General features: G+C 60.9%; 109 protein-coding genes and 1 tRNA gene (1 of these 110 running past the window's edge). 29 read left to right on the forward strand and 81 right to left on the reverse strand.

The window, feature by feature from the left end:
* Positions 1-10: 10 nt before the first annotated feature.
* On the reverse strand, positions 11-1921 hold the full coding sequence (locus SHEL_RS07140; protein WP_012798580.1) for a glycosyltransferase: 1911 nt from the start codon (positions 1919-1921) through the stop codon (positions 11-13).
* Between the two features lie 390 nt (positions 1922-2311).
* Here SHEL_RS07140 and SHEL_RS07145 point away from each other — a divergent pair, with 390 nt between their 5' ends.
* On the forward strand, positions 2312-3376 hold the full coding sequence (locus SHEL_RS07145) for an acyltransferase family protein (RefSeq protein ID WP_012798581.1): 1065 nt from the start codon (positions 2312-2314) through the stop codon (positions 3374-3376).
* A gap of 75 nt (positions 3377-3451) precedes the next feature.
* Here the strand turns inward: SHEL_RS07145 and SHEL_RS07150 are convergent, their stop codons facing one another.
* Together SHEL_RS07150 and SHEL_RS07155 are read right to left on the reverse strand one after the other, a co-directional pair.
* A complete protein-coding gene (locus tag SHEL_RS07150) occupies positions 3452-4708 on the reverse strand; it encodes a hypothetical protein (protein WP_012798582.1) in 1257 nt (418 codons plus the stop codon).
* Between the two features lie 8 nt (positions 4709-4716).
* Positions 4717-6243, reverse strand: a complete 1527-nt coding sequence (locus SHEL_RS07155; RefSeq protein ID WP_012798583.1) for an MBOAT family O-acyltransferase — start codon at positions 6241-6243, stop codon at positions 4717-4719.
* A 336-nt stretch (positions 6244-6579) separates the two neighbouring features.
* Here SHEL_RS07155 and SHEL_RS07160 point away from each other — a divergent pair, with 336 nt between their 5' ends.
* From SHEL_RS07160 to SHEL_RS07170, 3 genes are all read left to right on the forward strand, one after another.
* The gene (locus tag SHEL_RS07160; protein WP_012798584.1) at positions 6580-7305 is read left to right on the forward strand and encodes an IspD/TarI family cytidylyltransferase; all 726 of its coding nucleotides are present in this window, start codon (positions 6580-6582) and stop codon (positions 7303-7305) included.
* Between the two features lie 207 nt (positions 7306-7512).
* Positions 7513-8562 (forward strand): ribitol-5-phosphate dehydrogenase, encoded by a 1050-nt coding sequence (locus SHEL_RS07165; RefSeq protein ID WP_012798585.1) that lies wholly within the window; start codon positions 7513-7515, stop codon positions 8560-8562.
* A 30-nt stretch (positions 8563-8592) separates the two neighbouring features.
* Complete coding sequence (locus SHEL_RS07170) at positions 8593-10206, forward strand: CDP-glycerol glycerophosphotransferase family protein (RefSeq protein ID WP_012798586.1); 1614 nt, start codon at positions 8593-8595, stop codon at positions 10204-10206.
* An 89-nt stretch (positions 10207-10295) separates the two neighbouring features.
* Here the strand turns inward: SHEL_RS07170 and SHEL_RS07175 are convergent, their stop codons facing one another.
* Genes SHEL_RS07175 through SHEL_RS07200 form a run of 6 tightly spaced genes read right to left on the reverse strand, consistent with a single transcriptional unit; the run spans position 10296 to position 15888 of the window.
* The gene (locus SHEL_RS07175; protein ID WP_012798587.1) at positions 10296-11408 is read right to left on the reverse strand and encodes a CDP-glycerol glycerophosphotransferase family protein; all 1113 of its coding nucleotides are present in this window, start codon (positions 11406-11408) and stop codon (positions 10296-10298) included.
* 12 nt (positions 11409-11420) lie between these two features.
* A complete protein-coding gene (tagD, locus tag SHEL_RS07180; protein WP_012798588.1) occupies positions 11421-11885 on the reverse strand; it encodes a glycerol-3-phosphate cytidylyltransferase in 465 nt (154 codons plus the stop codon).
* Between the two features lie 12 nt (positions 11886-11897).
* Positions 11898-13073: a glycosyltransferase family 4 protein gene (locus SHEL_RS07185; protein ID WP_012798589.1), complete on the reverse strand. Its 1176-nt coding sequence runs from the start codon at positions 13071-13073 to the stop codon at positions 11898-11900.
* A gap of 5 nt (positions 13074-13078) precedes the next feature.
* Positions 13079-13873 (reverse strand): ABC transporter ATP-binding protein, encoded by a 795-nt coding sequence (locus SHEL_RS15740; RefSeq protein WP_012798590.1) that lies wholly within the window; start codon positions 13871-13873, stop codon positions 13079-13081.
* On the reverse strand, positions 13863-14672 hold the full coding sequence (locus SHEL_RS07195) for an ABC transporter permease (protein ID WP_012798591.1): 810 nt from the start codon (positions 14670-14672) through the stop codon (positions 13863-13865). The genes SHEL_RS15740 and SHEL_RS07195 overlap by 11 nt, the downstream gene beginning before the upstream one ends.
* A 31-nt stretch (positions 14673-14703) precedes the next feature.
* Complete coding sequence (locus SHEL_RS07200; RefSeq protein ID WP_012798592.1) at positions 14704-15888, reverse strand: CDP-glycerol glycerophosphotransferase family protein; 1185 nt, start codon at positions 15886-15888, stop codon at positions 14704-14706.
* 116 nt (positions 15889-16004) lie between these two features.
* Here SHEL_RS07200 and SHEL_RS07205 point away from each other — a divergent pair, with 116 nt between their 5' ends.
* Entirely contained in the window at positions 16005-17309 is a 1305-nt protein-coding gene (locus SHEL_RS07205) for a CDP-glycerol glycerophosphotransferase family protein (RefSeq protein WP_012798593.1), read from the forward strand.
* A 247-nt stretch (positions 17310-17556) separates the two neighbouring features.
* Here SHEL_RS07205 and SHEL_RS07210 read toward each other — a convergent pair whose 3' ends face one another.
* Positions 17557-17850, reverse strand: a complete 294-nt coding sequence (locus tag SHEL_RS07210) for a hypothetical protein (protein WP_012798594.1) — start codon at positions 17848-17850, stop codon at positions 17557-17559.
* The gene (locus SHEL_RS07215; protein ID WP_012798595.1) at positions 17850-18962 is read right to left on the reverse strand and encodes a membrane protein; all 1113 of its coding nucleotides are present in this window, start codon (positions 18960-18962) and stop codon (positions 17850-17852) included. Before SHEL_RS07215 ends, SHEL_RS07210 begins: the two co-directional genes overlap by 1 nt.
* 311 nt (positions 18963-19273) lie before the next feature.
* Between SHEL_RS07215 and SHEL_RS07220 the strand changes: the two genes are divergently transcribed.
* Positions 19274-21046 carry a phosphotransferase gene (locus SHEL_RS07220; protein ID WP_012798596.1) on the forward strand — a complete coding sequence of 591 codons (1773 nt, stop codon included), beginning with the start codon at positions 19274-19276 and terminating at the stop codon, positions 21044-21046.
* Between the two features lie 69 nt (positions 21047-21115).
* Here the strand turns inward: SHEL_RS07220 and SHEL_RS07225 are convergent, their stop codons facing one another.
* The 7 genes from SHEL_RS07225 to recN all read right to left on the reverse strand — a co-directional run bounded on the left by SHEL_RS07225 (position 21116) and on the right by recN (position 30102).
* Entirely contained in the window at positions 21116-23347 is a 2232-nt protein-coding gene (locus SHEL_RS07225; protein ID WP_012798597.1) for a glycosyltransferase, read from the reverse strand.
* 179 nt (positions 23348-23526) lie between these two features.
* Positions 23527-24009, reverse strand: a complete 483-nt coding sequence (locus SHEL_RS07230) for a universal stress protein (RefSeq protein ID WP_012798598.1) — start codon at positions 24007-24009, stop codon at positions 23527-23529.
* Between the two features lie 95 nt (positions 24010-24104).
* The gene (gene glf, locus SHEL_RS07235) at positions 24105-25217 is read right to left on the reverse strand and encodes a UDP-galactopyranose mutase (protein ID WP_012798599.1); all 1113 of its coding nucleotides are present in this window, start codon (positions 25215-25217) and stop codon (positions 24105-24107) included.
* A gap of 80 nt (positions 25218-25297) precedes the next feature.
* On the reverse strand, positions 25298-26515 hold the full coding sequence (locus SHEL_RS07240; protein ID WP_041422516.1) for an MFS transporter: 1218 nt from the start codon (positions 26513-26515) through the stop codon (positions 25298-25300).
* Between the two features lie 246 nt (positions 26516-26761).
* Positions 26762-27013: a hypothetical protein gene (locus SHEL_RS07245; protein WP_012798601.1), complete on the reverse strand. Its 252-nt coding sequence runs from the start codon at positions 27011-27013 to the stop codon at positions 26762-26764.
* Positions 27014-27018: 5 nt separating this feature from the next.
* On the reverse strand, positions 27019-27909 hold the full coding sequence (locus SHEL_RS07250) for a homocysteine S-methyltransferase family protein (RefSeq protein ID WP_012798602.1): 891 nt from the start codon (positions 27907-27909) through the stop codon (positions 27019-27021).
* A 582-nt stretch (positions 27910-28491) separates the two neighbouring features.
* Complete coding sequence (gene recN / locus SHEL_RS07255; protein ID WP_012798603.1) at positions 28492-30102, reverse strand: DNA repair protein RecN; 1611 nt, start codon at positions 30100-30102, stop codon at positions 28492-28494.
* A gap of 204 nt (positions 30103-30306) precedes the next feature.
* Here recN and SHEL_RS14865 point away from each other — a divergent pair, with 204 nt between their 5' ends.
* On the forward strand, positions 30307-31650 hold the full coding sequence (locus SHEL_RS14865) for a DNA-deoxyinosine glycosylase (RefSeq protein ID WP_012798604.1): 1344 nt from the start codon (positions 30307-30309) through the stop codon (positions 31648-31650).
* Here the strand turns inward: SHEL_RS14865 and SHEL_RS07265 are convergent.
* Positions 31647-32306: an HAD family hydrolase gene (locus SHEL_RS07265; protein WP_012798605.1), complete on the reverse strand. Its 660-nt coding sequence runs from the start codon at positions 32304-32306 to the stop codon at positions 31647-31649. The genes SHEL_RS14865 and SHEL_RS07265 overlap by 4 nt on opposite strands.
* Before the next feature lie 64 nt (positions 32307-32370).
* Between SHEL_RS07265 and dtd the strand changes: the two genes are divergently transcribed.
* The 4 genes from dtd (at position 32371) to SHEL_RS07285 (ending at position 39587) form a co-directional block, all read left to right on the forward strand.
* A complete protein-coding gene (dtd, locus tag SHEL_RS07270; RefSeq protein WP_012798606.1) occupies positions 32371-32847 on the forward strand; it encodes a D-aminoacyl-tRNA deacylase in 477 nt (158 codons plus the stop codon).
* A 79-nt stretch (positions 32848-32926) separates the two neighbouring features.
* On the forward strand, positions 32927-33253 hold the full coding sequence (locus tag SHEL_RS07275) for a putative heavy metal-binding protein (protein ID WP_012798607.1): 327 nt from the start codon (positions 32927-32929) through the stop codon (positions 33251-33253).
* A gap of 488 nt (positions 33254-33741) precedes the next feature.
* The gene (locus SHEL_RS07280; protein ID WP_012798608.1) at positions 33742-36990 is read left to right on the forward strand and encodes a DEAD/DEAH box helicase; all 3249 of its coding nucleotides are present in this window, start codon (positions 33742-33744) and stop codon (positions 36988-36990) included.
* A 14-nt stretch (positions 36991-37004) separates the two neighbouring features.
* The gene (locus SHEL_RS07285; protein WP_012798609.1) at positions 37005-39587 is read left to right on the forward strand and encodes a DEAD/DEAH box helicase; all 2583 of its coding nucleotides are present in this window, start codon (positions 37005-37007) and stop codon (positions 39585-39587) included.
* A 52-nt stretch (positions 39588-39639) separates the two neighbouring features.
* Here the strand turns inward: SHEL_RS07285 and trpS are convergent, their stop codons facing one another.
* The 3 genes from trpS to SHEL_RS07300 form a co-directional block, all read right to left on the reverse strand.
* Positions 39640-40689, reverse strand: coding sequence for a tryptophan--tRNA ligase (trpS, locus tag SHEL_RS07290; RefSeq protein ID WP_012798610.1), 1050 nt, complete (start codon positions 40687-40689; stop codon positions 39640-39642).
* Positions 40690-40759: 70 nt separating this feature from the next.
* Positions 40760-41152, reverse strand: coding sequence for a hypothetical protein (locus SHEL_RS07295; protein ID WP_012798611.1), 393 nt, complete (start codon positions 41150-41152; stop codon positions 40760-40762).
* Between the two features lie 15 nt (positions 41153-41167).
* The gene (locus tag SHEL_RS07300) at positions 41168-41893 is read right to left on the reverse strand and encodes a B3/B4 domain-containing protein (protein ID WP_012798612.1); all 726 of its coding nucleotides are present in this window, start codon (positions 41891-41893) and stop codon (positions 41168-41170) included.
* A 514-nt stretch (positions 41894-42407) separates the two neighbouring features.
* Between SHEL_RS07300 and SHEL_RS07310 the strand changes: the two genes are divergently transcribed.
* The 8 genes from SHEL_RS07310 to SHEL_RS07345 all read left to right on the forward strand — a co-directional run bounded on the left by SHEL_RS07310 (position 42408) and on the right by SHEL_RS07345 (position 51856).
* Positions 42408-43043 (forward strand): IMPACT family protein, encoded by a 636-nt coding sequence (locus SHEL_RS07310; protein ID WP_012798614.1) that lies wholly within the window; start codon positions 42408-42410, stop codon positions 43041-43043.
* Positions 43044-43125: 82 nt separating this feature from the next.
* Complete coding sequence (locus SHEL_RS07315; protein WP_012798615.1) at positions 43126-44472, forward strand: hypothetical protein; 1347 nt, start codon at positions 43126-43128, stop codon at positions 44470-44472.
* A 2-nt stretch (positions 44473-44474) separates the two neighbouring features.
* Positions 44475-45161 carry a Zn-finger containing protein gene (locus SHEL_RS15260; protein ID WP_012798616.1) on the forward strand — a complete coding sequence of 229 codons (687 nt, stop codon included), beginning with the start codon at positions 44475-44477 and terminating at the stop codon, positions 45159-45161.
* Positions 45162-45165: 4 nt separating this feature from the next.
* Positions 45166-45771: a 4Fe-4S single cluster domain-containing protein gene (locus SHEL_RS07325; protein WP_012798617.1), complete on the forward strand. Its 606-nt coding sequence runs from the start codon at positions 45166-45168 to the stop codon at positions 45769-45771.
* Positions 45772-45782: 11 nt separating this feature from the next.
* Positions 45783-47681, forward strand: a complete 1899-nt coding sequence (locus tag SHEL_RS07330; protein ID WP_012798618.1) for an AAA family ATPase — start codon at positions 45783-45785, stop codon at positions 47679-47681.
* Entirely contained in the window at positions 47678-48574 is an 897-nt protein-coding gene (locus SHEL_RS14375; protein WP_050749553.1) for a PP2C family protein-serine/threonine phosphatase, read from the forward strand. Before SHEL_RS07330 ends, SHEL_RS14375 begins: the two co-directional genes overlap by 4 nt.
* A 3-nt stretch (positions 48575-48577) precedes the next feature.
* Entirely contained in the window at positions 48578-51577 is a 3000-nt protein-coding gene (locus tag SHEL_RS07340; RefSeq protein ID WP_012798620.1) for a protein kinase family protein, read from the forward strand.
* Between the two features lie 3 nt (positions 51578-51580).
* Positions 51581-51856 carry a hypothetical protein gene (locus tag SHEL_RS07345; RefSeq protein ID WP_012798621.1) on the forward strand — a complete coding sequence of 92 codons (276 nt, stop codon included), beginning with the start codon at positions 51581-51583 and terminating at the stop codon, positions 51854-51856.
* Positions 51857-51875: 19 nt separating this feature from the next.
* On the opposite strand, the gene SHEL_RS07350 is transcribed toward SHEL_RS07345, so the two are convergent.
* On the reverse strand, positions 51876-53678 hold the full coding sequence (locus tag SHEL_RS07350) for an ABC-F family ATP-binding cassette domain-containing protein (protein ID WP_012798622.1): 1803 nt from the start codon (positions 53676-53678) through the stop codon (positions 51876-51878).
* Between the two features lie 405 nt (positions 53679-54083).
* Between SHEL_RS07350 and SHEL_RS07355 the strand changes: the two genes are divergently transcribed.
* Complete coding sequence (locus SHEL_RS07355) at positions 54084-55472, forward strand: CHAD domain-containing protein (protein ID WP_012798623.1); 1389 nt, start codon at positions 54084-54086, stop codon at positions 55470-55472.
* A gap of 537 nt (positions 55473-56009) precedes the next feature.
* Here the strand turns inward: SHEL_RS07355 and metA are convergent.
* Positions 56010-56924 (reverse strand): homoserine O-acetyltransferase MetA, encoded by a 915-nt coding sequence (gene metA / locus SHEL_RS07360; protein ID WP_012798624.1) that lies wholly within the window; start codon positions 56922-56924, stop codon positions 56010-56012.
* A 200-nt stretch (positions 56925-57124) separates the two neighbouring features.
* Between metA and SHEL_RS07365 the strand changes: the two genes are divergently transcribed.
* From SHEL_RS07365 to SHEL_RS07385, 5 genes are all read left to right on the forward strand, one after another.
* The gene (locus SHEL_RS07365) at positions 57125-58402 is read left to right on the forward strand and encodes an O-acetylhomoserine aminocarboxypropyltransferase/cysteine synthase family protein (RefSeq protein WP_012798625.1); all 1278 of its coding nucleotides are present in this window, start codon (positions 57125-57127) and stop codon (positions 58400-58402) included.
* A 134-nt stretch (positions 58403-58536) separates the two neighbouring features.
* Entirely contained in the window at positions 58537-59040 is a 504-nt protein-coding gene (locus tag SHEL_RS07370) for a helix-turn-helix domain-containing protein (RefSeq protein ID WP_012798626.1), read from the forward strand.
* A complete protein-coding gene (locus tag SHEL_RS07375; RefSeq protein WP_012798627.1) occupies positions 59037-59894 on the forward strand; it encodes an IS3 family transposase in 858 nt (285 codons plus the stop codon). The genes SHEL_RS07370 and SHEL_RS07375 overlap by 4 nt, the downstream gene beginning before the upstream one ends.
* 265 nt (positions 59895-60159) lie before the next feature.
* Positions 60160-60432, forward strand: a complete 273-nt coding sequence (locus SHEL_RS07380; protein ID WP_012798628.1) for a hypothetical protein — start codon at positions 60160-60162, stop codon at positions 60430-60432.
* Between the two features lie 206 nt (positions 60433-60638).
* Entirely contained in the window at positions 60639-61235 is a 597-nt protein-coding gene (locus SHEL_RS07385; RefSeq protein WP_012798629.1) for a phosphatase PAP2 family protein, read from the forward strand.
* A gap of 146 nt (positions 61236-61381) precedes the next feature.
* Here the strand turns inward: SHEL_RS07385 and murB are convergent, their stop codons facing one another.
* The 13 genes from murB to infC all read right to left on the reverse strand — a co-directional run bounded on the left by murB (position 61382) and on the right by infC (position 72125).
* Entirely contained in the window at positions 61382-62284 is a 903-nt protein-coding gene (gene murB, locus SHEL_RS07390; RefSeq protein ID WP_012798630.1) for a UDP-N-acetylmuramate dehydrogenase, read from the reverse strand.
* Between the two features lie 30 nt (positions 62285-62314).
* Positions 62315-62674, reverse strand: a complete 360-nt coding sequence (locus SHEL_RS07395) for an arsenate reductase family protein (RefSeq protein WP_012798631.1) — start codon at positions 62672-62674, stop codon at positions 62315-62317.
* Positions 62675-62778: 104 nt separating this feature from the next.
* Positions 62779-64440, reverse strand: coding sequence for an NAD(P)/FAD-dependent oxidoreductase (locus SHEL_RS07400; protein WP_012798632.1), 1662 nt, complete (start codon positions 64438-64440; stop codon positions 62779-62781).
* Positions 64440-65780, reverse strand: coding sequence for an aminoacetone oxidase family FAD-binding enzyme (locus SHEL_RS07405; protein WP_012798633.1), 1341 nt, complete (start codon positions 65778-65780; stop codon positions 64440-64442). The genes SHEL_RS07400 and SHEL_RS07405 overlap by 1 nt, the downstream gene beginning before the upstream one ends.
* A gap of 3 nt (positions 65781-65783) precedes the next feature.
* Positions 65784-66032 carry a hypothetical protein gene (locus tag SHEL_RS07410; protein WP_012798634.1) on the reverse strand — a complete coding sequence of 83 codons (249 nt, stop codon included), beginning with the start codon at positions 66030-66032 and terminating at the stop codon, positions 65784-65786.
* A 118-nt stretch (positions 66033-66150) separates the two neighbouring features.
* Positions 66151-66381 (reverse strand): NifU family protein, encoded by a 231-nt coding sequence (locus SHEL_RS07415; protein ID WP_012798635.1) that lies wholly within the window; start codon positions 66379-66381, stop codon positions 66151-66153.
* A gap of 205 nt (positions 66382-66586) precedes the next feature.
* Entirely contained in the window at positions 66587-66961 is a 375-nt protein-coding gene (locus SHEL_RS07420; protein ID WP_012798636.1) for a desulfoferrodoxin family protein, read from the reverse strand.
* Positions 66962-67029: 68 nt separating this feature from the next.
* Complete coding sequence (gene lgt, locus SHEL_RS07425; RefSeq protein ID WP_012798637.1) at positions 67030-67854, reverse strand: prolipoprotein diacylglyceryl transferase; 825 nt, start codon at positions 67852-67854, stop codon at positions 67030-67032.
* Position 67855: 1 nt separating this feature from the next.
* The gene (locus SHEL_RS07430) at positions 67856-69442 is read right to left on the reverse strand and encodes an LCP family protein (protein ID WP_012798638.1); all 1587 of its coding nucleotides are present in this window, start codon (positions 69440-69442) and stop codon (positions 67856-67858) included.
* Between the two features lie 20 nt (positions 69443-69462).
* Positions 69463-70746 (reverse strand): UDP-N-acetylglucosamine 1-carboxyvinyltransferase, encoded by a 1284-nt coding sequence (gene murA, locus SHEL_RS07435; protein ID WP_012798639.1) that lies wholly within the window; start codon positions 70744-70746, stop codon positions 69463-69465.
* Positions 70747-70932: 186 nt separating this feature from the next.
* The gene (gene rplT, locus SHEL_RS07440) at positions 70933-71286 is read right to left on the reverse strand and encodes a 50S ribosomal protein L20 (RefSeq protein WP_012798640.1); all 354 of its coding nucleotides are present in this window, start codon (positions 71284-71286) and stop codon (positions 70933-70935) included.
* A gap of 20 nt (positions 71287-71306) precedes the next feature.
* The gene (gene rpmI, locus SHEL_RS07445; RefSeq protein WP_012798641.1) at positions 71307-71504 is read right to left on the reverse strand and encodes a 50S ribosomal protein L35; all 198 of its coding nucleotides are present in this window, start codon (positions 71502-71504) and stop codon (positions 71307-71309) included.
* A 45-nt stretch (positions 71505-71549) separates the two neighbouring features.
* Positions 71550-72125, reverse strand: a complete 576-nt coding sequence (gene infC, locus SHEL_RS07450; protein ID WP_050749643.1) for a translation initiation factor IF-3 — start codon at positions 72123-72125, stop codon at positions 71550-71552.
* A 214-nt stretch (positions 72126-72339) separates the two neighbouring features.
* On the opposite strand from infC, the gene SHEL_RS07455 reads away from it, so the two are divergent.
* Positions 72340-73143 (forward strand): histidinol-phosphatase HisJ family protein, encoded by an 804-nt coding sequence (locus tag SHEL_RS07455; RefSeq protein WP_012798643.1) that lies wholly within the window; start codon positions 72340-72342, stop codon positions 73141-73143.
* 27 nt (positions 73144-73170) lie between these two features.
* On the opposite strand, the gene hisI is transcribed toward SHEL_RS07455, so the two are convergent.
* The 11 genes from hisI to SHEL_RS07505 form a co-directional block, all read right to left on the reverse strand.
* Positions 73171-73482, reverse strand: a complete 312-nt coding sequence (hisI, locus tag SHEL_RS07460; RefSeq protein ID WP_012798644.1) for a phosphoribosyl-AMP cyclohydrolase — start codon at positions 73480-73482, stop codon at positions 73171-73173.
* 80 nt (positions 73483-73562) lie between these two features.
* Positions 73563-74330 carry an imidazole glycerol phosphate synthase subunit HisF gene (hisF, locus tag SHEL_RS07465; protein WP_012798645.1) on the reverse strand — a complete coding sequence of 256 codons (768 nt, stop codon included), beginning with the start codon at positions 74328-74330 and terminating at the stop codon, positions 73563-73565.
* A gap of 2 nt (positions 74331-74332) precedes the next feature.
* Entirely contained in the window at positions 74333-75064 is a 732-nt protein-coding gene (gene hisA, locus SHEL_RS07470; protein ID WP_012798646.1) for a 1-(5-phosphoribosyl)-5-[(5-phosphoribosylamino)methylideneamino]imidazole-4-carboxamide isomerase, read from the reverse strand.
* A gap of 15 nt (positions 75065-75079) precedes the next feature.
* A complete protein-coding gene (gene hisH, locus SHEL_RS07475; RefSeq protein WP_012798647.1) occupies positions 75080-75745 on the reverse strand; it encodes an imidazole glycerol phosphate synthase subunit HisH in 666 nt (221 codons plus the stop codon).
* Positions 75746-75754: 9 nt separating this feature from the next.
* Positions 75755-76339, reverse strand: a complete 585-nt coding sequence (gene hisB / locus SHEL_RS07480; RefSeq protein WP_012798648.1) for an imidazoleglycerol-phosphate dehydratase HisB — start codon at positions 76337-76339, stop codon at positions 75755-75757.
* Positions 76340-76341: 2 nt separating this feature from the next.
* On the reverse strand, positions 76342-77415 hold the full coding sequence (hisC, locus tag SHEL_RS07485) for a histidinol-phosphate transaminase (protein WP_012798649.1): 1074 nt from the start codon (positions 77413-77415) through the stop codon (positions 76342-76344).
* Positions 77416-78789 (reverse strand): histidinol dehydrogenase, encoded by a 1374-nt coding sequence (gene hisD, locus SHEL_RS07490; RefSeq protein ID WP_012798650.1) that lies wholly within the window; start codon positions 78787-78789, stop codon positions 77416-77418.
* A gap of 2 nt (positions 78790-78791) precedes the next feature.
* Positions 78792-80408 carry an ATP phosphoribosyltransferase gene (gene hisG / locus SHEL_RS07495; RefSeq protein WP_012798651.1) on the reverse strand — a complete coding sequence of 539 codons (1617 nt, stop codon included), beginning with the start codon at positions 80406-80408 and terminating at the stop codon, positions 78792-78794.
* Between the two features lie 172 nt (positions 80409-80580).
* Positions 80581-81588, reverse strand: a complete 1008-nt coding sequence (locus SHEL_RS07500; protein WP_012798652.1) for a hypothetical protein — start codon at positions 81586-81588, stop codon at positions 80581-80583.
* Positions 81589-81652: 64 nt separating this feature from the next.
* Entirely contained in the window at positions 81653-81790 is a 138-nt protein-coding gene (locus SHEL_RS15265; protein WP_012798653.1) for a hypothetical protein, read from the reverse strand.
* Between the two features lie 11 nt (positions 81791-81801).
* Positions 81802-82848 (reverse strand): substrate-binding periplasmic protein, encoded by a 1047-nt coding sequence (locus tag SHEL_RS07505; RefSeq protein WP_041422518.1) that lies wholly within the window; start codon positions 82846-82848, stop codon positions 81802-81804.
* A gap of 497 nt (positions 82849-83345) precedes the next feature.
* Here SHEL_RS07505 and SHEL_RS07510 point away from each other — a divergent pair, with 497 nt between their 5' ends.
* Positions 83346-84038, forward strand: a complete 693-nt coding sequence (locus SHEL_RS07510) for a ComF family protein (protein ID WP_012798655.1) — start codon at positions 83346-83348, stop codon at positions 84036-84038.
* Here SHEL_RS07510 and SHEL_RS07515 read toward each other — a convergent pair.
* Positions 84035-84811 carry a TIGR03915 family putative DNA repair protein gene (locus SHEL_RS07515; RefSeq protein ID WP_012798656.1) on the reverse strand — a complete coding sequence of 259 codons (777 nt, stop codon included), beginning with the start codon at positions 84809-84811 and terminating at the stop codon, positions 84035-84037. The genes SHEL_RS07510 and SHEL_RS07515 overlap by 4 nt on opposite strands.
* A 9-nt stretch (positions 84812-84820) precedes the next feature.
* Positions 84821-86125 (reverse strand): putative DNA modification/repair radical SAM protein, encoded by a 1305-nt coding sequence (locus SHEL_RS07520; RefSeq protein ID WP_012798657.1) that lies wholly within the window; start codon positions 86123-86125, stop codon positions 84821-84823.
* Between the two features lie 132 nt (positions 86126-86257).
* Here SHEL_RS07520 and SHEL_RS07525 point away from each other — a divergent pair, with 132 nt between their 5' ends.
* Together SHEL_RS07525 and SHEL_RS07530 are read left to right on the forward strand one after the other, a co-directional pair.
* Positions 86258-86632 (forward strand): hypothetical protein, encoded by a 375-nt coding sequence (locus SHEL_RS07525; protein WP_012798658.1) that lies wholly within the window; start codon positions 86258-86260, stop codon positions 86630-86632.
* Between the two features lie 72 nt (positions 86633-86704).
* A tRNA-Thr gene (locus SHEL_RS07530) sits at positions 86705-86779 on the forward strand.
* A gap of 221 nt (positions 86780-87000) precedes the next feature.
* On the opposite strand, the gene SHEL_RS15090 is transcribed toward SHEL_RS07530, so the two are convergent.
* The 31 genes from SHEL_RS15090 to SHEL_RS07685 all read right to left on the reverse strand — a co-directional run.
* Positions 87001-87807 carry a peptidoglycan recognition protein family protein gene (locus SHEL_RS15090; RefSeq protein ID WP_012798659.1) on the reverse strand — a complete coding sequence of 269 codons (807 nt, stop codon included), beginning with the start codon at positions 87805-87807 and terminating at the stop codon, positions 87001-87003.
* Positions 87791-88204 (reverse strand): phage holin family protein, encoded by a 414-nt coding sequence (locus SHEL_RS07540; RefSeq protein ID WP_012798660.1) that lies wholly within the window; start codon positions 88202-88204, stop codon positions 87791-87793. The genes SHEL_RS15090 and SHEL_RS07540 overlap by 17 nt, the downstream gene beginning before the upstream one ends.
* 15 nt (positions 88205-88219) lie before the next feature.
* Positions 88220-88426 (reverse strand): hypothetical protein, encoded by a 207-nt coding sequence (locus tag SHEL_RS07545; RefSeq protein WP_012798661.1) that lies wholly within the window; start codon positions 88424-88426, stop codon positions 88220-88222.
* A gap of 10 nt (positions 88427-88436) precedes the next feature.
* On the reverse strand, positions 88437-91328 hold the full coding sequence (locus SHEL_RS07550; protein ID WP_012798662.1) for a hypothetical protein: 2892 nt from the start codon (positions 91326-91328) through the stop codon (positions 88437-88439).
* Positions 91318-92097 carry a hypothetical protein gene (locus tag SHEL_RS07555; protein ID WP_012798663.1) on the reverse strand — a complete coding sequence of 260 codons (780 nt, stop codon included), beginning with the start codon at positions 92095-92097 and terminating at the stop codon, positions 91318-91320. The genes SHEL_RS07550 and SHEL_RS07555 overlap by 11 nt, the downstream gene beginning before the upstream one ends.
* A 1-nt stretch (position 92098) precedes the next feature.
* The gene (locus SHEL_RS07560) at positions 92099-93103 is read right to left on the reverse strand and encodes a hypothetical protein (protein ID WP_012798664.1); all 1005 of its coding nucleotides are present in this window, start codon (positions 93101-93103) and stop codon (positions 92099-92101) included.
* A gap of 16 nt (positions 93104-93119) precedes the next feature.
* A complete protein-coding gene (locus SHEL_RS07565) occupies positions 93120-94670 on the reverse strand; it encodes a phage minor structural protein (RefSeq protein WP_012798665.1) in 1551 nt (516 codons plus the stop codon).
* Positions 94671-94682: 12 nt separating this feature from the next.
* Complete coding sequence (locus SHEL_RS07570) at positions 94683-95183, reverse strand: phage baseplate protein (RefSeq protein ID WP_012798666.1); 501 nt, start codon at positions 95181-95183, stop codon at positions 94683-94685.
* The gene (locus tag SHEL_RS07575; protein WP_012798667.1) at positions 95184-96014 is read right to left on the reverse strand and encodes a hypothetical protein; all 831 of its coding nucleotides are present in this window, start codon (positions 96012-96014) and stop codon (positions 95184-95186) included.
* The gene (locus SHEL_RS07580; protein WP_012798668.1) at positions 96015-98438 is read right to left on the reverse strand and encodes a phage tail protein; all 2424 of its coding nucleotides are present in this window, start codon (positions 98436-98438) and stop codon (positions 96015-96017) included.
* Complete coding sequence (locus SHEL_RS07585; protein WP_012798669.1) at positions 98439-98792, reverse strand: hypothetical protein; 354 nt, start codon at positions 98790-98792, stop codon at positions 98439-98441.
* 32 nt (positions 98793-98824) lie between these two features.
* Positions 98825-99109, reverse strand: coding sequence for a hypothetical protein (locus tag SHEL_RS07590; protein WP_012798670.1), 285 nt, complete (start codon positions 99107-99109; stop codon positions 98825-98827).
* A complete protein-coding gene (locus SHEL_RS14380) occupies positions 99109-99690 on the reverse strand; it encodes a phage tail tube protein (protein WP_012798671.1) in 582 nt (193 codons plus the stop codon). The genes SHEL_RS07590 and SHEL_RS14380 overlap by 1 nt, the downstream gene beginning before the upstream one ends.
* 12 nt (positions 99691-99702) lie before the next feature.
* Positions 99703-100068, reverse strand: a complete 366-nt coding sequence (locus tag SHEL_RS07600; RefSeq protein ID WP_012798672.1) for a hypothetical protein — start codon at positions 100066-100068, stop codon at positions 99703-99705.
* A 13-nt stretch (positions 100069-100081) separates the two neighbouring features.
* A complete protein-coding gene (locus SHEL_RS07605; RefSeq protein WP_012798673.1) occupies positions 100082-100336 on the reverse strand; it encodes a hypothetical protein in 255 nt (84 codons plus the stop codon).
* Positions 100326-100670 (reverse strand): hypothetical protein, encoded by a 345-nt coding sequence (locus SHEL_RS14385; protein WP_012798674.1) that lies wholly within the window; start codon positions 100668-100670, stop codon positions 100326-100328. The genes SHEL_RS07605 and SHEL_RS14385 overlap by 11 nt, the downstream gene beginning before the upstream one ends.
* A complete protein-coding gene (locus tag SHEL_RS07615) occupies positions 100663-101055 on the reverse strand; it encodes a hypothetical protein (RefSeq protein ID WP_012798675.1) in 393 nt (130 codons plus the stop codon). The genes SHEL_RS14385 and SHEL_RS07615 overlap by 8 nt, the downstream gene beginning before the upstream one ends.
* Positions 101055-101222 carry a DUF7302 family protein gene (locus tag SHEL_RS15845; RefSeq protein WP_012798676.1) on the reverse strand — a complete coding sequence of 56 codons (168 nt, stop codon included), beginning with the start codon at positions 101220-101222 and terminating at the stop codon, positions 101055-101057. Before SHEL_RS15845 ends, SHEL_RS07615 begins: the two co-directional genes overlap by 1 nt.
* A 2-nt stretch (positions 101223-101224) precedes the next feature.
* Positions 101225-102109 carry a phage major capsid protein gene (locus SHEL_RS14390; RefSeq protein WP_012798677.1) on the reverse strand — a complete coding sequence of 295 codons (885 nt, stop codon included), beginning with the start codon at positions 102107-102109 and terminating at the stop codon, positions 101225-101227.
* A gap of 12 nt (positions 102110-102121) precedes the next feature.
* Positions 102122-102589, reverse strand: coding sequence for a hypothetical protein (locus SHEL_RS14395; RefSeq protein WP_012798678.1), 468 nt, complete (start codon positions 102587-102589; stop codon positions 102122-102124).
* 133 nt (positions 102590-102722) lie between these two features.
* Positions 102723-103106, reverse strand: a complete 384-nt coding sequence (locus SHEL_RS07630; RefSeq protein ID WP_126513774.1) for a hypothetical protein — start codon at positions 103104-103106, stop codon at positions 102723-102725.
* Between the two features lie 218 nt (positions 103107-103324).
* Positions 103325-104644, reverse strand: a complete 1320-nt coding sequence (locus tag SHEL_RS14400; protein ID WP_126513775.1) for a VG15 protein — start codon at positions 104642-104644, stop codon at positions 103325-103327.
* The gene (locus tag SHEL_RS07640; protein ID WP_012798681.1) at positions 104559-104969 is read right to left on the reverse strand and encodes a VG15 protein; all 411 of its coding nucleotides are present in this window, start codon (positions 104967-104969) and stop codon (positions 104559-104561) included. The genes SHEL_RS14400 and SHEL_RS07640 overlap by 86 nt, the downstream gene beginning before the upstream one ends.
* A complete protein-coding gene (locus SHEL_RS14870) occupies positions 104950-106413 on the reverse strand; it encodes a phage portal protein (RefSeq protein ID WP_012798682.1) in 1464 nt (487 codons plus the stop codon). The genes SHEL_RS07640 and SHEL_RS14870 overlap by 20 nt, the downstream gene beginning before the upstream one ends.
* Positions 106407-107852 (reverse strand): hypothetical protein, encoded by a 1446-nt coding sequence (locus SHEL_RS15270; protein WP_012798683.1) that lies wholly within the window; start codon positions 107850-107852, stop codon positions 106407-106409. Before SHEL_RS15270 ends, SHEL_RS14870 begins: the two co-directional genes overlap by 7 nt.
* Positions 107842-108057, reverse strand: coding sequence for a hypothetical protein (locus SHEL_RS07655; RefSeq protein ID WP_012798684.1), 216 nt, complete (start codon positions 108055-108057; stop codon positions 107842-107844). Before SHEL_RS07655 ends, SHEL_RS15270 begins: the two co-directional genes overlap by 11 nt.
* 466 nt (positions 108058-108523) lie before the next feature.
* Positions 108524-108733 (reverse strand): hypothetical protein, encoded by a 210-nt coding sequence (locus SHEL_RS15460; protein WP_012798686.1) that lies wholly within the window; start codon positions 108731-108733, stop codon positions 108524-108526.
* Positions 108734-108876: 143 nt separating this feature from the next.
* Positions 108877-109368: a hypothetical protein gene (locus SHEL_RS07670; RefSeq protein ID WP_012798687.1), complete on the reverse strand. Its 492-nt coding sequence runs from the start codon at positions 109366-109368 to the stop codon at positions 108877-108879.
* Positions 109350-109499 (reverse strand): hypothetical protein, encoded by a 150-nt coding sequence (locus SHEL_RS15275; protein WP_012798688.1) that lies wholly within the window; start codon positions 109497-109499, stop codon positions 109350-109352. The genes SHEL_RS07670 and SHEL_RS15275 overlap by 19 nt, the downstream gene beginning before the upstream one ends.
* Positions 109500-109808: 309 nt before the next feature.
* On the reverse strand, positions 109809-110027 hold the full coding sequence (locus SHEL_RS07675; protein WP_012798689.1) for a hypothetical protein: 219 nt from the start codon (positions 110025-110027) through the stop codon (positions 109809-109811).
* A gap of 262 nt (positions 110028-110289) precedes the next feature.
* Positions 110290-110330, reverse strand: partial view of a hypothetical protein gene (locus tag SHEL_RS07685; protein WP_012798691.1) — the end only. 232 nt of this gene lie beyond the right edge of the window; the window shows 41 of its 273 coding nt (coding positions 233-273); its start codon lies beyond the right edge, outside the window — the gene reads right to left on this strand; the stop codon is at positions 110290-110292.

Consider the following 110330-nt stretch of genomic DNA (forward strand, 5'->3'; position numbering starts at 1 on the left):
TTTGGTGAAACTAACCTTTAAAAAAGCGGCTTTGGAACTTGCGCACCATCGAATTGTTCTCGGTTTTCGATGCGGCATCGGACTTTAAGGCAGCTTTCGTCTTTCCCTTGGCTTCCGCATTCTTGGCAGCTTCAGCTTTTCTTGCAGCACGAACGTTGGGTATCGAATCATAGTCCTCTCGAATGACGCATTCGAGAACGGCCCTTTCCGTATACGAAAGCCTATCAAGAATTCCAGGTCGCCACAGCGGTTCGATGGTGTCCTTGAGTTCGGGCAATAGGGGCTTCTCCTCTTCCCAACTTCTTTTGTCCATTGACGTAGTGATGATCGCATATGTTGGCTTTTGGAGCAAAAGGGCAACCAACGGCTCCTCCAACTCCTCCGTTTGTGCACCACGAATGCATTCCAACAGCGCCTTCAAACCAGTCAACCTTCCGTTGAACGAGGTGTCGGAAGACGTTAGCCAGGTGCTTATACCCCTCGACGCCGCAACATTGTTGCAGGTGACTTCACAGGTGCCAACCTGCATCTTGAGGTCGTATCGCAAGCCGTCAACCCCGACCAAACCCTCATCCACCGGGACGCACCATAAGCCGCCAAGCTCTTGATCGCCCTTCAAAGGCAGGACGTATTCGAATAATTCGGCTTCCAGCCAACCATCGTTGCTGTCGTGAATGCGAACACATAGAGAATCGATGTAGGCGATTGCGGGATTGGCCCTATAGGCCCCAACCACGTAATCGCGTTTCCCGGTACTTAGAATGCCCACTGAAGAAAACAAGGTTTTATCCAGCTGACAGACCAGACACGCCCGCTCCAGAAAGAGCGGGATACGACCGAGCAAATCATGAATGGGCTTCACCGGATGCTTTTCCTCAAGAGAGTTGACAGCAACTTTGTGGCTACGTCGGGACGAAGCCACCCTTTTCGCCAAGGTTCGTATTTCGGGTATCTGCCCATATCGTTCATTCATCAAGGCGTCGAGCACTGCATGCTCGGTAAACTTCAAATGCCCAGCGATCTCTTCATCCCAGTACGGCAGCAGAGCCATCCTCAGTTGAGGCATTTTCTCAACCTCATTACCCCATCCTCGATCCATTGAGGTTGTAATGAGTTTATATGCAGAATGCCCGAAGATCTTCTCATACAAATACGGATACGCTTCGCACTCTGCATGACTGTCGCGGATGGCATCCAGCATAGCTTGGATTCCTTCGAGTCTTTTCTCGAACGTCTTCAGAGGATGCAGGTCATTGCTATGTATGATGCTTTCGTTTCTCTGAATGTAATCAACGTAAGGATAGTCAGAGGCAAACGACACAACGTTCGCCTTTAGAAGAACCTCGATTGCAAACAGGAAGTCCTCGGAATACGTGTTTGCAAAGCGAATACCATTCTCCTTGATTGTTGACAGGCGGAATAGCTTTCTGGCATCCAAAACCTCCACCATCGGCAACATGAATCGATGTCCACTTGGGATGCAAGAGTATAGTTGCTCACTATGCGTCGGAACGACAGCGAATGACCCCGTGGAAGGGTCGACCACCCTTTGGGTAAATCCGACAACGTCCGAGCCCCATTCCAAGGCATGGCGCACAAGGCGTTCGCATGATTCTGGCCAAAGAATGTCATCCGCATCATGGAACAAGACGTACTCTCCGCAGGCATGTTCGATTCCCTTGTTCCTTGGCGCAGATGCAAATCCGGAACCAGGCTGATGAAAGCATCGGATATTCTCATGTCTTTCCGCATATTCGTCGCAAACGTCTTCAGAACCGTCGTCGGACCCATCGTCGATTATGATGATTTCGAAGTCCTCGCTAGGCATGGTCTGCCTGACCAGCGAATCCAAACACGGCCTGAAGTACTCCCCGGCGTTATAGACGGGAACAACAATGCTCAGTAGTTTCACTGTTTCCATACGATTCAATCCTAATCTCTCGCCCGTTGACCCTGATAGGCCACGAATGGATGCGACTCGAGACTTACCTAACAGTATCGGCCGATTCCGCAACTCGGCATCACCACAACAATGCAACGGGCTGCTTTTCGAGAGTTTTACTGTACCATTTCTGCCTTCAAACGCATGTATTCATCTTACGCAAGACCCAACCTATATGCACGAATCATACTTGCAGCCTCTATTCGTTTTTGGATTTCCGCTGAAGCACATCCGGTCACAAGGCGATGCGGATTACCAGCCAGGCAAAACGGAATTGCTGTGACATGCCCCGCCATGGAGGGTTTGTTACTACCCCGTAGTGCCCGAACAGCATAATGACCATACATATTGCAGGCAGGTAGGAGAACAATGGACGAATCGCGCTTTGACTTGAACATCATCAGCAAGTACAGGGCACCGCTGTACGGAATCAGCATTTTCTGGATTATGCTTTTCCACGGGTATGCCAAAGATTTGGTCGATTACTCCTTCGGGCAATCATGGCTGCAGTGGTTCTACGAGTTCATCAAGGTTGGAAACGTCGGTGTCGACATCTTCCTGTTCCTATCGGGCGTATGCCTGTATTTTTCGTTCGTGAAAAACCACGACCACTATGCGTTCATCAAGAAACGGCTGGCTCGGGTATACATCCCCGTTATCGCCGTTTTCTTCATATGGTGGTTCTTCAAGAGCATCATCCAACATAGCGGAGGCTGGACGTATCTGCTCAGCAGACTCTCCCTTATGCACTTCTGGCTAACGTACGACGCCAGCGTGTGGTTCGTGTCTCTGATCATCATCCTGTACTTCGCTTATCCCTATATCCATGACTTCTTGTTCGCCAAGGGCGCAAACCCCGAAATCCGATGTGTCATCCTGGTGTTGGGCGCGCTGCTCATGAACCACATCCTCGGACGCATCTGGCCGGGATTCTTCGACGGAACGGAAATCGCCCTCACACGCATTCCCGTGTTCATTATCGGCTGCTGGTTCGGAAAATACGTTTACGAGAAGAAGACGCTCCCCTATAAGAACCTTTGGATCGCGCTGGCCGTCATCGCGGCCGTCGCATTCATCTACATCTGCTTCCTGGGTGTTCTGCACGGCGTCGTCCGACGCTATTTCTACACGGTCGGCGGCATCGCTTGGGCATACGTTTGGTCCTTGGCTTTTGCCGGATTGGATCAGCTCCGAGGCGGAAAAGGCGCTTCGTACCTCGGCAGATTCATGGGCTGGCTGGGCGGCTTCTCCCTGGAGTTGTACGTGTCGCACATCATGCTTAACCAGGTGTATCGCAGCTTCGGCTTCTACAACGAAGGTTGGCTGCCGGGTTATCTGGTGGTGGTGGCTTTGGCCATCCTGCTTGCATTCGCGGCATATAAGCTGACCGATCCGTTCATAAAGAGAATAAGCGGTAAACCTCGCGCGGCATAAGCCGATCGTCCACACCGAAACGTATTCAACGAGGGCCTTTGCGAAAATGCAATCGCCCTCGTTTTCGTTTATGGGTTAGTCCGTCCCAAGGAACCCCGGCGACATGCTGTAGATGAAATCCGGCGCATAGGCGTGCCCGAGGACGACCACATGGTCCACATCGTATCGGTCTGCATACCAATCGACGTTGCCGTCCGTCGATACATTGCCAGGCACAATGCAGATGGTGGATTCAAAGTTCAAGGCAATGTAGCGCCTGATAGAGTAGCTCATGGAATCGCCTACGACCAGGCACGTTGTACCCTTTTGAGCATTCGGGTTCTCAATCCAAACAGCACCGTTGCCGTAATATTCGGAGTATACGTTCGTCATGTCTATGTCGTTTTCGCCAACCGCACCGTCCAGATAACCCTGGCGTTTTCCGAGTTCGAACATCTCGCCTTTTCCGGAGTCCGTCAACTTGTAATACCTGTAATCGGAAAAGTCATAGGCGTGGTCAACGAATGCACTTTGGAACCCCAAATCCAATCCGTTTCGAGCATTCGATCCGTACCAAGCAGGCACAACCTGTATGTGGTCGGCATCGTCCCAGGACACTGGCGCCCAACCTGATTCCGCCGCCAAGACCCCATACGAGTCGACAGCATAAGGCGCCTGCCAATGATGGTCGTTTCTATACCACGCCTCATCCACAGACATTTCCAATGGCGCATCGAACACATGCAGGTCGATACTTTCACCCAAAAACCCGCCCCAAAGATCCTCGACCGATTCCTTGTCCATAAGAGGATACCCGCGGACATAACCGTACATGGGGTCACGTTCGCTCTGCCGCAGCTGAAGCGTCACGCACACGTCAAACGCCACGTCGGGATGCGACTCCGCTGCAGCGTTCAAAGCGCCGCACCATGCCTCGACGTGAGCGTATGAAGCGGTACCAGGAAGCTGTATGGGCTGGTGGTATGAGTTGAGCACACCTTCGGACTCAAGCGCGAATACGTCCGAGCCGAAGAACGTCGGATATGCATCGTATCCGAACGGAACAGCGGCAAGTTTGATCTCGGCCCTCTGAATGCCCGCATTGCATAGCGAGAACTCATCCTTGAAAGGAAAGGCGTCGGCGGCGTATTGCTCGAAATCCGACTGGAATGAACCGTCATCAAAGGAATCTTCAGCCAAATCATGCAGGGTCAGAAAAGCTCGCCCCTCGATACTCGACGTCGTCTTGGTTTCGAACCCAGGCAAAAGAAAACCCGCAGCCTGATACAGAACCATACTGCCCATGACCGCCAAAACCGACACGATGAATGCTATCGAACGCACCTTCTGCATAATGGTCCTTAGAACTGGAAATAAATGAACGGGTTGAACGAGCCGGAAATGACCGAAGCCAGACTGGTCAGGAAAAGCATGACCAGCAGCACATCGACCGCAACGTTCGCCCATGCGAGCAGACGCGCCTGGCTCTTCCCTACCGGCTCCGCTTCCAGCACGCACAGCGAATCGGCTTCGTACCTTTCAGGGTTCACAACGCTGATCTTGAGGAAATCGACGAGCTGCCGACCTTCGACCCAAGCCAGGAAACGCTCCTTCACATACGGGCATATCGGAGTGGACGCTGCGACGCAAATTGCGAACACAACCCAATACTCCCAAACGCCCAGCTCCCAAAACGATGCAGAACCCGTAAGGCCGTACATCCCGACCAGTGCCTGCCAATACGGCACGAGCTGCGTTGAATCCGTAATCCAAAAGAACGACCAACCGAACACGTAAATGACGATGCAGTACACGTGCTGAACCAGTCTGGGCGTTTTCGCCAAACGCATGCCCCAAAGGTACTTCTCGCATATCAGAAGCACGCCGTAGTACACGCCCCACAGCACGTAGTTCCAAGCGGCGCCGTGCCAAAGGCCGGTAACGGTCCATACAACGGCGATATTGAATATGTGCCTGCTGGTAGTGCATCGGCTGCCGCCCAAAGGGATGTAGATGTAATCGCGAAAGAACGTCGACAGGCTGATGTGCCAACGACGCCAGAATTCAGTAACCGATGTTGAAATGTAGGGATAATTGAAGTTGCGCAGATACTTGAATCCCATCATGCGACCAAGGCCGATGGCCATATCCGAATACCCGCTGAAGTCGAAGAATATCTGGAACGTATAGGCGATCAGACCGCCCCAGGCTCCCACGAACCCGATTGCAGAACCGCCCTGGGACAGCATCGAATCGGCGAGTATCGCGCAGGTGTTCGCAAGGAGCACCTTTTTACTCAGGCCCACGACGAAAAGGCGCAACCCGCTAGCAAAGTCTTCCAGGTTTTCTTTACGGCCTAGAACCTGCTCATGAATGGTGGAGTACCGCACGATGGGCCCGGCGATAAGCTGCGGGAAGCAGGCGACGTACATTCCCAAAAAGAGAATGTTGCGTTGCGGTTCCACCTGCTTACGGTACACATCGATGACGTATGAGAGGGCTTGCAGCGTGTAAAACGAAATGCCGATAGGAAGCGGAAGGTTCATGTTTCCGATGACTTCAGCACCCGCAAGCGCATTGATGTTATCTGCCACAAACCCCTGGTATTTGAAGAATCCGATTACCAGAACGTTTGCGACGACCGCAATAAACAGCAAGGCTTTTCGTACGCCGACCTTCGAAGAGCCGCCTATCGCAAGCGACAACGCCCAATTCATGAAAATGGAAAGCACCATAAGCAAGACGTAGACGGGCTCTCCCCAGGAATAGAACAAGAGCGATGCCACGAGCAGCCACACATTGCGAAGGACCCGCGTTCTACAGGCAAAGTACACCAGCAGCATGATCGGGCAATAGAACAGCAGAAAAGCAGACGACGAAAATACCACGCCGAAAACCCTTTCGATGATGGATTATACGCACATGCCAAGCCGTCAAAACAACAGCTGCGAAATAGTACTGCAAGGCTACTCACGCCCTACATAACCATTGAGGCTCGGCACCCGGTACAAGCAGGCAGTCCATCTGCAAAGCGCGCAAGGTAATTCGCATCCACAACAAGGAACGGCAGACAGACTGCCGGCGCCCAATGTGCGCCGACCCAACACGTCTTCTATCGTAATTCTGAGATTGCGCGAACAGCGTTCGGGCGGGGCTTCATTTGAGTTAGTATTCTGCCACACCACGACTTGATCGCGGCATACCGCTGACTTAAAGGAGCATATATGAACTACGCAGGCATTCTGGCGGGCGGAAAAGGCACGCGCATGGGCATTACCGAACGCCCTAAGCAGTTTCTGCGTCTGGGCGCCGAAGAGAAGCCCATCATCATCTATACCATCGAAGCCTTTCTGACCTGCAAGGACATCGATCGCATCATCATCGCCACGCCTCTGGCCTGGGTGGAATACACCGAGGTCCTGGTATACGAGAACTTCGACGAAGAATCCTGCAGCCGCATTACCGTCATCCAAGGCGGCAAAGAGCGCAGCGACTCTCTGGACAACATCTGTACGTACATCGAAGACACTTGGGGGCTGACCGACGACGACATCCTGGTGAGCCATGACGCCGTTCGCCCCTTCGTCACCCAGCGCATTATCGAAGAAAACGTGCGCTTCGCCCGAGAAGTCGGGTGCGTCGACACCGTAGTTCCTTCTACGGACACCATCGTCGTCAGCGTCGAAGGCAAGACCATCGACGAGATCCCGCCGCGCAGCCAGTTCTATCAGGGACAGACGCCGCAGAGCTTCTCGATCAAGGAGTACCTCGAGGCGTACAACGCGCTGACCGATGAGCAGAAGGCCATCCTGACCGACGCCTGCAAGGTGTATCTGTTCAACAACAAGCCCGTGCACCTGGTCATGGGCGAATACAGCAACATCAAAATCACCACGCCCTACGATATCCATGTTGCCGAAAGCATCTTAAGCGAGCGCGGTGCCAAATAGGCCCTCGTGGCGGACAGCGTTTAGGACCGAATCGATCAGACGCCTGAGCAATTGCGCCCGGGCGTCTTTTTCTCTATGGCGCATCTTTGCCCAATCGGCGGCTGAAACATGCGTGCTTTTGTTGGCAGTCGGGACAAAACGGCACCGTCGAATTACAATGGGCAAAACACGATTACCGATACAAGCACACACCCGTAAGGAATGCATATGCTGAACAATATTTATAGGCTTGAAAGGCCCGAGACCTTCGCGGTCCATACCGAAGAGCTCGTCGAGACCGAAGGCTACGCCACCATCCGTCCGACCCATCTGGCCATCTGCGCCGCGGACCAGCGCTACTGGTCCGGCAACCGCGACCCGAAGGCCCTCAAGAAGAAGCTCCCCATGGCGCTTATCCACGAGGGCATCGGCGTTGTCGTGAGCGACTCCACGGGCACGTACGCCCCGGGCACAAAGGTCGTCATGGTGCCGAACATGCCCGACCCGGACGACCCCGACAAGCTGAGCAAGGAGAACTACTCCCGCGCGAGCAAGTTCTGCTCCAGCAGCATGGACGGCTTCATGCGCGACTACGTCACCATCCCCACCGAGCGCCTGGTGCCCTTCGGCAACAACGTGGATCCCATGGTCGCCGTCATGGCCGAGCTCACGAGCGTGGCCACCAACGCTGTCGAAGCCTTCAACCAGGTCCGCCATGTGGACCGCAACAACGTCATCGGCATCTGGGGCGACGGCGCCGTGGGATACCTCATGGCCATGGTGCTGCACCAGGAGTTCCCGGACACGCACCTGATCCTGTTCGGCGCCGACGAGGACAAGATGGCCATGAACGACTTCGTGGACGAGAAGCACAACGTCCGCATCGAGCGCACCGAGGACCTTCCCGCCGTGGACCACGCCTTCGAATGCGTCGGCGGCGTGGGCGGCTGCACCAGCGCCATCAACCAGATCATCGACCTGATCCGCCCCCAGGGCGTCATCGGGCTCATGGGCGTGAGCGAGATGCCCGTGCCCATCAACACCCGCATGGTCCTCGAGAAGGGCCTTACGCTGCAGGGCAACTCCCGCAGCAGCAAGGGCGACTTCGAGCGCGCGGTCGAACTCTTCGCCCGCCCCGAGGTTGCTCGCCAGGTCCGCAAAATCGACAAGGACGTCTTCCCCGTCGCCGGCATCGACGACGCCCAAGAAGCCTTCCGGTTCGACATGCACAGCCCCTTCAAGACGGTCATGCTCTGGGACACGCCCATTTCGGAATAACGAACCGTTTACAGCACGAAAAGAGATTGCATGAAACTCGCACGGTATTGGTGGGAACGCACCATCCTGTTCCTCGAAGTTGACCCCGCCACGCCCTTTGCGGCCGATGAGAAACTGTATCTGCAGCTCATTCCTGCAGACGATTCCGAAGCACCCGAACCTTTCGCGGTTGATAACTGCGCACGGATCTCCGACACGGTCATGTCCGTGCGCTTCCTCATGGGCGTCGCGAACGACCCGGTGCCTGCAGGCACCTACCGTGCCCTTGTGCAGCGCGACGGAGCATTCACGCCCGTCGACGTTTCCGAAATAGGCATTCCGCTGCTTTCGCTGGACAACAAGCGCTCAGACGTGTTCCTGTACATTCGTGCCGAATGCTACTATGCAGCCGTCCCCGTCGATCGCGACGGAGAGCTCGCTTTCAAGGTCACGAGCAAAGCCGCCCCGGGCCACAAGCCTTCGGCCCATTACAGCAACAAGGCCGAAATCGCCGAGAACCATCGGCTCCTGATCCACAACTACAAAGCAGGGCTGCTCATCTCGTTCTTCAACTTCTTCAAGAAGACATGCAGGGTCAACCCCAAAAAGATCCTATTCACTTCAGACAGCCGGGCCAACCTGTCCGGCAACATGGAGCCACTGTATAAGCGCATGCAGGAACGCGGCATTACCGACAACTACAAGGTCGTGTTCTCGTTTAAAGAGGATGCCGTGCATCGCCGCAGTTTGTGGTCGCTCATCAACCTGCATTACCATCTGGCCACGTCGAAGCTCATTTTCTGCGACGACTACCAGTCGATGCTGTACCGCCTGAACTATAGGCCCGAACAGCGTCAGATCCAGCTTTGGCACGCATGCGGCCATTTCAAGACGGTCGGATTGGGGCGCATCGGCACGCTTGCAGCCGTCTCGCCTTTCAACATCAGCCATCGCACCTACACCGACGTCATTGTGGCATCTGACAGCGACGTGCCCATCTACGGTGAAGCCTTCGGCATCCCCGACAACCGCGTGAAGCCCTTAGGCATCCCCCGCCACGACTGGCTGCTGGACAAGGATTGGCAGGCCGAAAAGAAGAAGACCTTCCAGGAGACCTTCCCCAACGCCGACGGCAAACGCGTGGTGGTGTTCGCCCCGACGTTCCGTGGCGAAGGCCGTCGCACCGCCTACTACGATTACGACCTGCTGCAGCCCGAACGGCTGGCGCAGTTCTGCCGCGAGCACAACCTGTTCTTCATTTTCAAGATGCACCCTTTCGTGCTGCAGGAGCCGCCCATCCCCGCGGGCTGCGACGATGTGTTCGCCAACGGAACGCCAATTCGCGAGATCAACGACATTCTGCCCAGCACCGACATCCTGATCACGGATTACTCCTCTGTCGTTTATGAAGCGTCGCTTTTGGGCATCCCCACGCTCTATTACGCCTTCGACAAGGAGGAATACATCAGCGAGCGCGACTTCTACGAGTCCTACGACGATTTCGTCAGCGGCAAGATCGTCTACACCTTCGACGAGCTGCTCGACGCCATCGCCAACGAGGACTTCGAGCTGGAAAGGCTCCAGGATTTCGTCCGCAAGAACTTCAAGCACATCGACGGTCACGCCTGCGACCGCATCATCGACGAAACCATCCTGAAGGCCTAGTCCCACTGTGTCAGTAGGGACGCATGCAACTGACACATTTTTGTGTCAAAAGGAAACGTCCCTACTGACACATTTCAAGGATAGGTTCGTTATACGTGTTTCAGGATTTCCGAGGCTATGCGCGAAGACGAGCCTGGGGTGCAGCCGTCGAGATAGGACATCAGGTCGTCCTGCAACTCGTCGTACGCCGTTTGCGGCAGGTTGTGAACCTTGTCGGCCAATTCGGAAACGCTCATGGCCATGGTGGCAGGATGATCCTCGGGGAAGTCCCGAATGAAACCCACCCGCTGCTTGTAGTCCTCGATGTCAGGCGTCAGGAACAACACCTTCTTACCCAGAAGCGCCGCCTCGAAAATAATGGACGAATAGTCCGTCACCACAAAATCCGACCGCTTCATGAGCTCGATCGTCGGCGTGGACCCCTTCGTTCCACCGGACAGAAGCTTGCTGACGGGGTGCGCCGAGAAGATAACCTCGATGGAATCGTCGTCGGCAAAGGCCTCCTGAATCTCCTTGAACGTGGCCTCGACAGTACCCTGCTTGTTCTCCAGGGTGGGCGCATACAGAATGCGCGTCACCGATCCGTCGTCGACCAGAGCCTCTTCGTCTTCGGGGTCGAACTTCGGCGGCTCTAACACGCTGTCGGCACGCGGAAGGCCCAGCGGCAGGAACCTGGACGCCGGGTATCCGAAAGCCGGACCCACGATTTCGGACGTCTTCGTACCCGATGAGACGATGGCGTCGTAGTTGCGATGCATGCATAGGATGCGCGCCTGATCTTCGGAATGGCCGCCCGGCTGCCCCACCGTCATGAGAGAGAACTTCTTGAAACCGCCCAGCGCATGCCACAGTTGCAGCACCCACACCTCCTGGCGCAGGTTGGGAATGCACACCGCCGGCACGTAGCCGTCCACCACGATGACCGTGGATGTGGCGGCGTAGCGCAGCTGGGTCAGCATGAAGAAGCCGTTCTCGACAAAAGCCCGCAACGAGTGGTCGTCGCGCTTGCAAAGCACCACGATGTCCAAATCAGGGCGCTTCCTGAGCAGCTCCTCCTTCAAAAGGCGCATGTCCAACGCAAGCTTCTTGCTGTTGGACTGCCGCGACATCATGACCACACGATGCCTCAGCGGAAGCACCGTGTACATGGCGTATACAGCCCGAATGCCCCAGCGGGCGATCCAATACAGAACCTTCTTCATGCGTTTGGCTCGCTAGTGCTTCAGCTCGTTTTTGACGTCGGTGGACGAGATGCCGTCGGTGCGGTCCAGATACACGACCTCGCAATAGTCCTTCAGCACCTCGAACCGCGGGTCGCCGCGCCAGTCGCCGCCCATGACCACGATATCGATGTCGTATTTCTTCACGTCGTCGATCTTCTGGTCCCAACGTTCCTCGGGAATGACCAGGTCGACATAGCGGATGCTTTCAAGCATCTCCTTACGCACGCCGTAGGAATAGAAGCTCGCCTTGCCTTTGCCGGCGTTGAATTCATCGGTAGAAAGAGCCACCACAAGATAGTCACCCAGCTTGGAGGCACGACGCAACAGGCGGATATGTCCGTAGTGCAGAAGATCGTAAGTGCCGTAGGTCAGCACACGTACCGGTTTGCGGTATTCTTCATCATTGGCGAAACGCACTTGAGGAATCTCGGCGTTGTTGTTCTCGACTTGAGGCATAGCGGCCTCCTTCTAGTTGTCCTTCGGTGCAGCCTTCTCGACTTCTTCCGGCTTCTTTCCGCCATGCCTGTGGGATGACGGAATGCGGCCTATCCGCTTATTGTAATAGTGGCGCAGCACGGGTTCAAGAATACCCAGCCGCCATACAATCATAAACGACCCGATCGCCAGAATGACGAACACGACGAAAACAAGCATGCCTGCCGTATTCGAAATGGCGAATGCACCGATGGCAAGAAACGCTGTCCAAGCGTACAGGATCAACACCGACGTGCGCATGGAGTAGCCTTCGCGCAGCAGCTTGTGATGCAGGTGCTTCGCGTCAGCCTGCTGGATGGGCTGATGCGCCAGAACCCTTCGGATGACCGCAACCACCGAGTCCATAATGGGAATGGCCGCGATGATGAGCGACGCCGCCAGAACGACCACGGTCGACGACCTGATCACGCCCAGAAGCGAGATGACGCCCAGCATGGTTCCTAGGAACAACGACCCCGAGTCTCCCATGAATATGCTTGCAGGGTTGAAGTTGTACCGCAAGAACGCCAACGTGACGCCCAGGGTAACGACGCAGAACATGGCCGTTTCCATACGAAACTTGCCCAGCGCGACCAAAAACAGCGTGAACGTGGCGATGGCCGTGATGCCAGCCGCCAAGCCGTCCAAGCCGTCGATCAGGTTGATGACGTTCATGAACGCCATTAGATACAGCACCGTCAAAGGATAGGCGAACCACCCGAACGTGATGAATCCTGCGCCGAAGGGGTTCTTGATCGATTCCAGCAGAATACCCGAAGCAACAAGAATGACCGCAGCGATAATCTGGCCGATCATCTTATGGAAAGGCCGCAACGCCTTCACGTCGTCGATCACACCGGTGATGACGATAGCTGTGAATCCCAGCACAACACCAGGATAGAACACGCTCAGCGTAAACGCCGACTGGTAGAACACGTTCCAATCCAGGAACTGCTCCCCTATGAATTCGACCAGCAAAGCCGCCATAACGCCTGTATACATGGCCAATCCGCCCATGCGCGGGATAGGCGTCTTGTTCACGCGGCGATAGCCCGGGTAGTCGATGGCATTCAGCCTGAAGGCCAAGCGCTTGACCACGGGCACCATGACGTAGGTCACCAGAAAGGCAACCGCCATGAGCAGCAGGAGATGTGGCAGCTTCGATACCATGTCGACTAGTTTCGATTCTCGTAGAACGCGATGGCGTCCTTGATGCTGCCCTCGAAGATATCCTTCCCATGCTCGAGCACAATGCCGCGGCTGCAGAACTCCTTCGCCGCCGAGCTGGAATGGGTTACGAACAGGACCGACACATGGCGGTCGGACATGATCTCATGGACGCACTGCTGGCACTTCTTCGAGAACTTCCTGTCGCCAACGGACAATGCTTCATCCACGACGAGGATATCGGGTTTGATAGAACTGGCGAATGCGAACCCCAGGCGGGCTTTCATGCCGCTGGAGTAGGTACGCAGGGGCTGGTCGATGTAGTCGCCGAGCTCGGCGAACTCGATGATGCCGGGTTCAAGCTCGGCCATCTGCTCGTCGGAAATGCCCCACAGTTGACCACGGAACTTGATGTTCTCACGCCCCGACAGCTGCGAGTCGAAACCGGCGGACAGCTCGAGCAGGGCGCTTACACGGCCGTGCACCTCGACCTTTCCGTGTGTCGGATACGTTACGCCGGTGATGATCTTCAGCGCCGTGGACTTGCCGGCGCCGTTGTTGCCTAGAAACGCCACTGCCTCGCCTCGGGCGATGGTGAACGACAGGTCGTCGGAGGCGTTGATTTCCTTGTACGGAACCTTCTTGCTCAGCGTAGCCTTGAATCGGGCACGGTCGTTCTTAAAGAGCTTGTAGGTTTTCGTTACGTGCTCGAACGAAATGGCTATGGGATTCGTGGCGTCTTCATCACGAATGATGACAGGACGCTCGTAGGGAATCTGAGCGGTATCACTGTTAGAGGACATCGGCCACATCCTTCCTCAGCTTACCGTAGAAATACAGCATGATGACCGTGGTCGCGACGAACACGACGACGAAAGGAACAAGGATTTCCGGCTTCTCCCAAATCCAATACTTGTCGCACAGCGAAGCCCTCAGGCAGGTGCAGAAAAATGTGATGGGGTTGAACGCCAGAAACGTCTGCAGCCAATCGATGGGCAGGTTCGACACGTTGTATATAATGCCCGAAAGCCAGAACAGAGGCTGCGTCAGCGCTTTGATGAGCTGGTGGAAGTCCTTGCTGATGGCGCAAAGCGGCGATGTGAGCATGGACAGCATGATGAAGTACACAAGCATGAGCAGCGCACTTGGAATAACCTGCAGCACATGTATATCCAGGCTGGTGCCGGTAAGGATGCAAAGCGCAATCATACCCACAACCAAAATGGTGAACACGATGAACTGTGCCAAGGCGTAGAACGTCGAAATGATCGACATAGGGAAATGCATGCGGTTTACCAGATACGGATACCGACGGTAAATGCTCGTACCCGTGTTGAGCATGGACTGCATGAAGAACCAGGGGATCAAGCCGCAGCTGAGCCAAAGGATATACGGATAATCGCCGACGCTGTGTCCGGCACGAAGACCGAGGGCGAGAGCGAACCAGAAAACTCCGATGTACATCAACGGTTTGATCATAAGCCAAACCCAACGGAACGCCGTGCCGCGGACTTCCTTCTTCAAGTCAAATACGGCTAGGTTCATCAGCTGGTGGCGCCACTGCCAATGTTCTTGGCATATTTCACGCAGGGTATCTAACATGCAGCCTCCCCGCAAAAATCAGCAAACATTTCTAACGATGGCCTTTCTGCTCAATGAGTGTATCACGATAGCATTCTTCGATGAATTCCGCCACGCGAGAGCATGAACCTGGGCCAATTCCTTCAAAATAACCGTCCACAAACCTCGAAAACGCCTCGGACGCATACGTGTCTTCCTGCGAAACAACTGCCGCCAGCTCGTCAGGGTCGACGAACGTCCCCTCGGGGAATATCTCCAGTGGATCGATGTTGAGCCCTGGGGATTGCCGGTACTCGACGATGTCGGGCACATAGAAATACACGGGCTTGCCCACCAGCGCCGCTTCGAACGATATGGCCGAATAGTCCGTGACTACGCGGTCGGCGAAAGACAGCAGGTCACGGCTGGGGGCACCCGGCACGAACTCAACGTTGCGCATGGCTTTCGCCGCTTCCTTGTCGCAGCCCGGATCCAAGGGGTGGCCTGCCACCAGAAGCCGGCAGCCGCAAGGCTGCAGCGCCTGGGAAAGCCGCGCCACCTCTCGCGTCATCCAGCCCTCGGTGCCGGCACCTCGTCGCAGGGTTGGCACGTACAGCACCTTGAACGCATCGTCTGCCAAACACGGATGCTTTTGGCGAAGCCGTTCTACATTGCGCATATGCGGCGATTCGGGAGCTGTATCCAACAGGTAGTCCATGCGCGGCAGGCCCAACGGCACGATGCGGTCCGGTTCGTAGTTGAACGCCTTCGAATACGCATCGATAGCGCCTGGACCTGCGGCGACGATGTAGTCGTAATTGCGGTGCATACGCATGGCGTATGCAGCCTCTGACGAATAGTTCGCAGGCGTATCCAGCGATTGGTAGCCGAACTTCTTGATGGCGCCGAACGCATGCCAGATCTGCACGACGCGGGTCTGTTTGTCTAGATGCCTCGGGATGCTGACCGACGGAATGGCGCTTTCAAGCACGCACACGCGGGACCGCGCGCATTGGTTGACCATTACGAACAGGGATTTGATGAAGGCGAACATGTTCTTGCGCTCCGAGTCGGTGGTGCACAGCACCACTTCGGCCTGCGGCAGGCGACGATGCAACTCGTCGGCGAGCATACGCAGATCCAGCGACGGCTTGCTCCCCTGCCGCGACATGAGGACGATGCGGTCGCGTTTGCCGCGTATGGAGCAGGCCGCATACACGGCGTCCATTGCGTTGAGCGCTATCGTATAGATGAACACGCCGTTCCCTTCGCTGGAGCATCAATTCCGATCATCACATCAAACTATGCAATTATATCTCACCCCTCATGTTAAAATGCCCTGCATTACAAGCTGATACATGGAGGGTTACAGCTATGTCGATAATGGTTACGTTGAACCGCAAGTTCCGCAAGCCCATGCTTGCATTCATGAAGAAGCATCCCAGGTTCCGCCGCAACGGCCGCAAGGTGTATTACGACTTCCGCGGGCAGCTTTACAAGAACCAGGCGAGCAAGGTCCCGACCAACGAGAAGATGGTGGTGTTCGAGAGCTTCGGCGGCCGCCAGGTCAGCTGCTCGCCGCGCGCCATCTACGAGGCCATGCTGGCCGATCCTCGGTTCGACGACTGGACGTTCGTGTGGTCCTTCCGCAAGCGCTCCATCAAGAAAATGCAGCAAGATCCGATGATGGAACGGGCGCAGCTTGTGGCCCGCTGCTATGACGACTACTTCGAGATCATGCAGCAGGCGAAATACTGGGTTGTCAATACCCGTGTGCCGGAGTACGTGCATCCCAAAGACGACCAGGTATATGTGCAGTGCTGGCACGGCACGCCTCTGAAATGCCTCGGATTCGACGTGGCCATCGATTCGCAGAACGCCTTGAACTCCACCGAGGAGCTGGCCTGGCGTTTCGGAATCGACTCCGAAAAGTGGAGCTACCTGCTCTCCCCTTCGCCCTACACGTCGCTTCATCTGGCCGACGCCTTCGGCCTTCCTGAAGAGCGCCGTGCCGACGTCGTGCTTGAAGAGGGCTACCCTCGCAACGACCGCATAGCCGCCACCTGCGCCGATCCGGACACGCTTGCGGCTGCAAAGGCCGAAATCTGCGAGAAGCTGGGCATCCCTCAGGACAAGAAGCTCTTCCTGTACGCCCCCACCTGGCGCGACGACGCCTATCAGGCTGGTAAGGGATACGTAATGGAGGACACGCTGCTGGACTTCAACCGCCTGCGCGAAACCATGGAGGCCGACGGTTGGATCGTGCTGTTCCGCGCGCACTACTACATCGCCAACAAATTCGACTTCGAACCCTACGAAGGCTTCGTCTACGACGTGTCGCGCGGCGTGGACATCAACGACCTGTACATCATCTCCGATGCGCTTATGACCGACTACTCGAGCGTGTTCTTCGACTACGCCATTACGAAGCGCCCGATCCTGTTCTTCTGGCCCGACTGGGAGCACTACGCCAATGCCATCCGCGGGTTCTACTTCGACTTGAAGGAGCTGCCCGGACCGCACTGCTTCAACATGGATGACGTTGTCGAGGCCATCGGCAAGCTCGATTCCTACGACGAAATGTACGGCGAGGCCTACGCCGAGTTCCGCCAGACCTTCTGCCCCAAAGACGACGGCCACGCCGCCGAACGCGTCATCAACAAGGTGTTCGACGTGTAGCGCGTGCCTCATGAAAAGACATTCGGCCTCAAGTGAGCTCGCAAGGCTCCGCCTCGAAGCCCGCGCCGGCCTCGCATCAAATGACGCGAGGCCGTTTCCATTGGCTGCGATTAACGTCGCAAGGAATTCGTGCATCTGACGGGTTCGAGGGAAAGCGCTTGCTCGGTGCATAAAAAAGCCCCTCCGCCTGACCGATCAAAAGCTGGTCAGACGTTGGGGCCTTTCTCATTCCTGTGGGAAAGACGTATTAGGCGGGATTGCTGTACTTACCGATGTAGCGGTCGATCATGTCCTCGCCGAACTCGGTCACCTGGTACCAGATGCGAAGCTCGCCGTTGTCGTCAAGGTCGCAATTGGACTCGTCAAGAAGCCCGTTCTCCTTGGCGGTGGCCAACGCTTCTTCAACATCCTTCAAGGTCAGAAGCTTGTAGTCGCCGTATTGAGGCTTGAGGGCCGCCACCACACCTTGGGCGCAATCCTGGCTGCCACCAACGAAATGCTTCACGATGGCGTAATACAGAGGCATCAGTTCGTTGCTCATTATGCGTTCACCTTTCCCTTACGGCCAAGCACGTCAAGCGGGTTGACAGCGATGCAGAAGATGCCGATGACCATGATGATGGCGCCGAACCACTGGATGGGCGCCAGCGGCGGATAGAACTCTGCCATGCCACCGATGTTGAGCAGACCCATGATGACCCAGATGAAGAACGGGCCCCAGAAAGCATACATGCCATTGCAAGCCATGCCGAGCGCAGCGCCGCACATGGAGTTGCCCTTGTACCAGAAGGAATAGGCAGGCATGGCGAAGAAACCGGAGATGACGAAGATGAGCAGAGCCGGGTTCGTGAACGCAGCCGCCGCGAGCTGTGGGATGGCACTGGGTTCGCCGCCGATCATGGACAGCAGCGGGAACATGACCAGAAGCTCCAGAAGACCTGCCGTGACCTGGCGGATGGTGATGCCGATGCGGTAATCGATGAGGATGGTGCCGAATCCGGCGACGCAGCCTTCGAAACCCCAGCCGAACGCCGCGAAGAACGCGAACAGGCAGCCGAGCAGCGCTTCCGGTCCGATGGTGGCGAAGCTGGTGCCGCCGATGATTGCGCCTGCAACCAGGCAAATGAAGATACCCAGGATCTTATGGCCGTTCAGCTCCTGCTTGAAGAAGATGCGGCCCAGGATGGCGCCGATAGCGCAGTTCAAAGCTGCAATAGGAACGATGACGCCGGGGTTGCCCGCCGCCGTGGCGGAGTTCAAACCCACGATGTAGGCCGTGGTGGCAAGCGGTCCGCCCACCATGGCGCACACGATCATAATCCAGCCGGGCTTCGTCTTGACCGTCTTCCAAAGGTCTCCCAGCTGACGGTTCTTCGCGCACATGACAAGCGACCACACGCCGCTGAAGAAGTCATTGATGCCTGCGGCGAGCGCAGCCAGCACGAAGGTGATCACGAACGGGCTCAGTGCAGGGTTGCCATTGCCCCACTCGGTTCCGGCGAACCACTCGCCCCAGACACCCTGCGTTTCGGCAAGGGTCAGAAAGCCCGTATACAGGCCGTAGCAGATGCCGGAGGCGATGGCGAAGGCGATGCCCCTGACGAAGTACTTCCGACGTCGCTCTTCGCGAAGTGCGGCAACGTTCGCATCCATGTGCGACACTCTCCTCTCAACGAAGCGGTGTGGAAGGTTCCACACGCTCTGTCATTTCCATGGCGTGCAGTATAGCAATACTTGTTCAATTTGTTTGGACATTTCACAACTTTTGGACATTTAGACATCATTCGCCCAGAACAGAACCGTTTATCCCGATTTTCAAACACTGAGCCCCTAACTGAGCAATCCTCGGAATTCCGTTTGGATTTTTCATTGTGAACATACTTCCCGCCCCTGTATACTGTTCATGCAGATACAATACGTTCATCCAACGTGAACACAAACAAGATTCAAGGATGGCCTTACACATGATCACACGAAACGAATTCGAGACCCTCTGCGCAATCCGCCAGAACCCTGGCGCCACGCAACGCGAACTCGCCGACGCATTGGGCGTGTCCCTCGGAACCGTCAACAACGTGCACCGCAGCCTCACGAAAGCCAAGCTCATCGAAGAGGGCCGCATCACGGCGCGCGGTCTGAAGGAGCTGCGTCCTTACAAGGTCGAAAACGCGGTCATCATGGCGGCCGGCCTCTCCTCCCGATTCGCGCCCATCTCCTACGAGCGCCCCAAAGGCCTGCTGAAGGTCCGCGGGGAGGTGCTGATCGAGCGCCAGATCGAGCAGCTCATGGAAGCTGGCGTGAACGAAATCGTCGTGGTGGTCGGCTACAAGTGCGAGCTCTTCTTCTATCTTGAAGAAAAGTACGGCGTGCAGATCGTCGTGAACCACGAGTACGCGTCCAAGAACAACCACTCCACCCTGATGCGCGTCCGCGAGATGCTAGGCAACACCTACATCTGCTCCTCGGACGACTATTTCACCACCAACCCCTTCGAGCAGTACGTGTGGAAGGCCTACTACTCCGCGGAGTTCTCCGAGGGCCCCACCCGCGAATGGTGCATGGAGACCGATCGCAAGGGCCGCATCGAGAAAGTGACCGTCGGTGGCGAAAACGCCTGGTACATGACGGGCCATGCCTATTTCGACAAGGCGTTTTCCGACCGTTTCGTCGAGATTCTGGAAGCCGAGTACGACGACCCCCGAACGGCCGACAAGCTGTGGGAAGAGCTCTACATCGAGCACATCGACGAGTTCGACATGGAGATTAAGGAATACGAACCCGACGTCATCTTCGAGTTCGATTCCCTGGACGAGCTGCGCGACTTCGACCCGCTGTTCCTGGAGAACGTCGACTCCAGCATTTTCGACAACATCGTGGCGGTGCTCGGTTGCGACAAATCGGAAATCCGGGACGTGTACCCGCTCAAGCAGGGCCTGACCAACCTCTCCTGCCACTTCACCACTGACGACGGCGAATACGTGTACCGCCACCCCGGCGTGGGCACCGAGCAGATGATCGACCGCAGCGCCGAGGTTCAGGCGCTCAACCTGGCGAAATCAATCGGCATCGACAAGACCTTCGTGTTCGAGAACGCCAAGACCGGATGGAAGATCTCCAAGTTCATCAAGAACTGCCGTGAACTGGACCCACGCGACGACGCGCAGCTGGCCGAAGCCATGCAGGTGGCCCACAAGCTGCATGGGCAGAACGTGTCGCTGGACCGCCACTTCGACTACCTGCAGGAAGGCCTGAAGTACGAAAAGCTGCTGCTCAAAAAGGGCCCGATCAACGTGCCAGGGTATGAAGAGCTGAAAGCCCAAGCCGAAAAGGCCCGCGCCTACGCCGCGCAGGACAACGCGCCTGAATGCCTGACCCACAACGACTTCTTCAACCTCAACCTGCTCTACGACGAAGAAGGCAACCTGTCGCTCATCGACTGGGAATACGCCGGCATGTCCGACTACGCCAGCGATTACGGCACCTTCGTTGTGACCTGCATGCTGAACGACGAAGAAGCCGACCGCGCACTGGAGCACTACTTCGGCCGCACGCCCACCCTCGAGGAGCGCCGCCACAACTACGCGTTCGTCGGCCTGGCCGGCTGGTGCTGGTACGTGTGGTCGCTACAGAAGGAATCCGAAGGCGACTATGTCGGCGAGTGGCTCTACACCTACTACCGCTACGCCAAGAAATATCTGCCCAAGGCCATCGAGCTGTATGAGCAGCCGCAGGAGTAACCGCGCAACGCCCATAAACGTTTCAGGGGTGAGGAATCCGCTTCCTCACCCCTGTTCTTTTCGGTCGGCTTACCGTACGACAAGCCGTTTTCCCTGGTGTGACAGCAAGTGCGCAGGGCCCACCTTGTTGACGGACAGCCCCTTGAGCTTGGTTGTCTCGCGCTGTTCGGTGTCGTAGTACGTCAGCAGCTTCAACTTCCAATTCCCCGTCGATTTCGAGAAATCGTTTGCATCCACCTCGATCTTCCAATCACCGGTGCTGTCGGGGCAAACCTCCCGCTCGAGCCTGGCATGCTCCCCTTCGGCAACCAATACGATGCGCGCATGTTCGAAGGTGCCGTGCTCGAAGACGGCCTTGCCGCACACGGTAAACTTCTTGCTGGCGAGGACCGACGCCACGTCGTGCAGATTCACGTCGGGTGCGGGCTCGGTGGCCAAGGTCATTTCGGGCCAAGGCTTCTGCCCGTCGAAGCATTTCGCCCAACGGGTTTTCGCCAACACCCGCTTGAGCGCCGACTTCGCCGCAGTGGTGCTGATCACACTTCTGAACGCAAGGCGCGTGAGGTGTGTGACCGCATGGTTCGCCTCTAACATGTGCACATGCGTGCCCACGTGGACGCTGAGCGCCAGGGGCTTATCATGGTCGATGAGCCCTTGCAGCTGCTCTGGCGTGAGCACGACCTCGAATATGTTCGTCCCGTTCACAGGATTGAGTTTGAGCGTGTTGCCGAGCCGCGGGTACATGGCGAAATCCCTTGAGTACACGCACACCTCGGGCTCCGACTCCAGGCAGTCGGCCACAATCCTGCTGTCGAGCTCGAAGCGGATATTGAAATCGCCGGCCTCGTTGAGCTGCGCCACGCAAGCAGAGGCTTCCCACCATTCCACATAGGCCGTGCGCTCTAAGAACCTGTCGGCATACGACGCCTCGCGGGCATCCATCCAGGCCAGGACTTCTTCCCAACGTTCCATGATCGCGTCGTCGGTAAACAGACCGCGGGTCTCAAGGGCATGCTGCGACATTTCAGCCAGAAGCTCGTCGTTGCCCAGCACTTCCACGATGGCACGTGCCAAGGCGTTCACATTGTTCAGCGGCACCAACCGTCCGTTCACGCCGTCCTGAATGAGCTCGGCGGGTCCGAACTTGCAGTCGTACGCGATAACAGGCGTGCCGGCCACAAGGCTTTCGGGAATGGCCAGGCACAGCGCCTCGGTGCTCGACGTGAGCAGCGACACGTCGTAGTCCGCTACGATCTCGGAGGCATGCTCCACGTATCCGCGGAAGTTGACGATGTCGGCGACGCCGCACTGTATGGCCATGTCCTTCAGATACGCCATCTGGGCACCTTCGCCATACACGTCCAGTGTCAGGCCCTCGATGGACTTCGCCGCCAGGGCCACTGCCTCGATGGCCTGATCGACCTGCTTGGTATCCACCAGCCGGGTCACCATCACGGCACGCTTGCCGTTTGAGTCCTTGGGCTTCAGCTCAGGCTCCACGATAGGGTGTTTGATGATGAACGTGCCGTCACGATGGCCGTAGCGGTTTTGGAAATACGACCGCTGCCGCTCGGTCAGAAACACCAACGCGTCGAACTGCTCATGATGCGTCACAATCCTGTGCGAAAGGTCCTCAAGCGGCGAATCGATTTCCATTGGCGAACGGACATGGCTCGCATGGAACACGGCCGCCTTCTTGATCGACATGTCGAAGGGATTGTCGGAGAAAACCCCTTCATGGAAACGGCTGTCCAGGATGAAATACGCGTCGGGATACTTCGCATGCAAGACGGATATGAAATGCTGACGCAAGGACAGAAGGGACGGATACACGCGGCGCTCACCGTTTGCCGTGACGATGCAGAAATAATCCTTTTTGTCTTTGTCATACCTGCGGGCCAGGTACATCAGACCGTTCGAATCATAGTATCGCTCGTCGAAAGGCACCTCGTCGGGCTTGCGCGCAATGCGCTTCGAGAGCCCGCATTCCGCCTTGAATTGGGTGACTTCCATACCGGCGATCATTTCGGTCGTTTCGACACCTTCGACCCCGTAGTGCTCCCCCGAAAGAAACTCGTGGATATTCAGAAACGTCGCGTTTTCGGGCAGACCGTGCCTAGCCCTCAGGGCTTCGTAGATGTTGGGGTATTCCGGATTGAAATCCATGGTCAGAACCACGACACGAATGCCATGGTTCGCGAACACCCTTGCCCTGTTCAGGGTGGCGTGGGTCAAACCACCCATGTTCACGTTCAAGCGCTTGCAGAGAAAGAATGCTATGCGTTCACCGTGCTCGACCATCAAGCATCTCCTTTCGTTGCGTGAACATGATTATATTATTTTCGGAAGAACATGCGTCCAGGGTCGCCTGCCGAACCAGTAATTTCACACCTCAGAATTCCGGCACGCAACGCGAAGCCACCATACAAAAAGCGACGAGGTGAATCCTCGCCGCTTTTGGAAACCTTATTTGATGAGGTTTACTTCACCGTCATGACGGAGATGTCGGTGGAGTGCAGAACGCCGTAGCTCACGCTGCCAAGCATGGCACGAATGGCGCCAAGGCCGCGACGGCCCATGACGATGAGGTCCACCTCGTGCTTCTCGGCGTATTCGACGATGCCCTCGACGACGGAGGATTCCGCAACGGCATCGACGATGGCGCGCTCGCCCAGAGGAGCCATGATGTCGCCGATGCTTTCTACCTGCTCGGCCTTGGCCTTGTCAAGAACGAGCTGGACGGCTTGCTTGTACTGGTCGTACTCGACGATGCCGGCCGGAACGCCGCCCTGGGTTTCCACGTCGTGGAAGCTGCCCGCGGTTTCGACGCGGTAGGCCGGAACCACCGTAAGCGCCGTGAGCTTGGCATCGGGAAGCGCGGCAACCAGCTCGACGGCGGTGGAGAGCGCCTTCTTGGAGTGATCGGATCCGTCGTAAGGAACAAGTACGTTATTGAAAGCCATGGAAGCTCCTTTCGTCAGGTTCATAGACAATTCAATTATACCCAAACAGCACGCGCTGTACCGCGTTATACCCCGAAGTTTATACGAGTGGGGCTTTACGGCTCGATTTTCAGCTCCGCCCGCACCAGTTCGAAGGCAGCGGCGATAGCCTTGTCCATGTCGTAGTACTTGTATCCGCCCAGACGGCCCGCAAACACCACGCGACCCTCGCCTTCCGCAAGCTCCGCATACTGCTTGTACAGCGCTTCGTTGCGTGCGTCGTTCACGGGATAGTAAGGCTCGTCGCCAGGCTTCCAATCCGACGGATACTCGCGGGTGATGACGGTCTTGGGCTGGGTGCCGAACTCGAAATGCTTATGTTCGATAATGCGGGTCCAAGGCACCTCGCGCTCTGTGTAGTTCACCACGGCCACACCCTGGTGGTTTTCCTCGTCGAGCACCTCGCTTTCGAAGCGAAGTGACCGGTACTCCAGTTTGCCCAGTTTAAAGTCGTAAAAATCGTCGATGGGACCACAATAGATGATACGGTCGGCGATGTCCGGTTCCGCAGCGATCAGGTCGCGGTACTCGGTGTTCAGCCGGATGTCCACTCCTTCCAGCATGCGCTCGACCATGGCCGTGTAGCCGCCCATAGGGATGCCCTGGAACCGGTCGTTGAAGTAGTTGTTGTCGTAGGTGAAACGGCACGGGAGACGCTTGATGATGGAAGCCGGGAGGTCTTTGCAGTCGCGACCCCACTGCTTCTCGGTGTAGCCCTTGACCAGGCGCTCGAAGATGTCGCGTCCCACGAGGGAAAGCGCCTGCTCCTCAAGGTTCTCGGGCTCGCCGATGCCTTCGGCAGCAATCTGCTCGTCTATCTTGGCGCGCGCTTCGGCCGGCGTGACCACGCCCCACATCTTCGAGAACGTGTTCATGTTGAAAGGCATGTTGTACGTCTGCCCCTTGTACAGGGCAACGGGGCTGTTCACGTAGTTGTTGAACTCCGCGAACCGGTTGACGTATTCCCACACGTCCTTGAGAGACGTATGGAAGATATGGGCTCCGTAGACGTGGACGTTGATGCCTTCGGTCTCTTTCGTGTACACATTGCCGGCAATATGGTTGCGACGATCGATGACCAGGCAGGTTTTGCCAGCCCGACGCGCAGCATTGGCGAATACGGCACCCGTCAGGCCTGCACCGACGACAAGGTAATCGTATTGAGACATGGGTATCCTTTCGTGTTCGGTGGCGCGCAAGCGCCGATGAGCCCGCTTATTGTACCGCAGTTCCCCTAAGCCGCGGCGGTCTAGGCAGGAACGCTGCGATGGCGTACGTAGGTGCTCAGCACGATGACGGATGCGGCCACCGCAAGCACCAGGAAGATGCCGTACGACACGACATAAGTTCCGAAGATGTCGCACAAGACACCTGGGAACAGATTCGCGACGAAACCTCCCGCCGAATACGCCACCTGGAAATTTTTGACCGAGCGCGCGTAGTTCTTCGGGTCGGCCATCTCGATGGACCAGATGCTGATGCCCACAGATCCAAGGGTTAGCCCGAATCCGTAGAACACGACGCTCAAAAGCGCCAGAGCCTTGAGCCCCAGCGGAGCCATGCAGCACGTGAGAAGGCCTATGATGCTGAAGCCGAACAGGATGCGCGAGGATCGGTATGTTCCCAAAGTGTCCATGAGCCTGCCCGACAGGTATTTACCTGCGGTCAGGCTGACGCCCACAAACGACAGCAGCATAGCCACGAAATGCGGGTTGAAGCCTTCGCCGTTGTAAAGGACCGAAATGTAGGCGGGCGAGCCTACGGCCACAACACCGACGAAAAGCATGGCCATAACCAGGAGGAACCGCTCCGTTTTGGTGAGGGAGGCGCCCATTCCCGTGTGATGGGAAGGCCGTGGGTTCGCAACGTTCTCCCCTTCATCCGAATACGGCTCCAAGCCCATGTCGGCCGGATAGTTCCGCAAGAGTGCCAGAATGACCAGCGCTCCGCAACCGGCGAAGGCAGCCTCTCCGAAGAACGCCGCGGACAGCGATACATCGTGGATCACCGGCACGGCAAGCAGCGGCACCACGATGCCCGCCACGCCGCTACCGACCGCATTGATGCCCAGGGCGTTTCCGATACCCGAGCGATACCAGCGGTTGGTCAAAAGCGTTGCGCCCACCATGCCGCCCAGGGCGTATCCAAGCCCGGATATCATGGCGCCCACGAGGAACATGACGAACGAGTGGGCGAACCCGTACACGATGAAGCCAGCCATGGTGCAGAGGGTGCCCAAGAAGATGCCGACCCGGCAGTTGAGCAACGAGTACCAGCGGTCGACGAACATGACGGCCACCATGGACACCAGCGTACGCGCCGCAAGGATCATCGATCCTGCGGTGTCGCCCACGAGTTCGACTACATAGGGTTGGTACACGTTGAAGGATGTGCTGGGGAATCCGATGTTAATCAGAACGAAAAGGAAGCAGCAGAACGTGATCACGCGTTCGTAGTGATTTCTCATGGTATCGATGCGCCTTGGCGCGGTCACCTTCTTCTACAGTGCCTTTTGCAGTCCGACGCACCATTCTATTCGCGTTGCATGAAAATTAAAGGCGGTTTCGACTAAGTTCGCAGAGCCAACAGAATCGGATGCAGCCCACGGCACCATCGAAGACCCAGCTGTGCAAGCTCGTCCCAAAACCGAAAACGACGGCCGAACGCGCGCCTAGCGCATGCGGCCGTCGTTTTGAATCCGTTTTTCCAATCGTTATTCGACCGTGCCGTACACGTAACCCCAACCGTGTCCCGCAATGGTCGAGTTGAGCTGCGTCACCAGCATGATGCGTGTATACACTCCCGGAGGCAGCCGCTCGACAACGGCCAGCAGGTCCGGATGGATATCGAAGGACTCCGCCGCGATGATAACGTCAATACGGCGGACTTCCTCCGCGTTCTTATACAGGTGATCGACCACGATCTGAAGCTGTCCGTAGGCTTCGCTTCGTTCCAACAGCGCCATACCGTCTACCTTCGCGCGTCCAAGCCGTAGCACACCGCCGCGAGGGCGCCCGTGTAGGCCGGGGTCGCTTCGCCAACAGCACGCAGAAACTGCGCTCCCGCCTTGAAGTACTGCACGGCAGCCTGGGCCAGGTGGTCGGGCGTGGGGTACGGGTTGTCTGGCAGCGGCCCCAACGTGGCGCGGCGCTTCTCTGCTTCGGTAGCCTGCTTGATTTCAACCTGCACCAGGATGGGCTTGTCGATTTCTTGCGCCATCTTCGCGACTATGGCAGCAACGGCGTCCGTGTCCGCAGCTGTTCGTATGCCCACGACATCGGCGCCCTCCATACAGCTTACGGCCTCATGTGCGGGCATGCCGTCGAAGAACCCGTCGGCGTCCAGCGTGACAGATGCGAACAGCGGCATGTCGGTCGCGTCGCGCACGCCCGCGATGGCGCACTGCATATCCGCCGCGGTGCGCATTCCGTTGAGGAACACGCCGTCTATCTCGGCCCCGGCGACCAAAGAAGCCGCGTCGGCGTACTGCTTTCGGCTCTGCTTGCGGGAGGCGCCGCTTTCGGGGTCCAAAGGCAACCCGCATGGACCGATTTCGAAAACGATGTGCTGAGGCGTGCATTCCTGTGCGGCCTCAATGGCGCTATCGGCAATCTCCTGAGCATGGAGTTCCATGCGCTTGTGCGCCAAGCGCGCCTTGCAGATGCCTTCGGTGTTCGTGACCAGGCACGCCGCACCGGCAAGCTGCTCCATCGAAAGCGCGTCGTGGACGGTGTCCCCTTCGAAAAGGCTCACGAACTCGGCGTCATTGTCCAGATCGACGCCCTGGCGAGTCAACGCGTAATCAATAGGTGCGCTCATGACCAGCATGTCTTTATGGAATCGCAATTGAATATCGGCCATACAGGCCCTCCATTCGTCATTAGAATCCGCTTTGCGGCCAACGTGAATTCGCCGCGTGTGTCACATAGTATATCCTTTTGATGCCGCCCGAATCCCCAAGGAAACGTCTTCTCCCAAGAAGCGCATCCAAGCCGTTATGCGTATGCAATTGCATTCATATGTCAAAGGCAAATGTAAGCCTTGGTTAAATTCCCTTGTCAAAAGTACGTGTCCGCAATTTAGTACAGCTTTGCTTCACGATACCAACACAGGCACACCATACGTTCTTGAAACGAAGTTGCTACAATTACGCTGTACGCGGAATCCCTCCCTCCAAAAAAACTACCGCGTATCTGCTTTCCCAAGCAGAAGCGGCACACAATGCCGCTTGATCCCCTCCTTGTATGAGGTCCGGCACTTCGCCGGACCTCATCTTTTATAGAACCACCATTGCTCTTGCCTTCAAAAAGCACCGTTGCTCTTTCACGTACGAGTCCAAGCTGCAGGCCATAAAGCCCCACGCATCATCTTCTCGATAGACCTGCCGCGCGTATCGAAGCCTTCGTTCGAAGTTTCCTTCCAGCCAGTTTGAATATCCCTTTGCTAGTCAGCCAAAAGCTCGCGAGCATGGGCCAAGGACGCCGCGCTGGTATCGCCTGCCAGCATGCGCGCAACCTCGAACACCCGATCGTCGCCTTCAACCACATCTAACAAGGTGACATTCATACCGTCGGCGTTCTGCGACTTGCTGACCACGAAATGCCGATCGGCGCGAACAGCCACCTGAGGAAGGTGCGTCACGACGATGACTTGGTGCGTTTTCGCAAGGTCGGCAAGCACATCGGCCAACGACACGGCAACGGATCCGCCGACGCCAGCGTCCACCTCGTCGAACACCAGCGTATCGCGAGCATCCACCTCGCCCAGGACCACCTTGCATGCCAACATGACGCGGCTAATCTCACCGCCGGAAGCGATGCGCGCCAACGGACGCAGCGTCATCCCCTCAGATGCCCGGTACATGAACTCCACGCTTGACGGACCAGATGCCGTCCATTTCGAACGCTCGAGCGGAGCCACCTGGCATACCACTTCGGCACCGCCCATCTTCAAACGTCCGAGCTGGACGTTCACGGCTTTCGAAAAGTTCGGCGCGGCAGCGTTGCGGGCCTTATCCAAAGCTTCGGCAGCTTCCCGTAGTTGCGCTTCAGCCACCTCAACAGCCTGTTCAGCCTCCTTCAGACGGTTGTGGGAATCATCCACGCCAGCCACGATCTCGGCCGCTTCGGCACGCTTGGCCAGCACGTCCTCCATGCGCGGTCCCCACAGGCGAATCAACCCGTGGAAGGCACCCATGCGTTCCTGCAGCTGCTGCAGTAGTTCTGGGTCCCTGTCCACTCCGTCCCGATACCGGCGCACGTCCCTCGCCACGTCCTCAAGAAGATAGGACGCCTCCTGCAAGGACCCGGCGCTCGACCGCAGCGACTCGTCGTATTCTGCCATGTCGTCAAGCAGCGCCGCAGCTTCGCGCACAAGCTCCAACGCCGCCCCGTCGGCAGAGATGCAGCGGTATGCCTGATCGGCCGAAGATGCCAGCTCCTCGGCATGCTCGACACGCGGAAGCCGTTCCTCGATCTCCTCATACTCGCCCTCGCGGGGATCCACCTCGTCGATGCGGGCCAGCACGAAACGCGCCTCCTCAAGCATCGCCGACGAGGCCTTGCCGGCCTGACGCACAGATTCCAAATGCTCCTGTGCCTCTTTCGCAGCCGCGAGCGCCTTTCGGTACGCGGCTAGCTCGGCTTCGTCTTTCGCCCAGGCGTCCAGCATGACGGCGTGGTTCGCAGGCTTCAGCAGGTGCTGGTGTTCGTGCTGGCCGCACAGGTCAACCGTCGATCCCAGGGTTGCCGCAAGCATCTTCACCGTGGCCATGTCGCCGTTGATCGTGCCGCGGCTGCGGCCGTCAGACGTCAGCCGACGCTCAGCAACCACTTCCTCGTCGCCGACGAAGAACCTGCCTTCGACCCTAGCCGCATCCGACCCGTCGCGGACGGCCGACGAGTCGGCGCGCTCCCCCACCAGCAGCTTGATGGCGGATAGCAGCGCCGTCTTGCCGGCGCCGGTCTCGCCCGTCACAACGGTCAGCCCATCGCAAGGGCTGAACACGGCATCTTCGATTAACGCAACGTTCTGCACGTGGAGCTCGTCTAACATTTCCTGCCTTTCGGTCCGTTTCGTCTACCCCTATTATCCCCCAGACGCAAGCCCGAATCGCCGAGAACCTGACCCTTGCCGAAACCTGATATTTGCCTGACCTGCATTCGAATCCAACCTGAACGGAACCTTGCGAAAACCTTCTTCCGCAATCGCACATGAGCACGTAATATGGAACGGAACCGCAACCGATAGGAGCACATCATGACAGCATCGTCCGAACATATCGTCCACGAAATCGAGCCCGTGTTCGACCGGCATTCGCGCGTCCTTATACTGGGAACCATGCCCTCCCCCAAATCCCGTGAGGAAGGCTTCTTCTACGGGCATCCGCGCAACCGCTTCTGGACGGTGCTCGCCAGCCTGTTCCATGAGCCGGTGCCTGCAACAAACCAGCGCAAACGCGACCTGCTGCTGCGCCACGGCATCGCGCTTTGGGACGTGCTGGCATCCTGCGACATCGAAGGAGCTTCCGACGCGAGCATCAAAAACGCGAAGCCGAACGACCTGACGCGCATCACCTCGGCAGCACCCATCGAGGCCGTGTTCTGCACCGGAGCCAAATCCGCCGAGCTTTACCGCCGCTACTGCGAATCCCAAACGGGCATACCCGCAGTCCAGCTGCCCTCGACCAGCCCCGCCAATGCGGCTATGGATACCGAGACCTTGACGGCCGCCTACCAGGTCATTCTGGACCACCTTGAAGCGCCCCGTCACGTGGCGCTTCATGTGCCTGAGGTCGTCGCGCTCGAACAGGCTATCGCCGCAGACGGAACGTCTTTGGCCGAGCTTATGGACCGGGCCGGCGGATTCCTGGCGTTTTACACCCACACGCTGCATCCGGAAGGCCGCATTGCCGTTTTGTGCGGGACGGGCAACAACGGAGGCGACGGTTGGGTCGCCGCCGGCTGGCTGGCCGAAGCAGGCCATGACGTGGTGCTTATAACCCCCAGATCCGCCGACGAACTTCGTGCCGAACCCGCAAAATCAGCTGCACAAAAGCTTATGCAGGCCTTGCCGGAATCTTGCCGAATCCTGATCGCCCCCGAAGCCGACGCGGTTGCGGCCGAGTTGAAGGCCGCCGACGTCATAATAGACGCCATCCTCGGCACCGGTTTTTCGGGCGACTCCGTCAAGGAACCCTTCGCCCGATGGATTGAAGAAGCGTGCGCATGCCGCGAATCCGGAACCGCCGTCATCGCCGCCGACTGCCCCAGCGGATACTCGGCAGAAACCGGCAAAGCGGCTTCGCCATGCATCAAAGCCGACGAAACGGTGACCATGATCACATCTAAGGTGGGATTGGAGCGCCCATGGGCCTTCACCTACTGCGGCAACGTAACCGTGGCGCCCATCGCCTACACACGGCCTTATCTTGATGAAACCCAGCCGGACGAACCCGAGGAGCAGCCGGCCGACGCACCAGCCCCAGGCAAACCCGACGAGCAGTTCCGCCGCCCTGAAAACGAAGACGACGACGGGTACGATCCGTATTCCGACCGTCCCGCAACCCCCGAGCCGCTGTTCCAGCAAGACCCCTGGAACTAGCCGCGCCGCACAATCCCGTCGAGCACCGAAAGCAGCTCGGCGAACGAATCGCAGAAGTAGTCGGGCCGTTCGGGCTTAAGGTCTTCGCGTGAGAAAACGCCGTATGTAACCGCGATGGTAGTGCAGCCCGCATCACGGCCTGCGGCGATGTCGTAGGGGCTGTCGCCCACATAGACACATTGCTCAGGTCGCGCGCCGAGCAGCTTCGCGCCCTCCAGCACAGGACCTGGGTCCGGCTTATGCAACGGGCAGTTGTCCGGCGCCACGATGCATTCGAAGTACCCGTCGATTCCTAGATGGCTCAGATTCTGCAAGCAGTTCTCCGAAAGCTTCGATGTGACCACGCCCAGCCGCAAACCGCGCTGCAGCATGGTGCCGAGCGTATTCGCAACGTCGGGAAACAACCGAATCATGCGGTCATGTTCCCGAGCGTTGAATTCCTGGTAGACGCGGAACAGCTCCTCCCGCTTGTCGACATCGGGCGTGAAATCGGCCATCTGGGTCCTTAAGGGCTGGCCCACCTTGCGCCTAAGCACCTCGTCGGGCAAAGCCTCGCCCAGCACCGACTTCGTGGCGTACCTGAAACTGGAAAGAATGAGTTCCTCGGAGTCAACCAGCGTGCCGTCATTGTCGAAAAGAGCTGCTTTCAATATCATTTCGGACCTCCACGCCCTTGGAAATAGTAATATGGCGTAAGCGTCATTTTACACAAGGAGCATCATGAGAGCAGTCATACAGCGCGTTACCCGCGCAAGCATAACAATCGACGGCATGGCAGGCAAAGACATCGGGCGGGGCTACGTCATCCTGCTGGGCATCGGCAACGACGACACTCCCGAACTGGGCAACAAGCTTTGGGAGAAAATCCTCAAGTTGCGCATCTTCGCCGACGACGATGGGAAAACGAACCTGTCGCTGAAGGACGTCAACGGCGAGGTAATGATTGTCAGCCAGTTCACCCTGTACGCGAACTGCCGCAACGGCAACCGGCCCTCGTTCACCGATGCCGCCGCACCTTTCCAGGCAGACGAGCTGTACCAGCAATTCGTCGAGCGTGCCAAACAGGACATCGAAACCATCTCCACCGGATCTTTCGGTGCCGACATGCAGGTGGAGCTCGTCAACGACGGCCCCTTCACCATCCTGCTTGACACCGACGACCTGCTGGCGCCGCGCCGCGGGCAGTCCCGCGACTAGGCACGTCTCTATTACGGTCTTGCAGCGGACGGCGCCTTGCGCGCGGACCGCTTGAAACCCCGATAGAAAGGATGCATCCATGATTGTCACCACCACGAACGCAATCGAAGACTACAAGATCACGGGCTATTACGGCATCGTGTTCGGCGAGGTCATCACCGGCGTGAACATGTTCAAGGACCTTGGCGCAGGCATCCGCAACCTTGTCGGCGGACGCAGCACCGGCTACGAGCAGGAGCTCACGAACGCACGCCAGGAAGCCCTGGCCGAGATGGAACAGCGCGCAGCTGCCATGGGCGCCCACGCAATCGTCGGCGTGGACATCGACTACGAAGTGCTCGGAGCCGACAACGGCATGCTCATGGTCACCTCCAGCGGCACCGCCGTCACCGTCGAGCCCCTGTAAACCTTTCGCCTACATCAGTTTTACCAAGCCCGGATGCCCGCACCGCATCCGGGCTTTTTCGTATTTCGCTCCATCGAACCACGACGAATGAAGCCCTTCCACGTCGCCGCGAGAAGCCAATAACAAAGAAAGCGGCCCCCCTCAGAACGCATTTAGCACGGAAGAAGAAACCATTCAGCCCGAAGCCGCCTTACGCGTTCCAACGCGATCTCCGCGCAAGCGGAGATCGCGTTGGAACATCCGACAAAGTCAGGACCACTTGCTCTCGGAACCCGTGGCCACGCAGCCTGGTGTGGGCCATGCGTTCCGCGCGAGTTCCGCACGACGCGGAGAATCCGTTGGATTCTCCGCCAAAGTCAGGACTGTTTGAGCACGGAATGCATGGCCCGCACCAGGCGGACATACGTCATCGATTTCTCGCAAGCACGACCCTTGCGTCAGATGTTATAGTGGTTGTTTGCGATGCATTCCGTACGAGAGGATGGTTCATGATTACCGAAAGCGCATTGAAGCGAATAAGCAGCTCGGTAGTGCTCAATCGAGCACGGACCATCGCTGCGCGCGGATACCCCATCTTCAACCGTCAGGTCTCCTATCGCAAAAAGCTTACAGTACTGCGCGCAGCCGTCGACACCGAAACGGATTGGAACGGTCCCTTCGAGAGCACCGTCACCATCGACGAGGCCAAAAACACGGTCGTCGGCTACTCCTGCACCTGCACGGATGCCGAACCGAAGAGCCATCCTGGCCCCTGCAAGCATTGCCTGGCGGTGGTGCTGGATTTCAACAGGAACATGCGCTCGTATGCTGGCTACGACCCGCTGCGGTTCGTCCGCACGTCCGCATGCATCGCCGACTATCTTGATGAAAACGAGCAGAAACCGACCATGGACCTTCAGCTCGAGGCCCCTGAAACGGGCACCGTGACCTTCGAAATGGAGCTGATCCACTATTTCGGCGACTGGAACGTCCGATTCAAAATCCAAGGTGCCCGAGGCTCGTATGTGGTTTCGGACATCACAGACCTGCTGGAACACTGCCGCCACGGGGAATACCATGCGTACGGCAAGAAACTGGGATTCACCCACACGAAGGATTCCTTCACGCCTTACGGGCTTGCCGTGCTGCAGTTTTTGGAGAAGGCCCAATCGCAGCGCCGATCGTTCGAGAACCACTCCTACCGGGGATACGGCTTGAACCGCATCGCCCGCGACCTGCACCTGTCCACACCCGAGCTCGACGAGCTTCTGCAGATGCATGCGGACGGTAGGCCGTTCATGTTCAAGGATGAATCCCAAAGCGGGGCCAAAACCACGAAGGTCGTGCTTGAACAGGGCAATCCCGACGTATCCATACAACTGAAGGAGCTGAGTGCCGGCGGATTCGAAATCGTCCGCGGCCGCCCGGTGAACTTTGTCAACTGCAGTTCGCATATGTACGCATGGCAGAACAACAGGTTCTTCCAGTGCACCGACGAGTTCCGCAGCGTTGCCGGGTTCCTCACGCACGTGTATTCGAACCCCGTGAACCAGCTGTTCGTAGCCGAAGACGACCTCCCCCGTTTTACAGGCATCATGCTTCCGGCAATCGAGCGCATCGCCCAGGTCGACGTGCCCGAAACCCTTGAGTCGCTGCGACCTGCGCCCTGCAAACTGGAGTTCTACCTGGACCGCGACAGTTCAGGCGTCGAAGCCGTGTGCAAGTCCCTGTACGGGCAGCGCACCTTCAACCTGTTCGAAAGAAGCGCGCCCCACGATTCGCATATCGTGCGCGACCTGGCTGCAGAGGCCCGCGCCCGCGAAACTGTGCAGCGCTATATCGCATCCTTCGACGACGACGGCACCGGCCACATCGAAGACGGAAACTCCGAGGCGATGGCCCGATTCGCATTCGAAGGCGTGCTTGAACTGCAGAAGCTCGGCGACGTGTTCACAACGGAAGCCTTTGACAGGCTGGCGTCCAAGCGGCGCCCGTCGGTGTCGGTGGGGCTGTCCATCAAATCGAATCTGATCGACGTGAGCATCCACGCCGACGACCTGCCCGCAAACGAGCTGGCCGCCGTGCTGGCATCCTATCGCGAAGAGCGAAAGTACCACCGTATGAAGGACGGCTCGTTTTTGGACATGTCCGGATTCGACCTGTTCCAGGCGGACGCGGTCATCCAGGAACTCGGCCTATCATCCCGCCAGATAACGTCGGGCGAAGCGGAGGTCCCGGTTTACGAAGCGTTCCTGCTGGACGAGCTTGTGGACGACGACGCCAAGGATGCCACGTTCACCACCTGGGTAGACGGCTTCAAGGGCATCGACCCCGACCAGTACATCCCGCCCATAGGGCTCAACGCCACGCTGCGTCCTTACCAGGTGCTGGGCTTCCAATGGCTGTCGGGCCTGTGCGACGCCGGATTCGGCGGCATCCTGGCAGACGAGATGGGCCTGGGCAAGTCGCTTCAACTTATCACTCTTCTTCTGGACCGCCGAAGCGAAGCGCGGCTCACGGGACCTTCGCTCATCGTGTGCCCGGCTTCGCTGGTCTACAACTGGAAGGCCGAATTCGAGCGGTTCGCACCGCAGCTGGACGTGGTCACCGTAAGCGGCACGGCTGCGGAGCGGGTCGCCGCACGTGCAAGCAGAGCGGACGTGCTGGTCACTTCCTACGACCTGCTGCGCCGCGACATCGGCGACTACGAGTCCATGCATTTCTTTTGCGAAGTGCTCGACGAAGCCCAGTACATCAAGAACCAGGCCACGATCACCGCACGCGCGGTCAAGCGGCTTGATGCCTTGCACCGCTTCGCCCTGACCGGCACGCCTATCGAAAACCGCCTGAGCGAGCTCTGGAGCATTTTCGATTTCCTCATGCCGGGCCTGCTCGGCAGCTACAAGCGGTTCCGCGACCGGTACGAGCAACCCATCTTCGACGGCGATACGAACGTGTCCAAACGTCTCCAATCCGCAGTGGCGCCGTTCATCTTGCGCCGCTTGAAGAAGGATGTGCTGACCGACCTTCCCGAAAAGCTGGAATCGGTCATCTACGCACACCTGGAAGGCAAGCAGCTGGAGCTGTATCGCGCCCATGAGCAGATGCTTCGTCAGAAGATCGCCAGCCAGACCGACGAAGACATGAAGGATGGAACGCAGAAGATCGAGGTGTTGGCCGAGCTCATGCACCTGCGCCAGATCTGCTGCGACCCGCACCTCATGACAAGCCGATACAACGGCCCCGCCGCCAAGCTGGACGCCTTGTCCGATTTAATCGGATCTTGCATGGACGCCGGCCAGAAGATGCTTGTGTTCTCCCAGTTCAAGAGCTTTCTCGACATTATTGCGGACAGGCTGGACGAACAGCGCATCGCCCATTTCGCCATCACTGGCGACACGCCGTCGGCCAAACGGCTCGAACTTGTGGAACGCTTCAACGCCGACGACACGCCGGTGTTCCTCATCTCGCTCAAGGCGGGCGGCACGGGCCTGAACCTGACGGGGGCCAGCGTGGTGATCCATGCGGACCCCTGGTGGAACGCCGCCGCCCAAAACCAGGCCACCGACAGGGCCCATCGCATCGGGCAGACCCATGTGGTCAGCGTCCACAAGATCATAGCCAAAGACACCATCGAAGAGCGTATCATGGCCCTGCAAGACGCCAAACGCGACCTGGCGGAACAGATCATAGGCGCCACCGAAGGCTCCTCGCTTGCCACCTTGACCAAAGAAGAGCTTCTTGACTTGCTCTCGTAACGAACGGATACCTTATGACCGACACCGAAACAACCGCTTGGAATCCCGAAGACGACCCGCGCTCTCCAGGATACCTGGGACGTCTGGCCGACGACCTGAACGCCCAGGAGACGCTTTCCCCCGACGAGGTTTTCGACGCGTTCATCGAATGGACCGAAGGGGTCGGATTCGACATGTGGCCGCACCAGGTGGATGCCTGCCTGAGCATCGCCGCAGGAAACCACGTGATCCTGGGCACGCCCACCGGATCGGGCAAATCGCTGGTGGCCACGTTCATGCAGTTCCTATCGCTTGCCATGGGCTGCCGTTCGTATTACACGGCGCCGATCAAGGCTCTGGTCAGCGAGAAGTTCTTCAACATGGTGGAGCTTTTCGGACGCGAGAACGTAGGCATGATCACAGGCGACGCCGCCATCAACTCGGATGCCCCGGTCATCTGCTGCACGGCGGAGATCCTCGCCAACGACGCCCTCAGGCTGGGCGTGGACGCCCCCATCGACTACGTGGCCATGGACGAGTTCCATTTTTACGGCGAGCCCGACCGCGGGTGGGCATGGCAGGTGCCGCTGCTCACCATGCCGAAGGCCCGCTTCATGCTGATGAGCGCCACGTTGGGTGACATGACGTCCATCGCCGAGACCCTGGAACGCCAGACGGGAAACGCCGTGGACGTGGTGGACGACGCCGAACGCCCTGTGCCGTTGAGCTACGACTACGTGGAATCGCCCTTGGAAGCCACAGTGGAGCTTGCCATCCGCGCAGGCGACGCACCCATCTACATCGTCCACTTCTCCCAGGACGCAGCCCTTTCGTCGGCGCAGGCCCTGATCAGCTTCGGTTTGGTGGACAAAGAGCAGCGCGCGCTGATCAAGGACGCCATCAAGGGAACCAAGTTCACCACCGCCTTCGGCAAGACGCTGCGGCGCCTGCTTGAAGCCGGCATCGGCGTCCACCACGCTGGCATGCTCCCCCGATACCGCCTTCTGGTCGAAAAGCTTGCCCAGCAGGGGCTGTTGCCCATCATCTGCGGCACCGACACCCTCGGCGTCGGCATCAACGTGCCCATCCACACCGTCATCCTCACGGCGCTGTCCAAGTTCGACGGAACCCGCATGCGCAAGCTGAAGGCCCGTGAGTTCCATCAGATTGCAGGCCGCGCAGGCCGCTCCGGATTCGATACGGAAGGCCTGGTCATAGCCGAAGCACCTGAACACGACATCGAGAACGCGCGAGCCGTTGCCAAAGCCGCCGGCGACCCGAAGAAGCTCAAGAAGATCAAGAAGAAGCAACCTCCGGAGGGCTTCGTCTCCTGGAACAAGAAGACCTTCGAGCGCCTGATCGACGCGCCGCCCGAAACTCTCATACCCCGCATGCGCATCACCCACTCCATGGTGCTTGCCGAGGTCATGCAGGGCGGCGACGCATCCGCCCGCGTCCGCAAGCTCATTGCGGATTCGGCCCAGAACGACGAGCAGAAGACGGCGCTGTACAACCGTGCGAACGAGGTGTTCCAAACCTTGATCGATGCCGACGTGGTCGAACGCCATCCGACCGAAGACGGCGCTACCGAATACGCCCTGATGGTCGATTTGCCGGAGGATTTTGCACTAGACCAGCCCCTTTCGCCCTTCATGCTGGCAGCGCTGGAACTTCTGGACCCCGAAAGCGATACGTACGCGCTGGACGTCATCTCCATGGTGGAGGCCACGCTGGAAGACCCGCGCCAGATTCTTCGTTCGCAGGAACGCAAGGCGAAGGATAAGGCCATGGCTCAGATGAAGGCCGATGGAATCGAATACGAGGAGCGCATGGACCGTTTGGCGGAGGTCACCTACCCCAAACCGCTGGAAGATGTGCTCATCCCCGCGTTCCATCAGTACTGCAAGGCTGTACCATGGGCCAACGACTACGAGCTGCGTCCCAAGTCCATCCTGCGGGACATGATCGAGACGGCCTCGAACTTCAAGGAGTATATCGGCCGGTACGGCATCGCCCGATGCGAGGGCCTGCTGCTGCGATACCTGTCCGACGCATACCGCGTTCTGGACCGCACGATTCCTTTCGAAAAGCGCGACGACCGCCTGCTCGAGATCATCGGATGGCTTCGCCTGGTGGTCCGCTCCGTCGATTCCAGCTTGGTCGACGAGTGGGAATCGGCCGGCTCCACCTTCGAGGAGGCGCCGCCCGAAGCTGCGGAAGCCGTGGTGCACGACCGTCGAGCCGTCACCCTGTTGGTTCGGAACGCCCTGTTCCAACGCATACGCCTTGCAGCGGCCGATCGCGCCTACGATCTCGGCGAGCTCGATGCGGAATGGGGTTTCGGGGAACGCACATGGGGCCAGGTCCTGGACGACTACTTCGCCGAGCATGATGAGATTCTCATCGACGCCGACGCCCGAAGCGCCGCATACCTTTCCATCGACGAGGCCAACGAGCACTTCAACCATACCTGGCATGTTCGCCAGACCTTCAAGGACGAGGACGACTCCCGGGACTTCTTCATCGATGCCGACGTGGACCTGGATGCCACGCAGGAAGCGGGCGAGGTCATCTTCAAAAACTACCAGGTCGGGTTCTTCGAGGACCTCGACCTATAAAAAATGGGACAAAGGGGACTGTCCCCTTTGTCCCACACAGGTGAAACCGCGGCTAGTAGACCATGCCCATGGCCTCGCGAACCTCGTTGAGGGTGGCTTCGGCGATTTCGTTGGCCTTCTTGTTGCCTTCGTGCAGGACGTCTTTGATGTAGTCCATGTCCTTGGCAAGCTCTGCGCGGCGCTCGCGATGCGGGGCCAAAAACTCGTTCACGCTTTCGGTCACGTACTTCTTGAGGGCTCCGCCGCCGCCCATGCCGATTTCCTCGGCGATTTCAACCTCTTTACGGCCGGTGCACAGTGCAGCAGTGGTCAGCAGCGCAGACACACCGGGGCGGTTCTCGGGATCGAAAGTGATGTTGCGATCGGAGTCGGTCTGGCTCTTCTTGATGAGCTTGGCGGTCTCTTCGGCCGTTGCGCTCAGCATAATGGAGTTGCCGTAGCTCTTGGACATCTTGCGGCCGTCCAGACCAGGAATCTCGATGGCGTCGGACAGGATGCCGTCGGGCTCCGGGAACACCTTGGCGTAACGCTTGTTGAAGCGACGGGCGATCTGTCGGGTGAGTTCGATGTGCGGAAGCTGGTCCTTGCCAACCGGCACGATGTTCGCCTTGCAGAACAGGATGTCGCAGGCCTGATGCACAGGATAGGTCAGAAGCAGGCCGGTCAGCTCATGGCCCGAGGCCTCCATCTCAGCCTTGACCGTGGGGTTGCGCTGGAGCTCGGCCTCGGAGACCAGGCTCAAAAACGGCAGCATGAGCTGGTTGCAGGCAGGCACGGCGGAATGGATGTAGATGGGGGTTTTATCGGGGTCGATGCCGGCGGCGATATAATCCATGACCATGTTGTAGACGTTGTCCTGGATGTTGGCAGTGGTGTCGCGGTCGGTGATGACCTGGTAGTCGGCAATGAGGATCATCGTGGGAACGCCGGCGTTCTGCATGGCCACACGATTCATGATGCTTCCGAAATAGTGCCCCAGGTGCAAGCGGCCTGTGGGGCGGTCGCCAGTGAGCATGCGGTAGTTGCCGGGGTTGACGGCGATATCCGCACGGATGTCGTTGCTGCGCTTCAAAGACACGTCGAAGCTTCCTACGTTAGGCATATGTGAACCTCCATCGGGTATGTATGTGCAATTTCGACATAGTACCACTTCAGGAAAACAAATGCCCACGTTATCGAACATCTGACACAGAATCAGGAACACATGCGCCCAGAACGACCTCCCGAGACTCTGCGCACGGGCCGATGACGCGCACCTTCCGCCACGTGTCCTCATATCGCGAAACCACCCGATCCGCCAGCCAGTCCCGCACCACGGACCCCTGGTCGTCCCGATTCGTGTCGGACGGGTCGATCCAGTCGGCCATCCGGATGCGTCTGCATCCGGGAAGCAGCACGTTGTCGATTGCCAGCTTGCGGAATTCACCTTCACGTGGGCCCTGTTCCCAGACGCCTGGGGACACAACGCCGAAGACCCCGGCACCCGAGCGCTCGAGCTCGGACACCAGGGCCTCCAGCCAACGTGTCTTTCCGGTTTGTATGTCGCCTGTCAGAACGAACAGCATACAGGCATCCAGAACTTACGCGACGATGACCATTTCAGGGTTTTCGCGGGTGATGATCTCTTTGGCCTCGATGGTGGCACCCAGATAACGCTCCATAAGCTGGGCGAACTCGTCCACGGCGGCACGGAGGTCGCCAACGCGGTTCTCATCGACGCACTCGATGACCAAAAACGCGTTCTGGGAATCGTCGGACAGCGCCGTGCGCACGCCGTCGCGCCAGTTCAGGCAGCGGCAGATGGCGCCCTCGTCGTCGTGGTAGCAGATCTCGCCAGGCAGCGTGGGGTCGTCTTCGTCCTCGCCTAGCGGACGGAACGCAAGACCGCCGTCGGTAAGCCCCAGGCGAACATCGCCCACGAACGCGTCGATATCCTCGCCGCCCACGGGCAGGGCGTATTTCAGGGAGATGGCGTTGTAGATGTCGACAGACGGCGTGATGTGACCAACCGGATTGCCCTTCAGGACGCGCTTGAGCAGGTTCTCGACCGAACAGCGGGCGCCTTTCTTGGTCTTAAACTTCTGATAGGCAGCACGCCATACCGCAACCACTTCGTTCTGCGAGATGGTGTTGCTGGTCAGGTGCTGGTCGGCGGCGCTGTTGGCGTCGTTGAGAATCTGCGCGATGGCGTTGATGTCCTCTTCAGGCACGTCCTCGGTCTTCTTCATGTTGCGAGCGACGACGATGCCGATGGACGCACCCGGGAACAGGTTCCAGAACGACTCTTCGGCGATGAACTTCTGCATGGGCGGTTCCTTTCTCTCTCTTATCAAACGATTGGCGCTTCATATTGTAGAACATGTCCTCAGCGATGTAACCGAACCTTTCCGCATTCAGACGGCCCCCGTCCGGATACAAGAAAAAGCCCGAATCAGCTGCTTCTTCTTAGGCCTAACGAAGCAGTTCATTCGAGCTTTTGCCCTCCACCCGGCGGCGGAATGGAGCGCATACTACCAAACGCAGCCGCACGTTACAATCCGCATCTTCGATTCCGCCCTAATAATCCAGAGCCACCTCAGTTCACACTCCGAAGAAACCCAAGATGAGCGGCACATACCTGGAACTTTCATCCGCAGTCCAGCCCAAGCGCATGCGTCCCGCGCGCAGTTCCGCACGACGCGAAATGTCCAGTGGACATTTCGCCAAAGCAGGACTGTTTGAGCACGGGATGCGTGCGCTTGGGCTGAACGTCGGGACAAGAGGTGAATTCAACCGACGAACCATGCATTCCGCGCACGCACGAACTGGTATAGTTGGCGCATGGATTCCTACGCAACCATACGCGGCACGGCAACGGCCGAAATCGAGATCAAAAAGAGCAGGTTCATCGCGAGCCTGGCCCATGTCGAGACCGAAGACGAGGCGCTTGCGTTCCTCGCCAGCATACAGGCAGCCAACCGGCTTGCCCGCCATAACGTCTACGCCTACATACTTAGAGAAGGCGGAGCAGGAGGCACGCAGCGCATACGTTACTCCGACGACGGCGAACCCCAGAAAACCGCCGGCATGCCGACGCTGGAAGTCATCCAACATGCGGGGCTTTCCGACGTCATCTGCGTGACCACCAGGTATTTCGGCGGGACGTTGCTCGGAACCGGAGGCCTGGTGCGCGCGTACACGCAGGCCGCGCAGGAAGCCGTCGCCGCAGCCGATACGGTGGTCATGTCGCGATGCGTGGACGTAGTCATCGCCATAGGCTACCCTCTTTACGACCAGCTCATGCACCTGGCCGAACGTTGCGGTGCCAAAACGGTGGATACAAGTTACGCCGACTCTGTTACTGTCACGCTGCGCATGCTCGACGGCACCCAGCAAGCGCTTTTAGACGAGCTGACCGCTCTGTGCCGCGGCAACGAAGACGTGCTCGTGGACGGACCGTTCGACGCCGCGTTTTAAGGCCGCTTCTCATTCGGGTTGCGCAACTAAAGCCCGTACACCTGATGGTACAATTCTCGCAAACATCGTGAGGAAGGTTGCCATGAGCGGTCCCAAAACCAGTCAGCTCGAAATCGAACGGCAGATGCGCGCCCGTATGCAGGCGGCACGCGACCGTGCCGAAACGGCGTCCGTCTCGTTTAGACATGAGCTCCAGCTTCTGCTGTCGCAGTTCGCCTTGTGCACCGATGAAGACATATCAGCCCAAGTCAACGCGATAGTTGCCCAGCTCGAATCCGAATTCGAAAGCGAGCTGTCGAAAGCACTGGACAACAACGACGTTGACGTCCTCGAAGCCGCCTGCAGCAAGCTAACGCACCTGGCAGACAGCCTTGCTTTCGACGCCAAGCAGCGCTTCGCCCCGCTTCTGGCAGCTGAGAAGGCCCTTCGCAGGAGCACCGACCTCCAGACCAGCCTGAAGGCGTTTTCCCGAACCATGGCCGACCACGACAGCGACGATGCCGGGTTGATGGAAAGCCTCGAGCTGCTCAAAGCCTTCAAACCTCAAAGCCCAGCAGAAAGCGGCCGAACCGCCGCAGCAGCAGAGTCCGAAGAGGACATCCAGGAACGGTTCGCTGCCATGCTCGACGGCGTCCGCACCGCCATCGCTTCCCCCTTTACCTTGGAGAAGGACCGCGCCGTCATGGTTGGCATGGCGCAGGACATCGTCGGAATTTCCGGGCCGGACGCCCAGAAGGCGGCATCGGTGCTGGCCCAATACGAGCTCATCGCGCCTGCTGTAGCCGCTCGGGCCGAACGCATGCAGGAATTAGCCGCGCGCATGTCGGTCATCGAAGCCGAGTTGAAAGGATCCGCTCCTCGCCGCCCCGCAGGCTTCAGCAACCTGGACGAGGCGGTCAGACATCTCGACAACCTGAAGCATCTGGCCCAGCGCCGCCGCGAGGAGCGCTATGTCCACGAAGCCATCGACACCATCATGCGCCGCCACGGCTACGACGTGGCGCGCTCGGTTGAGCTGGGCGCCGTCCAAGGCAGCCACACGCTGTTCAGCGGCGACGCCAAAGACACGGGCATCCACGCGTTCCTGTCCGATTCCGGCGACATGATGCTCGAAGTCGTGGGGCTCGGCGCACCCGCTCCGGCAGAAAGCGGAACCAGCATTACCGCCGTGACCGACGACGACGACATCGCACACCTGTTCAACGCGCAAAACGAGTTCTGCGCGGTCTACGCCGAGATAGAAGAGGAGCTGGCGGCGATGGGCATCCGCAATGCGGTGCGCTACAAGGCAGCCCCCGACGTGGCCCATTGCAAGCAGATCCACCTGGCGAGCGACCAGTCCGATTTCTCGGCCGACACCCAGATCGGCCTGGCGGACGACCGGCGCCGACGCGACCAGGTGCAGCAGCGCGCCCGTGAAATGAGGTAACCATGTGGCTCTGTACCTGCGGCTTCGCAAACCCCGACTCCAGCCAGGCATGCTCCGCCTGCGGCGCAGCCCGCTCTGACGGCATGCATGCTTCCGCGCCTGCGCCCGCTCCCGAACAGGCCGAACGCATCGAACCTGCCTGTCAAACCGAACCGTCAAGCGACGCGGCCTTCGCCTCAGGCAGTCTTATGCTTGAAAACGCCCGCACCCATGAGACCATCGAGGTCACAATGCCCGGCGGCATCCTGGGGCGAGCGGGCGATTTCGCACCCGACAGCTTCAGCCCCCAGGTTTCGGGCGTGCACCTTATTGCCGAATGCACCGATGGCACCTGGACGCTTGAGTTCGTGGGCCGCAACGCCACTTCCATCAATGCCGCAGGCGAATGGGTGCCTCTTGTTGCGGGCATGCCCCGCACCGTGCGCGGCGGCGAGCTCCTTAAGATGGCCGACATGCTGTTCCGATTGAGCGTTATACCCGTTACCTGCGACGACGTGGCGGAAGAGCCCGCCGAGGATGAGTCGCCTGCCGTTCTGGCATGGTCGGTGCGGTGCCCCGTATGCGGAACTGAGCATCGTGTGGACGGCCCGGACGCACGCATCAAAACATGCTCGTCATGCGTGGACGACCTGGACCGCCGCAAAATCAAGCGCGCGCTGCCCCGCCAAATCGAGGTGGCGGAGGCCTAAGCCCATGTTCGTCGACCGCGTCATCAACAACATCGAAACGCTGGGGCCCGGCAGCCGCATCGTGGTCTGGACCGTCGGCTGCAGCAAGCGTTGTCCGGGTTGCGCGAACCCCGAGCTATGGGAGGCGTCAGACGCGAACCGGATTGACAACGATCAGCTGGCCGAGGCGCTGGTGCGCATGGCGAAGGCATCGGGCACGCGGGCTATCACCTTCACAGGCGGAGACCCCCTCGAACAACCGGACGACCTTGCATGGGTCCTTCGCTCCATACGCCCCGCATTCGACGACGTCCTCGTCTACACAGGCTATGTCGCCGAAGACGTGCAGGACCTCCTCGATTCCGAATTCGACGGCCTGATCGATGTCTTGATCGACGGGCCGTACGTCGAGAGCCTCAACGACGGCGTCTGCGCGCTTCGCGGCTCCACCAACCAGCGGGTAATGGTCCTCAACCCTGTGCTTCAGGCCGCATACGACGATGCGCTGTCCGAACCGAGGCGCGTGCAGAACCTGTATTTCGACAACCGCGCCATGTCCGTCGGCATACACAAGGTTGCGCAACGAATCCACGGCGATTGCCCTACAATGGGTACAAACGCACAGGCGTAGAAGGAGTAGCCATGTTCACAACGCCTCAATGGCAGAAGGAAATCGAAAACTTCGTCGGCATCAAATCGGCCCTCATCATCGAAGGCAACGTGTTCGACCTGTACCCGTTCCTCGAAGGCGACGACGAGGACGACATCGAGTTCCTCACCCTCAACGAACTGCTCCCCCGTCTGTTCGAACGCGGCACCGCCCACGCTGGCGAAAGCGGCCGCCCGTATCGGTTCATCTACTGCGATCCGCTGCGCGGCATCAGCAACCCGTTGGGGGACGCGGACCTGGCGGCCATCACGAAAGCCGCCGCCAAGGAAGCCGACGTGCTTGGCCGCGAGAACGAGTCCTACAACCCCAATGTCGGAAACGACCCGAACGCCCAAAGCCGTCTGGTGCAGAACTCCTTGCTGCTGCGGGCGGCGCTTACCCGACGCATCGACATTCCCGCTATGGATAACACCCCTGTGGCCTGCGTTTATTCCTTTGCATCGCGCCTCACGTCCCGCCCCAGCGACCTATCGGCCGAAGAGAACGCCGTGTTCCTGAACCTGTATCTGGCGGTCACCGAGGCCATCCGCGTGGACGGGTCGAACCGAAACACCCTGGTGCTCATCGTCAACAAGGTCGCCGACGTGCCCAGCTGGTTTTTCACCAACAACCCCGAGGTCCGTTCAGTCATCGTGCCGAACCCGGATCGCGACACCCGCGCCGCCTTCGTGGATTATGCCTTCTCGTCGCTTTCCGACGACAACCTGGAAGACGTCCGCGAGAAGTTCATCGACGTGACCGACTCCATGAAGGTACTCGAGCTCGACGAGTTGCGCCGCCTACGCATCAAGGGCGACACGTCGCCCGAACAGTTCCCCGAGCTGGTGGACATCTACAAATACGGCCTGAAGGAGAACAAGTGGGCGTCCATCGTGGACAAGCTCCGCGATGACCCCGAAGAGAAGCTCCGTCGCCGCGTCAAGGGTCAGGACCGCGCCTTGAGCAAGATAGTCACCGTGCTCAAGCGCAGCGTCATGGGCTTTTCCGGCATGCAGCATTCATCGGGCTCCAAGCCCAAAGGCGTGCTGTTTTTGGCAGGCCCCACAGGCACGGGCAAGACCGAAGTGGTCAAGGCCGTCACCGAGCTCTTGTTCGGCGACGAGCGTAGCTACCTGCGTTTCGACATGAGCGAATACGCCTCCGAGAACTCCGACCAGAAGCTGTTCGGTGCGCCTCCGGGATACGTCGGATACGAGGAAGGCGGTCAGCTGACCAACGCCGTCAAGGCGAACCCCTTCTCGGTGCTGCTGTTCGACGAGGTCGAGAAGGCCCACCCCTCCATCATGGACAAATTCCTGCAGATTCTGGAAGACGGGCGCATGACCGACGGCCAGGGCAACACGGTGTATTTCAGCGAGACGCTCATCTTCTTCACCAGCAACGTAGGCATATCTGAGGAGATCCTAGACGAACACGGCCGCGCCGTCGGACGCCGCAACATCGTCGAGCCCGGCGAACCTTACGAAGACATCGAGCGCAAAGTATCCGAAGCCATGGCCATCCATTTCAAGCCGGAGGTGCTCAACCGCATCGGCGACAACATCGTGGTGTTCGACTACATCAGCCCCGAGGCGTCGTCGCTCATCGCACGCTCGCAGCTGAAGAAGATCAACGGCAACATCCTCAAGCGCCACGAGATCCGCGTCACGCCGACCGATGCCTGTCTGGATTGGTTCTGCACCCACGCCCTTGATGCTCCCGTCCGTGAGAAAGGTGGCCGCGGTATCGGCAACCTGATCGAGGCGAACTATTTGAATCCCCTGTCGAGTTACATCTTCGACGCCCGAATCGAAGCCGGCCAGACCGTGGTGGTTGACGCAGTCGACGACCATGTCACCTTCGCACGCGGCTCGGCAGACGAGGTGGCATGATGACCCTTCGATTCGCATACGCCGCGTTCACGGCATGCGGACGCTCCCATGAGGCAAACGAGGACCGCGCCCTGATGGACGGCATACTGGCCGGCGGGCGACTTCCCGACGAGTCCGACAACCGGCAAGGCACGGTTTCGCAGCCGTTTCTGGCGGCCGTGTTCGACGGAGTTGGGGGTAGCACCTGCGGCGATGCTGCGGCGCAAACGGCCGCAGAGGCGCTTGAGCTGGGGTTTTCCTACGCCCTTAAGAAGGGGCAGCCCTTCGACCACGCCTTGGACGCCGGCATCGAGGCATGCCGCATAGCCACATCGGAGCTGCAGGAGACCATCAACGGCACCGCGCTGGCCGCCGTCGCGGGCATAGCCTTCGACCAGGACACCGCAACCGTGTTCCATGCAGGCGACGTGCGGGCCCTCCGCTTCCGCAGCCCCTATGCCATGCGACTGACCCGCGACCATTCGCTGGCCCAACAATACCGAGACGAACACGGCGAAGACGCCGAGGTCCCCGCGGACATCGCCCATGTGATCACCCGATGCTTGGGCGACGAGCGCCTCGACCAGGTAGACGTCGAAAACCCCGTCCCCGTGCTCGAGGGCGACGTGTTCCTCATCTGCTCCGACGGCATTTGGGATTGCGTCACCGACGAGGAGATCGAGATCGCCCTGGCGGAAGTGGCCGAGGTGATCTCATCCCTCAACACGGAATCCGAAGAGGAAGCCGATGCCGAGGCGGAAGACGCCGAACAGGCGCCCGCTCCCAACGCCACGAAAGTCGAACTGGCCCTCGCAATGGCCTTGGACGAGCTTGTGGCCAGGGCATACAGCCGCAACGCATATGACGACACAACCGCGGTGGCTCTGTGCGCGGTGGACATTCAGGAGACATAAACCATGGCCATCGACCGCACGCCCCGCCGAAACGTGGCACCCACAATCGTATCAGGACCCGGCACCATCGTCGACGTGGCCGGCGACTCCCCGGTGCTTTCCGGAGCCGACCTGGACTTCTACGACGATTCGGGCGAAGCGTACATCCTCCGCACGTCGCAGGCCTTAGGCGCCGGCGGCCAGGGCACCGTGGTGCTGGCCGACCGCGCGTTCGACGGGCGCACCTACGCGGCCAAAATAAGCTGGCAGGCCCAAAGCGCCCGCGACCGCATGTCGCGGCGGGCGGTCATCACGTTCCTGCGCAATCTCACGGCCACGCACCCGCTGGGCGAACGTCATTTTACCGAGACGCACCTCATGCCCATCGTGGCATCGGGAAGCATTACCGACACCGTGCCCGAACTGGGGTCCACCACGTACGACGTGGCCATCATGCCCGTATGCTCCGATGCGCTTTCGTCCCGCACCGACGTGTCCTTCGAAGAGATTCGCGACGTCATACTGCCTCAAACGGCCCAGGCGCTTCATCTGTTGCACGAGCATCGCATCGTGCACCGCGACATCAAGCCGAAAAACCTCTACTATCTGGAAAATCAGCTGGTCGTAGGCGATTTCGGCATATCCTCGGTGCTCGACGAGGGACGCGACACCGGCACGACCAAAATCGACCGCCGCACTCCGGGGTATTCGCCTCATTCGTCGGTCATCCAGCGCGAGAACGACTGGTACTCGCTGGGCTACACAATCTGGACGCTCTACAACGGCGGCGTGCACCCGCACCAGGCCCTCATCGACGCGGATGACCTTTCCGCCGTGCTCGTGGGCAAGCGTCCCGTGGCCTTCGTGGCGAAGCGCCCCGAGCATGAATGCCTAGGCAAGCTCATCTACGGTCTGACCAGGGCTTCGTCGGTAGACCGCATGGGATACGATGACGTGCAACGCTGGCTCGACGACCCGCAGGGCTTCACCTATGCCGAGTCCGCGCAACCCGCGCCCCGGGCCGGCTACCAGTTCGAGGGCACGCTGTACACCGACTACACGAAGCTGGCCGAGGCCCTTTCCGCCAATTGGGAACGAGGCAAACGTCACCTCTACACCAAGCTGTTGGAGAACTTCTTCCGCACCCATGGCGAAAACGACCTGGCCGTAGCCCTGAACGACATCGTCGAGGTCGACCGCGCAACTGTGAAGAACCACGACCTGGGTCTTTCCCGGGCCATCTCGGTCATCGGCGGCGACTTCTCCACGTACCACTGGCACGGCACCGCATTCGGGCTCATGGGATTTCGGGCGGCCCACGACAACGGCCGTCTGAGCCGCGCGGAGCTTCTGGCCTTCGTCCAGACGGGGCAGCTGTCCTGGAATGCCCAACGCGCAGGCGCCGACCCGCGCATCTTGGACGTGCTGCAAAGGCTTGAAGAGGCCGCTTCGGACAACGAGGATTTCGCCGTCGAAGCCGCTTTGCAGATGCTTTCGCCCCAAGGCGCTTCCCTTGAGGGCTGCACCACGCCTGACCAGCTGTTCGCATGGCTGTGTCGCACACCGGCGGGTTTCTACCGCCGCATCGACGATACGGCCTTCCTCCACCGCATCGCAGGTTTCAACGCGGCCTGCGGGCGCTTCGCCCAGTCCCTCGAATTCGACCGCAGCATCAAAAACGGAGCCGAAGCCGTCGCCAACAACGTGCTGGTGCTGTTCGAGAAGTCATGCGCGAACCCCGCAGCCGTCCGAAGGTTCTACGAGCTGTACGGGCCCTACGGGCATGTGACCTGGGTCTGCCGCCACGCGGACTATTACACTGCCACAGACGACGACAGCCGCGCCCTGCTGCGGAAGCTCTCCGGGGCCAAGACCGCCGTCACTTCGATCGAAAACGCTATACAAAAGCTAGGCGCGTTGCAAACCGACGTCATTAAGCTGCAATCGAGCCTGGCGGACAACCCCTACCTGGCCTATCTGGGCATCGACCAGCCAGGATCGACCGTCAAGGCGAACTATTCGGATTCGTACTTCACGGGATACTTCGCGGGGTCCGAAGTGCCCCGCGGCTATGCGCGCGCCGTTGCCGACGCCTCGACGGCCGAGCCGGCGTTCGCAAGCGAGCTGCGTTCCGACGGCGTCGAGCGCCTGCCGTCCCACTACGCAAACGATGCCCGCGATGTGGTCGAACGGGTGGCAGGCGACCTGAAGACCGCCTCGCAGAACCAGCGCAGCGGCAGGGCGTTCTTCAAACCGGTGCTCAAGATTCTGCTTACCGTCGCCTTTGTGCTGGTCGTCGGCATGTTCTGGGGATATCTGCCCATGGGCATCCCTCAGATGAACGATTACTTTTTGTTCTATCTTGCCGAAGACGTGTTCGACGGCCTGCGGTTCGCACCAACCACCTATACATCGCTCGCCCTGATCGGATTTATCACGGCCACCGGCGCTTCGATGGCCCCGCGGGTCGCAAAGCTGGTCCGCCACGTGACCGCAAACGCAACGTCGGCGCGAATCGAACACCTCTCGCAGCGCATCGAATCCGAGGCCTCGCGTTTCAACACGAACAACGATGCTCTGCGCGCCTGGTGGGAGAAGGGCAACCCGGGCCCCATCCCGCGCATCTGCGAGGCATCCAGGCAGCTCGAGCGTGCAGAGGAGAATTCCACCGGCACCGCAAGCTCCACGTTCTGCAACGTTCTGTTCTGGGTCGGCACCGCAACCTGCGCCCTGAGCATGCTCGCCTTCACCATGCACGGCAGCACCGCAGCGATTGCCCACTCCACCACCGTCGGAGGATGTATACCCGCTGACATCCTGCAGATTGCCAACGTCGTCGTGGCCCTTGCGGCCTACGCGCTTCTGGCACGGTTTCTACCCTCATCGAAAGGTTTCCCGTCGGTGTGCCTGCTGTGCGCCGCGCCCTTTGCCATGGCGGCCGTGTTCCTGTTCACCCAACTGGTAATCGCGTTGCTTCCTGTGATCATCCTTCTGCTCATCATCCTGTATTTCCTGGGGAGGTAGCTTATGTCTGGCAACCGTTCCGCTACGTTCCGCTTGACGACGTCGTCTTTGGCCTCGTTTCTTGCCATCCCCCTGGCGCTGCTGCTGGCGTTGCTGCTCTACATTGGCACGACCACAGGATGGCTTGCCGACGGACGCGAAGCCGTCATGAACAAGGCCGGTATGACCGCCACCACGCTGTTCTCCATGTCCGAAGTGGATTCGAGCACGTTGCAAGGTTATATGGAAGGGCCGCTGGCATCTTTAACGCCGGCTCCCATTGTGGAACCTTCGGAATAGCTGCTCACCTGAACAGGCTCTATTCCTCTCCCAGTTCTTCGGCCACCTCGAGCCACTCGTCTTCGAGGGCCTCCTTTTCGGCCGCCAACCGGTCAAGTTCGCCCTGCAGGCGCCCGAGCAGCTCGTAATCGGTCGGGTCTGCCGACGCCATTTCCTCACGTTTGGCGTCCAGCTTGTTGCCTGCGGTGTTGATGCGCCTGGTCAGACCGCTCAGGCGCTTCTTCAGTCCACGCATCTCGGCGTTGGACAGACCGCTCGACGTGGCGGTCGCGGTCTTCTCCGAGGATGTAGAAACCACGTCGGCGAAGGTCGTTCCCTTCGCGTCGTTGTGGGCGTTCACCATCTCAAGATACTCGTCGATGCCGCGAGGACAGTGTTTTATATGCCCGTTGATCAGGGCGTATTGATCGTCCGTCACGCGCTCCACCAGATGGCGGTCGTGTGTGACCATGATGAGGGTGCCCGCCCAGGTGTCCAGCACGTCTTCGAGCACCGCCAGCATGTCGGTGTCAAGGTCGTTGCCGGGCTCGTCCAGAATCAGCACGTTGGGCTCCTGAATCAAAGTGAGCATGAGCTGCAGCCTGCGCTTCTGGCCGCCCGAAAGCTCGCCGACACGGTCGTAAAGCTGCTTGCTGGAAAAGCCCAGGCGCTCCAGAAGTTTTGCCGGCGACGTCTCCTTCCCGTCCACAACGACGCGCTGCGGGTGCCGGCTCAGCACCTCGGTGACCCGGTATTTTGCGGATTCCTCCAGCTCGTCCAGTCGCTGCGACATGACGGCGAACTTCACGGTCTTGCCGATCTTCACCCAGCCGCTGTCCAGGCGGACCTTGCCCTGCAAAACGTTCAGCAGGGTCGTCTTGCCTGCGCCGTTCTCGCCGAGGATGCCGATGCGGTCGCCGGGACCCACGCCCCAGTCCACATGGTCAAGCACCGTCTTTCCGCCCAACGTGACGGTGACGTTCGTCAGGTCCACAACCTGCTTGCCCAGCCGCTGCATGGCCAGTGTCTTCAGCTCCAAGGGGTTGCGCATGGGCGGCACGTCTGCAATCAAGGCCTCGGCGGCTTCTACGTGGAACTTGGGCTTTGTCGATCGTGCGCGGGCGCCGCGGGAAAGCCAGGCCAGCTCTTTGCGGGCCAGGTTCTGGCGGCGCTGCTCGGTCACGCGGGCAACGCGGTCACGCTCAACCCGTTGCAGCATGTACGCCGAGTAGCCGCCCTCGAAGGGATACACGTGTCCATCGTGAACTTCCCACATGTGATTGGATACCTCGTCCAAAAACCAGCGGTCGTGCGTCACGACCAGCAGGGCGCCGACGTTGCGCTGCCAGCGGTTCTGCAGGTGGTGCGCAAGCCAGGCGATGGCTCGCATGTCCAGATGGTTGGTAGGCTCGTCCAGAAGCAGCACGTCGTCGTCCCCCACCAGCAGCCGGGCCAAGTCGACGCGGCGCCTCTGGCCACCAGACAGCGTGCCCACTTTCGCATCCCAAGAGATGTCTGCGATCAGCGATGCGATAACCTCGCGGATGCGCGGGTCCGAGGCCCATTGGTACTCGGGCGCGTCGCCCACGATGGAGAAGCCGACGGTGGCGTCGTCGTCCAGCTGGTCAGACTGCCCCAGCATGCCCATGGTCAGGCCGCGGGTGCAGGTGACGCTTCCCTCGTCCGGTTCGATGGTCTGGGCCAGCACGCCGAGCAGCGACGACTTCCCTTCGCCGTTCTGTCCGACGATGCCGATGCGGTCGCCGCCATGGACGCCCAACGTCACATCGTCCAATACCTTCTTGGTTGCATATTCCAGATGGATGCCTTCGCATCCGAACATAAACGCCACGCGCGCCTCTTCCGTCTCACGAGTTTCAAACCCGTTCATTATACGCAAGCCCCGAAACGGCGCATGGCTTGCAAGGTTCTTTTCAGGAAACGACCCTATCATGCCGAAACGCGCCCGAATCGTCCGGTTGCATAATCCGACATCAGGCACTCGCAGCCCAGTTCGGGCGCATGCGTCCCACGTGCAGTTCCGCACGACGCGAAATGTCCAGTGGACATCTCGCCAAAGCAGGACTGTTTGAGCATGGGATGCATGCGCCCGAGCTGGGCGGTGGGACAAAATGCGATTGAGAACGCACCGTCCGTAAAACAACCTGAAAGTAATGCTCGCGCAATACAGCGTTTCGGGTATCATTGATATGTACGTTCCGCTCTTTATGATTAAGAGGAGGCCCCTATGGTTGAAACATTGGTACTCGTTCGACACGCAAAGGCACAAAAGCGGGTCGAGGGCCTCGATGATATCGACAGGAAGCTCACGCTTGCCGGTCGCCGTTCCTTCGAAACCACCGCCACTCAGGCGTTCTCGTACTTCGCTAAGACCGACCGCAAAGACATGCAGATCTGGACAAGCCCCGCGCGCCGCGCCCGCCAGACCGCGAAGATCGTCGGTCGCGTTCTGAAGATCGAATACGGCTCGATTCACGATTCCATCTACGCCGACACCCCCGACCAACTGGTCGAGGAGCTGAAGCAGGCCGAAGGCTGCGTCATCGTTGTGGGCCACAACCCTGTGCTGCAGGACATCCTCACCACCCTGTCTGGCAACGAGCATGCGTTCGGCAAGGCTGCCGTCGCGGTGCTCGGCAACATCGAGCCCGATTTCAGCCACGCAGACCTGCTTTGGTTTGCTCAGGGCCCCGAGTCTTCGCGCTGGAAGGTGCTGACCAAGCTGGAGGATGTCACCGTGGCCGCCGGCATGCGCATCGCCAACAACTACCAGGCCATGCTGGACAACCCCTACGACGAAGAGGCCCTGCATCAATACCGCATCTCGCTGCGCAGCGCACGTTCGCTTCTCGCGTTCATCGAACCCTACCAGAAGCTCAAACAGAACCGCAACATCGAACACCTGCTCAAGCGTCTGCAGGACGACACCTCCGACCTGCGCGAATACGACATGCTCTGCAAGACCATCGCCAAGCAGGAAGCCAAGCTGGTGCTTGAATCCATGGAGAAGTTCGGCTCGCCTACGGGTTCGAACGCCTTCCCCAGGCTGGCCGAAGCCGCCAAGCGCCAGCGCGACGAGGAACGTCTGCGCTACAGCAACCGCATGGCCAAGGCTTCCACGCGCAAGCTGGTCGAGGAGGCTTCCGACGAGCTGATCAACACCGAGTGGCGCAGCGATGTCGAAATCGAGGGCATCTCCCGCGAGGACATCAGGGACCGCTTCGAAACCATGCGACGCAAGTACCTCAAGATTCTGGCCCATACCGACTTCGAGGACCACGAGGAAACGCACATCCTGCGCAAGCGTGCGAAGCGTCTGCGCTACATCTCCAAAGAGCTTTCCAGCCTGCTGGGGGCCGACCACGCCCGCATGACTTCCGACATGAAGGCCGTTCAGGACCAGCTCGGAGATATCTGCGACGCCCGTAACAACCAGCGTATCGTGAACAAGCTCCTGCCGAAGCACGGCAAAGCCGCATTGCGCCAGGAGGCAACGGCGTTCCTGGGCACCCAGCGTGCCGCCGAGAAGCTTGCCGTCGCCGAGCTTAAGAACATGGAGGACAAGCTGAAGGCTGCCCCTTCCGCACCCCAACCCGAACAGCAATCAGAGATGTGATATCCACCCAAACCTTTGTTGACTCGATGTCTTCTGTGAACGGTGGAAGACTCTAGAATTGGGGTTTGGCAGCAAACAGGAGTTTCACACTTTTAGCGCCAGTGGGATTCGCCTGCTGGCGCTTTCTTCGTGCAGCACCTGTTACGCCTACCAGCATGTCACCTAGACGTGTGCAACACCTACCAGAACCTTGGCAGGCACAAACGCCGCAATCGCGCACGTTCGCCCGGAAACCATCCGTGCCCACTCCTTTTCATGAAATCGGGCTTTTCTGCCAAGATTCAACGGCAGCTTGAGTTGCAAATCTGTACGCTTCGCTCCTGCAGAAACCGTGGAAGAGCATACGGTCCGGCCAGCTGCGGAGCCGATCGCTTCACTCTGTCGAATCCGGGAAAGTGTATAGAATCCGGATACGTCCGCAACGAATCTGAACGAACCCCCTGTCATAAACCGGCCGACGCAATCCCGAATCAGCAGGAACAAAAAGCGCCGACGGTGCATCCGCCGGCGCTCGCAAGAACAGGTTCCCGAAACGATTTAGATCTTGGTCAAATCGTAAGGCGTGGTCTGGTAGACGTAATAGTTCAACCAGTTGGAATAGATGAGCTGCCCTTCTGCACGCCAGGTCACAACGGGGCGCTGCTCGGGGTCGTCATCGGGATAGTAGTTCACGGGAATCTCGATAGGCTTGCCCGCTGCAACGTCGCGGTCGTACTCGAGCTTCAGCGTGTCGCGATCGTACTCAGGATGGCCGAACACGAAGAAGTGCTTCGAGTTCGTGGACTTGACGATGGTGGGGCCTATCTCGTCGGAATATGCGATGACCTCGAGCTCCTGATGTTCGACGATGTCCTCGTAGCGGCAGGTAGCGTGACGCGACTGCGGCGAATACGAAATGTCGTTGAAGCCGCGAACCAAAGGCGAGCTGGATTTGAGCAGACGCTGCGGGAACACGCCGAAAATCTTCTTGTCAGTCAGGTATTTCGGCACGCCGTACAGGTGATACAGCGCAGCTTGGGCAGCCCAGCAGATGTGGTAGATCGAATGCACGTGGTCGACGGCCCAATCCAGAATGGTGACGTATTCGTCCCAATAATCCACGTCTTCGTAGTCGAACTTCTCGACCGGCGCACCGGTGATGATCATGCCGTCGTAGCGGTAATCCTTCACATCGTCGAAGGTCTTGTAGAACGACTCGAGGTGATTGGCGGACACATGGGCCGAAGCGTGCGTGGCGGTGCGAAGCAGGTCGATCTCCACCTGCAGCGGCGTATTCGACAAACGGCGCATGAGCTGCGTCTCCGTCACGATTTTGGTGGGCATGAGGTTGAGGATGAGAACGCGAAGCGGGCGGATGTCCTGATGCATGGCGCGATGCTCGGTCATGACGAAGATATTCTCCTTTTCGAGAATAGCTGTTGCCGGCAACGCGTCTGGAATCCTGATAGGCATGTCTTCCTCTTTCCTCGTATTTACAGGTCTGGATATTGTAGCTCAATTCGACACATTGGGACACACCCGTAGCTTAACAACTGGGTAAGCGTCATGAGTTCCTTTCACGGACGTTTGCCCCTCGGTCTGCTCCATTACGCTGGAGTTGCGTATAATACCCAGATGCAAATCGCACTATCCGACGCTTGAAAGGACGGCTCATGGCCAACATCGATACCATCTGCGTGCAGGGCGGTTACCACCCGGGCGACGCCGAACCAAGGCAGATTCCCATCTACCAGTCCACCACCTGGAAGTATGAGACTTCCGAGCATATGGGCCGCCTGTTCGACCTGCAGGAATCCGGTTACTTCTACACACGTCTGCAGAACCCCACCAACGATGCCGTGGCTGCCAAGATCGCAGAGCTTGAAGGTGGCACCGCAGGCATGCTGACCTCCTCCGGCCAGGCCGCGAACTTCTTCGCCATCTTCAACATCGCCGGCTGCGGCGACCACATCGTGTCCAGCACCTCAATCTACGGCGGCACCTTCAACCTGTTCGCCGTCACCATGAAGCGCATGGGCATCGATTTCACGTTCGTCGACCCGAATTGTACCGACGAAGAGCTGGAGGCCGCGTTCAAGCCGAATACCAAGGCCGTGTTCGGCGAAACCATCGCCAACCCGGCGCTCACCGTGCTTGACATCGAGCGCTTCGCCAAAGCCGCACACGCCCACGGCGTGCCGCTGATAGTGGACAACACCTTCCCCACGCCCATCAACTGCCGTCCCATCGAGTGGGGCGCCGACATTGTGACCCACTCCACCACCAAGTACATGGACGGTCACGGTGCGGCGGTCGGCGGCGCCATCGTCGACTCCGGCAAGTTCGACTGGGATGCCCACGCCGACAAGTTCCCCGGCCTCACCACTCCTGACGACTCTTACCATGGCGTAACCTACACCAAGCAGTTCGGTCTGGAGGGCGCCTTCATCACCAAGGCAACCGCCCAGCTCATGCGCGACTTCGGCAGCATCCAGAGCCCGCAGAACGCGTTTCTGCTGAACATGGGTCTGGAGAGCCTGCATGTGCGCATGGCCCAGCACGTGAAGAACGGCCAGGCCATGGCCGAGTTCCTGCAGAACCACCCGAAGGTCACCTGGGTGCGCTATTCCGGACTTCCCACCGACCCCTATTACGAAGTCGCCAAGAAGTACCTGCCCAACGGAGGCTGCGGCGTCGTGAGCTTCGGTGTCGAAGGCGGCCGTCCTGCAGCTGAGAAGTTCATGGCCGGCCTGAAGATGGCGCAGATCGCCACCCATGTGGCCGACGCCCGCACCTGCTGCCTGCATCCCGCCAGCTCCACCCATCGCCAGATGACCGACGAGGAGCTTCTGGCCGCCGGCGTGTCCCCCGACCTGGTTCGCCTGTCCTGCGGCATCGAAGGCACCGAGGACCTGATTGCCGACGTTGCCCAGGCGCTGGACGCCATCTAATTCTGGTAAGGCGCGCCGATACTAGCGCATGGCCTTACATCACTCCGACAAGCGGGGCGGTTGCCGAAAGTGAACTGCACCCCGGAACTTGGACTCAAGAATAAAAGTTCGAGTTCCGGAGGTGCAGTATCTTTATGGGCAGACACGACGTAGAAGTTCGCAAGAAAGCGACCGAGCTGATCGATTCGGGGTATGGCAAGATTGCCCTTGCCAGGGAGCTTGCAATATCGGTCAGCATCGCCGAACATTGGATCCACGCATACAAGGCTGTCGGCAAGGAGGTCTTTCTAGGCATGGGGTCCAAGCATAGAACCTACGATCAGGAAACGAAGCTGGCGGCGGTCCTCGACTTCCTCGAGGGAGGGCTGACGAAGCAGGAGGCCATGGCCAAGCACGCGATAGCAAGCCTGACCGCCTTCGAGCGCTGGGTAAAAGCGTACCGGGAGGGCGGCCCCGAGGCTCTCGCGCCCAAGCCCAAGGGGCGCCCGCGCAAGTCCGACGGCGAGGCGGGCCTGCCCCCGACCCGCGAGCGGGAGCTCGAGGCGGAGAACCGGAGGCTCAGGGCCGAGGTGGCGTACCTAAAAAAATTGAGAGCCCTGGAGGCGGCAAAGCGAGCGCCTGGGAGAAATGCCAGGTGATCAGGGAGCTTTCAGGGCAAGGGCATGCGCTCAAGGACCTCCTGGCCGCGTCGGGCGTCCCGGCGTCGACCTACCACTACAACAAGCTGAGGCCTGCGAAGCCGCCCACGAGGCCGGAGCTCTGGGGCAAGGCCGTCGAGATCTTCTCCCGCTCGCCCAACGGCTGCGGCCACCGTCAGATAGCGATGTGCCTGCGCGCCGAGGAGGGGGCCGTCATCGCCGACAAGACGGTGCTCAAGATGATGCGCGAGATCGGCATCAGGTGCGGCATACGCCGCGAGACCGACTACCATAAGTACAACTCCTACAGAGGCGTCGTGGGCAAGACCTTCGAGAACGTGCTGGGGCGCGACTTCTCGGCGGACGGTCCGTGGCAGAAGCTGGGGACGGACGTGACCGAGTTCAAGCAAGGCTGGGGGAAGGCGTACTTCGCGCCCGTCTACGACTTCGGGAGCAAGGAGATAGCCGCCTGGTCGATATCGCGGCATCCGGACCTGGCGCAGCAGGAGGAGATGCTCGACATGCTTATCCCGAAGATGCCCGAGGGCGCGCATCCGATCATGCAATCGGATATGGGATGGCAGTACCAGCACGACGGTTATTGCAGCAGGCTCGAGGAGGCGGGCATCGTGCAGAGCATGTCGAGGAAGGGCAACTGCATCGACAACGGCGCGACCGAGCAGGTGTTCGGACATATCAAAGACGAATTCTTCCGCGGCAGGGAGTTCCCGGACTTCGACACGTTCAAGAAAGAGCTGGAGGAATACATCGTATACTGGAACACGCAGAGGAGGCAGGTCAAACTGAAGGGACTGACCCCGGAAGAGTTCCGGAATCAGTCCCTAGCGGCATAGCCCGCTATTTATCGCGTCCAAGTTTTGGGACGCAGTTCAAAGGCGGTCGCCCCTATTTCGTGGTAGCAAGCCGTTCGCACTCCGCTTCGCCATGCATACACGCACGTCAACCGCCCGATGCGTTCAAGCCATCCTAGCTCATGAACCCAGCGTCCATTGCGACATTTGTGTTGCATTCGCCACAACTGAGCACATATTCCAACCGATTGCTCCAATAGTGCTATCATATCTTATATATACTGCAGTCTAATGAGAAGGGATTGAAATGGACGATTTCAACCAGCAATACCAGCAGCCTTACGACAATTACCCGCAGAACCAACCGCCCGTCGTGAACGACTCCGGCAGTATCGGATGGGGCGTGCTCGGTTTCTTCTTCCCGATCGTCGGACTAATCCTCTTCCTGGTCTGGAAGAACACCAAGCCGAAATGCGCCAAGGTTGCCGGCATCGGCGCCATCATCGGCTTCGTGCTCGGCTTGGTGGTGAACTTCGCAAGCGCTGCCCTGGTAGCAGGCACTTCCGCGTTGACGCTGTAGCGCTCATCCACACAGCTTCGGACATCGAGGAGGGCTTCGTGCCCTCCTTTTTCTTTCCGCCTCGCCACGACGTACCGTGTCCACGACCGCCTTGCCGATACACGGAGGGTTCTCCTGCTTTACAGAATCGCACCAATGGAGAAGCCTCGTGCGTATCCTGCGCCCTTCGTTTATCATAGTTGAAACGAAGCCGACCAAGGAGACCCATGTACGACGCCATACTTGCGACTGACCTGTCCATCCTGCATGCCATCAAATCGACGCTGACCTGCATGCCTCTGGATTGGTTTCTCGGATTCCTCACCCTCCAGGGCGAAATCGGCGCCATCGGCATCGTCTGCGGTCTAGCGCTCCTGTTCAAGAAGGAATACCGCATCTACGGCGTCATGCTGCTTCTAGCCATGCTGTTCGCTTCGGCGCTTACCAGCGGGCTGATCAAAAACCTGGTGCAAAGGCCGCGGCCGTTCATCGTCGACCCTGCCCTGCTCAACACGTTCGTACGACTTCCCTCGTCGACATCGTTCCCCTCGACGCACTCCAGCGTATCTTTCGCCGCAGCCACCGTCATATGCCTGATGCCGCTTAAGCACCGCTGGATCAAGGTGGCGGCCGTGGTTCTGGCGGCGGCAACCGCCTTCTCGCGGCTTTATTTCGGAGTCCATTTCCCGACCGACGTACTGTTCGGCACCCTGTTCGGAATCGCCAGCGGCTTTGCCGCCTGGGCCCTGGTGAACGCGGTTGAACAGCGCAGGCAACGCCTCCGATCGGGAAACGGCCCCACGGTCCCGCCAGATGAATCCTAGCTTATGTACAGGTTTTTACTGCACCACGTTCTGAATGCATACAGCCCAACCATCGGATGATTCGGCTACAGCATCACCCTCACAATGCAGAACGCGCCGACAGAATCGCATCCCGCCGGCGCGCACCTCTAACACCGTGAATTCATCTACTCCCAGAAGCGGACTTCAGGCTCCAGCTTCACGCCGAATTCCTTTTCTACAGCGGCTTGCACATCGGAAATGAGCTGCCGGACATCCGCTGCGGTTGCACCGCCCGTGTTCACCACGAAACCGGTATGCTTCGTCGACACCTGGGCGCCGCCCACGCTGTATCCGCGAAGGCCTGCGTCCTGGATCAACTTGCCGGCGAAATAGCCTTCCGGACGCTTGAAGGTGCTGCCAGCCGAGGGCATCTCCAAAGGCTGTTTGGACGAACGACGCTCCTGTAGGTCGTCCATACGCGCCTGGATGGCATCGGGGTCGTCCTCGGTCAGCTCGAAGATGACGCCAAGCACGATGTATCCCTCGTCACTCATCATGCTGTGACGGTACGTCCAATCGGCCTCTTCACGAAACACCAGGGCGAACTCCCCTTCCGGCGTGCAGCACAGCACCTCGGTCGCAGCGTCGGCGAACTGTCCGTCGTAGGCGCCTGCATTCATGATGGCTGCGCCTCCAATGGTGCCTGGGATTCCGCAGGCGAATTCGTATCCGGCAAGCCCTGCCGCCTGGGCGGCTTCGGCCACCTGGGCGTTCGTGGCGCCGGCCATGGCCGCTATGACGTTGCCGTGCACATGCAGCCCGTTGAACTTGTCGAGCAGCTGGATGACCACGCCGCCCACGCCCTCGTCGGACACCAGCAGGTCGCTGCCGTTGCCAAGCACGCGCCAGGCTACCCCGGCCTCGTTGCAGGCCTTCACAACCTCCGCAACCTCGTCCGCGGTTTCGGGCGTCACCATCACCTCGGCGGGCCCGCCGATCTCAAACGTGGTGTGCTTGCTCATCGGTTCGTTCAACATCACGTTGCCCTTACCGACGATGCCGTTCAGAATTGCAATCAACGCTTCCATGTAACCCCTTCTAACGTTCTTCGGGTTCAATCATAGCAACGCGGCCGCCCATTCGGCCTCGCGGAAGCCCACGAGCACGAATTCATCAGCCACGATGATCGGGCGTTTCACCAGCATGCCGTCGGTCGCCAGCAAGTCGAAGCATTCCTCAGGCGTCATGCCCGCATCCAGCTTCGCCTTGATGTTCTGCTCGCGGTATTTCATGCCGGACGTGTTGAAGAACCTGCGCACCGCAAGGCCGCTGCGCGCATGCCACTCGGCCAGCTCGGCAGCAGTCGGGTTCTCCTCGACGATGTGACGGTCGGTGTATTCGACGCCCTTTGCGTCAAGCCACGCCTTGGCCTTCTTGCAAGTGGAACATTTCGGATACTCGACGAACAGGACAGACATGCTTCCTCCTATGGAATCGTGCGGAAACGGTTCGAACGCTTCGGAAAGCATACCATGAACGCGCTTTGGCGGAAAATGAAACGCGGGAAGCGCCCCTTTCAGCACTACCTTTGATAACGTCCTATGAGGCACTCTGCGACGCGGATGCCGTCCACTGCCGCCGACATGATGCCGCCCGCATATCCGGCGCCTTCGCCGCATGGGTACAGCCCGCAGCCGGCGGTGCCGTCAGGAGCGTCGGCCATGCACGTTGTTCGGTCGCGCACGATGCGAACGGGACTCGAGCTTCGAGCCTCCACGCCCGTCAATACGGCTGCAGGATTCGCGAAGCCCTTCAAGCGCCTGTCCAAAAGAGGCAGAGCGTCGGCCAGTGCGTCACCGATGAATCCAGGCAGCACCCGCCGCAGGTCACACCAGACCACGCCACGTGCATATGTGGGCTGCACTGCATGCTTGCCACGTGCTGGGCCGCTGCTCGACCTGTTCGCGAGGTAGTCACCCACCGTCTGCGCCGGCGCGGCGTAAGTGCCGCCTGCCGCAGCGTAGGCCGCCTGCTCCATCTGCCGCTGCAGCTCGACGCCCGCAAGCACGTCGTCACCCGGCAGGTCCTCAGGATCGATGCCCACCAGGACCGCAGCGTTGGCGTTTCGCCCGTCACGCGCGAACCGGCTCATGCCGTTCACGCACACGCCGCCATCCTCCGAAGCGGCGCATACAACCTCGCCGCCCGGACACATGCAGAACGTGTACACGCCGCGGCCGGCAGGGAGATGCACCGCCAGTTTGTAGTCGGCAGCCCCAAGGGCTGGATGCGTTGCCGCAGATCCGTACTGGGCACGGTTGATGTCGCGCTGCAGATGCTCGATGCGCACACCAGCGGCAAAGGACTTCCGCTCCATGGCAAACCCGGCATCCTTCAGCATGGCGAAGGTATCGCGGGCCGAGTGCCCGCAGGCCAAAACCACGTCGCTTGCAGGTATCACTTCGCTATCGCCGCTGCGCACATCGGTGCACCGCACGGCACGCACCCTGTCATCGACAAGGTCTAAGCCATCGAGCCGCGTGTTAAAGCGGACCTCGCCGCCCAGCTCGATTATCCTCTCGCGCATGGCTCGTACCGTGCCTGCCAGCCTGTCTGTGCCGATATGGGGCTTCGCCTGCCAAAGAATCTCCGCAGGTGCTCCGAAGTCGACAAAGGCATGCAGCACATCGGCGCATCGAGGGTTCTTGATGCCGCTGGTCAGCTTCCCGTCCGAAAACGTGCCGGCCCCGCCTTCGCCGAACTGCACGTTGGAGTTCGCATCAAGCGGGCCGCCCTTCGAGAACGCCTCAACATCGGCCGTACGCGCGTCCACGTCGCGGCCGCGCTCCAGCACGATGGGATTGGTGCCCGCCTGAGCCAGCACCCACGCGCAGAAAAGACCCGCCGGGCCAAACCCCACGACCACCGGCCGTTCGGGCAGTGCTCGTTCGGGTTCGGGCGCCCGATACCCTGCATATGGCACATGCAACTTCACATTGACAGGCGGCTTCACGCCGCGCTCGAGCACGCGTTCCTGCACCGCGTGGTCCACCTGGACCGCATAGGTGCACACGAAATGAACGTCGTGCTTCTTGCGGGCATCGACGCTGCGCTTCAAAAGGTTGAAACCCTGAATATCTAAAACATCCAGCCCCAGAACCCGCGCCAGTGCGGCACGAACCGAAGGCCCGCCTTCGGGCAGGCCTGCGTCGAGAGGCAGGGCAATGTTGCTGACCTCGAGCATCAGTCTTCGCGCTGCGATCCGTCAGGAAGGCTCACGTACACGCCGGTTTCAGCACCTGCGGCCGCATTTCCCGCCATGGCGCTCGCCATGACATCCGACAGAGGCACGCCGTCGAGCATCGACCCGCCCGCAGCAGCCACACCGGCAAGAATGCCGCTGGTCCAGGCCCAGTGCAGGTTGTATCCGCCACATCTGGCATCGATGTCGAGCGCTTCGCCCGCAGCGTACAGACCCGCATGCGACAGGCATTCCATGGTGCTCGGGTCGAAGTCCTTCACATTGTATCCGCCACGCGTGACCTGGGCCTGCTTCGGATTGGCCACACCCTTCACCTCCAGGCTGAAGGATTCGGACACCATGGCGAGCACAACGACCTCCTGCTCGGCCAGAATCACGTCGTCGGGGTTCAACCCGGCCGCGACCACGATGGCCCTCGCCACATTGGAAGGCAGGATGCCGGACATGATCTGGGCCGCTGTGCGGTTCGGATGGGTCATGACCTGCCCGTAGATGTAGTCCACCTTCTCCTGCGGATCCATGTCCGGCAGAAAGTCGATATACACCGTGTTGCCAGGCTGCACCATCCTGGACAGGTCGAACACCGCGATGCCGGAAATGCCGTACTCGCGGAACAGAACCTCACCATAGGTCTCTGGGCCCTGGTAGGCCTGCTCAACCTCGGGATCAACGACGTCCATCCACGCTTCGGACAACACCTTGCCGTCATCGTCCAGATACAGGCGGGCCTTCACCCTGGTGCCGTTGAGGCCCTTGATGGCTTTCGTGTCGGTTTTCAGGGGAGCCAGGACCGGATGGGTTTTCTTATAGCGGATGTCGGACGGAACCAGACCCTTGGCAGGACCGCCGCCAACCGCCACAATCACGCTGTCGAACTCGTCGCACGTGCCGTCCTCGAACAGCACGCGCCATCGGCCGCCTGCTTCCTCTACGGATTTGGCCGCCACGCCGCATTGCTCCACAACGCCCGCCTCGGCCGCGCACATGCGGAGCACGTCCACCACCGTGTTGGCCTTGTTGCTGTAGGGGTACATGCGGCCTTCGTCCTCCTGCCTGAACAGCAGGCCGGCGTCGGCGAAAAACAGCAACACGTCTTCGGGAGGAAGCATGTTCATGGCAGCCTGCACGAAGTCGGGCCGGTTGTAGTCGGAACTCATGATGTCGGCGTTGCTGAAATTGCAGCGACCGTTTCCGGTAGCCAGAATCGGCTTGCCCACGCGGTCCGAGGCTTCGAACACCGTGACGTCGGCACCGCAGCGTCCGGCGGCGATTGCCGCGGCCAGACCCGATGCGCCTCCGCCGAGAACAGCGACTTTCTTCATGTACTACTCCGCATTCCTATTGATGACCGGACCGTGCTCGATGAAGAACATGCAGGTCCGACAGACTTCCTTAACGGCCGCCGAGCGGTCGACTTCGGGGTTCAGCAGCAGGTCCCAGCCGACTGCGACCTTATGGGTGGGACGGTCGCACGCGGCGAATTTGCAATCGCCGGGACAATAGTCGTTTCCCAAATTGTGAGGACAGCGACTCTGCATCTCGTCGTCGCAACCGCGCATATTCCAACAAGCCATATCCATTCCCCTCTGAAAACGTGCTTCGGCCTGGCGCGTTCGGCCACGGCCGCGACCATTGTCGTAAAAAAGCAAAGGGCCGGCCAAGGCCGACCCTGCTTCATACCAAAAGAACAGCTTACACAGCACGAACATCGGTAACGGAAGGCACACGCTCCTTCAGGACGCGCCTGACGCCGTTTGCCAATGTGAGCTGGCTCAGCGGGCAACCGTTGCACGCGCCGGTCAGATGGACGGTCACAACTCCGTCGTCGCCGACATCGACCAGTTCCAGGTCGCCGCCGTCAGCCTGCAGGCTCGGACGGATGAGCTCCAGAACCCTCTCGATACGTTCCCTATCTACTGCCATAATAATTCTCCCCTCAGCACACGTAGTGCGCATGATTTTCGTCAAAACGCCGCTTTGGGCCATTGACGCCTACTTTGTCTGGAAGCACTCTAGCACACTTTAGGAGAATCGCCTCTATCGTTACCAACTCGACAGCAAAAAACGGGTAATCCCATCAGGAACTACCCGTTTCGCACACGAATAATCTCTGTTCGGCCGAAAAAGCCTAGAGCTCCTTCACCCACAGCCCATGAAGGTTGCAATACTCGTACACCTTAACGGCCTCGTCGCCCTCGACCATCATGAAGTCGGCCACGGGGGCATCTTCGGGCGTAAGCTCGGCAACCTGGTAGCCCTTCTTGGTGACCAGGACGATGCGGGCGATCAGATGGGGCTCGGTCATGGGATGAGGAACTTCGCCCACCTCGACGTGAACCTTCTGGCCGTCGACGGTCACGACGGGAATGTGCTTCTCGCGGGCGGCATCCACAGAACCGGCGACAAGCTCGGTCGGGCCGCCTTCGCAGACGCCTTCCTCACCGGGCCACAGGTTGATGACGACGGAACCGCACTTTTCGCATTTCAAGAATTTGACATCCATGAGAAACCCCCTTGGTTCGATTCTGACAATACGCGCAGTATTTATCCGCGCTGCCAACAGTATACCTGCTATTCTCCCTCGGGTTCGCCCTGTTGCGGAAGTTTTTTCACCCGTGCATATATCAACAATGCAACTCCTGCGACCACCAGCGGCAACGACAGCAGCTGACCCATGGTGAACCAATCGCCCAGGAGGTACCCGATCTGGGCGTCGGGCTGGCGGATGAACTCGATAAGGAACCGGAACACGCCGTAGCCCAAAAGAAAAGTGCCGATGTAGGTGCCTCGCGGATGCGGCGGGTTCCTACGCGCCAGGCAATACAGGATGGCGAACAGGACAAGACCCTCGAGGACGGCTTCGTACAGCTGGGACGGATGCCGGGGCATATTACCCGCAACGCCGCCGAACACGACGCCCCAGGGCAGGTCGGTGGGTCCTCCCCACAGCTCGCCGTTGACGAAATTGGCGCAACGGCCCAAAAACAGCCCCAACGGAGCCATGACCGCACCCAGGTCGGTCAGCGTGGCGAAGGGAACGTGCGTGATGCGCGACGCAACGAATCCACCGATGAGCACGCCCAGAAGACCTCCGTGGAAGCTCATGCCGCCTTCGTTAATGGCCAGGATCTTGAGCGGATGCGCCAGGTAATATCCATCTCCGTAGAAGAGACAGTAGCCGATGCGGGCACCTAGGATGATGCCCAGCACGATGCACATGAGCACCGTGTAGATGGAGTCTTCGCTCATCTTGAGCTTCCAGCGGCGCGAAAGGTGCACAAGCAGCAATCCCGCCAAGATGAAGCCGAAGATGTACGCCAGTCCGTACCAACGGATTTGAAGCGGACCCAGCGTAAGGGCGACAGGGTCCAACGATTGGTAGATGTCGTTCAACATGCTATTCCTGGGTTTCCTGGGTTTGGGTTGTTTCGTCTTGGACCGCATCGACGTCACCGGAACCTTCGCCGGAGATGGCCTTAGCGGCTTCGGCTTCCGCTATGGTACGCGAATCCACATCCCAGTCGTTGCCCACGACCACAAGCACGTCGGTGTTGAACGCGTAGTACACAGGGTCGTATATGGCACGGCCGATGCCCAAGGTGGTGACGACCGCCTCGGCGGAATCGGCCAGGTCCATATCTTGGTACACAACCAGCGTCTCGTCATACACGGCCATGTTGGCGTTTCCGATGGATTCGACCTTGAAGCCCTGGTCGGTCAAGATTTCGCCTGCCTGGGTGGCGGCGCCCACAACCTCGCCTCCGTTGTTCACGGTGACGGTGAACGATGCGGGATCGACGGCCTTAATGGCTGCCAGCGGGTCGACCTGGGGCTCTTCGCCGGCATCGATGCGTTCGAGCATCTCAGCCCAGTTGTCTAGATCAACCGTCTCGTACATGCTCCCCTCTTCGGACGCGGTGTAGGTCTGGATGGAGGCCGCGTACAGCTCGCCCTTGCGCAGGTCCTTCAGGTCTTTCAGAAGCGAACGCATTTCGCGCGTGCCCATATCGCTCTTAAAGAGCTTCGACATGCGGTCCATGCTGACAGCGTACTTCAAGGTGCCCAGATTGCAGGCGTCGTGGTATAGGCCGATGGCCACGGCCGAAACCATGCGTTCGCGAACGTTGTCCGTCGATGCGTAATCGTTGGCGCGGCATAGGTACAGCGCCTCCTCGCCTGTGAGGTGCTGGCGTCCGGGAGACAAAATGATGTCGCCGGCGTCCTGGTCGACCACGTTGTCTTCGACCACCACTGTGACCCCGTCGAGCATGTCGACCAGCTCGACGAAGCCGTCGGCATCCGTGGTCATGACGTGTGCAATGTCGATGCCCAACAGGTTCTGCAGCCCGTAGACCATCTCGGCGGGGCCCGACGAGGAAATCACGTCTTTAAGCAGAACATTCGACCCGTCGGATACGGAAATCCGCGTGTTCGAAGGGATGCCGATCACATCGGCCCTGTTGGCGGCCTCGTCGATTCTGACCAGCACAACCGCATCGGTTTCGGAGGCCTCGCCGTCTTTTGCGAAGTCGCCTGCCAACAGCAGGTAGTACGGCTCGCCAGACGCAGGTTCGGCAAGGACGGCGTCCAGGGCGTCATCGTTGTACATTACACGGCTGTCCAGCACTTTCAGGTACACGAACCCGAAAATGATCGCCGCAACGAGCAGCGCCCCCAGGATAATGGGTATGAGCGCATGCATCGACTGCTTGCGCCTGTTTATGCTCTCCCGTTCGAAATACTGCGGGCGCGCCATGCGCGATTCGTATTCGCGACGCGACTCCCTCGAGGATGAATCGGGCAGCACATGGCTGATCTCGCCCTGGCGAACGGCCCTGGTTTTTCGCGTGTTGCTGATCTGACGGCGCTTGGACGTCGACGTGATGCGGTTCGTGGTTATTCGGTTGGTAACGCTCGCGTTGCGTACCTGCTGCGAGGTTCGGTTGATCTGCGACGAGCTGGGCGGTCTACGTTTGATCGGCATAGTCGGAAACCCTCGGGGCTCTAATAGTAGATCTCGTCATCGGGCTCGCGGTGAACCTTGGCGCCGAGTTTCGTCAGCTTGCCGACGTAGTCTTCGTAACCACGGTCGACATGGTAGGCGCGATGGACCTCCGTGGTGCCTTCGGCGAAGACGCCCGCAAGCACGAGCGCTGCGCCGCAGCGCAGGTCGGTGGCCTTCACGCCGGTGCCTTCAAGGGACGAAACCCCCTCCACCGTCGCGTGGTGGTCTTCGATGGAGATCTGCGCGCCCATGCGTGCGATTTCAGCGGCGAACATGAAGCGGTTCTCGAACACGTTCTCCGTGATGGACGAGTTGCCCTCGGCCACAGCCGCTAGCAGCATGAACTGGGCCTGCAAGTCGGTGGGGAACCCCGGATGAGGCAGCGTCTGGATTTCCACTGCCTTGAGCGGCTTGGTGCGGGACACCGTGATCCAATCCTCCCCCGTCTCCACGTCGCAGCCCATGGCGGTAAGTTTCATGATCGCCATGCGCAGGTAGTCGGGATCGATGCCGCGGGCCGTTACGGGGCCGCCCATCAAGGCGCCGGCCACCATGAAGGTGCCCGCCTCGATACGGTCGCCGCAGGTCGTATGTTCGCAGGGGTGCAGGTCGGACAGGGAAACGCCCTCGACCGTGATGGTGGACGTGCCTGCGCCGGAAACCTTGGCGCCCATGGCGTTGAGCATGTTGGCAAGGTCCTCGATCTCGGGCTCGCGGGCGGCGTTCTCGATGGTGGTGGTGCCTTCGGCGGTAACCGCGCACATCATGGTGTTCTCGGTAGCGCCCACGCTCGGGAAATCGAGCGCGACGTATGCGCCTTTCAGGCCGTTGGGTGTGGTGGCCACGATGTTGCCGTGGTCTTCGTCGAATGCGACGCCCAGCGCCTGCATGCCGACCATGTGGATGTCGATGTTGCGGGCACCCAGGTTGCATCCGCCCGGCTTGGCCACGCGGGCTTGGCCGAAGCGGGCCACCAACGGACCCAGCACGGCGATCGAAGCACGCATCTTGGAGACCAGCTCATAAGGGGTCTCCCAGGTGTCCATGTCTGCGGTGTCGATGACCAGCGTGTGGTCTTCACGGGTGATGACGGCGCCGAGCCTCTCAAGCACCTTCGACATGATGAAGATGTCAGAAATATCGGGCACGTTATGGATGGTCGATTTGCCTTGGCCCAGGATGGCTGCGGCCATAAGCTTAAGGGCGGAGTTCTTCGCTCCCGAAATGGCGACCTCGCCTTTCAGCGGAGTGCCGCCTTCGATGACAAACATTTCCTTGGACATTGCGAACCTCTCTTTAGTTGATCTTTGGAGTTCGAGGCTGAAAGCCCTTTTGCAAATTCGTATTCTCTCAAAAACACGGTCCCACGTGAAGCGTCGCACCCTAAAACCATATGTCTCGGCCCGCCGTCCGATGAAATAAAGAAAGCCCCGGTTGAACCGGGGCTTGATTGGCGCAACAGTTTTCTGTTACAGAGCTGCCTTGGCAACCTGGACCAGCTGGGCAAATGCGTCAGGGTCGGTGATAGCCATGTCGGAGAGCACCTTGCGGTCGAGCTCGACGCCGGCCTTCTTCAGACCGTTCATGAAACGGCTGTAGGACATGTCGTTGATGCGGCACGCAGCGTTGATGCGGGTGATCCAGAGACGACGGATCTCACGCTTCTTGTTGCGACGGTCACGATAGGCATACTGAAGAGAATGCTGGACCTGTTCTTTAGCGGCACGGTAAGAACGGGATTTCGCACCGTAGTAACCCTTGGCGCGCTTCAGAACGACGCGACGCTTCTTGTGGGCATGGACTGCACGTTTAACGCGAGGCATTGATAATCACTTCCTTCTTATTAGCGGAGGCCAAGGCGGGTGGCGACGACCTTGCGGTCGGCGGCAGCCAGCTCAGTGTCCTTGCGGAAATTACGGATACGCTTGGGGCTCTTCTTGGTCTTGATGTGGCTCTTGTATGCCTTGCCACGCATGATCTTGCCCGTGGGCGTGACGCGGAAGCGCTTCTTGCTGCCGCTGTGAGTCTTCATCTTAGGCATGACGAATCCTTTCTGTTTCAGCATAACCGGCATGCGCCGACGTTGTTACTTCTCTTCTTTATTGGCCTTGGCGGTCTTCTTGACCGTGGAAGGCAGAGGCGCGATAAGCATGTGCATGTTACGGCCTTCCATCTTGGGCTGGTTCTCGACGACTGCGACGTCTTTGAGATCATCAGCCAGACGCTCGAGAATGGACAGACCCTGGTCGGGGTGGGCCATTTCACGACCGCGGAACATGATGGTGATCTTCACCTTGGCACCGTCCTGAAGGAAGCGGATGATGTGCTTCTTCTTGGTGGTGTAGTCCCCGATGTCGATCTTCGGACGGAACTTCATCTCCTTGATTTCGACCTTCGTCTGCTTCTTGCGCGCCTGCTTGGCCTTGATGGCCTGGTCGTACTTGAACTTCCCGTAGTCCATGATACGGCACACGGGCGGATTCGCATTCGGGGCGATCTCGACCAGGTCGAGCTGCTGGTTCTCAGCAATACGAAGCGCTTCACGCACATCGTAGATACCCATCTGCGTTCCATCGTATCCGATCAGACGGCACTCACGAACGTTGATCTCGTCGTTGAGCCTGGGCTCTTGAGCTGCTATTGCGCCCACCTCCTTTTGCATTTCTGCAATCAGAACCAATAAAAAAAACCCTGCACGCATACGTCAGGGCTGGAAAAACACATACATGTTGTATTCGCAGGACCCATCAGCTTGCGCCGAACCAGGTGGAGAGCTTTCACTCTCACTTGAAAGAGCTTCGCTATGATACCATACCGAAAAACCGTTGCAACCAATATTTCGCACGTCCACAACTCGTGCACGAACAGGAGACACCATGCAGCGTGCGCCCATCGTAGATTGCCACATGCATACATTCCACTCCGACGGAGAGCCTTCCGTAGAAGAGAACGTGCAGGCGGCACTGGCCGCCGGATGCCGCATCATGGCCGCCACAGACCACTTGGCGCTTGCCGAATGGATGGACTGCTCCATCGAACGCGATCGCATCGAGGCCTATTGGCAGGACATCGCCGAAGCACGTGGTCGCCATCCGGAAATCGAGATAGTCTGCGGGTTCGAAGCCGACTGGTACCCCGGCGTGGAAAACGACATCTCCTTCATCCGGCCCGCCGCCACCTATGTGCTGGGTTCCGTCCATTACCTGGACGAATACGCGATTGACTGGGATGGCGACCTGCAAATCTGGGAACTCATGTCCGCCGACGACGTCTGGAAGCGCTACGTGGACGACTGGTGCGAGGCATGCTTTTGCCCCTTCGGTTTCGACTCCATGGCGCACCCCGACCTGATCAAGCTTTTCGGCCGCGGCGAACACGCACCCTCGCGGCCCTTGGAGCAGATGTGGGGCCAGATGGCCGAAGCCGCCCGCGAGGCCGATGTCCATGTGGAGATCAACACGGCGGCGCTCCGCAAGCACCTGGGAGAGTTCTACCCTTCCCCCGGGCTTTTGCGTGCGTTCTTCGATGCGGAGGTACCGATTACCGTAGGGTCCGACGCCCACAAGGCACAAGACGTGTGCGCCGGTATCCAGGACGCTTACCGGTTCGCCTTCGAAACCGGCTACCGCACGCTGGACGTCCCGCGTGCGCTGGGCGGTTGGACGACCTTCGAGCTGTAGGACCGCGCTTCCCTATTGTTTCGGCTGCTAGGACGTGATATCCGTGAAGAAGCAGGTTCGGTTGCCGGTATGGCATGCCGGGCCCGGCGAATCCACCTGCACCAGCAGCGTATCACCGTCGCAATCCATTGCGATGCTTTTGACCTGCTGCATGTTTCCGCTGGTGGCGCCCTTGTTCCACAATTCCTGACGTGAACGCGACCAGAACCAGGTGGTGCCCGTCTTACGCGTAAGCTCCAGCGATTCGGCGTTCATCCACGCCATCATGAGCACCTCGCCCGTGTCGTACTGTTGCACGATGGCCGGCACCAATCCGCGGTCGTCGTATTTTATATCCATGTCAATCCACTTTCTGAATCCGCAATGCGCCAGGAGGTCCAGCCGTCTTAGGCGCAACGCCGCATGGTGGTTCCGATCGGTTAGAAATCGAGGCGGACAGGAATGCCCTGGCTTGCCATGTACTCCTTCACCTGGCGGATGGTGTATGTACCGAAATGGAACACGCTGGCTGCCAGCACGGCATCGGCTTCGCCTTCGATAACGCCTTCTGCGAAGTGCTCAAGCGAGCCCACGCCGCCCGATGCGATGACCGGGATGGGCACAGCGCGCGCAACGGTCCTGGTCAAGGCCAAATCGAAGCCGTCCTTAGTGCCGTCGCGGTCCATAGAGGTCAGAAGGATCTCGCCGGCTCCGGCCTTGGCTGCGGCAACGGCCCACTCTACGGCGTCGATGCCGGTCGGCTTTCGGCCGCCCGCCACGTAGACTTCCCACTTGTCGCCCTTACCGACGCGCTTGGCATCGATGGCGCAGATGACTGCCTGGCTGCCGAACGCCTGAGCTGCCATCGTGATGAGCTGCGGATTCTTGACTGCAGCAGAATTCAGGGACACCTTGTCGGCTCCGGCGGCCACCATCGTGCGCATGGAGTCGATATCGCGGAATCCGCCTCCCACCGTGTAGGGTATGCGGAGCTGCTCGGATGCGTGCGAGGCCAGTTCGATGGTGGTCTTGCGGTCGTCAGACGTAGCCGTGATGTCCAGAAAGATGACCTCGTCGGCACCTTCCCTGTCGTAGGCCTGCGCTAGCTCCACCGGATCGCCTGCATCGATGAGGTCGACGAAGTTGACGCCTTTGACCACGCGGCCGTCGTTGACGTCCAAGCACGGGATGACGCGTTTCGTAAGCACGGCTACTCCTCTCCGCGGCACGCGGCCAGGGCCTCTTCAACCGTGAAAACGCCCTCGTAGATGGCGCGTCCCGATATAATGCCCTCGACGATGCCTTCGCCCCAGCTCGCGATGTCCTTGATGTCGTCGAGCGTGGACACGCCGCCTGAAACCACCACGGGAAATCCTGCAACCTCGGCCGCATGGCGGTACGTCGCCTGGTCGATGCCGGTCTGCATGCCGTCGCGGGCGATGTCGGTGTACACCACATGGCGGAACCTCATGTCAGACAGGTTGGCCAAAAGATCGTCGGCGGTCAAGCCGTCCGTCTCCATCCAGCCCTGAACTGCGACGATGCCGTCTTTGGCATCCACGCCGGCCACCAGGTACTCGCCGAACTGCTCGGCGGCCTGACGGGCGAATTCTGGGTCGCGGGCCAGCTTCGTTCCCAGCACGATGCGGGAAACGCCTAGCTCGCGCAGCTCACGGATGCGCTCGATGCTGCGCACGCCGCCGCCTACCTCGATGCCGATGCCCTCGGTCTCGCACAGCGCGCGGATAGCCTCGTCGTTGACGCCTGCCTCTCCGCGGGCGCCGTTCAGATCGACCACGTGAATCCAAGATGCGCCAGCGTCGCGGAACGCGCGGGCCATCACGGACGGATCCTCCTCGTATACGGTCACGCGGTTGTAGTCACCTTGCGACAGACGCACCACATTGCCGTTGAAGATGTCGATTGCGGGAAAGAACTCCATGGAATGCTCCTTGTGCTACACCAGCTCGACGAAGCGCTGCATGATGAGCGCGCCGGTGCGGGATGATTTCTCAGGATGGAACTGGCAGCCGAAGGCGTTGCCCTTGCACACGATGGATGGGAACACCTTCGCATAGTCGGTGGTTGCCGCGATTACTTCGGGGTCTTCAGGCACCGACACGTACGAGTGGGTGAAGTAGAAGTTCCGGCCGTCCATGTCAGGCGTAAGCAGCGCGCAGGTCTGACCCGCCTCCGTAATGGAGACTTGGTCCCAACCCACATGGGGAACCTTGAGCCCCACCTCGGGCAGACGCACGCATGCACCCTTCAAAAACCCCAGGCCTTCTACCCAGTACACACCGTCGCGCTCGAAGCCGACCGAGCCGTCCTGCGGCACGTTCTCGCACCCGCGGTCGAACATGAGCTGCGTTCCTAGGCAGATGCCCAGGAAGGGCTTGCCCTGTGCGATGGCCGTGCGCAAGGCTTCGGCCTGGCCGCTTTCGTTCATGAACGCCATGGCATCGGCGAACGCCCCGACGCCGGGAATCACCACGCCATCGGCGGATTCGATGTCGGCGGGCTTGTCGGAAATCAACGCGGATGCGCCGGCATCGTCCAGCCCGCGCTCGACGCTGGAAAGATTGCCTTTATGGTAGTCGACCACGACGATGTTCTTGGTCATGCGTTCCCCCTACAGCGAACCCTTGGTGGAAGGCACGCCCTCCACACGGGGATCGTCCTCGCAGGCTTCGCGCAGCGCGCGTCCGCAAGCCTTGAAGGCGGCCTCGATGATGTGGTGCGAATTCTCCCCGCAGATCAGACGAACGTGCAGCGTGACGCCGGCCTCACGGGCGAACGCGATGAAGAATTCCTTCGCCAACTCCGTGTCGAACGTGCCCACCTTCTGCGTGGCGACAGGCACCTCGTAGTATGCCTGGCCGCGGCCGGAGAAGTCGACGGCGGCAAGCACCAGCGTCTCGTCCATGGGCACGTATGACGACCCGAAGCGGCGGATGCCCTTCTTGTCGCCGATGGCCTGGGCGAACGCCTGGCCCAGCACGATGCCGCAGTCCTCGACGGTGTGGTGGTCGTCCACCTGGATGTCGCCTTTAGCCTGAACCTTGAGGTCGAACAGGCCGTGGCGTCCGAAGGCGTCCAGCATGTGGTCGAAGAACCCCACGCCAGTGGACACGTCCACACAACCGGTTCCGTCCAGCTCCAGCTCGATTGCGATATCGGTCTCTTTCGTGGCGCGAGCCACATGTGCCTGTCTCATGGTTATCCTTTCACGAGCTCAGCCAAAGCCGCCACCAGGCGGTCGTTCTCTTCGGGCGTGCCCACGGTGATGCGCAGGCAGTCTTCAAGCCCCGGCGTGGACGAGAAGTCGCGCACCAGGACGGAATATTCGTCACGCAGACGGTTCCACACATCGTGGGCGCCCGGTATACGTGCAGTATAGAAGTTCGCAGCCGAGGGCCACACCTGAATATCGCTGGAAACGGCCGGCAATTCGGCGAGCATGCGCTCGCGTTCCGAGGCGATCTGGGTCAGAATGGGCGAGAACGACTCGCGGTTGCGGACCGCCACCGTGGCGATGGCCTGGGCACACACGTCAACCGAATAGGGCTGGCGCACCGCAGACATGGCGTCGACGGCGGACTTCGGCGCCAGGATATATCCGCAGCGGACACCCGCCAGCGCGAACGCCTTGGAGAAGGTGCCGAGCACGGCCACGTTTCCGTCGTCGCGCACCAGGCGCCTGCAGCTGTCCTCGTCCCGTGCGAAATCGATATAAGCCTCATCCACCAGGATGAGCGCATCGGTCATGCCCGATAGCCGCTCAACCCATGCGGGGTCGACCAGGTTGCCCGTAGGATTGTTAGGCGAGGTGATGATGATGATGCGGGCGTCCTTGGCGACCGCTTCGACACCCGCCTGGTCCACTTCGAAGGTAGCAAGGTCGCGCATCACCGGAACATGACGCATGCCGGCCATGCGGGCGTACAGGGCGTAGATGCTGAACTCAGGCGGGCACGACACCAGAACGCCGCCGTTGCCCCCGCAGGAGAACAGCAGGTTGAACAGCAGCTCGTCGCCGCCGTTGCCGATGATGACATTGTCGCGGCCTACACCGTGCCATTGCGCGACGGCGTCGCGCAGCCCGTTGGCCATGGGGTCGGGATAACGGTTGAACGCTTGTTCAGCCACGGCGGCCACCATCTGGTCTTTCACGCCTTCAGGAAGGCCGTAGGTATTTTCGTTGGCCGAAATCATCACGTCGCAGGCAACGTATTTCGGGTCGTAGGGTTCCAAATCCTCGAAATCGGGGCGGATGAACGAACGCTGCGGCACTTATGCCTCCTTCGGCGTGTTCAGGATGCGGGGCCAGGCGATGGCGAACAGCTCGTCGGGCGTCACGGCGTTGAGGGCCTCTTCCCCATCGGCCAGCATCTTGCGACGCACGCCGACGGAAAGGGCATGGGCCCACAGGCCTTCAGCTTGTGCCATGACCTGCACGGCAGGGCCGTCGATCTCCAGACCCTCCTTCGTGTAGTTGATGATGGAGGAATGCTTCACGAAATCGTCCACACCCAGCGGGTTCGAGAACACCGCGGTGCCGCCTGTGGGCAGCGTGTGGTTGGGACCGGCAACGTAGTCGCCCAGCGGCTCGGAGCTCCAGTGCCCGATGAAGATGGCGCCTGCGTTCTTGATGCGGCCCAGAAGGCTCATGGCATCGTCGCAATGCAGCTCCAGATGCTCGGGCGCGATGACGTTCACGGCCTCGATGGCCTGGTCCAACGTGGGCGCGACGATGACGACGCCCTCGTTGTCAAGCGATGCTGCGGTGATTTCAGCACGTGGGCTTGCGGCCACCATGGCAGGAAGCTTCTCCTGCACGGCCTGGGCCAGCTCGGCGCTGCTCGTAACCAGATAGCATGCGGCCAGCGGGTCGTGTTCGGCTTGGGCCATAAGGTCGGCAGCCACAACCACCGGGTTGGCGCTGTCATCGGCCAGCACGCAGACCTCGGAGGGGCCCGCCACCATGTCGATGCCCACATCGCCGGAGACGATGCGCTTGGCTGCGGCCACGAACGCATTGCCGGGGCCCACGATCTTGTCCACCTTGGGGATGGATTCGGTGCCGTACGCCACTGCGGCGATGGCCTGGGCTCCGCCAACAGCGTAGATTTCGTCTACGCCGGCGACCTTGGCAGCCGCCAACGTGTATGGCGAAATGCCGCCCTCCTTCTGCGGAGGCGTCACCATAACGATCTTCTCGACGCCGGCGACCTTGGCTGGAATGACGTCCATAAGGACGGTGGAAGGATACTGGGCACGGCCGCCCGGCACGTATACGCCGGCGGCAGAAAGCGGCGTGACCTTCTGACCCAAGATGGTGCCGTCCGGACGCGTGGTGATCCAGGACTGGCGGACCTCACGCTCGTGGAAGTCGCGAATCTGGGCCGCAGCCTTTTTGACGGCTTCGACGAATTCGAGGTCCACGCGGTCGATGGCCGCGTCCATGGCAGACGGGTCCACACGGAAATCGTCCATTTCGACACCGTCGAATTTCAGGCAGAAATCGCGCAGGGCCGCGTCACCGCGCTCGCGCACCTCCTCGACGATGCCTGCGGCGGCGGTAACCACCTTGGCAGGCAGAACGCCCTGACGGGGCAGCTGTCCGGCCTTCAGGTACTCGCCCTGCGCAAGCGTGATGTTCCTCATTGTTATTCAGCTCCTTCCAAAGCAGCGAGCTTACGAGCAAGCTCGCGGATGCGCGCATCGCAACGGACGCGGACCGGGTTGGCGAAGAACCTGGCCGAACACTCCATGACGTCGTCGACGATGACCAGGTTGTTTTCACGCAGCGTGGTGCCCGTGGCCGTGATGTCCACAATGCGGTCGGAAAGCCCGACCACCGGGCCCAGCTCGATGTTGCCGTGCAGCGTGATAATATCCACCTGCTTGCCTATGCGGTCGTAGTACCTCTGGGTGATGCGGGGGTATTTCGTAGCCACGCGAACCGTGCCACGGCGGGCGTAGGCCGCATCAGCGGCGCCCTTGGCTTCGGCAGGCTCGGCGACCACGAACCGGCAGGTGCCGTAGCCCAGATCAACCAGCTGCACAACGTCGAGGTTCGCCTCGATGAGCGAGTCGCGGCCGCATATGCCGCAGTCGGCGCCGCCCGTAGCTACAAAGGCAGGGGCGTCGCTGGCTCGCACGATGATGTATTCCACATCGTCGGTGCGGATGATTAGATGGCGGCCTGGGTTGCGCAGCTCCGACACGTCGAAGCCAACGGATTCCAGCACGTTGACGGACTCCTCGAACAGCGAACCCTTAGGAACCGCGATGCGCAGCGGACGGTCCTCGACACATGCTCCGATGGCTTCTTCCAGTCCGTCAAGCGATATGGAGAAGCCGGCCGCAGGAGCGTCGACGCCCCATTGGGCAAGCACACCGTCGTAGCGTCCGCCAGATGCCAGCGGAGCGGAAAGCCCCGGCGCATGGGCCTCGAACACCAATCCGGTGTAGTAGTCGAACGAGTTCAAAACGGACAGGTCCATCGACAGCGCATCGGAGAACCCGAGTTCCCGAGCCGCATCGAAGCCAACCTGCAGCTCCTCGATGCCTGTGGTGTCTGCCCCGATGGATTCCAAAATGGCCGTAGCCTCATCCAGCGCCGCAGCGTCGCCGCTCACACGCATAAGCTGCGACACGGCGCGACGGGCGTTTTCGGAAATGCCCAACGTCTCCAGGAAAACATCCAGACCGACAAGGTCGGAACGGTGGATGAATCGAAGCACCTCGGTGCGGTCCTCGCCATATATTCCAGCTGCATCCAGCGCCGCACGGGCCAACTTCACATCGCCGCAGACGATGCGCCACCCGGCAAGGCCGGCGGCATTCAACGATTCAGCAAGTAGCGAAAGCACCTCGACATCGGCTTTCTTGCCGGACTGGCCGATAAGCTCGATACCCAGCTGGGTTACCTGGCGCGACTTCCCCATGAACACCGTGGTGTCACGCACGATTGGCGCGGCGTAGCGCAGGCGCACCGGGCTTTCGTCGGCATGCATGCGCGTGGCGACCAGACGCGCGATGGGCAACGTCAGGTCAGATCGAAGGATAAGCAGGCGGCCGCCGTCATCGAACATCTGAAACGGCGTGTCCTCGACCGCCGTGGCACGCTCCATGGAATGGCGGTCCTCCAAAAGCGGCGTTTCCACCGGCAGGTAACCGTGGGCGGAAAAACACGCCTTGACTTTATCGGTGATTTCTTCACGTTTCAGGGCCTCTTCGGGAAGAATATCCCTGAACCCCCTTGGCGTAACCGGTATCACGGGTCTCAGTCCTTTCACACAACTCTCAATAGCAGGGGTACTTTAGCACAATAGAGTACCCGCGAATCCATTCTCGCAGCGAGACCATGAAGGCATCACGTATCCCGCTAAGACGGCAAAAGGCCACACCCCACAGCCGGGACGTGGCCTTATCTCGGTCTTCGAACCGGTCCTACTCCGTCGCCTCCACGGTCACATACACCAGCTTGATGACATCGTCCCAGTTCTTCGAGACGTTGTAGGCGGAGTAATCATACGTCAGGCGGAGCGACCATGTGATGGCCGTTCCCTCGCCGGTCGTGCCGTCGCCCTTGAAAGTGTAGCTTTCTTCAGCAACAGTCGTCCCGTCCTCCCCGAAGGTGCGGTATTCGGATTCGTCCTCGGGCAGGGCGATGTTTCCGTCTGCGGGGGTCACGCCGACGTTGGACAAGGTGTTCTGAACGATTCTCGCAACGTTGACGGCATCGCTGAACGACATATCGCCGTAACCCAAAGACTCCATGGAGATGGAATACCCCACGATGGTGGTCTTCTCATCCTTGTCCGTGGTCAGATACACCGAAGGCCTGTTGCCCTGCGAGTCGGTCTTGTCGTTCTTCATGGAGATGGTCACATGATGGCCAACAACCTCTTCTTCGGTATAGGTTTCGGTCTGAACCTCGGTCGTCGGTTCGGCCTTCGGGTCATCCGACTTGACTTCAACTTCGACCTCGCGGGTCTTCTCCACCTCTTCGGTGATGTCGGTCGTGGAGGAAACCTCGGCTCCGCTGCCCAGGTAAGAGATGGCCTCATCAGTGGTCAGACCCACAAGATTCGCCAAATTAGGGATGCTGACCTGCGGCTTCACCTTATCAGTCGTGCCTGCGTCGGATTTAGTATCGCCCTCGATAGTTGAAGACTCGCCATGCGAGGCCGCGGTCTGGCTTGCCTCCTGGTTCGCCTCCATGACTATGTTCCAGGCGGTGTAGCCCAAGAAGCCAAGACCCGCCAGAAGCAACAGGATGACGAAGATGAGCACGATGCGCGTCCTGCGGGAACGCTGCTTGTGGCCCTTGATGCGCTTGCGATGCGACACTTCCGCGTCGAAGCTGGTTTCGGATGCCGGCGCATCGAAGGCGCCGGTGCTATCTGCAGTGCTGACGGGTTTCGCAGCGTGCTTTCCAGTAGTCTTTTCGGCCATTGGGAACCACCTTTCGAAATACCGATGACGCGCCGTGAAGGCGCGTCGGAAAAACAATGGTGTACTAGGACATTATGACGGAGATGACAAATACCACGATGATCAATAACGCACCCAGCAAAACGCCCTTCTGCATCTTGCTCATAGGAGGAACGTCGAGCCGCTCATCGACGGGTTGTTTGCGGGCATCCTTTTTCGCCATGTACGCCCCGCTTACGCCAACCCGGCATCGGCTGCCGTGCCGCCGCTCGGCAGAACTGCGTTCGCGCCTGCGGAGGATGTGTCGGAATCAAGGCTGTCGGACAAGTCGGCCTCGACGCTGCCCTCTTCAGCAGCGGCGCCTTCCTCGGACCCTGCACCCTCTTCGGTTGCAGCGCCTTCCTCGTCAATTGCGGCTTCGCCGCCCTCTTCAGCGGTTTCAGCAGGTGCGGCTGTACCTTCAATCAGCGGAAGGGATGCAAGATCGACAGGGGATCCAAGCCACTTCTTGGCTACGAGGTCCAGGATTCCGCCGTCGTTCACAGAGGCGACCGCCGCGGTAACAGCGTCGACAAGGTCCTGGTTGGAAGCCAAAACCGCGATGCACTGGGCGGTGGGCTGCTCGAGCACGGCCACAGGGACGACCTCGACTTTGAAGTCCTTTGCGGCGTAGCTGCCGATAACGCCGTCGGCCGCAACGTAAGCCGCATCGCCGGTTTCCAGAGAGGAGAAGGCGGACTCAAGATTGCTGGCGGCCACCACCGAGGAGCTGCCGAACACGTTCTCGACGGCCCAAGCGCTCTTGGAGGATACCTGGGCTGCAATCATGGGAGCGGAATCTGCCGCCGGAGCGGTAGCGTTGTCGGGGGCTGCGAACAGGGTCACGCCGGTCTCGGCAACGGAATCGCTCAGCCAGACGGTTTCATCCACTACGGAGGCGTCCATGCCGAACACGATGTCGACGGTGCCGCTGTTCAGGGCGTCAAGGCCCCCGTCGGCTCCCACGTCAACGAACTTGACCGTAAGGCCCATCTGGTCGGCCAAGGCATACGCCGAGTCCACATACAGACCTACCAACTTGCCGTTGGATGTTCCGGTGAACGGAGCGTTGTCGGCGTTCAAACCGACCGTGAGCACACCGGATTCCAAGATGGTCGGCGTATCGACCACCGGCGAGAGCTCTGCAGGTTCATATGCGTCGTCGTTGCTGCAGCCCGCGAGCACGAAGCCGATGCACAGCGCACAGACGATGGCGCACACACGTATTAGCTTACTTTTCATCCAAGCCTCCGCTTCGATTCCTTTGCAATGTAGTTCTTTCGGCTGACCTAGTTTTCGACCCCACACTCGCGCACGGGGGGTTCGCTTGCGCTCTGCCCTCTCCCCCGGGCGACCACTTGTCGCAAAACCACCGGGAGGTGCGACTTACTCCTAGGATACGCCGTGCTCGCTGCGGGTGAACGCAGCTTACGTGGACCCTTTAGACCGCATCTGCCATGGGCTAAGAAGCGAGAATTCGACTTCCGCAACTACAGACCCGAAAGAAAACGAAGTTCAGTCTAGCAGATTTCGGAAAAGTTCGATACACGGTATGCAACTAACATATAAAGCACCTGTTAAGCATATGTCTTTTAGGTTACATGTCGCCTTAACCATTTCCGAACCCGAATCCCGAATTTGAACCTGCAATCAGGGTTTGCCGTCAGGTTTCGGCAAGGTTTCTGCATAGGTTTCGGCAAGGTCCGAAGCGTATGGTGGGAAGGGAACGGAGGTGAACGATGCTCAAAGAGGCTCTGCTTGAAACGCTTTGGCCTACCCGATGCGCAGGGTGCGAACGCGCGGGCAAGGTGCTTTGCGACGACTGCATACGGAACATGGAATACATCGACGCCTATGCCGCCTGCCCTATCTGCGGCGATCCCGCCGGCCTGCGCGTCTGCACGCGTTGCAACGCCCCCGTCGAAGACCCCGAACACCGGGTCCGCACGCTCGAGTGCAGGTCGGCGGCGATGTTCACAGGGCGCATGGCGAAGGCAATCCACGCGTACAAGGACGCGGGCGAAACCCGCCTGTACAAGCCCTTCGCCTTGATACTTGCACGCATCGTGCCTCCCCCGTGGCTGGACGAGGCCGATTGCGTAACCTGCGTGCCCGCATCGAAAGCGGCCATCCGGAAACGCGGGTTCAACCACACCGAGCCGTTAGCGCAGCAGCTGGCGTCCAACCTCGGCCTGCCCTACCGGCCGCTGCTTGTAGTCGGAAACGTCAAGGACCAACGTGGCTTGGGCCGCCGGCAGCGTTCGGCCAACATGCGCCACGTCCTGAAAGTCCTGCCCGACACCAAACCTCCGCAGAACGTGTTGCTCATCGACGACGTCATGACCACTGGCGCGACGCTCGAAGCTGCCACGACCGCCCTCAAAGATGCCGGGGCGCAAACGGTGCGCTGCCTCACGCTTGCCAGAGCCTAATCGCCCAGAGTTGAAAGCCCCGCCTGGTTCGGTTTGAGCTCGACCAGGTACTTCCAATACCGTTTGGGCATGAGCTGACGTCGCAGTTCAGGGTTGTATCGGTCCTCCACCGATAGCGCGTCATAGAACGTCTTCCATGCAGCTCTCATAAGGTTGTCTTTCAGCGTTGGATCAGGAACGTGCACGGCATCAGTGGTTACCAACACCCACCTTCGCATGTCGTAGACACCCGCAAGGTTATGGACCTCGTCGTAAATCATGAAAGGCTGCACGTTGAATCGGGCGGCGAACCCCGGCATAAGCAAAGGAACGACATTTGCACAGGGATTGCACCTGGCCACATACACGCCGCCGTCCACTTCGGAAAATCGGAGGAACTGTTTCCATTTCTCACGTTCCTCCTCAACCGATTTCACAAGCCGTTCCGCATCGAACACCGCCGGATGCATCGAATTCGAAAAGGTCTGCCTGCCATGGTTCATGGCGTAGCGTACGAACGCCAGCCCGATTGACCCGCGTCTGCCATCCGCCGCCAAAGACACGCGCTTCAACACTTCGAACGCATGCTTGCCGCATGTTTTGACCAATCCAGCCCGGACGCGTTCCGCCAACTCGAAATCAGTTTCCACCGACACGACCTCCTGCCCAAGGCGCGGCTGGATGAGCCCCGCAGGAACCACATCCTCGGGGTCTTCATGTCGCGCATAGGCTGTAAATATGGCCGTGAGCAGCCCCTCGAGCGTATCGTCGTACACATAGGCTATCGGTTCCATAGCGCTCACCTAGAACAGCGTCAGCTGGTTGGGGTGGACGCGCGCAGAGCGCCGACCGTGCTTGCCGCCGTCGATGGGACCCTTCAGTACCGCCCGCAACGCTTCCGTCGTGAAATCCGTCCCTTTGCCCTGGTATTTGCCGCCGCAGGTGATGAAGTACTTCGCCCGTTTGAATGCGATACCGAGTTTGCGAAGCTTCTGCTCGTCCAAACCCTGGCTCTTCCGAGCACGCACGATGAGCTTCGCACCCCGAACGCCGATGCCTGGCACCCTCAGAAGCAGCTCATACGGTGCGGTGTTCACCTCGACGGGAAACGTTTCAAGATGATTGATGGCCCAATACGCCTTTGGATCCAGGTCGATGTCGAGAAACGGGTGTTTTTCGCTCACAATCTCATCCGCTGCGAAACTATAGAAGCGCATGAGCCAATCCGCCTGATAGAGACGATGTTCCCTGTCCAGCTGCACAGCACCGCCTTGCGGCAAACGTGCATCTTGCGACACTGGCAGGTATGCCGAGAAGAACACGCGTTTCAGATTGAAGTTTCGGTACAGCGATGACGACAGCGACAAGATGTGCAGATCGGACTCCGGCGTGGCGCCGATGATCATCTGCGTGCTCTGGCCCGCTGGCACGAAAGCACGCTGGGCCTTTTTCGCCCGTGCGCGAACCGAGGTGACCGGATTGCGCGTAGCGATTGCCTTCGACTCCTTGTCCTCCGCAACGCCTTCTTTTATCTGGCGCATGGGCGCCAGGATGCTTGCCCTGTCCTTCTGCGGACAGAGCGCCTTCAGGCTTTCCTCCGAGGGGAGCTCCATGTTCACACTCATGCGGTCCGCAAGAAAGCCCATCTGCTCCACAAGCTCAGGCGAAGCCCCTGGAACCGCCTTCGCATGGATGTAGCCCCTGAACCCGTACTCGATTCTGAGAATGCGCATCGCTTCGGACATAAGCTCCATGGTTCTGTCAGGACTGACAATGACCCCGCTCGAGATGAACAGCCCTTCAATATAGTTGCGACGATAGAATTCGATGGTCAGATCCGCCAGTTCTCGGGGCGAGAAAGCCGCCCTGGGCACATCGTTGCTTTTGCGGTTCACGCAGTAGGCGCAGTCGTACACGCAGCAATTCGTATACAACACCTTGAGAAGCGTGACGCAGCGACCGTCCGGCGTGAAACTATGGCAACACCCCGACGGGCTTGCCGCACCGAGCTGCCCGCCCTTGGCTTTTCGCTCAACGCCGCTGGATGTGCACGCTACATCGTATTTTGCGGCGTCGGCAAGTATTTCCAACTTGCGTAGCAGTTCCACGGCACCCTCCTAATCGAACATCTATTCGTGTCAATTCTAATACGAAAGTTTGTTCGTTTCAAGATGAGGATTGATTCTTCTTCTAAACTGGTATTATGTTTTTAAGAAACTCGTCGTTAGGTAGGAGGCCGTATGCCCGCTTTGGTCGGAATCGGCGCACGTCTATATAGGTTGCTTCCCCTCCTCATCGTGCTTGCGGTGGTGGCGGCAATCATTTACGCATTCGTGTCGTGGAAATACACGGACACGCGCGCCAAAGAGCTGCTTATCAAAATCTTCTTGGGCATCAATTCGGTCCTGTCGGCATTATTCGTTCTGGCCACGCTTTATGCTTGGGCAGAAGGCAACATGTTCGTGGCGGAGTTCTTCCTGACCTGCGCTATTATGATGATTGTGCTTCTGGCCATCAACGTGTACTGCAGGCAGCGCTTTCTCCACAACCATCCGAATTACAAGTGGAAGAAGACGTTTGACGCACTGCCCATCAACAAGCGCAACAAGCAGTAGTTTTACACGCTCACATAATCCGCAAGGCATAAATGTGCAAGCCTATGTTAGAATACCTGCTGTTTTGCACGTGCCAGCGTGGCTCAACGGTAGAGCAACTGATTTGTAATCAGTGGGTTGCGGGTTCGATTCCTGTCGCTGGCTCCATAGCATAACACGAGGTCAGAGCCTGTTTCTGGCCTCTTTTTTTGCCCCTTTTCTCGCACCCCAAATCGGCCGAAAGTGTGTAATATCGTGCCTAAATGCGCCTAAGTTGTTCCCTACTTGTTCCCTACCTGTTCCCGCCCCGGACGCCTGAAAAACGAAAAAACCGGGCACCCCGAAGGGTGCCCGGTTTGCATGTCTTCCCGTCTGAAAAAGCGTTGCGGCTAAAGCCTCAGAGCGCCCGACTTGTCCGTGGCGACGGACCGCAGCATCGCGCCGTCGGCCCCGAGGGCGTACCACCTGCCGTCCTTGTGCAGGACCGTGGACTTCGCCATGCGGCAGTCGCCGCGCAGCCAGTACCACTTACCCCCGGACTTCTTCCAGCAATCCGCCATCGCGTAGCCGTCCTTGTCGAAGCAGTACCAGTCCCCGCCGATGCGCTCCCACTTCGACGCGGGCCAGGTGCCGTCGGCCCGGCGGTACCACCAGCCCTTGGCCGACTTGACCCACCCGGCCTTCGAGGCGCCGTCCGCCGTGATGCGGCGGTGCAGCGCCTTCCAGGCCGCGTCGCCGCCGCTTCCGCCCGGCGTGTAGTAGTAGGGGCACAGCTTGCGGCTCGCGTCGTAGTGGCGCACCACGCGGTCGGCGGGCACGCCGTATTCGTCCATGAGCCTGCGCACGAGCCACTGCAGCCGCTTGGTCTCGGCCTCGGTGAACGGGCGGTCGCCGTCCTGGCACACCTCGATTCCGATGCTGTTGGTGTTGGTGATGCCGTACTTGCCGCGGCCGTCCCCCACGTGCCACGTGAGGTGGCGCGACGGATCGGCGTACTCGTAGATGGTTTCATCGTCGATGAAGTAGTGGGCGCTCGCCTGGCGGTCGCCGCCGCTGAAATACTGGCAGTTGTTCAGCGCGGCGGGCGCCGCGCTCGTGCCGCTGCCGGTGTAGTGCACGACGATGTATTTCACCGCCGACGCGCTGCGCGGCTGGATGTTGTAGCTTCCGTGGTGCTTGTTAATCTCGTAGCTCATGGGTTGCGTCCCCTTTCGCGTCGTCGAGGATTCTGAACAGCTTCGACCGCCCCAGCTCGGGGTTCATGCGGTTGAAGATCTCCATCAGGCTCCCCAGCTCCATGAGGCAGATGTAGCCGCACGTGCCCACCAGCACTGGCGCGGGGAACCCGAGGTCGAGCCCGCCCACGATGGTGCCGTCGATGACCAGGGCGGCCAGGGCGTATCCGAGCTCGGCCAGCTTGTGCTGCACGCCCTCCCGCATCTTGCCGCTGCGGAACGTGCCGCTTATGCAGGCGTTGGCGAGCCCGAACAGCACGTCCAGGACGATGAGGAGCAGCATCGCCGCCAGCGCGACCTGTGCGGTCTGCGAGTCGGCCAGGGGCGCGACGAAGACTTCGATGTATACCGGTGCCATTTCGGTTCCTTCCTATTAGCTGTGGTCGTAGCACCACTGCTTGACGATGAGGCCGTCCTCGTTGAGGATCACGGCCGCATGCTTCGGCACCGCAGACACGGCCGCAGCGGCGAGGATGGAGTGGAACTTGTTCTCCGCCTGGGGCTGGTTGTCGTAGGCCGTGACGATGTTGGCCGTCTGGCCGGCTGCGTTGGTCTGTAGCTCGATCACGATGTAGGTCATAGGTTCTCCTTTACTTCCAGCGTCCTATTTGCAGGAAATTGAGCGTGGCCGCGCGTGCGGTGGTCTGCTTGGTAGGGCTCATGAGGTAGTAGGTGCCGGTCTGGGATGCAGTCGCATCGTTGTGGTTGATGCACCAGAAGTAGCTCGTCCCTCGCGGCTGCATCCATTCATAAGGAGCTGCGGCCCAGGTGAAGGGGTTGGAGAGGCGGGTGGTCTCCTTGTAGTACAGCGAGCCCCAGGCGGTCGTCGCGGTCCAGCTGCCGCCTGAGTAGTAACCCCAAGCGATAGCGTATCCCGATGCGAACTTCATCCAACGCCATTGCGGGTTGGCCGTTGTGCCCCAGTTGGAGCCGACATCCACGATGTAGTCATCCGCCGCCCCCGTGCCGAGGGCTGCGGGGGCATGGACGAAGTAGGAATCCGCCGCCCATGAGGTTTCGTTGTCGCTGGTATCAACACGAAGGTTGCCGATGGATGTGAACAGCATTCTCCGGAACACGTTGTTGTATGCGGGGATCCGGAATTCGAAACCGCTGTCAACCGTCCTGAACGGTGCCTTTGTTCGGATTAGCCCCTCATTGACATCATACCCTGTCGTCAGCTCGATAAAGGCGTCCGCTAACGTGCTCACAACTCCATCAGTATTTTTCTGGAGAGACGCCTCGAGAAGAAGATCGGCCTTCGGGACTCCGATCGAGAAAGTAGAAAGATCCGTCGAACAGGTCATGAAGCTACTCGCCTGCCGACCGCCGGAGACAGAAGTATCGCCTGAACTTGCAGACACGTCAACCCAGTTCAAAGCCTCATCATCGGCATCAAGTTTAGTGCTGTTCTCTAGCCGTAGCCATGACGCAGGCTTCAAATTTCTCATTCCGACAATACTTAGATACGGGTTATCAGGATCCTCATGCTTGCCGATCGTCATGTATGGAGAACCGTCCTCAGACAGTACAACTCCACCGTCATCGAAGCTAGCAAACGTATTTGCCCCGTTGCGGATGTCAACGCTGTCAGAGTCCACCAGGACGTTGTTACCGGAGGCAGGCCCGATACGTGCGTCAGAGGACGTGAACTCAGCTAGGGAGGTGGTGCCTAGACGCACATCCATGCCATTGGCTTGCATCAGCGCATTAGGCGTGGAGGCCGTGATCGGCCTGGCCGTTGCTACGTGTGCGCCGTCGGTGTCGCCCCAGAAGAACTGCTCGGTGCTCTCGGCGATGAGCAGACCGGCGACGGCGAGATCCTGGAAGGCCCCGTTACGGTATCCCATGAGCGTCGATGAAGAGCGGAAATACCCGTTAGAAGCACTCGTCATAATGCCAAGCGGGATGTACACGGTATCGCTCGCCGATGTGGGTTCAACCGTCGTGAGCCAGTTCGAGCTGGCGACCGTGAACGTATTGCCCGACACGGTACCCTTGAGGTACACGACCTTGTCATTAGCACCGCTCTGTACCGTGACGTTGTTACCGAAGTTGATGTTGTTGAGTTCCAGGAAGTTGTTGTTGCGCGTGCCGGACGTGGCGCCCGCGCTGATCGTGGTGGACGCGTACAGCAGCGGATACGACAGAGAGAAGGACATGCCGGCCGCGATGTCCTGATAGCCCGATGCATCTCCGCAGATAATATGACCTGACGTGATGTCGTCTTTGGCCTTGATGTTACGGTCGTACTTGGTCCTGTTGACGTCGTTGGTGTTGTAGTTCATCTCGACTACCCAGTGGGAGCCGTCGTACACGAACGTATACATCTGGTTCTGCCTGAGATAATTGGCTCCCGGAATGTTGCTGAGCGAGCCGTTGTAGATATACTTGATCGGCTTCGCACCGGTTCCGTTGACGTTGAGCGTAAGGCTCCCCACCGCTCCCGAGTTCGTAACCGTGAACTTGACGAGCACCACGCGGCCTGCGGTGAGCGTAAACTTATCGGAGGCCGGTGAAACCGTAGCGACCTTAGCCACGGTGCCTGCGGCCGTCGAGCAGGTCGCATACCAGACGCGGGTACCATTTATCGTGTCAATTGCGCTGTTCGCGGCCTCGGAAGCGGCGTCTGCCGTCTGCTGCGCCGCATCCGCCTTGTTCCACGCCTCGATGCTCCCCTGGTAGGCGCTGGCCTTGGAAACCTGCCCCCAGAAGAACGTCCCGTCGGTGAGGGTGGTCTTCTGGCATGACCAGATGGCCTTTGTGGCGTCGAAGGCGAACTCGGTGGTCTGCCAGCCCGACGGGGAGGCCGTCGTTGGCCTCGCGGGCTGGCTTCCCGTCGAGGCGGTCTGGTAGTAGTAGGTCTCGACGTTCTCGACGTCCACCGTCACGGCGAGGGTGTCGGTGTCGGTGGCGATGATGGTGTCGGACGGGCCTGGAAGGTCTTCTGGCGCTTGCCTGTACTCGGTCGGCTCGGTGCCGCGTTCCAGCTTCGGCTTCCAGAACGCCAGCGCCTCCGTGCTGCCGCGCTGCATCGTGCAGCGCACGTTGCCGCCGTCTGCGAGCAGGTCGACGGCTTCCTGCGTCCACGTGAACACGTAGGCGATGCGCTTCTCCTCGCCGGGCGCGATGCTGACCGTTCCGCCCGAACCCGTTTCCGTCCAGTGATTCGGGAACGGCGGGTATACGCGGGTTCCGGACGCGTTCACGCACATCAGGAAGATGGACACGGGCAGCGCCGACTCGGTGTCGTTGCGCACGTTAGCACTGAACGTGAACGACTCGCCGACCTGCGGGTTGGTCTGGTTCACGTACATGCCGATGCCGCGCCACGTGCCATTCGTCACGATCTCCGTGAAGCCGTCCTCGCGCTCGACGAGCAGCTCGTTGTTGTTGTACCGACCGACGTTGGTCGTGCCCTTGTTGATTATGAGGTCGAGGGTCTTGGAGTTGGTGGCGATGTTCCTGCCGTTACCTAGCATGGAGCCACCCCCCCCCCGCGAGAGTGAGCTGGATGCCGTACACATCGTACTTCTGGGATGCGGTCCGATCGTAGAACCACATCTCGCCGTAGGAGTACGCCGTGCCGTTCACGAGGTAGAACTCGCTCGACCCATCGTAGGTCGAGCCGTCTCTTGGAGCGAGGCTCACGACATTTCCAGAAACTTCGATGAGTTGCCATTCGGATGTTGGGTGAATCGCGTAGTTGCCGACTGCGATAGCGCAGCCACTGTTTTGGTAGTGGTACACGATGACGTCATGACCCTCGACTGCGCCGTCGGCGAGTTTAATCCAAAACGAAAGCGTGCACGTCTCGCCGACGTGTTCGCGCAGGGTGCCCGCCGTGAACGCAAGCCTGCCGCCCCTTGTATACGTGATGGCGCTATCGCTCATTGAGCCACCCCCCCCCGAACTGTAGAGGGTGATGGCTTCGCCGTATTCCGTCGTCGGGCAACTCAAACGCGCATAGGAGGCGTTCTCGGGTATTTCGGGCACTATCCAGCCTTCGTCCCACTCGTAGTACATCATGACTGGCCTGCTGATGAACTGCCTGCTTGACGTATAGAACGCGAGCGCGAGGTACATGTTATTCGTTCTAGGAAACGAGCTGCTTACCATGATGGCAAGCTCATCGCTCACTGCTAGGTAATCGCTCAAAGTGTGCGTTTCGTGGCCGAATGCTCCTCCATCAGAGCTGATTCGATAACCGTCACTCTTACCAGAAAGAATGTCCAGCTGAGTAAGAGCCATCCTAAGCCTCCAGGTTAGCCGTGTAACTCGCGTGGTTCGTCACGGTGCCTGCCGTTATCTGCAGGGTCGTGCCCGTGCCGACCGCCGTGGAGCCGCCGTCCTTGTACCACTTCACCGCCCCGAGGGCCGCGATTTGCGAGCTGGTCAGCTCGGTCGCACCCTGGAACACCCTCGCGGTGAGCGTGGTGACGGCCTGGGTGTTCTTGAAGATGAATCCAGCCGAGGACTCGATGACGAGGGTTATCGCGTCATCACCGGCATCGCCCTTGTCGCCCTTGTACTTGCTCCAGGTGTAGGAGCTGGCGGTCGTGGGGGCCGACGAGCTGGTGCCGCTGTAGACGCCGATGTATATGGTCGACGCCGTGGGCGTGGCGACCATGCCGCTGCCGTCCGAGTTCGCGGAGTAGCGGATGTGCGTGTAATAGCTGGTGCCGTTCGTACCGCCCTTGCCCTGCTTTGACTTCGAGTACGCCTTGGACGAGTCGCTGAACGTCACGAGCGTCCAAAGCCACGACCCTTCGGCCACCGACGGGACGCTCGTGTGGGTGAACGAGCTGTCCGCAGGCTGGCTCTCGGTCGTGCTGACCGCGTACTTGATGCTGCTGACCGTCACGCTCGTGCCGTTCGTGCCGGACTTCGACACGGAGAAGGAGAACTTCTTGTTGAGCGTCACCCCAGCGTCGGTGATGACCACGGGTATGGTGGCCTCGCAGTTGCCGTTGACCTTGTTCGCCGCAACGGCGAAGGTCAAGGTCGGCTGGGTGGCGTTATTGTCCTTCGTCACCGTGATGCCGCCGCCGTGGCTGCCGGAGAACGTGACCGCCGTCACGTCCACCGAGCACGCCACCTGCTCGCTTCCGCAATATGCGTAGATGGTCGTGGTGGCCGTCGCGGCGTTCGCGTAGGTCGTGCCGCCGACGAGGGACACGGCCTCGCTGCTCATGACCACCGAGTAGCCGTCCGTCAGGTCGACGATGTCTACCTGGTTCGTTGCCTTAACCGCCATGTGATTGCTCCTTCCGCTATGGCGTTACAAGAGATGCCGAGAACGAGGTCTTGTCCGCCACATCCTCGGGAGTTACCGTGAGCCACATCCCCCCATGGGAGAGGTGCGGATCGCTGCTGGGGAGCGTTCCCCAATCGCCGTTCTCGTGCTTCCACTTCCACTCGATGTAAGAGCCTGAGCCGAACCTGGCCCTCACCTGCTCGATGGTGTCGAGCCTGTCCCCGCCGTTGGGGAACACGGCCACCTGCAGGACGGTCGATTCGGAGCCGTTCTTGAAAAGCAGGCCGTGGGTGGACGTGACGGTCAGGGTGGCCGAGTCGAGGGCCGACTCCGCTGCAGCCTGCGCGTCCTCTGCCTTCTCCGCCGCATCCCTCACCGCATCTGGCAGCGGCGAGACGGCCGTGGCCAGCTCGTCCACGTCGGCGGCGAAGCTGCGCGTCCTGAGCACATTGGACGCGCTCATGCTCGCGGCGGTGTCGCCCAGCTTGTAGGTGCTCTTGGTGGGCTCGCATATGTCCAGCGTGCATTGGGTGAGCATCATCCACTGGTTGACGCCGTGGGGGCGGCTCACGACCCTGATGTGGTCGCCGAGCCTCCAAGGCATGACGGACGGGTCTGCGAGGTTCAGGTCGACCGCCGACACCTCCACGGACTCGAGCAGCATGACCGACTCCGCCAGCTCGTCGCACGCCTGCCTGACCATCCCCGACACGCTCTCGGCCTCGTAGGAGCGCGTGGCCTCGATGATGCCGTATGCGGCGTAGCCCGCCTCGGAGTAGACGCGGTCGCCCTTCTTCGAGTACCCAGCGCGCTCGGCGACCGCGCCGTCCTCGTACGACGAGAGGTCGAACTCGTTGCCGTCCGGGTCCTTGCCGGTCGGGATGATGGCGGTCAGCACGCCGCCGCCCTCGCGGGCGCTGGCGTAGTCCAGCAGGTTGCGCCCGAACTCGATGGGCTGCGCGGCCTTGCGCGGCTCCGTGCGGAACTCCAGCGTGCGCCTCCCGCCCTCGAAGGACGCGAAGAGGTAGCACGTGAGCGGCTCCAGGACGCCGTCTATGAGGTCGGCGGCCGTCGACGAACGCCGCGTGCTGCTGCGCGTCAGCTTCGTCTGGGTCAGCTCGTTGACGGTCACGTCGAAACGCTTGGACGGGTCAGCCGCCGCGTTGTGGCGGTCCACCATCCACTGGGCGAACTCGGCCGCGGGGCGCGGCGCGATGTCCGTCCACGCGGGCGGGTCGCCCGTGTCGGCGTACGTGCCGAACGGTCGGGACACGGTGTCGTTGAGGTACGCCAGCTGGCCCTCGGCCTCGATCTCCGTTGCCCGCGTCATGTCCTCCTCGGTCTTCAGGACGCGCCCGCGGAATATCTCGCGGCCGTCGCTCTCGACGGTGACCTCGTGCTCCGCGCTCATGGGCGCGAGGCGCCCGAACAGCGGATGGCCTGGCGCCATCTCGAACTCGAGCCTGCCGCCCGCGTTGACCTCGAGCGACAGGCGGGCGGACACAAGCCGGGCCGTTTCGCTGCGCGGGTCGTGCAGAAGCCGCCCGTCGTAGTGCAACGTGTACATGGCGCCCCCTCGCTACGCGGTGCGCTCCCACATGTATACGGACTTGTACGGCGGCAGGTTCGTGAACGCGGTCCCGCTGCCCTTGGCCTCGGTGTCGACCCAGTCGTTGGACGCGTCCTTGTCGCCGCCGCTGTATGTCGACGCGACGATCCAGCCCGTGCCGTTGCCCGCGTTCGACTTCCACGCGCCGACCCAGTCGTTCTTCTTCGCCCATTTCACGTTGTGCTTGTGGTTGGGCATGTTGGCGACGGTGAGCGTGGTGGACGCCCGGCCGCCCGTGCTGCCCGCCGGATAGTCGGTGGACTGGCCGACCAGGAAGCGTCCCTGGATGGCCGTCCACGTCCCGCCGATGAACGTGCCGGGGTTCGTCGGGCGCGTGCTCGTGTAGATGGTGCCCACGGGGTAGAGCGCGTCGATGATGTTGAAGTTCTCCGCCAGCGCGGCGATGGTGTCCGCCACGCGGTCGTTCACGTCGGGCTTCGTGAGGCCCATTACGTCGGATACTGTTGCCATTTAGAGGTCCCTCCATTCGTAAGCGAAATAGACGCGGTAGTCGGCCGATTCCTCGCGGCTCTCGCCCGCCATCTCGGCCCATGCGCTGTAATCCGCGTCGACGGCGGCCCAGGTCTGCGCGGTGTCGATGCTCGTCCATTCCGCCCGGCCGTGCGCGCAGGCCAGGTCGGACAGCCTCACGCCGCCGTACTGCCGCCACGCGTCCGGGCCGAAGTCGGCCCACGTGGCGTCGCCCTCGTCGGGCGCGCTGTTCACCGTCACGACGTTGTCCCCCTGGCGCAGCCAGAAGCCCGGCAGCTCCCACGTGCCCGCGGGGACCGTCCACGACTCGCCGCGCATGGTGACGATCGTCTTCTCCGTGGACGTCTCGACGGTGGGCACGGCGCGCCCCGACCCGTTGGGCAGGACGACCTCGTGGCCGCCGAAGGCGTCGACGTAGAACGCCTGGACGCCGCGGGTCTTGTAGGGGTCCGCGACGATCTCCAGCTCGAACGTGTTGTGCCGGTACCCCCGTCCGGTCACGTTGAACCGGCCGCGGTACGTGTAGCCTTCGTCCCAGGACAGGGCGAACTCGTGCCGGCGCCCGTGCAGGTAGGCCAGGAGCGGCTCGAGCGGCGCGCCGTCCTTAAGCCAGAACTCGAAGCGCATCTCGCGGTTCTCGAAGACGGGGTATCCCGCGAACTCGGACAGGTCGATCTCCCCGTCTCCGCCCGGTATGTCCACGGTGTAGCTCTTGGGCGCGGGAGGGTCGGCGGTCCCCCCTTCCATCAGAAGCGCGCCGTACGCCTCCTCCAGGTTCACGCCGTCCACGGTCATGTACGGGCTTGCCATCTAGAACCCCCTCGCTGCGGCGGCCTGCCGCGCCCCGAGGGCGGCGTCCATGCGGCCGGCGATGCCGCCGACCAGGGCGCGCCCGTCCAGGTAGAGCTTCATGTTCGCCATGTCGCGGCGCATGGCCTGCAGCTCCCGCACCACGCGGTCGGCGTCCTCGCCGCCGTCCATGTGCGCGGCGACGGCCTGGGCGAACGGCCGCATGTTGCGGCCCTGCAGCGGCATGATTGCCTCCTTGCCCGCCTCGCCGGCTCCTATGAGCGTCGCGCCGTCCACGATGCCGCCCTTCGCGGCCCACGTGATGCTGATGGAGGGCTTCGTGCCCGCGCCGCCGATGCCGTAGGGAGGCGTGCCTCCGCTGATGTGGAAGTGGGGCACCTTGATGTGCGGCAGCGAGAGCGTGAGGTTGCTGAACAGGCTCTTGATGCGGGATATGCCGTCGCTGACCTTCTGCCTGGCCGAATTGATCTTGTCGCCGATTATGTTCTTGACGCTCTCGAAGATGCCGCCGACCGTCGTCTTGATGACGTTCAGCTTCTCACGGAACCCCGACGCGATCGCGGACAGCGCGTTGGTGACGGCCGACTTGGCGGCGTTGAGCTTGTCGCTGAAGAAGCCCTTGACGGCGTCGAGCGCGGCGCCGACCGTCTGCCCTATGCCCGACATCGCCGGCGTCACGATGCCGTTCCAGATGCCGCTCAGGACGTTCGAGACGAGCGTCAGGATCGCCGTCCAGCACCCGCTCCAGTCCCCGTTCAGCGCGGCGGTGAAGACCGCGAACACGTCCTTGATGGCCTGGAAGCCGACGTCTATCGCGGACTGGACGTACGGCATGACCGTGTCGATGACGGTCTGGATGCCCGCGAACGCGCCCTGGAACGCGTCGTGGAGCGCGGGTATCACCACGGCCGCGGCGTTCTGCAGCGCGTCCATGAACGGAGCTATGGAGTCGTACAGCGGGCCGATGTTGGCCTGGATGGTATCCAGCACGGGGCCCAGCACGTTCGACAGCGTGTCCACCGTCGCGTTGACGGCGGGGATGATGACGCCCGTTATCAGGTCGGTCGCCATGCTGGCGAAGCCCTGCACGACGGGCAGCGCCCTCGTGATGAACTCCTGGACGATGTCGCCTATCTGCTGGACGTACGGGGAGATCTCCTGCACCGCGCCGCGGACGACGCCCGTGATGCCGACCCACACCTGGTGCACGTCGCCGTAGAGGGACCCGAACGCCGCGCCGACGGGGCCGAGCAGCCCCTGGACGTTCTCGCCGAGCGGCGCGACCATCCTCACCACGTCGGCGAACACGGTCCGCAGCGGAGAGAGCCAGCGGGACGCCTCGGACGCCGCCGTCTCGAACGCCTCGGAGAGCGACGCGAACGCCTGCTCGCCGTCGATGCGCGGCAGCTGGATGAACGGGAAGATGTCCCACAGGGCCTTCTCGATGAGTCGTTCCGCGCCGTTCACGGCCTCCTCGATGGCGGTCGGCGCGTACGCCCTGACGGCCGCCGCCGCCTCGTCCAGCACCGCGGGGACGGCCTGCGCCACGCCCTTGCCGATCTGGATCACGGCGGGGATGATGTTGCCCGCCGCGGTGACGGCGCTGTCCACCAGCTCGCCGACCCTGGCGGCCACGTCGCCGTCGGGGTTGCCCAGCTCCTGCAGGAGGTTGGCCCACGCCGCCTTCGTCATCTCGATGGACCCGCTGATGGTCTGGCTGGCCTCCTTGGCCGTCGTGCCGGCTATGCCCTGCTCCTCCTGGATGTACTGGATGGCCTGGACGATGTCGCCGAAGTTGTCGATCGACAGGTCGGCCGCCAGCCCGTTCGCCTCGGCGTACGCGTTCGCGTCGGCGATGAGCCTCTCCATCTCCGACTTCGTGCCGCCGTAGCCGAGCTTCAGGTTGTCCAGCATCGTGTAGTTCTGCTTGGCGAAGCCCTGGTACGCGTCCTGCACCGACTGCATGTCGGAGCCGAACACGTTCACGTTGTCGCTGATGGCGCGCATCGCCACGTCGGTCATGTCGGCCGCGGCGTCCACGTCGCCGCCCATGCTGCTCACCAGCGCGGCGCTGAAGCTGGTTGCCTGCTCCATGTACTGCGCGCTGGACATGCCGGCGGTCGCGTACGCCTCGGCTGCGTACTGCTGCAGCTTGCCGCTGGCGTCGCCGTACAGCTTGTCCACGCCGCCGACCAGCTGCTCGTAGTTGGCGTAGCTGGACAGCGCCGCGGTCGTGAAGTCCGCCGCGGCCTTGCCGACGGCGGCGAGCCCGGCCGCGGCGACGGCGGCCTTCGCCACGCCGCCGAACTTGGCCCCGAAGCTGTCGCCGGCGGACTGCGCCGCCTGGTCGCACTTCGGCGCGAAGGACTTGTCCATCTGCGGGAATATCGATATGTGGGCCGCGCCGACTTCCGTAGAAGCCATCTACTCACCTCCGTAGTACCAATCGTCGAAGTCCTCAATGGGGATGGGGCCGCGCCCGATGCGCCGAGCCCCCGCGTCGGGGTCCACGCCCGGGCGAGGGATGGGCCTGGGCACGGGCGGCCTCTTGCCCTTCTCGACCTTCGAGGCGATGAACGCCCACTGGAACACGTCCAGCGTGTCGCTGATGCGCGCCAGCAGCTGCGGCACCAGGTAGGGCGACTGCCACAGCGCGTCCTCGCCCTCCGTCTCGCGCCGCAGCGCGCAGTCGGGCGGCAGGTACGCCAGGAAGTCCAGGAGGGAAGCCTCGGTGAGCGCCCCTCCCAGGTCGTCCAGCGTGAACCTCGTCCGGCACATCAGCTCGTAGTTGACCGCCCCGCCGTGCTTCGCTAGGCAGTCGGCGAGGCCGCAGGTTCCCCCATCGACGGCGCGCCGATCCCCTCGCGCGCGGCCATCCACGCCTGCGTGAGCGCGGCCAGGGCGTCGTCGCCCAGATCGTCCACGCACGGCAGGTACCTGCCGAAGAACGCGAACATCGCCTCGGCGTCGTCCTCCGCCGCGGCCAGCTCGGCAAGCTCCCTGCGGTTGAACGTCAGCGGGACGCGGTACACGTCGCCCGCCACGTCCACCTCGAGCGCCGGTCGCTCCGCGGCGAGCTTCAGCGCCGCGGCCATTAGGCGCTCACCACGCCGTCGTCGGTGTGGATGTAGACGCGCTCGCCGGCGCCGTCCACGGAGCAGACGATCTTGACGTTCCACTTGATGGGCTCGTTGGCCACGAAGGTCAGGTCGCCGTCGAGCACAGGCTGGCCGTTGGGCACGACCACGCGCATGCGGGCGTCGCCGTCCTTCATGTTGAACACGAAGGTCCGGGCGGGCGCGAGGTGCGCGCCCATGTCGATCGTGATGGTCTCGCCGGCGGCGGAGGTGGCCGGTGTGCGGTGCACGTGGTCCTCGCCGAACAGGACGCAGAGGCCCTCGTAGTCGGTCTGGATGAACGAGAACGAGATCTCGCCCGTGAACTCCTCCAGCAGCGTGCGGACCGTGTTCTTGGACCAGTCCTTGATGTCTACCGTGCTGTACTCGGCGGTCAGGGTCAGGCCGTCCTCGCTGACGTAGCCGCAGGATGTTCCTGCGGCCCACGCCGTGCGCGCGTCGGCCGGCAGGTCCGTGCCGACGTCGGCGTACTGGACCGCGCCCGTCGTGCCGGATTGCATCGGCGCCCCTACGAGCACCTTCGCAGTGTCGATTGCCATGGGTGTATCTCCTTAGTCTATGCGTATGTTGGTTTCGAGCTGGAACACGAGCTGCCATGCGAACCGCCCGTCGGCGCCGTACCCCACGGACACGAGCGACGGCGGGCCCACGGCGTTGATGCGCGCGTCGGCGTCCGCCAGGGTGCGGAGCACCGTGGCCAGCGCGAGCGCGGCCTGCTCCGACTCGCCCTCGGACCCGGTGAAAACGGTCACCGCGAAGCGCGGCGAGTCGTGCGGGTAGTCGCACTCCCCGCCCACGCGCTGCACGGTGGCGAACTCCCCGGGCGCGCCCGCTGGCGGGTAGGTGGCGCAGGGGACACCGAGCGTGGACGCGGTCCACCTGACCACCGTCTCCAGGCTCGACCAGAACTGGGCCATCGCGGCCTCCTTGTCAGATCGATTTCAGAAGCGTGCTGTGCACGCGGTTGCTGTTGACGGCGTGCATGTCTGCGGTGTGCACGAACGCGTGGCACCGCTTCTTGCCGGGCTTGGCCTTGCGCACCGAGTACCCCGTCGCGTCGTACATGCCGACGGCGCGGGCGCATATCTCGTCGGCCTTGGCGTCGGCGAGAGCGCACACCGCCCCGTCGTTGAGCACGGTGCGCGCGAAGGCCTTGTTCGGCCTGTAGGTGACCTTAGCCGTCATGGCGCTCCACCTCCACGGGCATGTTCCAGGGCGTCGGGCAGTTCTCGTCCATGTACGGGTGCGGCTCGCCCACCACGCGGTACGTGCCAGCCCAGGGCCCGCCCAGCGTCACCTTCGCGCCGCGCAGGTCGCCCGACCACGTCTTCGGGAAGTGGAGCGTGAGAGCCACGCGCACGCCCTCGGGCCTGCCGGCGTCCATGTCGGCGGTGGCGCCGGGAGCCACGAGCACCCCGGTGACGGGCTCCGGGGGCGCGTAGGCTTCCACGTGGTTGCCGAGCCTGTCCGTGGCGGACCAGTCGCGCAGCTCCACGGCGACCGTCGCGCCCCTAATCATCCCCGCCCCCGATCGGAGCCCAGCCGACGCGGCCTGCGCCGGCGTCCAGCCCCAGCCGCTCGGCGTAGCCGCTCGAGCGGAGCAGCTTCCACCAGTTGTTGGTCGGGTACGGCGCGGCGTACGTCACCGTCTGGCTGTAGACGCCGGCGGACGTGGTGGTCGACGCGACGTCCGAGGCCTGCGCGGACTGCATCGCCCTCGACACCATGGACAGGCAGGCGTACCTGAGGTTGGCCGCCTGCACGGCGTCCTCCTTGTCCACGGCCACGAGCTGGGCGAGGTAGCCGGACGCCTCGTCGAGCAGCATCTCGGCGTAGTCGGCGTCGGCCCCCGCCAGGGCCGTGCGCATGCGCACCTCGAGCTCCTCCAGAGTCGCGTACGCCATCAGCGCCCCCTCCCTCCTGCGGCCTTAGGTTTCGCGGGCCTCTTGCGGGGCGCCGCCTTCGGCTTAGGTTCCGTCCTCGCCTCGGCGTAGCCGAGCGCCAGCAGCCTCTCCCTGGAGTGCTCCGGCACCTCGACCTCGACGCCGTTGGGCGCTGTGAGCGCGACCATCGCTAGGCCGTCAGGCGGACGAAGGTGCCCGCGTCGCGGACCATGAACGCCAGCTCGATCTCGAAGCGGACGGCGAACATGTTGTGCTGCCACAGGTGGAGCGTCTTGGTCTCGTCGCCCACCGTGTACTCGATGGACGCCTGGTCGGACACGGCGCCCTGGATGGCGTCCACGGCCCCCCACGCGCAGTTGTCGAAGTCGCCCGCGATGCCGAGCGTGGCGGGCGAGCCCGCCGCGTACACGCCCTTGCGCACGGACACGTTCGCCCCCAGGATGGGGTCCACGGTGCCGGACTGCACGCCGGCGGTGAACAGCGGGTGACCGGTGGAGTCGGTCGCGCCGAGGACGGCGGAGCGGCCCTGCGGGGAGAGCGCGACTCCGCTCATGATGCCGTCGTTGGCGCCGATGAGCTGGTCTGCCGCCACGAACTGGTCGTAGAGGGTCTTGCCCTCGGCGGGGGTCAGGCTGACGGCCTGCGCGCCGCCGAGCACGTCGAAGTTCTGGCCGGGGGCGGCGGTCCCCATGACGGTCGCGTCGAACTGGCGGCCGAACAGCTTCGGCAGGCGGTTGACGCACTCGTTGTAGAGCGCGGCCTTGTCGCGGCGGAACTCGGTCGAGAACGGCACGATGATGGCCATCTTGTAGGGCTCGACCTCCTTGATGCCGAAGTCGAACTTGCCCACGGGCTTGGCCTCGGTCTCGCCGACCCACTCGGGGACCGGGTCGCCGGTGATGGTCTGGTACTTCTTGCCGTTGCCGGCGATCTCCATCTTCGGGGCCAGCTGCATGAACGCGGACTCCTCGACGGCCTTGCTGATGATCTCGGCGGAGACCTCCTTGTCGAAGATGACGTTGGCTGTCTCGCGGGAGATGTCGAATGCGGTCATTTCCGCTCCTCTCTAGATGCCGAGCGCCTCTGCGAAGCGGTCGGCGTTGGTCTTCTTGGCGGCGGCCCTGCTGCCGCCGTCGTCGGTCCTGGTGGGGTACGCGGGCAGCAGCTTCAGCAGGCGCGCCACCTGCGCCTCAAGCTCGCCCTCGTCGGAGCCGTTGAGCATGTCCACGACCTCTGCGGGGACACCGGCCGCGTCGGCCACCTTCGCGACCGTCTCGGCGCGCGCCGCGCGGGCCTTGAGCTCGTTCAGCTCCGCCTCGGCCTTTTCGGCCCTTTTGACGGCCTTCTCCTGCTCGGTCTGCTGCGACTCGCGGAGCTTTTCCAGCTCGTCGGCCGCGCCCTGGTTCTCCTTGGCCTTGCGCTCCCACTCGCGGGAGTGCTGGCGCATCGCCTCGTACTTGGCCTGCCAGTCGGTGGGCTTGCCCGCCTCCTGGGCCTGCGCTGACGCCTGCGCCTCGTTTGCCTCTTCAGCCATGTCGGCTCCTTCCCGCCCTTTCCGGGCATGAAAAAGGCCGCTTTCCGCGGCCTGCGTACGCCGCCTTCTGACGGCATGAAAAAAGCGCCCCGAAGGACGCTTGATTCCGAAATCGGTCGGTAAGTAAGTGGATCTACTTACAGGGTTTTATCTCGGGTATGAAGCTCGTCACGTAGCGTTTGAGTATCTCCTCGCACACTTCCTTGAGCAGCGGGTAGGACACGTCGATGCCGGCCGACTCGAGCGTTTGGCAGACGATCCTCCAGACGTCGGGGTTCTCGACGAGCCTGAAGAAGGCCTTGCCCTCCTCGGTGGCGCCTACGACCTCGCAGCCGACGCAGACGCCGTTGAAGTCGTGCTTGAACTCGGCGTCGATGAGCCCGTCGGCTTTCAGACGCTTCAGCTCCGCGGTGACGCTCTCCGGCCTCCCAACATCGTAGTAGTCGCTCGTCGGAGCAGGGCCGCCGTCCTTGGCGGCAAGGGCCATCAGCTGGCGCATTAAGACGTAGTCTCGCATGTTCCTCCCCTGTACGCGAAAGCCGCCCGGAGGCGGCTTGTCGTTAATTTGATTTATCATCGTCGACTCTACGATGATCTGTTCTGTTCTGTTCTCTCACCCTATCGATTTCCTGCTTCAATTCTGGCGATAGCTCGGGTTTACGGTCGGGATCTATCTCGGTAATAACCGGTAAACCGTTGTCGCTGAGCGGAAATGCGGCCCAGTACTCATCCCAGTTAAACTCTGAATCTCTCATACTTTACGCCGTACCTCCTCTCGAGAATCTCGTTGATATTCCTATCCCCCGTGCTAGTGCCGTATTCATCTAGCATGTCGGCAAACAAATCGTCAATCTCCTGAATTTTACCTTCTTCGAAGATGCCCAGGAATTTACTTCTATCGACTACCTCATATTTTACCAGAGAGCCATCATGGTTGGCAATTACTCCAAATCTCACCGACGGAGCGAAGCTTGTAAGAAAATCTGCTGCACTTGGTGGCATGCTATCCGGATGGGTGTGCATTGCAACCAAAGACCGCGGCTTTGAGGTGTTCATTAGCAGCTTAGATTTTCTAGTCAATTCGACCGCATGCGGAGTGCTGACAGTCGTGATGGTGTCATAGACAACTCCGCCTTTGACCCCAAAAAGGCCGAAATCTTCGAACACTGTCCCACTTCTATGCCTTAAGAACTCGCGAGCTTTCTCACATAGATTCTCAGCAAGTTCCGAATTACCTATACGGTCAAACAACGCGCGATAATCTTCCGAATCGATAGCGTCCATATCAACTTTAGCTCCCCGATTCGCTCGATTGCTCTTCTTGTCAGCCCTCTCATGCAAGATTTCAAGTTGATACTCTGGGTCGAAACGCCTCGTGTTTCCCGAGCCTGCAAACCGCCTCTCGAGCTCCCGCGCGTGGCGGCTCATCTCGTCCCACTGGGCGTTGTTGCGGCCGTGCCCGTTGGGCTTCCACTCGCGCACGATCTCGGCTCCCACGCGGTGCAGCTCCTCCAGGGACGTGCAGTCGGCGAGCCTCTTCATGGCGGCGTCGAACTCCTCGTCGGAAAGGCGCGCCCCGCGGCCGCGGTCGTCGTTCCTGCCGGTCTTGGAGTAGTCCCTGTAGCGCGAGCCCTTGTTGAAGTCCTGCCCCATGCGCCTGTACTCGTCGTAGAGCCCGTCCACGTCGACGTCGCGCATGCGCATAGAGCCGTCGCGTCCCGCGCGCACTACCTCGCCGTCGCCGTGGCCGCGCGTCACCTTCACGGTGCCGACCCAGTACTCCTCGACGAACGGGTCGAAGCACACGGCCAGCTGGCAGTTGCAGAACGGGTGGTACTGGTCGTCGCCGCCCGCGCTCGCCTCGCTGTGGTACACGAAGCCGCGGCTTCCGAGCATGCGGCAGAAGTCGCACGCCTTGCCGTCGGGTATGCGGGCGTAGCGGGCGTTGCGGTCCCGTGCGGCGTTGCGCCTAATCGTGTCGCGCGCCTGGAACTTCACGTACTCGTCGACCTTGCCCGCCAAATAGGCCGCCGTCTTGCTCGGGTTGTGTTCCATCTCCGTCTCCTGGGAACAGGTGGCCGCACGCGAAGCGCACGGACGCCTCTATCTGCTCCATCGGCACGCCGTCGGACACCTCGGCGGAAAACCCCTCGGGGCCTCCAGCCTGCAGCCTCTCGGCCTCGTAGTACTGCGCGGCCGCGAGCGCCGCCATGCGGCCGTACCGGTAGACGATGCCGGGAACGAGCGCCAGAAGCGCGTCCCTCGCGCCATCGGGCGGCATGCCCTCGACCCTCTCCCACACGGCCGACAAGTCCCTCTGCGCCAGAAGCGACGCGTTGTTCAGCGCCGAGACGTACGCCTTATAGTCCTTCGCCGGCATCGCCGCCGCCCTCCGGCTCGATGCCCGTCGAGTTCAGCGCCGCGACGGCGTCCACAGCCTGGGCGCGCCGCCTGTCGCTCTCGAGCGCGGCCGTCGTGGCCTCGTCGAAGCCGACCATCTCGTGGAAGGGGCGGCTCCCCGCGAAGCCCTCGTCCACGGTCGCGATCTTGAGTGCGGAGTCGGTCCTCGCGGCCAGCGAGTAGAGCATCGGGCTCGCGAAGCTGGCCATGACGCCCGCGTCGGCGGGGTCGAGCTCGTCCACGGTCACGTTCTTCTCTATCGCCATGGCGGCGCGCAGCACGCGGCGCAGCGTGGCCTTGTCGGCCTCGATGTCGCGCTCGGCAACCAGGCATATGTCCTCTCGCGCGGCCTGGATGGCCTCGGCGGAGGACGGGTTGTCCTGGACGATGCCGAGCGAGTTCAGCGGCACGCCCGTCGCGCCTGAGAACTGGCACGCGAGCGCGCGCAGCTCGTCGATGAAGGGCTGAGGCGAGTTGCCGGATAGCTGCCCCACGTTGGGGCCCGGGCCGTCGCCGGCCGCCGTGAGCGCGAGCAGGCGGGAGAGCTGGTACTTGCTCTTGTTCTCCATCACGGCGTCGAACTGCTCGTCGGTGAGCCCCGTCATGTAGAGCTTGGCCATCGAGTAGAACGCGCCCGACACCTGCATGTGCCACATGCACCTAATCGCGTCGTCGGTGAGCGTGCGGACGAACTCCGTGATGCGCGTGCGCCCGAACGGCGCGAGCGTCCCGATGCCGTTGTGGCTGAACACGTAGAGCGTAGGAACCGGCTCGCGCGTCTCCCCGGGCTCGTACGCCCAGACGCCGCGGCCCACCTGCCTGAACTCGCCGATGTTGTTCGGCACGTGCAGGTTCACGACGGTCGGCACGGCCGCACCGCCGCTCCAGGGCGTGCGCTCGCGTCGCGCGATGGCGAGTCCTCCCGCCACCACGCCGTCGGTGAAGTCCGGCGACGGGAGCGCGGTGAACGTCTCGGCCGAGTGGAACCTGACGCGCGCGTGGCCGTCCGCGCCCTTGGTGACCGTGGCGGCCATGCAGCCGTAGAGCAGCTTGACGGGCAGGTGCCTGTTGTAGTTGCTCACGAGGTCGTTGCGCGCCACGATGCCGTCGAGCGCCTCCTGGTCGCCCTCGGGCACCGAGAGCGACTTGAGCCTTATCCGGTCTGCCAGCGCGTCGACGGCCTTCTGGGGCCAGTGGCACGTCTGATCGTTGGGGATGTCGGCGGTCACGCCGTAGTCGGACACGCCCACGCGCCCGTCGTAGTAGTCGCGCACGAGCGCGTTGTGCGCCGTGTGGCTCGAGTACTCGTCGGCCAGGCATGACACCCAGGCCCGGGCGTCCTCCGTGATGCCGTCCGCATCGGCGATGCCGCCCAGGTCCACGATGGCCTGCGCGGGCTTCCAAGTGTCGGGCTTCCCTAGCATCCCGCCCTTCCTTTCCGTCTGGGGTCCCGGTCGCTGTTGAGCGCGCCCCAAAGCGCGAGCGACGCCGCGTCGACCGGCATGGGGTTGTCCCCGCCGAAGCCCCACCCGCCGGCGGAGCCGATCCTGCGCCTCGTGGACGTGGTCGCCGAGTCGAGCAGGTCGGCCTGGGGCCGCCACCATTCCAGCCGGCGCTCGTTCACGTAGTCCGCGAGCGTCGACGCGGCGGATATGGCCTGCGCGGCGCTCGGCGTGAGTATGTATCCCTTCGGCATGCCCATCTGCCCCAGCCTGTCGGCCAGGGTCTGCGCGCCGCTCTTCCCGTCGATGACGCAGCAGCACCCGCGCGACTTGCGCTCGGCCACCCACTCCGCCAGCCAGGACAGGCCGAGGCGCACCGGCTCCCGGCGGATCTGCTCTACGTAGGCGCGGCCGTCGTGCAGCCTCGCCGCCGCGAGCGAGACCTCGGATCCGTCCGCGCTGAACTTCACGCCGTAGGCCGCGCGCCCGTCCCGGGGCGGCTCGTCTACGGCGAGCGACTCGAACACGGACGAGGGCAGCGCGAGGTCGGGCAGGCCCGCGGTCGGCGACCACCATCCGAGCCTCTCCCGGGCGAACCCGTCGGCGCTCATGGTCTCGCGCTCGTCGCGGACCGTCGCCTCGGATATGCGCCTGCCCATCGCCGGGTTGCACGCGTACCAGAGGTCGACGTCGTCGACCGCCACGTCGTCGAGGCTCTCCCCGACGGCGCCCCACTCGAGCCACCAGACGGCGGACCCGTCGGCGTGCGCCCGGTCGTGGAGCTCGCGGAACACGGTCCCCTGGCATTCGGGGCCCGGCACGGTCCCCACGTAGATCTTCTGCGGGTCGCCCTCGCCCTCGTCTATCTCGCCGCCCGCGGACACGGCGGGAAGGATTGCCTCCTGCTGCGCCCGGGTCAGCTGCTGGGCCTCGTCGAACACGACGATCTGGTACGTGCCGCCGCGCCCGCCGCTCTCCGTGCGGGTCTGGAACTCGATGCACGCGCCGCCCTTGAAGTAGATGCCCTCGTATCCGCCCGCCTTGTAGACGTAGTCCAGCTCGTCGCGGAAGTCGCCGTGGGCCTCTATGAAGTCGCACATCTCCTTGAACATCTTGCGCACGGTCCGCCCGTGGTGGGCCGTGTAGAGGACGCACCTGCCCTCGACCGCGGCCATCCACATGGCGTAGTCGCGCAGTGCGAAGGACTTGCCGTTCTGCCGGGGCTTCGTGATGCCCACGGACTTGGCCGCGAAGCCGCCGGAGGCGTCCCTGGCGAAGAACACGTCCATCTCGCGCTTCTGCGACCCGTAGTACCTGCGCCCGTAGTCCTCGAACATGGCCACGGCCTCCGGGCCGCGGGTGCTCGCGTACGGGCCGGTGCGCTCGAACGTCGGCGCCTGGCCGCCCAGCCTACGAGCCATTCCGTCTCGCCTTCGCCAGCGGCGACTCGCCCCTGGGCTTCGGCAGGCCGTCGATCTCGTCCATGACCTCCATGAGCCGCTTCGACAGGGCGGCCATGTCCCTGCCGCTGTCGCACACCGCGATGGTGCGCGCGAGCTCGTCCCTGAGGCACTCGAGCGTCTTCCTCCGGTTGCCGCTTTTGGCGGCCGCGTACAGGTCTGCCATGCGCGGTCCTCCTTTCCGGTCCGCAGGACGCGAAACAGGCCCTCCGGTATGGAGAGCCTGTGGAAAATCCTGTCTGTCTAAATCGTCACAATGCCGCGGGGCGTAGCCGCCCGGGGCGGGGGGGAGGGGGTGCCCCCAGGGTCAGAACGTGCCGCTCGCCTCGTCCCTTCCGCGAGGGCCCTTGCGCCGGCCCCTCTTGTCCGACGCGAGCGCGTTGCATATCCAGTGCGCCGGCTGCCAGTTCGCCGGGTCGCACGCGCACGCGCGCCGCGACTCGTACCCGAACTCCCGCCAGCGGGCGACGGGCGCGATCTCGTCTATCACGAGGGAAAGCGGGTGCATGTGGTCGCGGGGCGCGGAGTAGTCGATGGGGCCGCGGGCTCCGTTGCACAGCGCGCACTCCGCGTTCGCCGCGGCGTAGCGCCTGGCCTGCCTGACCCTCGCCCGAGCCGCGCTCTGGCGCGGGTTACTGGCCACGCCACACCACCCCGTGCGTCTGGCGCCGGCACTCGTCCAGGCCGCGGTACGCCCGGTCGCGGCCGCCCGCGCCTCGCCCGCGCCTGCGCCCGGCCCCGCGCGCCGCCCCGGCCCGCAGGCCGAGCGCCCTGCGGAACGCCATCGCGACGGCGGTGTCGAGCCGCAGCGCCTGCTCCCTGATGTAGCCCAACGAGACCATGATGCCCGCACGCCTCCCCTCGCGCGCCCCGGCCGCGCTTGCGGGCGGACGCCCCAACGGAAAGGGGGCGGACCGCGTCCGCCCCCTCGTATTGCACGCTGCCAGGTTAGCAGGTTTCCATGTGTGTTTGTGTGTGCCGTTTCCTAGATCGCGGGCGGGACCGGGTCACGCGCGCCCCTGGGCATGACGTCCCAGAACTCCGCGAGGGCCCTGCGCCTGAGCGACATCATGCCGTCCCAGCTGTAGCCCGTCTCGGTGCAGATGCGCTCCCAGCTCCATCCGCAGAGGTACCGCAGGCGGAGCACCTTCGCGCTCGACGCGTCGCCCATGGACAGCATCGAGACGTTCGCCTCGTGGCGGGCCTCCTCGTAGGCGCACAGCTCGGCCACGTACGCCGCGGCCATCTCCTGGATCCTGGCCACCGCGTCGGGGATGGCGTCGGGGCCCCGGGCCGAGGACGTCCGCGGCGCGGCGTAGTCGATGCCGCTCAGCCCCGACGCACGGGACCTGGCGTCGTCCACGAGCTCGCGCATGCCCGCGCACGACTCGCCGGCGCGCCTGATCTCCTCGAGGTAGCCGTGGGCCTGCTCGGCCTTCCAGCGCCTCGCCTCCTCCGTCACAGAGCCAGAAGCCATAGCAGCAGCTTCCACATCCCGACGAGCGCGACGGCGACCCCCAGCCCGCAGAACGCGGCGATTGCAGCGAGGCACCCGAGCCCCGCGGCCCCGCCGGTCGCCTTCGCCGTCACGTTGACCCTCGACGCCATAGGACCCCTTCCTTTCGGTGTTACGTATCGACAGTCCAATGTTACCACTCAGTACCTTTCGCGGTGCCGCGTCACGCGCTTGCGCTGCCTGCCGCTCCGACGCCGGACGAACATGGAGCCGCCGCACCGCTCGCAGACGAGCGTCGACATGGGCATGGACCGCCACCTCCAGACCTGTTGCAAAGAATTACCTGAACTTTGCCGGGACGCACGCGGCGGAGGGTTCCCGCACGGGGCGCGACCTGGCATGACTCGCACCGCGCGGCGGGGCCGCCCCGGCTCGCCCGCTGGCACGCCGCTGGCACACCCTCAGGGCCGCCCCGCCCGTCGCTCGGCGCCGTCCGAACACACCCCCAGCTCGGCCATCCGCCTCTCGAACGCCCTCCAGCCGTTGTGGCCGCTCTCGGGCCAGTCGCCCTCCAGGTCGAGCCGCTTCCACGTGAGGTGCATGTCGCTCACCAGCCGCCGCAGCCCGGCGTTCTCGTGGCGCAGCACGTGCAGCTCCATCGCCGTGCGGTTGTCCGTCATTCCGCATCACCCCTCAGCTCGCAAGCGTCTAGCACCGCCCGCGCTCCGTTGTCCTCGTAGCCGTAAATCCTCTGACCGCATGCGCACCTGCGCTGATAACCGTGAAGCTCCGCGCCGCAGTGGATACAGTGGTACCTCTCGCCGTCCCAGGGTACGAGCGGAACATAGTTGACATGCTGCTCGCAATCGGGCGACATAACGTCCACGTGCTCGGGCCATGAGCCTTGCCAGAAGCTACCTAGCTTGAGATTCGTCCAGCTCATTACGCATCACCACCCAGCTCGAAAAGCTCGGCTTTATCGA

Source organism: Slackia heliotrinireducens DSM 20476, from assembly GCF_000023885.1.
GTDB classification, from domain to species: Bacteria; Actinomycetota; Coriobacteriia; order Coriobacteriales; family Eggerthellaceae; genus Slackia; species Slackia heliotrinireducens.

What these genes read in the sequence shown, in the direction of transcription:
- SHEL_RS15265 (WP_012798653.1), bottom strand. Translation starts at nt 81,790, where the DNA reads ATGGCGAAAAAGGATGCCCGCAAACAACCCGTCGATGAGCGGCTCGAC.
- SHEL_RS07420 (WP_012798636.1), bottom strand. Translation starts at nt 66,961, where the DNA reads ATGGATGTCAAATTCTTGAAATGCGAAAAGTGCGGTTCCGTCGTCATC.
- SHEL_RS07170 (WP_012798586.1), top strand. Translation starts at nt 8,593, where the DNA reads ATGAAACTCGCACGGTATTGGTGGGAACGCACCATCCTGTTCCTCGAA.
- SHEL_RS07395 (WP_012798631.1), bottom strand. Translation starts at nt 62,674, where the DNA reads ATGTCTGTCCTGTTCGTCGAGTATCCGAAATGTTCCACTTGCAAGAAG.
- SHEL_RS07455 (WP_012798643.1), top strand. Translation starts at nt 72,340, where the DNA reads ATGCAGCGTGCGCCCATCGTAGATTGCCACATGCATACATTCCACTCC.
- recN (WP_012798603.1), bottom strand. Translation starts at nt 30,102, where the DNA reads ATGTTAGACGAGCTCCACGTGCAGAACGTTGCGTTAATCGAAGATGCC.
- SHEL_RS07275 (WP_012798607.1), top strand. Translation starts at nt 32,927, where the DNA reads ATGATTGTCACCACCACGAACGCAATCGAAGACTACAAGATCACGGGC.
- SHEL_RS07505 (WP_041422518.1), bottom strand. Translation starts at nt 82,848, where the DNA reads ATGAAAAGTAAGCTAATACGTGTGTGCGCCATCGTCTGTGCGCTGTGC.
- SHEL_RS07140 (WP_012798580.1), bottom strand. Translation starts at nt 1,921, where the DNA reads ATGGAAACAGTGAAACTACTGAGCATTGTTGTTCCCGTCTATAACGCC.
- SHEL_RS07280 (WP_012798608.1), top strand. Translation starts at nt 33,742, where the DNA reads ATGATTACCGAAAGCGCATTGAAGCGAATAAGCAGCTCGGTAGTGCTC.
- SHEL_RS07340 (WP_012798620.1), top strand. Translation starts at nt 48,578, where the DNA reads ATGGCCATCGACCGCACGCCCCGCCGAAACGTGGCACCCACAATCGTA.
- SHEL_RS14385 (WP_012798674.1), bottom strand. Translation starts at nt 100,670, where the DNA reads ATGATTAGGGGCGCGACGGTCGCCGTGGAGCTGCGCGACTGGTCCGCC.
- SHEL_RS07380 (WP_012798628.1), top strand. Translation starts at nt 60,160, where the DNA reads ATGGACGATTTCAACCAGCAATACCAGCAGCCTTACGACAATTACCCG.
- SHEL_RS14400 (WP_126513775.1), bottom strand. Translation starts at nt 104,644, where the DNA reads ATGGAACACAACCCGAGCAAGACGGCGGCCTATTTGGCGGGCAAGGTC.
- SHEL_RS14380 (WP_012798671.1), bottom strand. Translation starts at nt 99,690, where the DNA reads ATGGCAATCGACACTGCGAAGGTGCTCGTAGGGGCGCCGATGCAATCC.
- SHEL_RS07265 (WP_012798605.1), bottom strand. Translation starts at nt 32,306, where the DNA reads ATGATATTGAAAGCAGCTCTTTTCGACAATGACGGCACGCTGGTTGAC.
- SHEL_RS07545 (WP_012798661.1), bottom strand. Translation starts at nt 88,426, where the DNA reads ATGACCTACATCGTGATCGAGCTACAGACCAACGCAGCCGGCCAGACG.
- SHEL_RS07365 (WP_012798625.1), top strand. Translation starts at nt 57,125, where the DNA reads ATGGCCAACATCGATACCATCTGCGTGCAGGGCGGTTACCACCCGGGC.
- SHEL_RS07405 (WP_012798633.1), bottom strand. Translation starts at nt 65,780, where the DNA reads ATGAAGAAAGTCGCTGTTCTCGGCGGAGGCGCATCGGGTCTGGCCGCG.
- SHEL_RS07630 (WP_126513774.1), bottom strand. Translation starts at nt 103,106, where the DNA reads ATGCGAGACTACGTCTTAATGCGCCAGCTGATGGCCCTTGCCGCCAAG.
- SHEL_RS07315 (WP_012798615.1), top strand. Translation starts at nt 43,126, where the DNA reads ATGAGCGGTCCCAAAACCAGTCAGCTCGAAATCGAACGGCAGATGCGC.
- infC (WP_050749643.1), bottom strand. Translation starts at nt 72,125, where the DNA reads ATGCAAAAGGAGGTGGGCGCAATAGCAGCTCAAGAGCCCAGGCTCAAC.
- tagD (WP_012798588.1), bottom strand. Translation starts at nt 11,885, where the DNA reads ATGCCTCAAGTCGAGAACAACAACGCCGAGATTCCTCAAGTGCGTTTC.
- lgt (WP_012798637.1), bottom strand. Translation starts at nt 67,854, where the DNA reads ATGTTGAACGACATCTACCAATCGTTGGACCCTGTCGCCCTTACGCTG.
- SHEL_RS15270 (WP_012798683.1), bottom strand. Translation starts at nt 107,852, where the DNA reads ATGGCTCGTAGGCTGGGCGGCCAGGCGCCGACGTTCGAGCGCACCGGC.
- SHEL_RS07655 (WP_012798684.1), bottom strand. Translation starts at nt 108,057, where the DNA reads ATGGCAGACCTGTACGCGGCCGCCAAAAGCGGCAACCGGAGGAAGACG.
- SHEL_RS07540 (WP_012798660.1), bottom strand. Translation starts at nt 88,204, where the DNA reads ATGGCACCGGTATACATCGAAGTCTTCGTCGCGCCCCTGGCCGACTCG.
- SHEL_RS15090 (WP_012798659.1), bottom strand. Translation starts at nt 87,807, where the DNA reads ATGAGCTACGAGATTAACAAGCACCACGGAAGCTACAACATCCAGCCG.
- SHEL_RS07345 (WP_012798621.1), top strand. Translation starts at nt 51,581, where the DNA reads ATGTCTGGCAACCGTTCCGCTACGTTCCGCTTGACGACGTCGTCTTTG.
- hisA (WP_012798646.1), bottom strand. Translation starts at nt 75,064, where the DNA reads ATGGAGTTCTTTCCCGCAATCGACATCTTCAACGGCAATGTGGTGCGT.
- SHEL_RS14865 (WP_012798604.1), top strand. Translation starts at nt 30,307, where the DNA reads ATGACAGCATCGTCCGAACATATCGTCCACGAAATCGAGCCCGTGTTC.
- SHEL_RS07400 (WP_012798632.1), bottom strand. Translation starts at nt 64,440, where the DNA reads ATGCTCGAGGTCAGCAACATTGCCCTGCCTCTCGACGCAGGCCTGCCC.
- SHEL_RS07295 (WP_012798611.1), bottom strand. Translation starts at nt 41,152, where the DNA reads ATGCTGTTCGTTCTGACAGGCGACATACAAACCGGAAAGACACGTTGG.
- SHEL_RS07600 (WP_012798672.1), bottom strand. Translation starts at nt 100,068, where the DNA reads ATGGCCCAGTTCTGGTCGAGCCTGGAGACGGTGGTCAGGTGGACCGCG.
- SHEL_RS07225 (WP_012798597.1), bottom strand. Translation starts at nt 23,347, where the DNA reads ATGGTCGAGCACGGTGAACGCATAGCATTCTTTCTCTGCAAGCGCTTG.
- SHEL_RS07240 (WP_041422516.1), bottom strand. Translation starts at nt 26,515, where the DNA reads ATGAGAAATCACTACGAACGCGTGATCACGTTCTGCTGCTTCCTTTTC.
- SHEL_RS07385 (WP_012798629.1), top strand. Translation starts at nt 60,639, where the DNA reads ATGTACGACGCCATACTTGCGACTGACCTGTCCATCCTGCATGCCATC.
- SHEL_RS14395 (WP_012798678.1), bottom strand. Translation starts at nt 102,589, where the DNA reads ATGGCTGAAGAGGCAAACGAGGCGCAGGCGTCAGCGCAGGCCCAGGAG.
- SHEL_RS07245 (WP_012798601.1), bottom strand. Translation starts at nt 27,013, where the DNA reads ATGGCGCTGTTGGAACGAAGCGAAGCCTACGGACAGCTTCAGATCGTG.
- SHEL_RS07430 (WP_012798638.1), bottom strand. Translation starts at nt 69,442, where the DNA reads ATGCCGATCAAACGTAGACCGCCCAGCTCGTCGCAGATCAACCGAACC.
- SHEL_RS07510 (WP_012798655.1), top strand. Translation starts at nt 83,346, where the DNA reads ATGCTCAAAGAGGCTCTGCTTGAAACGCTTTGGCCTACCCGATGCGCA.
- hisI (WP_012798644.1), bottom strand. Translation starts at nt 73,482, where the DNA reads ATGGATATAAAATACGACGACCGCGGATTGGTGCCGGCCATCGTGCAA.
- SHEL_RS07150 (WP_012798582.1), bottom strand. Translation starts at nt 4,708, where the DNA reads ATGCAGAAGGTGCGTTCGATAGCATTCATCGTGTCGGTTTTGGCGGTC.
- SHEL_RS15260 (WP_012798616.1), top strand. Translation starts at nt 44,475, where the DNA reads ATGTGGCTCTGTACCTGCGGCTTCGCAAACCCCGACTCCAGCCAGGCA.
- metA (WP_012798624.1), bottom strand. Translation starts at nt 56,924, where the DNA reads ATGCCTATCAGGATTCCAGACGCGTTGCCGGCAACAGCTATTCTCGAA.
- SHEL_RS07300 (WP_012798612.1), bottom strand. Translation starts at nt 41,893, where the DNA reads ATGCAGAAGTTCATCGCCGAAGAGTCGTTCTGGAACCTGTTCCCGGGT.
- rplT (WP_012798640.1), bottom strand. Translation starts at nt 71,286, where the DNA reads ATGCCTCGCGTTAAACGTGCAGTCCATGCCCACAAGAAGCGTCGCGTC.
- hisH (WP_012798647.1), bottom strand. Translation starts at nt 75,745, where the DNA reads ATGACCAAGAACATCGTCGTGGTCGACTACCATAAAGGCAATCTTTCC.
- hisD (WP_012798650.1), bottom strand. Translation starts at nt 78,789, where the DNA reads ATGAGGAACATCACGCTTGCGCAGGGCGAGTACCTGAAGGCCGGACAG.
- SHEL_RS07350 (WP_012798622.1), bottom strand. Translation starts at nt 53,678, where the DNA reads ATGTTCGGATGCGAAGGCATCCATCTGGAATATGCAACCAAGAAGGTA.
- SHEL_RS07370 (WP_012798626.1), top strand. Translation starts at nt 58,537, where the DNA reads ATGGGCAGACACGACGTAGAAGTTCGCAAGAAAGCGACCGAGCTGATC.
- SHEL_RS15740 (WP_012798590.1), bottom strand. Translation starts at nt 13,873, where the DNA reads ATGTCCTCTAACAGTGATACCGCTCAGATTCCCTACGAGCGTCCTGTC.
- SHEL_RS07605 (WP_012798673.1), bottom strand. Translation starts at nt 100,336, where the DNA reads ATGACGGCTAAGGTCACCTACAGGCCGAACAAGGCCTTCGCGCGCACC.
- SHEL_RS07640 (WP_012798681.1), bottom strand. Translation starts at nt 104,969, where the DNA reads ATGCCGGCGAAGGACTATAAGGCGTACGTCTCGGCGCTGAACAACGCG.
- rpmI (WP_012798641.1), bottom strand. Translation starts at nt 71,504, where the DNA reads ATGCCTAAGATGAAGACTCACAGCGGCAGCAAGAAGCGCTTCCGCGTC.
- SHEL_RS07355 (WP_012798623.1), top strand. Translation starts at nt 54,084, where the DNA reads ATGGTTGAAACATTGGTACTCGTTCGACACGCAAAGGCACAAAAGCGG.
- SHEL_RS07165 (WP_012798585.1), top strand. Translation starts at nt 7,513, where the DNA reads ATGCTGAACAATATTTATAGGCTTGAAAGGCCCGAGACCTTCGCGGTC.
- SHEL_RS07215 (WP_012798595.1), bottom strand. Translation starts at nt 18,962, where the DNA reads ATGGATGCGAACGTTGCCGCACTTCGCGAAGAGCGACGTCGGAAGTAC.
- SHEL_RS07555 (WP_012798663.1), bottom strand. Translation starts at nt 92,097, where the DNA reads ATGGCTCTTACTCAGCTGGACATTCTTTCTGGTAAGAGTGACGGTTAT.
- SHEL_RS07285 (WP_012798609.1), top strand. Translation starts at nt 37,005, where the DNA reads ATGACCGACACCGAAACAACCGCTTGGAATCCCGAAGACGACCCGCGC.
- SHEL_RS07675 (WP_012798689.1), bottom strand. Translation starts at nt 110,027, where the DNA reads ATGACGGACAACCGCACGGCGATGGAGCTGCACGTGCTGCGCCACGAG.
- SHEL_RS07670 (WP_012798687.1), bottom strand. Translation starts at nt 109,368, where the DNA reads ATGGCTTCTGGCTCTGTGACGGAGGAGGCGAGGCGCTGGAAGGCCGAG.
- SHEL_RS07185 (WP_012798589.1), bottom strand. Translation starts at nt 13,073, where the DNA reads ATGGTATCGAAGCTGCCACATCTCCTGCTGCTCATGGCGGTTGCCTTT.
- SHEL_RS14375 (WP_050749553.1), top strand. Translation starts at nt 47,678, where the DNA reads ATGATGACCCTTCGATTCGCATACGCCGCGTTCACGGCATGCGGACGC.
- SHEL_RS07525 (WP_012798658.1), top strand. Translation starts at nt 86,258, where the DNA reads ATGCCCGCTTTGGTCGGAATCGGCGCACGTCTATATAGGTTGCTTCCC.
- SHEL_RS07615 (WP_012798675.1), bottom strand. Translation starts at nt 101,055, where the DNA reads ATGGCGTACGCGACTCTGGAGGAGCTCGAGGTGCGCATGCGCACGGCC.
- SHEL_RS07500 (WP_012798652.1), bottom strand. Translation starts at nt 81,588, where the DNA reads ATGGCCGAAAAGACTACTGGAAAGCACGCTGCGAAACCCGTCAGCACT.
- SHEL_RS14870 (WP_012798682.1), bottom strand. Translation starts at nt 106,413, where the DNA reads ATGCTAGGGAAGCCCGACACTTGGAAGCCCGCGCAGGCCATCGTGGAC.
- SHEL_RS07330 (WP_012798618.1), top strand. Translation starts at nt 45,783, where the DNA reads ATGTTCACAACGCCTCAATGGCAGAAGGAAATCGAAAACTTCGTCGGC.
- SHEL_RS15845 (WP_012798676.1), bottom strand. Translation starts at nt 101,222, where the DNA reads ATGGTCGCGCTCACAGCGCCCAACGGCGTCGAGGTCGAGGTGCCGGAG.
- SHEL_RS07210 (WP_012798594.1), bottom strand. Translation starts at nt 17,850, where the DNA reads ATGAGCAACGAACTGATGCCTCTGTATTACGCCATCGTGAAGCATTTC.
- SHEL_RS07590 (WP_012798670.1), bottom strand. Translation starts at nt 99,109, where the DNA reads ATGGCCGCGGCGCTGAAGCTCGCCGCGGAGCGACCGGCGCTCGAGGTG.
- SHEL_RS07570 (WP_012798666.1), bottom strand. Translation starts at nt 95,183, where the DNA reads ATGGCAACAGTATCCGACGTAATGGGCCTCACGAAGCCCGACGTGAAC.
- SHEL_RS07175 (WP_012798587.1), bottom strand. Translation starts at nt 11,408, where the DNA reads ATGAAGAAGGTTCTGTATTGGATCGCCCGCTGGGGCATTCGGGCTGTA.
- SHEL_RS15275 (WP_012798688.1), bottom strand. Translation starts at nt 109,499, where the DNA reads ATGGCGTCGAGGGTCAACGTGACGGCGAAGGCGACCGGCGGGGCCGCG.
- SHEL_RS07145 (WP_012798581.1), top strand. Translation starts at nt 2,312, where the DNA reads ATGGACGAATCGCGCTTTGACTTGAACATCATCAGCAAGTACAGGGCA.
- SHEL_RS07410 (WP_012798634.1), bottom strand. Translation starts at nt 66,032, where the DNA reads ATGGCTTGTTGGAATATGCGCGGTTGCGACGACGAGATGCAGAGTCGC.
- SHEL_RS07415 (WP_012798635.1), bottom strand. Translation starts at nt 66,381, where the DNA reads ATGGCAGTAGATAGGGAACGTATCGAGAGGGTTCTGGAGCTCATCCGT.
- dtd (WP_012798606.1), top strand. Translation starts at nt 32,371, where the DNA reads ATGAGAGCAGTCATACAGCGCGTTACCCGCGCAAGCATAACAATCGAC.
- SHEL_RS14390 (WP_012798677.1), bottom strand. Translation starts at nt 102,109, where the DNA reads ATGACCGCATTCGACATCTCCCGCGAGACAGCCAACGTCATCTTCGAC.
- SHEL_RS07575 (WP_012798667.1), bottom strand. Translation starts at nt 96,014, where the DNA reads ATGGCAAGCCCGTACATGACCGTGGACGGCGTGAACCTGGAGGAGGCG.
- SHEL_RS07550 (WP_012798662.1), bottom strand. Translation starts at nt 91,328, where the DNA reads ATGCTAGGTAACGGCAGGAACATCGCCACCAACTCCAAGACCCTCGAC.
- hisB (WP_012798648.1), bottom strand. Translation starts at nt 76,339, where the DNA reads ATGAGACAGGCACATGTGGCTCGCGCCACGAAAGAGACCGATATCGCA.
- SHEL_RS07250 (WP_012798602.1), bottom strand. Translation starts at nt 27,909, where the DNA reads ATGGCCGATATTCAATTGCGATTCCATAAAGACATGCTGGTCATGAGC.
- SHEL_RS07325 (WP_012798617.1), top strand. Translation starts at nt 45,166, where the DNA reads ATGTTCGTCGACCGCGTCATCAACAACATCGAAACGCTGGGGCCCGGC.
- SHEL_RS07560 (WP_012798664.1), bottom strand. Translation starts at nt 93,103, where the DNA reads ATGGCGGTTAAGGCAACGAACCAGGTAGACATCGTCGACCTGACGGAC.
- murA (WP_012798639.1), bottom strand. Translation starts at nt 70,746, where the DNA reads ATGTCCAAGGAAATGTTTGTCATCGAAGGCGGCACTCCGCTGAAAGGC.
- SHEL_RS07205 (WP_012798593.1), top strand. Translation starts at nt 16,005, where the DNA reads ATGTCGATAATGGTTACGTTGAACCGCAAGTTCCGCAAGCCCATGCTT.
- trpS (WP_012798610.1), bottom strand. Translation starts at nt 40,689, where the DNA reads ATGCCTAACGTAGGAAGCTTCGACGTGTCTTTGAAGCGCAGCAACGAC.
- SHEL_RS07230 (WP_012798598.1), bottom strand. Translation starts at nt 24,009, where the DNA reads ATGGCTTTCAATAACGTACTTGTTCCTTACGACGGATCCGATCACTCC.
- SHEL_RS07195 (WP_012798591.1), bottom strand. Translation starts at nt 14,672, where the DNA reads ATGTTAGATACCCTGCGTGAAATATGCCAAGAACATTGGCAGTGGCGC.
- SHEL_RS07580 (WP_012798668.1), bottom strand. Translation starts at nt 98,438, where the DNA reads ATGGCTTCTACGGAAGTCGGCGCGGCCCACATATCGATATTCCCGCAG.
- SHEL_RS07220 (WP_012798596.1), top strand. Translation starts at nt 19,274, where the DNA reads ATGATCACACGAAACGAATTCGAGACCCTCTGCGCAATCCGCCAGAAC.
- murB (WP_012798630.1), bottom strand. Translation starts at nt 62,284, where the DNA reads ATGGAAGCGTTGATTGCAATTCTGAACGGCATCGTCGGTAAGGGCAAC.
- SHEL_RS07160 (WP_012798584.1), top strand. Translation starts at nt 6,580, where the DNA reads ATGAACTACGCAGGCATTCTGGCGGGCGGAAAAGGCACGCGCATGGGC.
- SHEL_RS07565 (WP_012798665.1), bottom strand. Translation starts at nt 94,670, where the DNA reads ATGTACACGTTGCACTACGACGGGCGGCTTCTGCACGACCCGCGCAGC.
- SHEL_RS07585 (WP_012798669.1), bottom strand. Translation starts at nt 98,792, where the DNA reads ATGTGCCGGACGAGGTTCACGCTGGACGACCTGGGAGGGGCGCTCACC.
- SHEL_RS07310 (WP_012798614.1), top strand. Translation starts at nt 42,408, where the DNA reads ATGGATTCCTACGCAACCATACGCGGCACGGCAACGGCCGAAATCGAG.
- SHEL_RS07515 (WP_012798656.1), bottom strand. Translation starts at nt 84,811, where the DNA reads ATGGAACCGATAGCCTATGTGTACGACGATACGCTCGAGGGGCTGCTC.
- SHEL_RS15460 (WP_012798686.1), bottom strand. Translation starts at nt 108,733, where the DNA reads ATGGTCTCGTTGGGCTACATCAGGGAGCAGGCGCTGCGGCTCGACACC.
- glf (WP_012798599.1), bottom strand. Translation starts at nt 25,217, where the DNA reads ATGTCTCAATACGATTACCTTGTCGTCGGTGCAGGCCTGACGGGTGCC.